Here is an 86940-nt window from a genome sequence, read left to right on the forward strand (position 1 = left end):
TTGCCTGCGCGTCACACCTGACAGTCCTACCGGTTTCCACCCCGAAACGGGGGCAGAACCCGAAGATTGATCACAACATCACACAGGCCCTAGGGCTTGTCTGACAATTCGCGTCGCATCGGCGCGCGGCGTCGGGCGCCCGACCGGGTGTGCCGCCGTATCGGCCTCGTACTGGACGTACTCGGGCGATGCGGCGGTGCGTCCGGTCGGGATGCCCGGCGTCGCGCGCGCGGCGGGAATTGTCAGACAAGCCCTGGGGAGGGTCGGGCCACGGGGGCGCGGGAGACCGCGCCCCCGTGCGCTGCCCGGCGTCAGTCCGCCCACATCTCGTGCAAGGGTCAGGCGCGGCGGTGGACGGTGGACGGCGGGGTGAGTTCCTGGCGACCGCCGGTGGCGAGCATCCGGACCTCGTCGCGGTCGCTGATCTCGGCGCGGACGATGCCGCTGTCGTCGGTGTACACCGGGTGCCCACCGGGGCCGAGGGTGCCGGTGGGATGGACCACCACGATGTCGTCGGTGTCCTGGCCGGGGTGCGGGAAGGACAGCTCGTACTCGGTCATGGGGCACCTCCTCGGGCCGCGCGGGTGCGGGACCGCTCACCAGTGTCGCGCCGCGCGGCGGTCCGCGCGCCCCGGGGGCGGCGGCGGAACCCGTCGGCGGGCCGCTGCGTCCCACTGCCGTTCGGTTGGTTCGTACCGGCAGGGGGTCACTCGGATGCGCAGGGGTGTGGCGGCGGCGGTACCGGCTCTGCTGGTGGTGTGCGCGCTGGCGGGCTGCGGCAGCACGGTGGTGCGCGGCGGCCCGCAGGAGGGCGGCGCGACGGCGGAGGCGACGGCGGACGCGCCCGCACGGCAGCGGGCCGCCGAGGTGGCGGCCGCCTGGCCGGGTTCGGCGCAGGAGAAGGCCTGGCGGTCCGGCTACTACCCGGTGGGCGTGCCCGCGGAGTGGCTGCCGCCGGACGCGTTCCACAGCGGCACGGACAAGGACGCGTACCAGTCGGGGCGGCTGGTGCTGGCGGGCGGGCTGCCGCAGACCTTCTCGGGGCTGACGCAGGTGCGGTGGGCGGACGGCTCGCAGCTGACGCTGCCGCTGCGGTCCGCGGACGCGGTGTTCCGGTCGCTGACCGAGGGCAGGCCCGCGTGCAACGGCACCTGCGGGCAGCCGCTGACGGTGACGGGCGCGGAGCCGGGCACGCGGGAGGTGGCGACCAGCCGCGGACGGGCGGAGATCCCGGTGTGGCGGTTCCGGATCGCGGGGTACGCCGATCCGTTCACCTACCCGGCGGTGGAGTCGCAGCAGCCCCCGTCGGGGCCGCCCGAGGACGTGCGGGGGGCGCGGTCGGCGTCGTTCGCGGCGGTGTCCGCGGACGGCAGGACGGTGACGGCCGGGGTCGCGCACGGCGGCTGCGAGCGGGTGGAGCGCACCGAGGCGTACGAGACCGGCGCCGCGGTGGTGCTGATCGCCCGGGTCCGGTCGACGGCGCGGCCCGGGACGGCGTGCGACGCGGCGCTGCACGTCTCGCCGGAGCGGTTCCGGCTGGCGGGTCCGCTGGACGGCAGGGTGGTCCTGGACCTGGCCACGGGCGCGCCGCAGGTGCCGACGGGGGCCGTGGACGGCGGGCCGGCACGCGGCCGGTAGCGGGCCGTTCCCGGGCCCTGGCAGCGGCGGGCCCGGCGGGGGCAGGATCGGATCCTCTGCGAGAAGGGGCGGTGGTTCTTCGTGTGGCGTACCGAGCGGCTGGTGCTGCGGCTGTGGGAGGCCGGGGACGCGGCGCGCGCCCTGGACCTGTACGGGCGGTGGGAGGTCGCCCGGTGGCTGGGGGCGCAGCCGCGGGTGCTCGCCGACGAGGCGGAGGCGCTGGCGCTGGTCGAACGCTTCCGGGGACGGTCGGCGGACCCGCGGTTCGGTGTGTGGGCGGTCGAACGGGCCGACACCGGGGTGGTGGCGGGCTCGGTGCTGCTGGTGCCGCTCCCCGACGGGGACGGCGAGGTGGAGGTGGGGTGGCACTTCCACCCGGACTCCTGGGGGAACGGCTTCGCCACCGAGGCCGCGCGGGCCGCGGTGGCGAAGGGCTTCGCGGACGGCCTGCCGGAGATCCGGGCGGTCGTCCGCCCGGGCAACGCCCCCTCGGCGGCGGTCTGCCGCCGCCTCGGCATGACCCCCCGGGGCCGCACCACCCGCTGGTACGGCACCGACCTGGACGAATTCCTCCTCACGGCGGGCCACCACCCGGGGTGACCGCTCAGGGGCAGCCGCTCGGGGACAGCCCTCAGCGGGTGGCCCGGGCGGCCAGTCGGGTGAGGGTGTCTTCGGCGGTGGTGAGGACGGAGATGTGGCCGTCGTCGGGGCGGGTCCGCAGGTCGGCGGTGGGGATGCGGTCGGCGAGCCAGCGGCTGTGGGCGGCGGGGACGATGCGGTCGCGTTCGCCGTGCACCAGCAGGACGGGTGTGCGGATCCGCCCGGGGTCGAAGCCCCAGGGGGCGGTGTAGGCGAGGTCGTCGTCGATCAGTGCGGCGGGGCCGGCGGCGACGGCGGGGCCGACGACGGTGTCGAACCAGGACCAGACGCCGTGCAGGGCGGCGAGGTCACCGGGGGTGAACTCGCAGTCGTAGTCGGCGCCGTGGTCCTGCTGGTGGCGTTCCTTGGCGGCGCGGCCCGCGGCCGCGGCCCGCAGTGAGGCGATCCCGGAGTCGGTCATTCCGGCGTACCAGTCGAGGCCGTCGGCGCCATAGGGGGCGAGTCCGGCGACGGAGGCGGCGGCGAGGACGCGGTCGGGCAGCAGGGCGGCGCAGGCGAGGGCGTGCGGCCCGCCGCCGGAGTGGCCGAGGACGGCGAAGCGTTCGATGCCGAGGGCGTCGGCGAGGGCGGCGGTGTCGGCGGCCGCGGAGGCGATGTCCCGGCCGGGGAGGGGTGTGGAGCCGCCGTAGCCGGGGCGGTCGTAGGAGACGAAGCGGATGCCGAGGCGGGCGGCGGCGGGCAGCAGGGGTGCGGGCGGTGTGCCGAGGTTGGGGGTGCCGTGGTGCCAGACGACGGTGAGCGGGGCATCGGCGGGCCCGGTGTCGTAGGAGCGGAGGGTGCGACCGTCGGACAGGGCGATCTGATGGTCCGTCATGGTGTGGACGCTACCGGCCGGGGCCGACAACGGGCCCCGGCCGGTGGTGCGCCGGGCGGGATCGTCAGAACGGGAAGCGGCTGCGGCCGTGCTGGATGGAGATCCACTTGACGGTGGTGAAGGCCTCGACGGTGGCGTCGCCGTTGAGGCGGCCGACGCCGGAGTTCTTCTCGCCGCCGAAGGGGACGATCGGCTCGTCGGCGATGGTCCCGTCGTTGATGTGGATCATGCCGGTGTCGATCCGCCGGGCGAAGCGGACGCCGCGCTCGATGTCGCCGGTGTGGACGGCTCCGCTGAGGCCGAACGGGGTGTCGTTGGCGATCTCGACGGCCTGGTCGTCGCCGTCGAAGGGCACCACGACGACGACCGGGCCGAAGATCTCGCGGCGCAGCACGGGGGCGTCGTGCGGGACGCCGGTGAGGACGACCGGGTCCATCAGGGTGCCGACGGTGGTGCCGCGGAGCAGGACCTCGGCGCCGCCGGCGACGGCCTCGTCGACCTGGGCGGTGATGGCGTCGGCCTGGGTGGAGTTGATGAGCGGGCCGATGTCGGTGGCCGGGTCCTGGGGGTCGCCGACGGTGAGGGTGCGGATCTTGGCGACGAACCTGGCGGTGAACTCGTCGAGGACGGAGCGGTCGACGAGGACGCGGTTGGCGGCCATGCAGACCTGGCCCTGGTGGGCGAAGCGGCTGAAGACGGCGGCGTCGACGGCGTAGTCGAGGTCGGCGTCGTCGAGGACGACGAGGGCGCTGTTGCCGCCGAGTTCGAGGACGGTGCGCTTGAAGTGGGAGGCGGCGACGGTGGCGACGTGCCGGCCGACGGCGTCGGAGCCGGTGAAGGCGATGACCTTGGGGACGGGGTGCTCGATGAAGGCGTCGCCGATCTCGGCGATGTCGGTGAGGACGACGTTGAGCAGGCCGGCGGGCAGGCCGGCGTCCTCGAAGAGCTTGGCGATCAGGGTGCCGCCGGTGATCGGGGCGTCCTGGTGGGGCTTGAGGACGACGCCGTTGCCGAGGGCGAGGGCGGGGGCGACGGCCTTGAGGGAGAGGAACAGCGGGAAGTTGAACGGGCTGATGACGCCGACGACGCCGACCGGCAGGCGGTAGAGCCGGTTCTCCTTGCCGTCGACCGGGGAGGGCAGGATGCGGCCCTCGGCGCGCAGCGAGAGCTGCATGCACTCGCGGAGCATGTCCTTGGAGAGGGAGATCTCGAAGGCCGCCTTGAGGCGGGTGCCGCCGAGCTCGGCGATGATCGTGTCGGTGATCTCCTGCTCGCGCTCCTCGATGAGGCGCAGGGCGCGTTCGAAGACGAGGCGGCGGGTGTACGGGTTGGTGGCGGCCCAGGTGCGCTGGGCGCGCTGGGCGGCCCGGTACGCCTGGTCGACCTCGTCGGCGGTGGCGACGGTGATGGCGGCGAGCTTCTCGCCGTCGTAGGGGTTGATGTCGACGATGTCCCACGAGCCGCTGCCGGGGCGCCACTGGCCGTCGATGTACTGCTGCGACAGTTCCGTGAAGTGAGACATCCGCTGCCTTTCGGTGAGGTCCGCCCTCGTGACCGGATTTGACGGAACCTCATCCTACTGACCGACGATCAGATGTCCTGGAGAACGGAGCGGATAAGGGTCAGTGAACGCTCGGGGGACAGGCTGGCCTCGCTGAGCCGGCGCAATGCCGCGGCGTACTCGGCGACCTCGGCCGGCCGGTCCAGGTAGAGGGCGCTGGTGAACTGCTCCAGGTAGACGACGTCGGGCAGTTCGGACTCGGTGAAGCCGAGGACGGAGAACGCGCCGGCCTCGGCGCCGGGCAGGTCGGTGCCGAGCGGCACCACCTGCAGGGTGACCTCGGGGCGGGCGGCGGCCTCGACGAGGTGCCGGAGCTGGCCGCGCATCACCTCCGGTCCGCCGCAGGGGCGGCGCAGGGCGGCCTCGTCGATGACGGCGTGCAGGGCGGGGGTGCGGCCGCCGGCGAGCAGTTGCTGGCGGCGCATCCGGACGGCGACCCGGCGGTCGACCTCCTGCGCGGTGGCGTGGTGCCGGCCGAGCAGGACGACGGCGCGGGCGTACTCCTCGGTCTGCAGCAGCCCGGGGACGAACTGGATCTCGTAGCTGGCGATCGAGGCGGCGGCCTCCTCCAGGCCTAGGTAGGTCTGGAACCAGGTCGGGACGACGTCCTCGTAACCGTGCCACCAGGAGACGGCGTTGGCCTCGGCGACGAGGCCGAGCAGGGTGGCGCGCTCCTCGCCCCGGTCGAGGCCGTAGAGGGTGAGCAGGTCGGCGACGTCGCGCTCCTTGAAGCCGACCCGGCCGAGCTCCATCCGGCTGATCTTCGACTCGGACGCGCGGATCGAGTAGCCGGCCTCCTCGCGGGTCACGCCGCGGGCCTCGCGCAGCCGCCGCAGCTGGGAGCCCAGCAGCAGCCGGTGCGCGGTCACCCCGCCGCCCGTGTGGAGCATGCTCATCGCGCCGACCTCCGTGTCCGGTGGGGCAGTTGCCCGTCGGGCGCAGTCTGCCACCAGGGTCGGACAGCCGGAAGGGCGCACCGCGCCGCTCCCAGCCGATTGCCAGGAAAGTCGTGGAGTGCACGCCCGGTGCGGGCCGTCGGCATGCCGACGACGGGCGGCGGACGGGCCGGAACAGCAGGCAGCGCCTGCCCCCAACTGGTCGGGGAGTGGGCAGGCGCTGCAACCGCAGGGTCCCGGCGGCTCTGGCGGGTCGCGGTGTTACTGCAGCCGGAGTTGTCTCCGGTCGTGCGGGGTGTCAGACCACCAGGGGGCGGTCCGTCGGGCGGATCGGGGCGGGCAGCGGGGTCTTGCCGCCGAGGTACTTGTCCACCGCGGCTGCGGCGGAGCGGCCCTCGGCGATCGCCCAGACGATGAGCGACTGGCCGCGGCCCGCGTCACCGCAAACGTACACGCCCTCGACGTTGGTGGCGAACTTGCCGTCACGGGCGACGTTGCCGCGGGCGTCCAGCTCGACGCCGAGCTGCTCGACCAGGCCGTTCTTGACGTCGGTGCCGGTGAAGCCCATGGCCAGGGTGACGAGCTGGGCCGGGATGGCGCGCTCGCTGCCGGGCACCTGCTCGAACTTGCCGTCCTTGAACTCGACCTCGACGAGGTGGAGCTGCTGGACGTTGCCGTCCTCGTCGCCGCTGAAGTGGGTGGTGGAGACGGAGTAGATCCGCTCGCCGCCCTCCTCGTGCGCGGAGGTGACCTTGTAGGTCATCGGCATGGTCGGCCAGGGCTGGTGGCCGGGGCGCTCCTCGCCGGGGCGCGGCATGATCTCCAGCTGGGTGACCGAGGCCGCGCCCTGGCGGTGGGCGGTGCCGACGCAGTCCGCGCCGGTGTCGCCGCCGCCGATGACGACCACGTGCTTGCCCTTGGCGCTGATCGGGGAGTCGACGTAGTCGCCCTCCTGCACCTTGTTGGCGAGCGGCAGGTACTCCATGGCCTGGTGGATGCCGGCCAGCTCCCGGCCCGGGACGGGCAGGTCGCGGGCGGTGGTGGCGCCGGCCGCGACGACGACCGCGTCGAAGCGCTCGCGCAGCTGCTGGCCGGTGATGTCCTCGCCGACGTGGACGCCGGTGCGGAAGCGGGTGCCCTCCGCGCGCATCTGCTCGATGCGGCGGTTGATGTGCCGCTTCTCCATCTTGAACTCGGGGATGCCGTAGCGCAGCAGGCCGCCGATGCGGTCGGCGCGCTCGTACACGACCACGGTGTGGCCGGCCCGGGTGAGCTGCTGGGCGGCGGCCAGGCCGGCCGGGCCGGAGCCGACGACGGCCACGGTCTTGCCGGACAGGCGCTCCGGGACCTGCGGGGTGACGCCGCCGCGGTCCCAGGCCTTGTCGATGATGGTGACCTCGACGTTCTTGATGGTCACCGCGTCCTGGTTGATGCCGAGGACGCACGCCGACTCACAGGGCGCCGGGCAGAGGCGGCCGGTGAACTCCGGGAAGTTGTTGGTGGCGTGCAGGCGCTCGATGGCGCCCGTCCAGTCGTCCCGGTAGGCCAGGTCGTTCCACTCGGGGATGAGGTTCCCGAGCGGGCAGCCGTTGTGGCAGAACGGGATGCCGCAGTCCATGCAGCGGCCGGCCTGCTTGGTGATGATCGGCAGGAGGCTGCGCTCGACGTAGACCTCGTTCCAGTCCCGCAGACGGACGTCCACGGGACGGCGCTCGGCCAGCTGCTTCGGGGTGGTCAGGAAGCCCTTCGGGTCAGCCATGTGCCGCCTCCATCATCTTGCGAGTGGTCTCGGACTCGGAGAGCCCGTCGCGCTCAGCGGCATCCTTGGCGGCGAGCACAGCCTTGTAGTCGGTGGGCATGATCTTGGAGAAGCGGGAGACGCCGCTGCCCCAGTCGGCGAGGAGCTCGGCGGCCACGGTGGAGCCGGTCTCCTCGTAGTGCTGCTGCACGGTCTCGCGCAGCCAGTCGCGGTCCTTGGCGTCGGGGGCCTCGATGCCGACCATGCCGCCGTTGACGTTGGCCGGGCGCAGGTCCAGGACGAACGCGATGCCGCCGGACATGCCCGCCGCCAGGTTGCGCCCGGTCTCGCCGAGGATCACGACCCGGCCGCCGGTCATGTACTCGAGGCCGTGGTCTCCCACGCCCTCGACGACCAGGGTGGCACCGGAGTTGCGGACGGCGAAGCGCTCGCCGGCCTTGCCGCGCAGGTGGACGCGGCCGCCCGTGGCGCCGTAGCCGATGGTGTTGCCGGCGATGACGTGGTTCTGCGCGTCGGCGCCGATGGCCGCGGCGTCGCGGGCCGGGCGGACGACGATGACGCCGCCGGACAGGCCCTTGCCGACGTAGTCGTTGGCGTCGCCCTCCAGGCGCAGGGTCACGCCCTTCGGCACGAAGGCGCCGAACGACTGGCCGGCGGAGCCGGTGAAGGTCACGTCGATGGTGCCCTCGGGCAGGCCCTCGCCGCGGTACTTCTTGGTCACCCGGTGGCCGAGCATGGTGCCGACCGTGCGGTTGACGTTGCGGATCGGCAGCTGGATCCGGACGGCCTCGCCGCGCTCCAGGGCGTCCTCGGCCAGCTCGATGAGCTGGTTGTCGAGGGCCTTGTCGAGCGAGTGGTCCTGCACGGTGGTGTTGTGCAGGGCCGCGCCCTCCGGCAGCTCGGGCACGTGGAACAGCGGCGCCAGGTCGAGGCCGGCGGCCTTCCAGTGGCCGATCGCGTCCGCCGCGTCGATGTGCTCGGCGTGGCCGACGGCCTCCTCGATCGAGCGGAAGCCCAGCTCGGCGAGGATCTCGCGGACCTCCTCCGCGATGAACTCGAAGAAGTTCACCACGAACTCCGGCTTGCCGGAGAAGCGGTCGCGCAGCACGGGGTTCTGGGTGGCGACGCCGACCGGGCAGGTGTCCAGGTGGCAGACGCGCATCATGATGCAGCCGGAGACCACCAGCGGGGCGGTCGCGAAGCCGAACTCCTCGGCGCCCAGCAGGGCGGCGATGACGACGTCGCGGCCGGTCTTCAGCTGGCCGTCGGTCTGCACGACGATGCGGTCGCGCAGACCGTTCAGCAGCAGGGTCTGCTGGGTCTCGGCGAGGCCGAGCTCCCAGGGGCCGCCCGCGTGCTTGAGCGAGGTCAGCGGCGAGGCGCCGGTGCCGCCGTCGTGGCCGGAGACCAGCACCACGTCGGCGTGCGCCTTGGAGACGCCCGCGGCGACGGTGCCGACGCCGACCTCGGAGACCAGCTTCACGTGGATGCGGGCCTCGGGGTTGGCGTTCTTGAGGTCGTGGATCAGCTGGGCCAGATCCTCGATGGAGTAGATGTCGTGGTGCGGCGGCGGGGAGATCAGGCCGACGCCCGGGGTGGAGTGCCGGGTGCTGGCGACCCACGGGTACACCTTGTGGCCGGGCAGCTGGCCGCCCTCGCCGGGCTTGGCGCCCTGGGCCATCTTGATCTGGATGTCGTCCGCGTTGACCAGGTACTCGCTGGTGACGCCGAAGCGGCCGGAGGCGACCTGCTTGATCGCGGAGCGGCGCTCCGGGTCGTACAGGCGGTCCGGGTCCTCGCCGCCCTCACCGGTGTTGGACTTGCCGCCGAGGCGGTTCATCGCGATGGCGAGGGTCTCGTGCGCCTCGCGCGAGATGGAGCCGTACGACATGGCGCCGGTGGAGAAGCGCTTGACGATCTCGGAGACCGGCTCGACCTCGTCGATCGGGATCGGGGTGCGGTCCTTGGCGTCCAGCTTGAACAGGCCGCGCAGCGTCATCAGGCGCTCGGACTGCTCGTTCACCCGGGAGGTGTACTGCTTGAAGATGTCGTACCGCTTGTTGCGGGTGGAGTGCTGCAGGCGGAAGACGGTGTCCGGGTCGAACAGGTGCGGCTCGCCCTCGCGGCGCCACTGGTACTCGCCGCCGATCTCCAGCGCGCGGTGCGCGGCCGGGATGCCGGAGGCCGGGTACGCCTTGGCGTGGCGGGCAGCGGTCTCCTTGGCGATCTCGTCCAGGCCGATGCCGCCGAGCTTGGTGGTGGTGCCGGCGAAGTAGCCGTCGACCAGCTCCTGGGAGAGGCCGATCGCCTCGAAGACCTGGGCGCCGCGGTACGAGGCCACGGTGGAGATGCCCATCTTCGACATGACCTTGAGCACGCCCTTGCCGAGCGCCTTGATCAGGTTCTTGATGGCCTTCTCGGGCTCGACGCCCTGGATGAAGACGCCCTGCGCGACCAGGTCCTCGACGGACTCCATCGCCAGGTACGGGTTGACCGCGCCGGCGCCGTAGCCGATCAGCAGCGCGACGTGGTGCACCTCGCGGACGTCGCCGGCCTCGACGATCAGGGACACCTGGGTGCGCTGCTTGGTGCGGATCAGGTGGTGGTGGATCGCGGAGGTGAGCAGCAGCGACGGGATCGGCGCGTGCTCGGCGTCCGAGTGGCGGTCGGAGAGGACGACGATGCGGGCGCCGTCGGCGATCGCGGCGTCGGCCTCGGCGGCGATCTCGGCCAGGCGGGTGGCGAGGCCGGCGCCGCCGGTCGACACCTTGTACAGGCCGGACAGCGTGACGGCCTTCAGTCCGGGCTGGTCGCCGTCGGCGTTGATGTGGATCAGCTTGGCCAGCTCGTCGTTGTCGATCACCGGGAAGGTGATGCCGACGGAGCGGCAGTGCGAGGGCTGCGCGTCGAGCAGGTTGCCCTCGGGGCCGAGGTTGCTCAGCAGCGAGGTGACGAGCTCCTCGCGGATGGCGTCCAGCGGCGGGTTGGTGACCTGCGCGAAGAGCTGCACGAAGTAGTCGAACAGCAGGCGCGGCTTCTCGGAGAGCGCGGCGATCGGCGAGTCGGTGCCCATCGAGCCGAGCGCCTCGCCACCGGTCTTGGCCATCGGCGCCAGGATGACGCGCAGCTCCTCCTCGGTGTAGCCGAAGGTCTGCTGACGGCGGGTCACCGAGGCGTGGGTGTGGGCGATGTGCTCGCGCTCGGGGAGCTTGGCGAGCTGGATCTGCCCGGCGGCGACCCACTCCTCGTAGGGGTGCTCGCCGGCGAGGGCGGACTTGATCTCCTCGTCCTCGACGATGCGGCCCTCGGCCGTGTCGACCAGGAACATCTTGCCGGGCTGCAGGCGGCCCTTCTTGACGACCCGCTCCTGCTCGATGTCGAGCACGCCGACCTCGGAGGAGAGGACGACGAGGCCGTCCTCGGTGATCCAGTAGCGGGCGGGGCGCAGGCCGTTGCGGTCGAGGACCGCGCCGACCTGGGTGCCGTCGGTGAAGGTGACGCAGGCCGGGCCGTCCCAGGGCTCCATCAGGTTGGAGTGGTACTGGTAGAAGGCGCGGCGGGCCGGCTCCATGGTGGCGTGGTTCTCCCACGCCTCCGGGATCATCATCAGCACCGCGTGCGGCAGCGAGCGGCCGCCGAGGTGGAGCAGCTCCAGGACCTCGTCGAAGGAGGCCGAGTCGGAGTGGTCCGGGGTGCAGATCGGGAAGATCCGCTCCAGGCCCCGGCCGTCGGCGTTCGCGGGGATGAGGTCGGTGGCGAGCTGGGACTCGCGGGCGGTCATCCAGTTCCGGTTGCCCTTGACCGTGTTGATCTCGCCGTTGTGCGCGACGAAGCGGTACGGGTGGGCGAGCGGCCAGCTCGGGAAGGTGTTGGTCGAGAACCGCGAGTGCACCAGGCCGACGGCGGAGGCGTAGAGCCGGTCCGACAGGTCGGGGAAGAAGGGCTCCAACTGGCCGGTGGTCAGCATGCCCTTGTAGACGATGGTGCGGGCGGACAGCGACGGGAAGTAGACGCCGGCCTCGCGCTCGGAGCGCTTGCGGACGACGAAGGCGATCCGGTCGAGCTCGATGCCGGCCTTCTCGCCGTGCGACACGAAGAGCTGGCGGAAGCGCGGCATGACCGAGCGGGCGGTGGCGCCGAGCAGGTCCGGGGTGACCGGGACGTCGCGCCAGCCGAGGACGGTCAGGCCCTCCTCGGCGGCGACGGCCTCGACGGCCGCGACCGCGGCGGCGTCGGCGGCGTCCTCGTCGGGGAGGAAGGCGATGCCCACCGCGTAGGAGCCGGCGGCCGGCAGTTCGAAGGAGACCTTGCTGCGCAGGAAGGCGTCCGGGACCTGGGTCAGGATGCCCGCGCCGTCGCCGGAGTCCGGCTCGGCGCCGGTGGCGCCGCGGTGCTCCAGGTTGCGCAGGACGGTCAGCGCCTGGTCGACGACAGTGTGGTCGGCGATGCCGGTCAGCGTGGCGACGAAGCCGACGCCGCAGGCGTCGTGCTCGTTCCGCGGGTCGTACAGGCCCTGAGCAGCAGGTCGCGCATCCGGAACGAGCGCGTACGGGCGGTTGGCCTGCGCGGGCTCGTTGGCGGAGTGCATGGATGCAGACAGCATCGGCTCTCCCGTCGTCGTCTTGTGGCTTGGGAGCACACCGTCCGGCCGGGGCCGGAGGGGCTTGGTGCATTAAGGGACGACGTTGGCCCTCTGCGAATTTTCGTGCAGGTTACATGATGCCGGAGATCTTGCGAAGTGGAACAAGGCGTCCATATGGCGGACATAACCCGCAGGTCAGCGGCGGTTACCGGTTAGTAGGACCGGCCCGGCGCAACGCGCAACGGTGCGCGTGTTTCCACCAGTGTGCCCAACGGTCGCGCGGGTGAAACAGAGCCGAAACGCCCTGGCCATGCACGCGCGGACACTGCTCCTGCGATTCCATCCCGTACGACCGAGTGCCGGGATGGAATCGAGGGCCGGAAGCCGCCGCGGAGAGCGTAGAACAGGCATGGACCACCGACCCATGTGTGGAACGTCACGCACTGCTCGGCATATCCATGCGGCGCGCTGTGGCATCGCACGAGGTCAGCCGAGCTGTCCGCCGATGAGCCGGCCCAGCAGGAAGGTCAGCCCGGCGGCCGCGCCGCCCAGCGCCAGCTGCCGCAGGCCGCTGAACCACCAGCTGCGCGCGGTCACCCGGGCGACCACGGCGCCGCACAGGAACAGGCCCAGCGCGGAGGCGATCAGCGCCGGCCAGAGCGCCGTCGCGCCCAGCAGGTACGGCAGCAGCGGCAGCAGCGCGCCCAGCGCGAAGCAGCCGAACGAGGAGGCGGCCGCGACCAGCGGCGAGGGCAGGTCGTCGGGGTCGACGCCCAGCTCCTCGCGGGCGTGCACGGCGAGGGTCTTCTCGGGGTCGCGGGAGAGCTGCCGGGCCACCTCGTGCGCCAGCTCCGGCTCCACGCCCTTGGCCACGTACAGCTGGGCGAGTTCGGCGAGCTCGCCGTGCGGGTTGCGGCGCAGCTCGATCCGCTCGGCCTCGATCTCCGCCTCCACCAGCTCGCGCTGGGAGGCGACCGAGGTGTACTCCCCCGCCGCCATCGAGAAGGCGCCGGCGGCGAGGCCGGCGAGACCGGTGAGGAGGACGGCGCTGCGGCCGGCGTCCCCGCCGACCACGCCGCTCACCAGGGCGAGGTTGGAGACCAGGCCGTCCATCGCGCCGAAGACGGCGGGCCGCAGCCAGCCGCCGTTCACGTCGCGGTGGTGCCCGTCCTCCGGGATGCGCGGCTTCGGCTCCTCGGTGGCGGTCGGGTGTGTCACGGTGCTCACGGGTCAGGCCCCCCTGTCGGACGTCCCCCTGCACAGCCGGGCACGGCGCCGTCGCCGTGGGCCTGGGCAGGGTTGCCCGCAGGGCTCTACGGGTTCGAACGTAGCCCGTTGACCTGCGACTTTCCAGCAAAGTAAGGCTGTCCGAACATGCCGGCGGCCGCCCTCCACACGGGGTGGCGGGCGGCCGTCGGGCGGACGTTCCGGCAGGTCAGGCGGGGATCAGGCCGGCTGCTCCGGGGCGGCGTCGGCCGGCGCGGCGGTGCGCTCGGCGCCGCGGGTGCTGTCCGAGGAGCGGGACGGACCGTCCTCGGCGGCCTCGGCGCGGGCCGCCGGGTCGATGGAGTCCGGCGCCTCCCGGCCGGGGCGCAGCCGCGCGGACACCACCAGGTAGGCCACGGCGGCGACGAAGACCACGATCGAGGTCCAGTCGTTGAGGCGCAGGCCCAGGATGTGGTGCGCCTCGTCGATGCGCAGGTACTCGATCCAGAACCGGCCCACGGTGTACGCGGCGACGTACAGGGCGAAGGCCCGGCCGTGGCCGAGGGTGAAGCGGCGGTCGGCCCAGATCACCAGCAGGGCCACACCGACGCACCAGAGCGACTCGTACAGGAAGGTGGGGTGGAAGACGCCCTCGATCACGGTGCCGTCCGACTCCACCTTGTGGATCTCCAGGCCCCAGGGCAGCGTGGTCGGCTTGCCGTACAGCTCCTGGTTGAACCAGTTGCCCCAGCGGCCGAAGGCCTGGGCGAGGGCGATGCCGGGCGCGATGGCGTCGGCGTAGGCGGGCAGCGGCACGCCGCGGCGGCGGCAGCCGATCCACGCGCCGACCGCGCCGAGCGCGATCGCGCCCCAGATGCCGAGGCCGCCCTCCCAGATCTTGAAGGCGTTCCACGGGTTCTTGCCGTCGCCGAAGTACAGCTGGTGGTCGGTGATCACGTGGTACAGCCGGCCGCCGACCAGGCCGAAGGGCACGGCCCAGACGGCGATGTCGCCGACGGTGTGCTTGGCACCGCCCCGGGCGACCCAGCGCTTGCTGCCGAGCCAGACCGCGACGACGACGCCGATGATGATGCAGAACGCGTAGGCGCGCAGCGGGACCGGCCCCAGGTGGAGGACGCCCCGCGACGGGCTCGGGATGTATGCGAGATCCATGGCAGGGTCGACGCTACCGTGTCCCGGCCGCCGGATCGGCACCGGCGCGGGTCACAGCTTCCGAACGGTCGCGGGGCGCCCGGGTCGGGCGGCCGGTCAGGGGGTGGCCGCGGCGCTCGTGGCCTGGGCCGCGGGCGATCCGGTGGTGCCGAGCTTCTTGCCCTGGTTGGCCTCGTCGACCCACTTCACGAGGTTCTCCGGGGAGATCTGCTCGTCGCCCTTCTTCGGGTAGATCGGGGTGCCGTTCAGCGTCAGGGTCGGCGTTGACTTGAAGCCGGACTTGTCGAAGTCCTGTTGGACCGCGGAGACCCAGTCGCCGTACTTGTTGTCGTTGACGCAGGCCCGGAAGGTCGGGGTGTCCAGTCCGGGGACCTGCTGGGCGAGGTCGATCAGGGCCGCCTTGTCGCCGTAGGTGTCGGCGGTCTCCGGCGGCTGGTTCTTGTAGAGGACGTCGTGGTAGGCACGGAACTTGCCGGCGTCCTGCGCGCAGGCGAGGGCGTTGGCGCCGTACTTGGAGCCCTTGCCGCCGAGCGAGCGGTCGATGAACGACACGATGTGGTAGTTCACGGCGAGCTTGCCCGCGTCCTGCAGCTCGTTGACCGTCTGGGAGAAGGCATGCTCGAAGCTGCCGCAGGCGGGGCAGCGCGGGTCCTCGTAGACGGTGAGCACGGAGGGGGCGTCGGCGGCGCCGGAGGGGATGACGAGGTTCTTCTCGCCGATGGTGCCGGTGGGGGCGGCGGTCGGCGTCTCCGGCGTGGAGCGCTCGTTCTGCACGATCACACCGGTGACGACCGCGGCGGCGATCACCGCGACCGCGACGCCGGCGACGATCAGCTGCTTCTTGCGGCGGCCACGGGCCTCGTCGGCGGCACGCTGCTGCAGCATGCGCTCGCGGGCTGTGCGCTTTCCTTCTCGGTTCTTGTCGCTCATGGGTGCTGTTTCCAAGGCCGTGTCCGGGTCGTCGAAGGGATGCGGGGTGTCCGCGGGGTCGGGGGTGCAGGGGGTGCGGGCGCCCGGGCGGGGGCGGCGCGGGGGTCTGCGTCAGGCGGCGAGCCAGGAGTCGAGGGAGAACTTCGTCCTCGGCCGGAAGAGCAGCCAGAGGGCGAGCAGCAGGAAGCCCGTGTCGCGGAGGATCTCCCGGAAGTACTCCGTCTTGGACGCGTCGACCGCGCCGCCGCCGCCGAAGCAGCCGCAGTCGATGGAGATGCCGCGGGCCCAGGCCGAGGCGATGCCCGCGATGAAGGTGAGCAGCAGCAGGGCGGAGACCGCGGCGACCAGCCTCGTGCCGAGGCCGATCAGCAGCAGCAGGGCGAGCGCGAGCTCCAGGAACGGCAGGCCGTAGCCGACCGGCTTGACCAGGGACTCGGGCAGGATCTCGTAGGCGCGGACGGCCTGGGCGGCCTCCGCCGGGTCGGAGACCTTGGCGAGCCCGGCCCAGCCCCAGACCACGGCGAGCCCGAGCCGGGCGGCCAGGCCGATCCATTCGGCGGCGGGCCCGGAGAGCAGCCGGCGGAGCCCTCCGTCGGCGTGCGGCCGGATCGTCTGCGGACTGGCCATGGCTCTCCCCCTGGGCATGTGCGGCTCCGCGCGGCGCCGCGCGGACTCGGTGCGGCGCTGTACGGACTCGGTGCGGCGGGCCGCGGCGAGCGGCCCCTGACGGATGAACCGTAGAGGAAGAGGTACGGTTCCTCCGCATTAGCGAATTAAGCCGAAAGGGTGAGATTTTCGCTGCTGATGTCCGTCTTGTTCTAACGGGTCTGACGATCCGTCCGGCCGCAGCGGCCGCCCGGCGTGTCGGGGCCGGCGGGCGGACGGCCGTGGTGGCCCGCCGCCGGGCCGTCGAGCTCGGCGAGGGCCGCCGCGGCGGTGGTGCAGGCCCGGGCGTCCCGGTCGGCCTGTTCGGCACCGCGCCTGGCCAGCGCCTGCCCCGCCGAGGTCTGCACCGCGAGGGCCGCGCCCAGCGCGAGGGCGGCGGCCGCCGCACGGATCAGGACGGCGCGGTGCAGGAACGGCACGGGCGGGCCTCTCGACGGTCTGGGCGGTTGCAGGGTGCACGAACCACGGAGTGCGGACGGCACCGTCAACCCGTCCCTCCGCTCAACGCGGGTCAACCGCGCGCGATGCGCACAGGGCCCGCTCTCCACTCGTCCGGGTGAACCGAACGCGCGACGGGAGCACTCCGGGAGGCGCCCGGGAACGCCGGCGGCCCGCCGCCTCGGGCGAGGCGACGGGCCGTCGGACGGTACGGGCTGCGCGGCTACCGGCGGCGGACTCCGGCCGCGAGGTCGGCGGCGAGCGCCCGCACGGCCTCCAGCGCCGCGGCGGTGTCGCCGTCGGCGTCCAGGATGCGCTGGACGAAGGCCGAGCCGACGATCACGCCGTCGGCGAAGCCCGCGACCTCGGCGGCCTGGTCGGCGGTGGAGACGCCGAGGCCGACGCAGACCGGCAGGTCGGTGGTGGCCCGGGTGCGGGCGACCAGGTCCTCGGCGAGGTTGCCGACCCGGGCCCGGGTGCCGGTGACACCCATGACCGCGGCGGCGTAGACGAAGCCGGAGCCGGCCGCGGTGACCTCGGCGAGGCGGGCGTCCTTGCTGCTGGGGGCGACCACGAACACGGTGTCCAGACCGTGCTCGCCCGCTGCCTTGCGCCATTCCTCGGACTCCTCGACCGGCAGATCGGGCAGGATGCAGCCCGCTCCGCCGGCCGCCGCCAGGTCGGCGGCGAACCGGGCGACGCCGTAGCGGTCGACCGGGTTCCAGTAGGTCATGACCAGGACGGCCGCCTCCGGGTGGGCGGCGGCGACCTCGGCGACGGTGTGCAGCACGTCCTTGATCCGGACGCCGCCGCGCAGCGCGATGTCGTCGGCGGTCTGGATGGTCGGGCCGTCCAGCACCGGGTCGGAGTGCGGCAGGCCGATCTCGACGACGTCGCAGCCGCCCTCGATCAGGGCGTTGACCGCGGCGATGCCGCCGTCGACGGTCGGGAAGCCGGCCGGCAGGTAGCCGATCAGGGCGGCACGGCCCTCCGCCGCGGCCGCGGCCAGGACGCTGCTGAGCTTGGATGCCATGGTCAGTTGCCCTCGCCGCTCTCGGTGGTCGCCTGGTCGTAGAGGCCGAAGTACTCGGCTGCGGTGTGCATGTCCTTGTCGCCGCGGCCGGAGAGGCTGACGAGGATCGTCGCCTCCGGGCCGAGCTCGCGGCCGAGCTCCAGGGCGCCGGCCAGCGCGTGGGCGCTCTCGATGGCCGGGATGATGCCCTCGGTGCGGGACAGCAGGCGCAGCGCCTGCATGGCGGCGTCGTCGGTGACCGGGCGGTACTCGGCGCGGCCGGTGTCCTTGAGCCAGGCGTGCTCGGGGCCGACGCCGGGGTAGTCCAGGCCGGCCGAGATGGAGTGCGACTCGATGGTCTGGCCGTCCTCGTCCTGCAGGACGTAGGTGCGCGAGCCGTGCAGCACGCCGGGGTCGCCCTTGGTGAGGGTGGCGGCGTGACGCGGGGTGTCGGCGCCCTCGCCGGCCGCCTCGCAGCCGATCAGGCGGACACCGGCGTCCGGGATGAACTCGTGGAAGATGCCCATCGCGTTGGAGCCGCCGCCGACGCAGGCGACGACCGCGTCGGGCAGTCGGCCGGTGCGCTCCAGGACCTGCTCGCGGGCCTCGACGCCGATCACCCGGTGGAAGTCGCGGACCATCATCGGGAAGGGGTGCGGACCGGCGACGGTGCCGAACAGGTAGTGGGTGGAGTCGACGTTGGCGACCCAGTCGCGGAACGCCTCGTTGATGGCGTCCTTGAGGGTGCGGCTGCCGGACTTCACGGCGACGACCTCGGCGCCGAGCATCCGCATCCGGGCGACGTTCAGCGCCTGGCGCCGGGTGTCGACCTCGCCCATGTAGATGGTGCAGTCGAAGCCGAACAGCGCGCAGGCGGTGGCGGTGGCCACGCCGTGCTGGCCGGCGCCGGTCTCGGCGATGATCCGGGTCTTGCCCATCCGCCGGGTGAGCAGGGCCTGGCCCAGCACGTTGTTGATCTTGTGCGAGCCGGTGTGGTTCAGGTCCTCGCGCTTGAGCAGGATGCGCGCGCCGCCGGCCTCGGCGGAGAACCGCCGGACGTCGGTCAGCGGGCTGGGCCGGCCGGTGTAGTCCTTGAGCAGCGCGTCGAGCTCGGCGGCGAAGGCCGGGTCGGTCTTGGCCTTCTCGTACTCCTCGGCGACCTGCTCGACGGCGGCGACCAGCGCCTCCGGGATGAAACGGCCGCCGTAGGCGCCGAAGTAGCCGCGCGCGTCCGGGACGTGGGCGCCCGGCAGGTAGTCCTTCTCGGACATGGTGAAGCGTCCTTCTGGGTCGATGGGATGACAGGAGGGACGGCCGCTCAGCGGCCGTGCGTCCTGCGCCATCGACGGCCCGGCACCTGGCCGGGCTCGCAGCCGATCACGTAGCGCACCCGCCGCCCCAGCACCCGGCGTGCGGGCGCGCGGCAGCCGCGCGGGCGGCAGCCGGGGGCGAGGCGGGAGGCGAGTTTCACGGCAGCGGTCAGCCCTTGTGGCGGAGGGCCGGGTGGGCGCCGGCGGCGACCAGGTCGGCCACCGCGGCCTTCGGGTCCCCGCCGGTCACCAGGGACTCGCCGACCAGCACCGCGTCGGCGCCGAGGTTGGCGTACTGGATGACGTCGAGCGGGCCGCGGACACCGGACTCGGCGACCTTGACGATCCCGGCCGGGATCGCGTCGACCACGTTGCCGAAGGTGTTGCGGTCCACCTCGAGGGTCTTGAGGTTGCGGGCGTTCACACCGATGATCTTCGCTCCGGCGTCCACCGCGCGGGCGATCTCCTCCTCGTCGTGCACCTCGACCAGCGGGGTGAGCCCGATCGACTCGGCCCGCTCGACGAGCGAGACCAGGGCCGGCTGGTCCAGGGCCGCGACGATCAGCAGCGCGAGGTCGGCGCCGTGCGCGCGGGCCTCCCACAGCTGGTACGCGGTGACGATGAAGTCCTTGCGGAGCAGCGGGGTGTCGACCGCGGCACGGACCGCGTCGAGGTCCGCGAGGGAGCCGCCGAAGCGGCGCTGCTCGGTCAGCACGCTGATCGCGGCGGCGCCGCCGGCCGCGTAGTCCAGCGCCAGGGCGGCGGGATCGGCGATGGCCGCCAGTGCGCCCTTGGAGGGGCTGGAGCGCTTGACCTCGCAGATCACCCGGACGCCGTCGCCGCGCAGCGCGGCCACGCCGTCCTTGGCCACCGGTGCCTTGGCGGCGAGCTCCTTGAGCTCGTCCAGGGACACCTGGGCCTGTCGCTCGGCGAGGTCCTCACGGACCCCGTCGATGATCTCGTCGAGCACACTCACGCGAGCGCCCCCATGTCGTCTTATGGCTGGGTGCCGGGAGGTGCGGAGGACTCCGGACCCGCCCGGCCTGGCTGTGCGGTCAAAACCTCGGGGGCGTTTCGCACGAACCGGTGAGGATGGTGTGCAGACGCGCCCCCGTTGGCCCTTCGATGGTATCGGGCGCAGGGGGCGCAAGGCGCATCCGCCCGGCGCGCGTCTCGCGGAGCGGACCGCCTGGCGGCGGGCGGGCGGGCCGGACGGCGGGCGGGCCGGACGGCGCCGACAGCACGGGACGGCCAGGTCAGACCAGTGGCGGTGCCAGGCCGGCGCCGGCGGGCAGGTTGCGCAGCACGGTGAAGACCACCAGTGCCACGGCCAGCAGCACCGTCTGCGGAAGGGTGACGACGAACCTCGGCGGTGCGCCGCCGGTGACGGCGGACCACAGCCAGCGGAGCCAGAACACCGCGGCGGCCACGGCCAGCACCATGACCAGCAGGTTGTCGTGGCCGGCCGCGTTCAGGTCGCCGTGGGTCAGCGCGTGCACGCAGCGCAGGCCGCCGCAGCCCGGGCAGAACCAGCCGGTGGCCTGCAGCACCGGGCAGGTCGGGTAGTGGCCCGGCGCATTGGGGTCGACGGCGGCGACGTACGCGGTGGGCAGCCCGACGGCCACCAGCGCAGCCAGCGGGCGGGCCAGCCGGCGGCCGAGCGGCACGGGGAGGACGGGAGCGTTCACGCCGCCGATTCTCCTCCCCCGGCCGCCGCGTACGGCGCAGGGCCGCGCGGTGACCGTGGCGTGCCGGACGTGCGCGCGCCCCCGGTCACGACGGGTGACCGGGGGCGCGGCGCTGCGGCGCAGGTGTCAGGCGGCGCTGACGGGGGTGCGCTCCTCGGCGGCCGGGGCGGCGGCGGGGGCGAAGTTGGTGCTGGGCTGCTTGCCCATGCCGGCCATCGACATCGCCTTGCCGACCACGCCGGCGGCCACCACGATCACCAGGCCGACCACGACGAGCAGCACGTTGGGGATGATCATGGCGACGCCGCTGACCGTGAAACCGATGAAAGCGATGGTCACGCCGGTCCAGGCGGCGGGAGTGTGGCCGTGCGCTGCTGCCGACATCTGCTGGTGCTCCTTGTTCTCCGGATCCCGGCCGGGCACCTCGGGGCGCTCGACGGGTTGACCCTTCCATTGTGCCGGGCCCTCACGCCCGTCCCCAAGGCGGGCCCCGGGTCAGTCGGTGGGATCTTCGCCACGGTCGAGGGCCTTCCACAGCTCCGCGGACCGGTCGGTGGGCCGCGGCCTGGCGGCCGCCTTCGCGGTCGGGGCCTCGTAGCGGGCGCCCATCGCCGGCCAGCCGCGGCCGGAGCGGACGGTCAGCAGCCCGGCGACGGCCAGCAGCACACCGCCGGCGGCGGCCACCCAGGGCCAGGGGGTCCGGCTGATCTGCTCGGCCCGGGCGCCGGCCAGCGCGAGGCGCCCGGCGGCCTCGGCGTCCAGCCCGGCGGTGTCGGTGACGCCGATCACCGCACCGGCGACCACGCCGAGACCGGCCAGCACGGCGAGCACGCCGACCGCCGTCCGGGCGGCGCCGCGCACGGCGAAGACCGCGACGGCCGCGGCCAGCCCGGTCAGGGCGAGCCCGGTGGGCAGACCGGTCAGCCGGGAACCGGTGGCGCTGACCGCCAGGCGGCCGCCCGCCGTCCCGGCGACCACGCCCTCGGCCCAGGTCCGGCCGACGGAGGTCAGGACGAGCAGGGCGCCGACCGCGGTCAGCAGCAGCATCAGGACGAGCGAGCGGCGGTCGGTCTTCGGTGCGGGAGAACTCACCCGACCAGTGTCGCCGACGGCCCGCACGGGCCGGACGCCCGGGTCCCGGTACGGGGGCTCAGATGCACCGCAAGGGGCCGCGTGGGGACACGCCTTACGCCGGTTCGCGGGGGAAGCCGCCGGTGGCGACGACCAGTGTCCGCCCGGGCAGCTGCACGGGCAGGTCCTCGCCGAACGGCACCCGCTCGGCCAGGTGGTAGGCGCCGGCGGGCTGCGGGTCGGAGTGCACGGTGCAGACGCCCTCGGCCGGGTCCACCACCACGTACACCGGGACGCCGTGCCCGGCGTACCGGCGCAGCCGTTCGACGAGGCCGCCGTGCGGGCCCGCCGCCGGGACGACCTCCAGCACCGCTTCGAGGTCCGGCCAGGCCCAGTGGCCGCGGCCGTCGGGCCGCGCCCCGTCGGCGACCACCACCAGGTCGGGGGCGCGGCCGGGGCGGGCGGCGGGGAGGTCCAGTGCCGCGTCGGGGACGGCGCGGCCGCGGCCCGCCAGCTGGTCCTCGACCTGCCGGGCGGCGTCGAGGACGATCGCCCGGCGGGCCGCACCGCGGGGGCTCACGACGGCCCTCCCGTCCGCGGCCCGGCCGGCGCGGACGCGGCGGGCACGGTCACGGCGGTGGCGGTCATGGCGGTGCCTCCCTCCGCGGGATCGACCACCTCACGATACCGGCGGTCGCAGGGTGTTGGCGGTGGCCACGGCGCGCAGCACGGCCGCCGCCTTGTTGCGGCACTCGGTGTCCTCGGAGTGCGGGTCGGAGTCCGCGACCACGCCGGCGCCGGCCTGCACGTAGGCGGTGCCGTCGCGGAGCACGGCGGTGCGGATCGCGATCGCGGTGTCCGAGTCGCCGGCGAAGTCCAGGTAGCCGACGCAGCCGCCGTACAGGCCGCGGCGGGTGGGCTCCAGCTCCTCGATGATCTGCATGGCGCGCGGCTTGGGGGCGCCGGAGAGGGTGCCGGCGGGGAAGCAGGCGGTGAGCACGTCGAAGGCCGTCCGTCCCTCGGCGACCCGGCCGGTGACGGTGGAGACGATGTGCATGACGTGGCTGTAGCGCTCGACCGACATGAAGTCGACGACCTCGACGCTGCCCGGCTCGCAGACCCGGCCGAGGTCGTTGCGGCCGAGGTCGACCAGCATCAGGTGTTCGGCGCGCTCCTTGGGGTCGGCGAGCAGCTCGGCGGCGAGCTCGGCGTCCTCGTGCGGGGTGGCGCCGCGGTGCCGGGTGCCGGCGATCGGGTGCACCATCGCCTCGCCGCCGCTGACCTTGACCAGTGCCTCCGGGCTGGAGCCGACCACGTCGAAGCCTCCCTCGGCGGTGCCGTCCGGCCCGGGGAAGCGGAAGAGGTACATGTAGGGGCTGGGGTTGGTGGTGCGCAGCACCCGGTACACGTCGAGCGCGGAGGCCGGGCAGGGCGCCTCGAAGCGCTGCGAGGGCACCACCTGGAAGGCCTCGCCGGCCCGGATCCGCTCCTTGATCGTCTCGACGGCCGCCCGGTACGGCGCGCCGCCGAACGGCGAGTGCGCCTCGGCGGCGGTCGGGGTGAAGGTGGCCAGGCCCGGGTCGACCGGCTTCAGCAGGTCGGCCTCCATGGCGTCGAGGCGGGCGACCGCGTCGGCGTACGCCTCGTCCACGCCGCTCGCCAGGTCGTTGTGGTTGACCGCGTTCGCGATCAGCAGCACGGTGCCGTCGACGTGGTCGAGGACGGCGAGGTCGGTGGCGAGCAACAGGGTGAGCTCGGGGAGCTCCAGGTCGTCCGGGGTGAGGTTCGGCAGCTTCTCCAGCCGGCGGACGACGTCGTAGCCGAGGTAGCCGACCATGCCGCCGGTGAGCGGCGGCAGGCCGTCGTCGGTGTGCCGCGGGGTGTGCAGGGCGGCGAGGGCGGCGCGCAGGACCTCCAGCGGGTCGCCGGCGGTGGGGATGCCGACCGGCGGGGTGCCGTGCCAGCGGGCGTTGCCGTCCGGGCCGGCGGTGAGGGTGGCGGCGCTGCGGACGCCGACGAAGGAGTACCGGGACCAGCTCCGGCCCTGCTCGGCGGACTCCAGCAGGAAGGTGCCGGGCCGCTCGCCGGCGAGGCTGCGGTACAGCCCGATCGGGGTGAGGCCGTCCGCGAGGAGCCTGCGGGTGACGGGGATGACCCGGGTGTCGGCGGCGAGCTTGCGGAAGACCTCGAGATCCATGGGAGCGGGCACCGTTCGGAGGAGGAGGGGCGGGCTGCTGACTGGTCGTGCGGGCGCCGGGAGCGCCTGGGCCGGGAAGGGCTAGGCGACGGGCAGGACGTCGGCGTCGAAGCAGGTGCGGTCGCCCGTGTGGCAGGCCGCGCCGGTCTGGTCGACCTTCACCAGCAGGGTGTCGCCGTCGCAGTCCAGCGCGACGGAGACCACCCGCTGGACGTGGCCGGAGGTGTCGCCCTTCACCCAGTACTCGCTGCGGCTGCGGCTCCAGTAGGTGCAGCGGCCGGTCGTCAGGGTGCGGTGCAGCGCCTCGTCGTCCATCCAACCCAGCATCAGCACCTCGCCGGTGTCGTACTGCTGCGCGATGGCGGGGAGCAGGCCGTCGGCGGTGCGCTTGAGCCGGGCGGCGACGGCGGCGTCCAGGGCGGTGCTGCCGGGGGCTGCGGGAGTGGTGGACATGCGGACCATTCTCGCAGCTCCGGCCCGGCGCGGTGATCGGTGTTCGGGGAGTGGTCAGGAGTGGTCGCCCTGCGGTCCCTCCGGGGCGCCGGCCGCGGGCGGTCAGCCGGTGCCGGGGCTCTCGCAGCCGTCCGGCCAGACCACCCGGACGTCCAGGCCCGCCCGGCGGGCCTGCGCGACCACCCGGGCCGGCTCGCTGCCGGGGCGGCCGTCCCAGACCGCGATCAGCTCGTCCACCATGCCGACCAGGGCGTGGCCGGTCTCCTCGCCGGGCCCGCCGGACTCGGCCGGGGCCAGCCGGTGCACGGCGTTCGCCGCGTTCAGCAGCCGGCGGCGGGTGTCGCGGCAGCCCGCCCCGGTGAAGGCGCCCGCCCTGGCCTCCGCCGCGGACAGCACCACCTCGATCCGTCCGCCGTGGTCGAGGACGGACTGCGCGAACCAGGTGTCCGGCCCGGGCCGCAGCCGGCCGACGCCGACCAGGTCGTAGGCGCCGTGCGCGGTGACGAGTTGCCAGAGTTCGCCCCGGACGAGCATCTCGGTCAGGTCCGAGAGGCGTTCGTGCCCGATGATTCCGACTCGCATGAGAAGTTGACCCCTTGTACGGGTCGTGCCGCCCCCAGCGTACCCATCGCCGCCGGGCCGGCCGCGACCGATGCCGGAGCAGCAGACGACGGGCCCGACACGGGCCGGGAACCGAGGACGGGATGATCGTGGCCTTCTCCGTCACGCCGCTGGGCGTGGGCGAGGACGTCGGCGAAGCGGTGGCCGCGGCCGTGAAGGTGGTCCGCGACAGCGGGCTGCCCAACCGGACGGACGCGATGTTCACCAGCGTCGAGGGCGAGTGGGACGAGGTGATGCCGGTGGTGCGGGCGGCGATCGAGGCGGTGAAGGCCTACAGCAACCGGGTCAGCACCGTGATCAAGATCGACGACCGGGTCGGGGTGAGCGGCGGGCTGACCGCCAAGGTCGAGACCGTGGAGCGGTACCTCGCGGCGATGGAGGACCACGGCGGCGAGTAGCGGTGATCCGCTGACGGCCGGCCCGGCGGCGGGCCAGAATGGGCGGAGAGCCGAGGGGGGTCGGGGTGGAGCAGGGGCGCAGGCGGGCGGCCGTGGCGGTGGTCGCCGCAGTGGTGCTGGCGGTCGTGCTGGCCGTGGTGCTGTGGCCGGACGGCGGCCACCGGGCGGCCCCTCCCCCGCCGGCCCCGAGCAGCGCCCCGCCCGGCCCGTCGCCGAGCCCCGTGAAGAACCTGCCGTACCCGTGGTTCACCCCCGGGACGTGCTTCGACCACCCGCAGCTCAGCGAGGTGATCACGCGCGCCGAGGAGCGGCCCTGCGAGCAGCAGCACGACGGCGAGGCGATCGCCGACGTCCTGCTCCCCGAGGGGCTCACCAGCGACGTGCAGATCGGGCGGGCGATGCGGGAGCTGTGCGCGGCGCCGCTCGCCGAGCGGCAGCAGCGGCAGGGCGGCGGCGGGCCGTACTACGGCTTCCCGCTGGGGCCGTACCTGCAGTACTACAAGCAGGGCATGCGGGACGCGACCTGCACGATGACGATCAGCAACCGCCAGCACGGCCCCAGGTTGACGGGCCATCTGCGCTGACGGGGAGCGGCGACACCAGGGCTGCGTGGGGGCGCTGCCCCCTGGGGTGCCCCTCGGGGGTGCTTCCTCCCGGGGAGCCGGCCTCACATCCGGAGGAGGCCGAGCTGGCGCATCATGGCCATGTTGTCCCAGTTCCACCAGCCCTCGCAGATCATCCCCTCGCGGAAGCGGAAGACGGTCATGCCCGTCATCTCGACCCGCTTGTGGGTGGCGGGCAGGCCCATGAAGTCGCCCTTGTGCATGCCGCTGAAGCTCCACATGGTGGCGACCCGGTCGCCGTCGGCCATCTGGCCGTCGATGGTGAAGTTCATGTCGAAGGCCTCCAGGTAGCCGGCGCACTTCGCCCGGATGGCCTCCCGTCCCATCGCGTCCGTCTCGTCGGCGATGTCGTGGTCGTGGTAGTCCTCGGTGAGGAGTTCGTCGAAGACCGTGAGGTCGCCGGCGGACATCCGCTGCATCAGCTGTCGGACGGCGGCCTTGTTGAGCTGGTCGTCGCGGACGATGTCGAGGTCGGTGAAGGTGGGCGGCTCGTCGCAGAGCGCGACCATCTCGTGGAAGATCCGGTCGGTCTCGGGGAGTTTCGAGTTCTGCATCGCCTCCTCGTAGGAGGGGAACTCGACGATCTCGACGACGTGCCGGGCGTCCGAGCGGTCGGCGCCGACCATGGAGTGGGTGGCCGTGCGGCGGCCGCGGGTCTGCTCGATCCAGCTGTCCATCAGCCGGTTCAGGTCGTCGACCTTGTCGGTCCTGCACTCGATGAGCTGGACGAACGTCATGATGCACCTCCGGGTGGCTCCGCCCCTTGGCCATGATCGTCCGCCGACCGCCGCACCCTCGGATTTCTTACGATCCTCCGGGTCCGCCCCGCGGGCAAGGCGCACCGGGGCCGCCGCCTAGGGTGGTGGGCATGACGAAGCATGCACGGGGGGAACGGGAGCGACTGGCGGACCTGCTGGCGGCGGCCGGGCCGCAGGCGCCGACGCTCTGTGCGGGGTGGACGACCGCGGACCTGGCGGCGCACCTGGTGCTCAGGGAGCGGCGGCCGGACGCGGCGGCGGGGATCAGGATCGGCCCGCTGGCGGGGTGGACGGAGCGGGTGCAGCGCGGCTACGCCCGGCGCCCGTACGAGGAGCTGGTCGCCCTGTTCCGGTCCGGCCCGCCGGCACTGTCGCCGTTCGCGCTGCCGGGCGCGGACGAGGCGGCCAACGTGGTCGAGTACTTCGTGCACGCGGAGGACGTCCGGCGGGCGGGCGAGGGCTGGCGGCAGGAGGAGGTCGCGGCGCCGCTGGCGGACGCGCTGTGGCAGCGGCTGCCGATGCTGGCCCGGCTGGAGGCGGGGCGCAGGACCCCGGTGCGGCTGGTGCTGGAGCGGCCGGACGGGCGGAGCTGCACGGTGACGCACCGGACGGGGCCGACGGTGCACCTGACCGGCGAGCCGGGCGAGCTGGTGCTCTTCGCGTTCGGGCGCGGGGCGCGCACCTCGCTGTCGGTGCGCGGGGCGGAGACCGCGGTGGCCGCACTGCGACGCGTGCTTCCGCTGCCGGGGCCGCGCTGACCTGCGGCGTCGCGGCCGGTTCGGCGGGCGTCGCGCGATTGTCAGTGGCGCCGGTCACACTGACCGGTGGCCGCGGAGAAGCGTCTCCGCGCCCGGCGGAGCGGCCCGGCCACGACCCTCGAAGGGGCGCACCACGATGCTCACCACGGAGTTCCGGACGGGCTCTCCCTGTTGGCTCGACCTCGGGAGCCCGGACATCCCCGCGACCGCCGCGTTCTACGGCACGGTCTTCGGCTGGACGTTCCGGTCGCTGGGCGAGGAGGCCGGTGACTACGGCTTCTTCCAGCAGGCGGGCAGGACGGTCGCGGCCGTCGGCCCGCTGACGGAGGAGGGTTCGTCCCCGGCGTGGACGCTGTACTTCCGCACGCCGGACGCGGACGCCACGGCGAAGGCTGCCGAGCAGCACGGCGGCACCGTCCGCGCCGAGCCGTTCGACGTGATGTCCGACGGGCGGATGGCGCAGCTGTCCGACCCGGCGGGCGTGCGGTTCGCGATCTGGCAGCCGGGCGAGACGCAGGGCCTGGACGCCGTCACCGAGGCCAACACCTTCTGCTGGGCCGAGCTGCACACCGCGGACCCGGCCGCGGCGACGGCGTTCTACCAGGCGCTGTTCGGCTGGCGCACGGAGACGGTGGAGATGCCGGGGATGGCGTACACGGTGTGCTCCACGGCGGAGGGCGGCACCGAGCGGGAGACGTCGTTCGGCGGTGTCGCGCCGCTGCAGAGCCCCGACGAGCCGGTGCGCTGGGTGCCCTACTTCGAGGTCACCGAGGTGGACGCGGTGCTGGCCCGGGCGGAGCACGCGGGCGGCCGGGTGGTGATGCCCGGCATGGACGTGCCGGGCGTCGGCCGGCTGGGCTGGGCAACGGACCCGCACGGCGCGGTCTTCGCCGTCATCAGGAGCGAGATGCCGTAGCACCGGGCCCACGTCCTCCGGGGCCGGGTGCGCCGACGGCGGCGCGTCCGACCCCAGAGGAGGGGTTCAGCGGACGGGGTGGCCGGACTCCCGCAGGGCGTCCTTGACCTGGCCGATGGTCAGGTCGCCGAAGTGGAAGACGGAGGCGGCGAGCACCGCGTCGGCGCCGGCGTCGACGGCCGGGGCGAAGTCGGCGAGCTTGCCGGCGCCGCCGGAGGCGATCACCGGGACGGCCACGTTCTTGCGGACGGCGCGGATCATCTCCAGGTCGTAGCCGTCCTTGGTGCCGTCGGCGTCCATCGAGTTGAGCAGGATCTCGCCGGCACCCAACTCGGCGGCACGGACGGCCCATTCGACGGCGTCGAGGCCGGTGCCGCGGCGGCCGCCGTGGGTGGTGACCTCGAACCCGGAGGGCGTCACGGTGCCTTCGGGGGCGCGCCGGGCGTCCACCGAGAGGACGAGCACCTGGCGGCCGAAGCGCTCGGCGATCTCGCGGATCAGGTCGGGGCGGGCGATGGCGGCGGTGTTGACGCCGACCTTGTCCGCGCCGGCCCGCAGCAGCTTGTCGACGTCGTCGGCGGTGCGGACGCCGCCGCCGACGGTGAGCGGGATGAAAACCTGCTCGGCGGTGCGGCGCACCACGTCGTAGGTGGTCTCCCGGTCGCCGGAGGAGGCGGTGATGTCCAGGAAGGTCAACTCGTCGGCGCCCTGGGCGTCGTAGGCCTTGGCGAGTTCCACAGGGTCGCCGGCGTCGCGCAGGTTCTGGAAGTTGACGCCCTTGACGACCCGCCCGGCGTCGACGTCCAGGCAGGGGATGACACGTACTGCGAGGCTCACTGCTTGCCTTCCAAGGAGGTTGCGAGTCCGGGACGGTGGGCCTCGACCTCGACCTCGACCATCATCCGGGAGTCGATCAGGCCCTGGACGACGACCATGGTCGCCACCGGGCGGATCGCGTCGAAGAGCTTCTTGTGCGCCCGGCCGACCTCGTCGCAGTCCCGGATGTGGGTGATGAACATCCGGGTGCGGACGACGTCGTCCGCGGAGAGTCCGAACTCCGCGAGGGCCTTGAAGGCGACCTCGAACGCCGCGAGGGTCTGGGTGTACGGGTCGCCCTCGTGCTGGACCATCCCGCCCTCGAACGCGGTGGTGCCGGCCACGAGGACGGTGTCCCCGACCGCGACCGCCCGGGAGTAGCCGAACTGGTCCTCCCAGGGGGAGAAGCCGGACACACGCAGCGAGCGTTTCGCGGCCGGGACCTCGGTCATCGGGACACCGCCTCCAGGGCCTCTTCGAGGGTGAACTTCTGCTCGTAGAGGGCCTTGCCCACAATCGCGCCCTCGACACCCTCGCCGGTGAGGGTGGCGATGGCGCGCAGGTCGTCCAGCGAGGAGACGCCGCCGGAGGCGACCACGGGCTTGTCGGTGGCGGCGCAGACGTTGCGCAGCAGCTCCAGGTTGGGGCCGGTGAGGGTGCCGTCGCGGTTGACGTCGGTGACGACGTAGCGGGCGCAGCCCTCGGAGTCGAGGCGGGCGAGGACCTCGTAGAGGTCGCCGCCGTCGCGGGTCCAGCCGCGGCCGCGCAGGGTGGTGCCGACGACGTCCAGGCCGACGGCGATCTTGTCGCCGTGCTCGGCGATGACCTTGGCGACCCACTCGGGGGCCTCCAGGGCGGCGGTGCCGAGGTTGACCCGGGTGCAGCCGGTGGCGAGGGCGGCGGCGAGCGACTCGTCGTCGCGGATGCCGCCGGACAGCTCGACCTTGATGTCGAGGCGGCCGGTGACCTCGGCGAGCAGGGTGCGGTTGCTGCCGGTGCCGAAGGCGGCGTCGAGGTCGACCAGGTGCAGCCACTCGGCGCCGGCGTTCTGCCAGGCCAGGGCGGCGGCGAGGGGCTCGCCGAAGGAGGTCTCGGTGCCGGAGGCGCCCTTGACCAGGCGGACGGCCTGGCCGTCGCGGACGTCGACGGCGGGGAGCAGTTCGAGGCGGCTCATGTGTTCGACCTTCGGCTTCAGAGGGTGGAGACCCAGTTGGTCAGCAGGGCGGCGCCGGCGTCGCCGGACTTCTCGGGGTGGAACTGGGTGGCCCAGAGCGGGCCGTTCTCCACGGCGGCGACGAAGGGGTGGCCGTGGGTGGCCCAGGTGACCAGCGGGGCGTGCAGCCGGGCGCTGTGGACCTCCAGTTCCCACCGGCGGACGCCGTAGGAGTGGACGAAGTAGAAGCGGGTGTCGTCGTCGAGGCCGGCGAACATCCGGCTGCCCTCCGGGGCGTCGACGGTGTTCCAGCCCATGTGCGGGACGATCGGGGCGTCCAGCGGTTCGACGGTGCCGGGCCACTCGTCGCAGCCCTCCGTCTCGACGCCGTGCTCGACGCCGCGGGCGAACAGGATCTGCATGCCGACGCAGATGCCGAGGACGGGGCGGCCGCCGGCCAGGCGGCGGCCGATGATCTGCTCGCCGCGGACGGCCTTGAGGCCGCGCATGCAGGCCTCGAAGGCGCCGACGCCGGGGACGAGCAGCCCGTCGGCGTCCAGGGCGGTCTGGAAGTCCGAGGTGACGGTGACGTTCGCGCCGGTGCGCTCGACGGCGCGCTGGGCGGAGCGGAGGTTGCCGGAGCCGTAGTCGAGGACGACGACGTTCTTGGCCATGGGGGTGGGGATCCAGTCTCTCGAGGCCGGCTACAGGCGCATGGCGCCGGCGGCCAGGCACAGGACGGCGCCGATCGCGAGCACCGCGACGACGCCCTTGGGCAGCTTCTGCTTCCAGAACGAGATCACGCCGCCGGTCAGGAAGAGGCCGACGAAGATCAGTGCGATCGCGGACTTGCTCACAGGGCGCCCTTGGTCGAGGGGAGGATTCCGGCCGCGCGCGGGTCGCGCTCGGAGGCGTAGCGCAGCGCGCGGGCGAGCGCCTTGAACTGGCACTCGACGATGTGGTGGGCGTTGCGCCCGTACGGCACGTGGACGTGCAGCGCTATCTGCGCCTGCGCCACGAAGGACTCCAGGATGTGCCGGGTCATGGTGGTGTCGTAGGTGCCGATCATCGGCGCCATGGTCTCCGGCTCGGTGTGCACCAGGTACGGGCGGCCGGAGAGGTCGACGGTGACCTGGGCGAGCGACTCGTCCAGCGGGACGGTGCAGTTGCCGAAGCGGTAGATGCCCACCTTGTCGCCGAGCGCCTGCTTGAAGGCGGCGCCGAGTGCGAGGGCGGTGTCCTCGATGGTGTGGTGGGTGTCGATGTGCAGGTCGCCGTCGGTCTTGACCGTGAGGTCGAAGAGGCCGTGGCGGCCGAGCTGGTCGAGCATGTGGTCGTAGAACCCGACGCCCGTCGAGATCTCGGTCTTCCCGGTGCCGTCGAGGTCGATCTCGACGAGGACCGAAGTCTCCTTGGTGGTGCGTTCGACGCGGCCGATACGGGACATTCGGGGTTACAGCTCCTTGATCACGAGGCGGACGGCGTCCAGGAAGGCGTCGTTCTCGGCGGGGGTGCCGGCGGTGACCCGCAGCCACCCGGGGACGCCGTTGTCGCGGACGAGCACGCCGTGGTCGAGGATCGCCTGCCACACGGCGTGGGTGTCGGCGAAGCGGCCGAACTGGACGAAGTTGGCGTCGGAGTCGGTGACCTCCAGGCCGAGCCCGCGCAGGGCCTCGACCAGGCGGTCCCGTTCGGCCTTGAGCTGGGCGACGTAGCCCAGCAGGGTGTCGGTGTGCTCCAGGCAGGCCAGCGCGGTGGCCTGGGTGACGGCCGACAGGTGGTACGGCAGCCGGACGAGCTGCACGGCGTCGACCACGGCCGGGTCGGCGGCGAGGTAGCCGAGCCGCAGGCCCGCCGCGCCGAACGCCTTCGACATGGTGCGGGAGACCACCAGGTTCGGGCGGCCCTCGATCAGCGGCAGCAGCGACTCGCGGTGCGAGAACTCGACGTACGCCTCGTCGACGACCACCAGGCTCGGCCGGGCGGCCTGCGCGGCCTCGTACAGGGCGAGGACGGTGTCGGCGGCGACGGCGGTGCCGGTCGGGTTGTTCGGCGAGCAGACGAACACCACGTGCGGCCGGTGCTCGGCGATCGCGGCGCGGGCGGCGTCGAGGTCGATCGTGAAGTCCTCGTTGCGCGGGCCGGAGATCCAGCCGGTGCCGGTGCCGCGGGAGATCAGCGCGTGCATCGAGTACGAGGGCTCGAAGCCGAGTGCGGTGCGGCCGGGGCCGCCGAAGGTCTGCAGCAGCTGCTGGAGGACCTCGTTGGAGCCGTTCGCCGCCCAGACCTGCTGCCGGGTGACGGCGTGGCCGGTGGTGCGGGTGAGGTAGCCGGCGAGGCCCTCGCGCAGCTCGACGGCGTCCCGGTCGGGGTAGCGGTTGAGGTGCCGGGCGGCCTCGGCGACCCGCTCGGCGATCCGGGCGACCAGCGGCTCGGGCAGCGGGTACGGGTTCTCGTTGGTGTTCAGCTGGACGGGCACGTCGAGCTGGGGGGCACCGTACGGGGACTGTCCGCGCAGTTCGTCGCGGATGGGGAGGTCGTCGATCCTCAAGAGTTCGGCACCGTCCAGTCGAAGCGGGCGCGGATGGCGTCGCCGTGGCCGGGCAGGTCCTCGGCCTCGGCCAGGTTGACCACGTGCGCGGCGACGTCGGCCAGCGCCTCGCGGGAGTAGTCCACGACGTGGATGCCGCGCAGGAAGGACTGCACGGACAGGCCCGAGGAGTGGCAGGCGCAGCCGCCGGTGGGCAGCACGTGGTTGGAGCCGGCCGCGTAGTCGCCGAGCGAGACGGGCGCGTACGGGCCGATGAACACGGCGCCCGCGTTGCGGATCCGGGCGGCGACGGCGCGGGCGTCCCGGGTCTGGATCTCCAGGTGCTCCGCGGCGTAGGCGTTGACCACCTCCAGGCCCTGCTCCAGGTCGTCGACCAGGACGATGCCGGACTGCCGGCCGGCGAGCGCGGTGGTGACCCGCTCGCGGTGCTTGGTGTTCGCGACCTGGGTCTCCAGCTCGGCCTCGACCGCGGCGGCGAGCTCTGGCGAGTCGGTGACCAGCACGGAGGCGGCCATCGGGTCGTGCTCGGCCTGGCTGATCAGGTCGGCGGCGACGTCCCGCGGCGAGGCGGAGTCGTCGGCGAGGATCGCGATCTCGGTCGGACCGGCCTCGGCGTCGATGCCGATCCGGCCCTTGAGCAGGCGCTTGGCGGCGGCGACGTAGATGTTGCCGGGGCCGGTGACCAGGTTGACCGGGCGGCACTCCTCGGTGCCGTAGGCGAACATGGCGACCGCCTGGGCGCCGCCGGCCGCGTAGACCTCGGTGACGCCGAGCAGGGCGCAGGCGGCCAGGATCGTCGGGTGGACGCTGCCGCCGAACTCCTTCTGCGGCGGGGAGGAGACCGCGATGCCGGGCACGCCGGCCTCCTGCGCGGGCACCACGTTCATCACCACGGAGGACGGGTAGACCGCGAGGCCGCCCGGCACGTACAGGCCGACCCGGTCGACCGGCACCCAGCGCTCGGTGACCGAGCCGCCCGGAACCACCTCGGTGGTGTGGTCGGTGCGGCGCTGCTCGCGGTGGACGAGGCGGGCGCGGCGGATCGACTCCTCCAGTGCGGCGCGCACCTTCGGGTCGAGGGTCTCCAGGGCGGCGGTGATCCGCTCCTCGGGCACCCGGGTGGACTCCAGCTTCACGCCGTCGAAGCGCTCGGTGATCTCGATCAGCGCCGCGACCCCGCGATGGCGTACGTCCTCGCAGATCGGCCGCACCGTCTCCAGGGCGGCCTCGACGTCGAACTCGGCACGGGGCAGCAGGTCGCGCGGGTCCGAGACGGAGCCGCGCAGGTCGATTCGAGAGATCACAGGGCCCAGTGTAAGGAGTGGCCGGAAACGGCGGCCGCGCATTTCAGTCCGTGATACGAAGGCCGAGACGGCCGGGGATCACCAGGGGGGACGATGGCGGACGGCGCACCGGACGGCTGGACGGACACGGAGCAGCGCCTGTGGGACGCGTTCCGGCACGGCGAGGTGCTCGACCTGCGCGCCGGCAAGGCCGAGGACGACGACCCGGCGGGCTCCGGCGACTGGGGCGCGGAGCGGACCGTCCGCGCCGAGGTGCTCGCCCGGCTGCTGCTCTCCGGCCCCGCCCCCGCACCCGGGCGGGTCGCGGCGCTGAAGCTCAACGGCGCGTACGTCACCGGCCCGCTGTTACTGGCCGGCGCGTCCCTCACCCACTACGTCGAGCTGCACGGCTGCCGCTTCGACACCCGGGTGCTGCTCTCCGAGGCCCGGGCCGGCACGATCCGGCTGATCGGCTGCCTGATACCGCGGCTGGACGCCTCCCGGCTCGCCGCCGACGGCGACGTGCACCTGGCGCGCTGCGTGGTGCCGCAGGGCATCCGGCTCACCGACGCCCGGATCGGCACCGACCTGCTGCTCAACCAGGCCGTCCTCGGCGCCGACCCGCACCACCGGGCGCTCTCCGCGGACGGGCTCACCGTCCACCAGGACCTGGAGGCCGAGCGGATCGAGGTGTACGGCGAGTTCGGCATCCGCACCGGCCGGATCGGCGGCCGGCTCTCGCTGCGCGGCGCCCAGCTGCGGATGCGCGACCCCGGCCGCAACTGCCTGAACCTGGCCCGCACCACCGTCGGCAACACGCTGTACCTGACCGGCTCGGCCGACAACCGCTGGACGACCTCGCCCAGCGAGTACGCCTACGGCTACGGGCCGCCGCACGAGCCCGGGGCCGCCGTCACCCCGTTCCGCGCCTGGGGCGGGGTGCGGCTGGTCGACGCCCGCTTCGAACAGGCCTGCCTGATCCACGAGGCCGAGTTCCACCTCTCCGAGGGGCAGGAGCTGTCGCTGCGCCGGATCCGGACGCCCGAGCTGCGGTTCGCCTGCAAGAAGGCCCCCGACGGCACCGTGTCGCTCTCCCGCGCCCAGGTCGGCAACCTGGTCGACGCCCCGCGGTCCTGGCCCGGCGCCGGCCTGGTGCGGCTCACCGGCTTCACCTACGAGTCGCTGCGGCCCGCGGAGCCGTTCGGCGTCGCCGAGCGGATCGCCTGGCTGGAGAACTCGCTCGGCGAGTACCAGCCGGAGCCGTACGAACAGCTCGCCTCGGCGCTGCGCCGGGACGGCCGGGACGAGGACGCCCGCGAGGTGCTGTACGCCAAGCAGCGCCGCCGCCGCGCCGCCCTGCCGGTCCACGCCCGGCTGTGGGGGCTGCTGCAGGACGTCACCGTCGGCTACGGCTACCGGCCCGGCCGGGCCGCGCTGTGGCTGTTGCTGGCCTGGCTGCTCGGCACCGCGTACTTCGCCGAGCACCCGCCGCAGTCACTGAAGGCCGACGAGGTGCCCACCTGGGACGCCGCGCTGTACACGCTCGGCAGGCTGCTGCCGGTGGTCGACCTCGGGCAGGGCGGCTGGAACCCGGACCGGCAGGGCCAGTGGGTGGCCGCCGGCCTGGTGCTGACCGGCTGGATCCTCGCGACCACCGCCGTCACCGGCGCGACCCGGCTGCTGCAGCGCGGCTGAGGCCGGCTCTGCGGCAAAAGGGCGAGGTCGCCGGGGCCCGCGGCAACTACGCTGTGCGCCGTGACAGAACGGCTGCCGCTCTTCCCGCTCAACACGGTCCTCTACCCGGGCCTGGTGATGCCCCTGCACGTCTTCGAGGAGCGCTACCGCCGACTCGTCGCCGACCTGCAGGAACTGCCCGAGGACGAACCGCGCCGCTTCGGCGTGGTCGCCATCAGGGACGGCCGCGAGGTCGCGCCCGTCCGGGAGAACGAGGGCCCGGCCGGGCCGCTCGACGGGCTCGGCACGGTCACCGGCGACCCGCGGGAGGCGCTGTACCGGGTCGGCTGCGTCGCGGACGTCACCTCCGTGCGGAGCCGCGCCGACGGCCGGTACGAGCTGCTGGTCACCGGCACCACCCGGTTCACCGTGGAGTCCGTCGACGCGAGCGGCCCCTACCTCGTCGCCGAGACCCGGCCGCTGGACGAGCCGTCCGGCCAGGGCTCCGGGGCGCTCGGCGCGGTGGTGGAGCGGGCCTTCCACGAGTACCGCAAGCGCCTCGCGGGCGCGAAGGAGGCCACCCTGGCCGGCGACGTCGAGCTGCCGCTCGACCCGCAGGCGCTCTCCTACCTGGTCGCGGCGGCCACCGTGCTGCCCGCCCCCGTCAAGCAGGAGCTGCTGGCCTGCCCGGACACCGCCCAGCGGCTCACCGCCGAGCTGGAGCTGCTGCGCCGGGAGACCGCCCTGCTGGCCTGGCTGCCGTCGCTGCCCGCCGCGGACCTCACCCGCCAGGCCTTCAGCCCCAACTGACGCCGGTCCGGACCCCCGACCGCACCCGACCGCACCCCGAGAAGGGCCGCCGATGGCGAAGAAGACGAAGAAGGGCGGCCAGGGCACGCCCGCCACGGTCGCGCTGGAGGCCGCGGGCGTGGCGTACACCGTGCACGCCTACGACCACGACCCGGCCGCGGCCTCCTACGGCGGCGAGGCCGCCGAGGTGCTCGGCATCCCGGCCGGCCGGGTCTTCAAGACGCTGGTCGCCGACGTGGACGGCACGCTGACCGTGGGCATCGTCCCGGTCTCCGGGCAGCTCGACCTGAAGGCGCTCGCCGCCGCGGTGGGCGGCAAGCGGGCGGGGATGGCCGACCCGGCGGCGGCCGAGCGCAGCAGCGGCTACGTGCTGGGCGGCATCTCCCCGCTCGGGCAGCGGCGGCCGCTGCGCACCGTGCTGGACGACAGCGCGCTCGGCCACTCCACGGTCTTCGTCTCGGCCGGCCGCCGCGGTCTGGAGGTCGAACTCGCCCCCGCCGACCTGGTCTCGCTGACCGGCGCCCGGACGGCACCGATCGGCCGCTGAACCCCCGGGGTCAGTCGGCGTGCGGGTGCTCCGGGCCGCCCGCGGCGCGGCCCTCGTGGGCGTGGCCGTCGGACGCGTGAGCGGCCTCGGGGTGACCGGCCTCCGGCCGGGGCCATGCCCAGTACGGCGGCGGGTCCTCCTCGCGCTTGCCGAAGGCGGCGGACAGCACCAGCAGCACCACCATGGCCGTCATCGGCCAGACCAGCAGCGCGCCGTGCGCGCCGAGCTCCAGCGGGGCGCTGAACCGGCCGCCGTCGCCGACCTGCCGGGCGTGTGCGACCAGGTCGGAGGCGGGACCGAGCTTCATGCCCAGCTGCCAACCGATCACCGATCCGGCCAGGCCGCCGACCGCGAGGCCCGCCGCGACCGCGACACCGCCGCCCCGGCCGCGGGTGAACAGGAAGGCGGTCAGCGCGGTGACCAGGCCCGCGCCGAGGCCGAGCAGCGCGAAGACGCTGTCGGCACCGGCCCGCTGCTCGCCCTCCGGGTCCGCGTACAGCAGCTGGTCGCCCTTGACGACCAGGCCGACCCGGGGCGCCAGCCACAGCCAGAGCAGCCCGAGCACCACACCGAGGAGCGCGCCGCCGGCCGCGATCAGCACACCGATCCGCGCCTCCGGCAGCAGGGCGCGCTTCGGCCGCTTCGGGCCGACCGGCGCCGGCGGCGGTGCGAACGGGTCGTGCGGGGCGTACGGGTCGGCGCCCGGGCCCGTCGGTGTGTTCGGTGCGGTCACCCGGTCATCGTTTCACGACCGGCCCCGGTCCGGTCGGGGCGGGCGGCTCCGGTGCGGCCCGGGGCGGGCTGCTCCCGGCCGGTCCGGGCTGCACCGGCCGGGTCCGGGGGCCGGCCGGGTCAGCGGGTGGCCCGCCGGTACGCCCAGGTCGCCACGGTGAGCGAGCAGAGCCCGACGGCCGCGCAGACGCCCAGGTCACCGAGGACGGCGGCCCAGTCCGGGGCGGGGTCGAAGGTCCGGGCGAAGGCCTCCACGCCGTAGGTGGAGGGCAGCAGGTCGCGCAGCCACTGCACGGGCTGCGGCAGGTTGCCGGCCGGCAGGACGCCGAGCAGCAGCGCGGCGGACATGCCGAGCTGGCCCAGCAGGGTGGCGATCTCCTGGCGCCGGGCGAGCAGGCCGCAGGCGGCCCCCAGACCGGACAGCGCCGCCCCGGCGAGCGGCACCACCGCCAGCAGCACCCAGAGGTTGCGGGCCGGCAGGTCGAACAGCCAGGCACCGGCAGCGGCGGTGACCAGGGTGCCGGGCAGCGTGAACGAGGCGTAGGCGCCGGCCGCGCCGAGCACCACCGCGGCCGGCGGCACCGGCAGCGTCGCGTAGTGGTCGAGGCCGCCGGTGGCGCGCAGCCTGCCGAAGTACTGGGCGAGCAGGTTGAGCGCGACGAAGGCGACCACCAGCACCGCCGAACCGGCCACCACGGCGTGCGCGGCCGGGTTGCCGCCGCCGTCCACGACGCCGCGCATCATCACCAGGATGCCCAGCGACTGGAAGGTCGCGACGAACAGCAGCGGGATCCGGGCGACCTTGGCCCGGGCGAGCTGGGCGCGGTAGACCGCGGCGAGCGAGGGCAGCAGCCGGGCGGCGGGGGCCAGCTCGGCGGGGGCGGCGACGGCGGGCGCCGGGGTGTCGAGGAGCGTCACTTGGCGAGTCCTTTGTGCCGGCCGCCGAGCTTGAGGTAGGCGTCCTCCAGGCTGGGGGTGGCCAGGGTGAAGTCGTCGAGCGCGGCGAAGGCGGCGCCGCCGGTGACCGCGGCGACCAGTTCGCGGGCCTGCTCGGGGGTGGTGCGGACGGTCCAGCGGCGGCCGGTGCGCTCGGCCCGGGCGGCGAGCTCGGCGACGGCGGGCACGTCGAGCGGGGCGTCGGTGCGCCAGACCAGGTCGAGCCGGACGTCGCCGTCGACCAGCGCCTTGAGGCCGCCGGGGGTGTCGCAGGCGATGACCCGGCCCTCGTCGACGACGGCGACCCGGTCGAGCACCGTCTCGGCCTCGATCACGTTGTGGGTGACCAGCAGCACGGTGGTGCCGCGCTCGGCCCGGCGGCGGTCCACGGCGGACCAGACGGCGCGCCGGGCGACCGGGTCCATGCCGGTGGTGGGCTCGTCCAGGACGAGCAGCGGACGCTCGCCGACCAGCGCGGCGGCGAAGCAGGCGAGGCGGCGCTGGCCGCCGGAGAGCTTGGCCAGCGGACGGCCGGCCAGCGGTTCGAGGCCGAGTTCGGCGAGCACCTCGGCCGTCTCGGCGCGGGCCCGGGCACGGCCGAGGCCGCGCAGCCGTCCGGTGGTCTCGGCGGCGAGCGAGACGGTGAGCTCGTCCAGCGCGGTGGACTCCTGGCCGAGGTAGGCCAGCAGCCGGGCGGCCCGCTCGGGGTGGCGGACGATGTCGTGGCCGAGGATGTCGATGCTGCCGGCGTCCGGGCGCAGCAGACCGGTCAGCTGGCGCACCAGCGTGGACTTGCCGGCGCCGTTCGGGCCGAGCAGGCCGAAGATCTCGCCGCGCCGCACGGTCAGGTCGATCCCGGCGTTCGCGGGGACCTCGGCGGCCTTGGCGCCGCTGCCGGTGCGGTAGGTCTTGGCAAGGCCGCGGACGGTGCAGCAGGCCGGACCCGGAAGGTCCTCCCGGGCCCGCGGCGGGGCCAGGGGTGCCTGCCGGTCGGTGTCGCTCACGCGAGAGAACTTTACGCTCCGCGGCGCCCGGACCGGGCACGGGGGCCGGTCGGGGCCGGTTCCGGTGGGTACGGCTCCGGGCCGTGGCGGTGCGCCGCCGGGGCGGGGCCGGGCGGGGCGACGGGTGGGGCGGGCATGCGGGTGGGGCGGGCGTGCGGGTGCGCCGTCAGTCGTCGGCCATCGCCGCGCGGCCGCCGGGGACGCGGGCGGCGAGCTCCTTCCAGAAGCCGTCCCGGATCGCGTAGCGGTCCGCCTCGTCTATCTGGTCGTCCTTGTGGGCGAGCAGGCCGAAGCGGGCGGCGTAGCGCAGCAGCTCGCCGTCGAGGCGGTGCGGGATCCGCGGGTAGTCCGTCCACAGCACGGCGAGCCGGTCCGCCGCGCCGAACCGGTCGATCCAGCGGCGGGCGAAGACCTGGCCGACCTCGTGGGCGTCGCCGCCGACGCTGGTGATGTCCTCCTCGCGGTCCGCCCAGCGCTGCGCGGAGGTGGTGAGCTGGGCCAGGATCGGCAGCCCGTCCCCGGCGGTGGCCGAGGTGTCCGCGGGCGGCCGGTCGACCCAGCCGCGGTCGGAGGTCCAGCGCAGCACCGGGCCGCCGTGCGCCACGGCGGCCGCCCGGTCGGCCGGGATCCGCTCGGCGGCCGACCGCACCGCGAGGTCCTTCGGCGTGGGGACCACCTTGAGCGCGGCTGCGGGCTGCGGCCGGCCGGCCGCGGCCGGTGCCTCCGGCTGCGCGGGGGCGGCGAGCAGGCCCGCGATCCGCGGCGCCGCACCGGGCGCCGGGAAGGACGCGGGCACCTCGCGCAGCCGTACCCACTGCTCCATCCAGGCCCGGTCCAGGACGCGGCGCTCGTCGGCCTCCGCGACGAGGTCCTCGGACTGGTTGAAGTCGCCGTCCGCGGCCTGCAGCGCCCACAGGTGGACGGCCACCCCGTGCTCCTTGGCGGACATCACACCCGGCAGTAGGTCGCCGTCGCCGGTGACCAGCACGATGTCGGTGCAGGCGTGGTTGCGGGCGAGCTCGGTGAGTTCGGCGTGCATCGCCGCGTCGACGCCCTTCTGCACCCAGCGGCCCTCGGCCCGGGTGAGCGCCCCCAGCCGGACGGTGACCCGGGGCAGCACGCGCAGCCGCCGGTGCTCGGGCAGCGGGCGGCGTTCGGGCGCGGCGTCGAACCAGTAGACCCGGAGCAGCGGCAGGCCGGTCTCCGCCTCGGCGCGCTCGCGCAGCGCGGTGATCAGCACGGTGTGGTCGACCGTCACCCGGGACCGGGCGGGCTCGCCGACCAGCAGGCTGGCGGCGGCTCCGAGCAGGTAGCCGGCGTCGACGAGGACTACGCAGCGGTCCACGTCCGCTCCTCTCCTCCGGTGACCCCCGGTGGGGCGGGGGCGGGCCACCCCTGGCGGGGCGGGGGATTGGGCAGTGCTTACCCTCGGATCCGGCGTCGAACCGCCGCCGACCGACCGGGCCGTGCCGGAGCACCCCCGGCCTGCGGCGATACTGGGGGGATCATGCGGAAGACTTCCTGGGCCCTGTGCGCGGCCGCGGCCGGTGCGGCGGTGGCGGTGCTGGCCGTACCCACGATCACCACCGACCGGTCCCACGGCGACACCGCGATCACCTCGATCAGCGTCAACGAGGGGCGGCCCGTGCTGCTCGGGCCGCAGAAGGCGACGACCTTCCCGCTGGTGGTGGAGGCCCGCGACGACTCCGGGATCCGCGCGGTCGACCCGGTCGGCGTCTGGGGGCCGAACTACGGCGTGCTCAGGGTCGGCCCGATGCGCTGCACCCCGTCCTCGGCGACCGCGTCGGTGTGCCGGGGCACGGTGACGGTCGACCCGGTGAAGAAGCAGATCTTCAACGACGAGGCCGGCACCTGGTTCGTCGACCTGCAGGTGAAGGCCAACGACGGCGACCGCTACGTGGCCAAGACGGCCGGCGGCTTCTCGCTGAAGCGGGCGGCCAAGCTGTCCGGCTCGGGCGTCCCGGCGAAGGCCGCGAAGGGGCAGCGGATCACCGTGCAGGGCTGGCTGGCCCGATCGTTCTGGACGGACAACCGCTTCCACGGCTACGCGGACGGCGTGGCGTACCTGCAGTTCCGCCCGGCGGGCTCGCACCGCTGGAAGACCGTCGCCAAGGCCGTCTCCAGCGCCTCCGGCACGGTGAGGGCCACCGTCCCGGTGACGGGGCCGGGCGACTTCCAGTGGTACTCGGCGGGCGACAAGTGGACGGGCGACGCGGTCTCCCAGGAGATGGCGGTCGCCCTCCGTTAGGCCGCCGACGGCCCCGTCCCCGTCGTGGCGGGGCGGGGCCGTCGGACGTGCCGTGCGGGCCGGCGGGTCAGCCGCGGAGCTCGGCGGCGACCAGCTCGGCCAGCTGCACCGCGTTGAGGGCGGCGCCCTTGCGCAGGTTGTCGTTGGAGAGGAAGAGCGACAGGCCGTTGTCGACCGTCTCGTCCACCCGGATCCGGCCGACGTAGGTCGGGTCCTGGCCGGCAGCCTGCAGCGGGGTCGGGATGTCGGTGAGCTCCACGCCGGGCGCGCCGGTCAACAGCTCCACCGCGCGCTCCGGGGCGATCGGGGCGGCGAAACGGGCGTTGATCTGCAGCGAGTGGCCGGTGAAGACCGGGACGCGCACGCAGGTGCCGGAGACCTTGAGCTCCGGGATGCCGAGGATCTTGCGGCTCTCGTGGCGGAGCTTCTGCTCCTCGTCGGTCTCGTTGGAGCCGTCCTCGACGATCGAACCCGCCAGCGGGACGACGTTGAAGGCGATCGGGCGCTTGTAGACGCCGGGCGCCGGGTACTCGACCGCGGAGCCGTCGTGGACCAGCGCGGTCGCGCCGTCCACCACCTTCGACGCCTGGTCGTGCAGCTCGGACACGCCGGCCAGGCCGCTGCCGGACACCGCCTGGTAGGTGGAGACCACCAGGGAGACCAGGCCGGCCTCCTCGTGCAGCGGGCGCAGCACCGGCATGGCGGCCATGGTGGTGCAGTTCGGGTTGGCGATGATGCCCTTCGGGCGGTCCGCGATCGCCTGCGGGTTGACCTCGGCGACGACCAGCGGCACCTCGGGGTCGCGGCGCCAGGCGGAGGAGTTGTCGATGACGACGGCACCCGCGGCGGCGACCTTCGGGGCCAGCGCCTTCGAGGTGGAACCGCCCGCGGAGAAGATCACGACGTCGAGGCCGCTGTAGTCGGCGGTGGCCGCGTCCTCCACCGTCACCTCGGTGTCCCGCCACGGCAGCGTGCGCCCGGCGGACCGTGCCGAGGCGAACAGCCGCAGCTGCTCGACCGGGAAGTCCCGTTCCGCCAGGATCTCGCGGACGACGCCGCCGACCTGGCCGGTGGCCCCAACGATGCCGATCCTCATTGCGTTTCCTCCATGTCGTGCTCGATCGGGTTGTGCTTGATCGCCGTCCGCACCCTGCCATCATGCCTTGTCACCGGCCCGGCCCGTCGCGGCGTCCACGCTGTGGGCGGCCCCGCGGGACGGCCTGCGGCCCGCGGCCGGGAGCCCCTGCGGGTTCGGTGCACGGGCTCCGCAAGATGTGCGGGTGCGGTCGGCGCGGACGGGGATTCGTCCGAAAACAATTCGTCACCGAAGCATCCGGGGCCGGCCCTGGTCCGTATCGGCGACCACCCCCGGACTGCGCAGGCCCCCCGCGCCCCTCGGGTGCTGCCCTTGAGGTGGTGTTCCTTCAGGCCGTGACGGCGGCGAGGCGGTCGAGGGCGGTGGCGACGGCGGTGGGGGTGGCGGGGAGCAGGGGCAGGCGGACGTCCGGGGTGGGGATGCGGCCCTGGGCGTGCAGGACGCCCTTGACCACCGCGGGGTTGGGCTCGGCGAAGGCGGCGCGGGCGAGTGCGGCCAGCCGGTGGCCGAGGCCGCGGGCGCGGTCGGCGTCGCCCTTGCGCCAGGCGTCGGCCAGGTCGGCGTACTGCTCGGTGGCCAGGTGCGCGGAGGCGAGGATGCCGCCGTCGGCGCCGATCGCCATCAGTGCGGAGAGGTGGGTGTCGTCGCCGGCCATGACGCCGCGCCGCCCCTGTCCGAGCAGGTCGACCGCGGTGTCGTCGATGCCGCCCGCGGCGTACTTCACACCGATCACGCCGGGCAGCCGCAGCACCTCGGCGAGCGTCCCGGCGTCGAGCTGCTGCCCGGTGCGGTATGGGATGTGGTAGACGATCAGCGGGACGGGGCTGTGCGCGGCGAGGTGCCGGAAGTGCGCGAGCACCCCGGCCGGGCCGGGGCGGACGAAGGCGGGCACCGTCGCCAGGGCGGCGTCGGCCACCCCGTCGAGGGCGGCCAGCGCCTCGGCGGTGCGGCGGGTGTCGCCGCCGCCGACGCCGACCGTCAGCGGTGCGCCGTGCGCCCGGCAGACCGGGGCGACGGTGTCGAGGACGAGGCGCTTCTCCGCGTCGTCCAGGGAGCCGGGCTCGCCGGTGGTGCCGAGCACGACCAGGCCGGCCGCGCCGGCGGTGAGCAGCTCGCCGGCGAGCCGGGCCAGGGCGTCGGCGGCGACGGAGCCGTCCGCGGCGAACGGGGTGACGAGGGGTACGTGAATCCCGTGCAGGTCCATGCCGTCGAGCCTGACGTGCCGGCATCGTGCAGGTCCAGTTCACGTTTCCGAGGCTTCTCGTAAGCTGAGCCGATGCTCGACGTCCGCCGCCTGCGCCTGCTGCGCGAACTCGCCCACCACGGCACGATCGCCGCGGTCGCCGAGGCGCTCGCGTTCAGCCCGTCCGCCGTCTCCCAGCAGCTGTCCGTGCTGGAGCGGGAGGCCGGGGTGCCGCTGCTGGAGCGCACCGGGCGGCGGGTGGCGCTGACCCCGGCCGGGCTGAACCTGGTGCGGCACGCCGAGGCGGTGCTGGAGCGGCTGGAGCAGGCTTCGGCCGAGCTGGCGCACGCCCGCCGCGGGCTGGCCGGGCCGCTGCGGATCGGCACCTACCCGTCGGCGGCGCGGGCGATCGTCCCGGCCGCGCTGGCCGGGCTGGCGGCCCGTCACCCGGGGCTGGAGCCGATGGTCACCGAGGTCGACCCGGCCGCGGTGGCGGCGGCGCTGCGGGCCGGCGAGCTGGACGTGGCCCTGGTGCACGAGTACGACCTGGTGCCGGCCGAGCCGGAGCCCGGACTGGCGCTCACCCAGCCGGTGTTCACCGAGCCGATGTACCTGGCGGCGGCGGCCGCGGGAACGGTCGCCGAACACCGCGGCTCGCCCTGGATCATGGCCCCGGCGGGCACGCTCTGCCACGCGATGACGCTGCGGGCCTGCCAGAGCGCCGGGTTCACCCCGCGGGTGCGGCACCACGTGGACGACTTCACCACCGTGCTGGCCCTGGTGGCGGTCGGCCAGGGCGTCGCCCTGGTCCCGCACCTGGGCACCGTGCCCGCCCCGCCGCCGGGCGTGGTGCTCACCCGGCTGCCGATGTACCGGCGGACCCGGACGGCCTTCCGCGCCGGAGCCGCCGCCCACCCGGCGGTCGCCGCGTTCACCGCAGCCCTGCACTCGGCCGTGCCGGCGGAGCTGGGCGGCGGCGTCCCGCAGGTCTGAGCCGCACCGGGTGGCCGCACGAGGCCGCCGGCCGTCAGCGGGGCTTGCGGGCGTCCACCAGGCTGCGGGACGAGTGGGTGACGAACGGGCCGTCCGACCCGATCAGTTCGTGCAGCTCGCGCAGCCGGTCGCGGTACCGGTCGACGGTGAAGTCGGGGACCATCCAGATCACCTTGCGCAGGAACCAGACCACCGCGCCGATGTCGTGGAACTCGATCCGCAGCCGCTCGGTGCGCAGGTCGACGACCTCCAGCCCGGCGGCCTCGGCGGCCGCCCGCTCGTCGTCGGGGTGGCGGCCGCGGAGGACCGGCTCCGGCAGCGGGCCGAGGAAGTGCTCGACCAGCTCGAAGACGCTCGCCGGGCCGACGTGCTGGGCGAAGTAGCCGCCGCCCGGCCGCAGCACCCGGGCGATCTCCGCCCAGTGCGGCACCACGGGGTGGCGGCTGGTCACCAGGTCGAAGGCGGCGTCCGCGAAGGGCAGCGGCGGGTCCTCGGGGGCCGCGACCACCACCGCGCCGAGCGGGTGCAGCAGTGCGGTGGCCTTCGCCAGGTTGGGCGGCCAGCCCTCGGTGGCCGCCATCAGCGGCGGGAAGGGGGCGGCACCGGCGAGCACCTCGCCGCCGCCGGTCTGCAGGTCGAGCGCGGCACCGACCTGCGAGAGCCGTTCGTGCAGCAACCGCTGGTAGCCCCAGGAGGGACGCTGTTCGGTGGCGCGGCCGTCGAGCCAGGAGAAGTCCCAGCCGTCCATGGGGGCCGCCGCCGCCTCGGCCACCAGGTCGTCGAAGGTGCGTGCCATGCCCCGATCCTCGCGCGGAGGGGGCGGCCGGTGCCACTGCTTATCGGGCGGACACGCCGCGGGCGCTACCCTTCGCGCATGGCAGAGCTGATCAACGAGGACGTGCCCGGCCGCTACGGCCCCGGGGCGACGGTCGAGGTCGAGGCGTACGAGGTGGGGCCCGTCCGCACCGAGTACTCCCCGCGGCACGACGGCGACCCGGACCCGGGCGAGATCGTGTGGACGTGGGTGCCCTACGAGGAGCGGGACGGCCGCGGCAAGGACCGGCCGGTGCTGGTGGTGGCCCGCGAGGAGGGCGGCAGCCTGCTGGCCGTCATGCTCTCCAGCAAGGGCCACGACGGGGACCGGGACTGGGTGCCGATCGGCTCCGGCCCGTGGGACAAGTCCGGCCGGGACTCCTGGGTGGCGCTGGACCGCGTGATGCGGGTGTGGGACGGCGGCATGCGGCGCGAGGCCTGCGCCCTGGACCGGGCCCGCTTCAACCTGGTCGTCGACAGCCTCCGCCGCCGCTACCGCTGGCGCTGAACCACGCACCGGTGGGGGCGGACGGGTGCCGCCCCCACCGGTAACGATTCACCGATCCCCGTACCCGCTCCCGGTCGCCCTCGGTACAACAGGCGTACGACCTATCACCGGGAGCCCGCACACGTGAGCACCAACCACCCGTCGGGATACGGGTATCCGACGGACCCTCAGCAGAACCCCTACGCGCAGCAGGCCGGCCAGCAGCCGCCGCCCGCCCCGGGCTACGGTGCGCCGCCCCCTCCCCCGCCCGGACCGCCCGGCTACGGGCCCGGCGGTTACCCGCAGCCCGGAAGCACCGCCCCCGGGTACGGCGCACCCGGCCACGGCATCCCTGGACAGGGCACCCCCGGGTACGGTGCGCCCGGATACGGCACGCCCGGATACGGTACGCCGGGGTACGGCACCCCCGGGTACGGTGCGCCGGGGTACGGACAGCCGCCGCAGGCGCTGCCGCACTGGCTCACCCCGGCCGGCCCGCCCGGCGTGCCGCAGGCGCCGGGGAGCCGTGTCCTGGCCCCGCCCGGGGAGCGGCTGGTGGCCCGCCTGATCGACCTCGCGATCCAGCTGATCCCGGCCGTCGTCCTCTACGCCCTGCTCGGGGAGTGGCTCGGGAACCTCTTCGTCGGCCTGCTGGCCTTCGCGTACGAAGCGGCGCTGATGGTCACCCAGCACGGCCAGACGGTCGGCAAGAAGGCGATGAGGCTGCGCGTGGTGGACGCCGCGACCGGCGGCCGGCCGACCGACAGCGCCCTCTGGGGACGCTCGGCCGTCGCCACCGTGCCCGGCGCCGTGTACTGCATCGGATGGCTGTTCGAGATGCTCGACGCGGCGTGGCAGCTGTGGGACAAACCGCTGCAGCAGTGCCTGCACGACAAGGCCGTGCGGACCGTGGTGGTCAAGGAGGGCTGACGGGCCCGCCACCACCCGGGGGCGCAGTTCCCCGCGCCCCCGGGCGGGCCTCTCAGACCGCCAGGCAGCTGGGGCCGAGGAGTTGCTTGAGGTCGCCGAAGAGGGCCGGGTCGGACTTCACCCGGTGCCGGTCCAGCCGCAGGACGGTGGTCTTGTTCCGCCCCTCCAGCCGCAGGCGGACCTCGGTGGTGCCCTTGTGGTGGGTGAGGACCTCGCCGAGGCGGGCGACCAGCGGCGGGGTGATCCGGCCGCTGGGGATGTTGATGACGATCGGCGCCTCGGCGTGCGCGTTGGAGAGGTCCGGGACGGACAGCTCCATGCCCATCAGCCGCGGCACGTCCTCCCGCTTGTCGAGCTTGCCGCGGACGAACACCACGGCGTCCTCGACGAGTTGCGAGGAGACCAGCTGGTAGCTGGCGGGGAAGAACATGCAGTCGATGGAGCCGGCGAGGTCCTCGACGGTGGCGATCGCCCAGGCGTTGCCCTGCTTGGTCATCTTCCGCTGGAGGCCGGAGATGATGCCGCCGATGGTGACGATGGCACCGTCCGGGCGCTCGGCGAGGTCGGCGACGGCGCAGTCGGCCTTGTCGGCGAGGACGTGCTCGATGCCGTGCAGCGGGTGCGAGGAGACGTAGAGGCCGAGCATCTCCCGCTCCTGGGTGAGCAGGAAGGACTTGTCCCACTCCTCCTCGGAGAAGACCACGTCGAGGCCGAAGCTCGGCTCGTCGGAGACGGAGTCGCCGCCGAACAGGTCGAACTGGCCCTCGGCCTCCTTGCGCTTGACGCCGACCACGTTGTCGATCATCGGCTCGAACTGCGCGGTGAGGCCCTTGCGGGTGTGCCCGAGGGAGTCGAACGCGCCGGCCTTGATGAGGGATTCGACCGTCCGCTTGTTGCAGACCACCGACTCGACCTTGTCCAGGAAGTCCGGGAAGGAGGCGAACTTCCCCTTGGACTTGCGGGTGCGGATCATCGACTCGACGACCGGGCCGCCGACGTTGCGGATGGCGGTGAGGCCGAAGCGGACGGTGTCGTTGCCGTGCGGGGTGAAGTCGGCGTCGGACTCGTTGACGTCCGGCGGCAGGACGCTGATGCCCATCTTGCGGGCCTCGTTGAGGTAGACCGCGGACTTGTCCTTGTCGTCCTTGACCGAGGTGAGCAGGCCGGACATGTACTCGGCCGGGTAGTTGGCCTTGAGGTAGGCCGTCCAGTAGGAGACCAGCCCGTAGCCGGCGGTGTGCGCCTTGTTGAACGCGTAGCCGGAGAAGGGGACGAGGACGTCCCACACGGCCTGGATCGCGGCGTCGGAGTAGCCGTGCTCGCGGCAGCCCTTCTGGAAGGGGACGAACTCCGCCTCCAGGATCTCCTTCTTCTTCTTGCCCATGGCGCGGCGCAGCAGGTCGGCCTGGCCGAGCGAGTAGCCGGCGAGGATCTGCGCGGCCTTCTGGACCTGCTCCTGGTAGACGATCAGGCCGTAGGTGGGCTCGAGGATCTCCTTGAGCGGCTCCTCCAGCTCCGGGTGGATCGGGGTGATCTCCTGCTGGCCGTTCTTGCGCAGCGCGTAGTTGGTGTGCGAGTTGACGCCCATCGGACCGGGGCGGTACAGCGCGAGGACGGCGGAGATGTCCTCGAAGTTGTCGGGCTTCATCAGGCGCAGCAGCGAGCGCATGGGGCCGCCGTCGAGCTGGAAGACGCCGAGCGTGTCGCCGCGGGCGAGGAGTTCGTAGGTCGGCTTGTCGTCGAGGGGCAGATCAAGGAGGTTGATCTTGATGCCCTTGTTCTTCTCGATCGCCTTGACGGCGTCGTCCATGATCGTCAGGTTGCGCAGGCCGAGGAAGTCCATCTTGAGAAGGCCGAGGCCCTCGCAGGTGGGGTAGTCGAACTGCGTGATGGTGACGCCGTCGGTGTGCCGGGTCCAGACCGGGATGTGGTCGGTGAGCGGCTCGGCGGACATGATGACGCCTGCGGCGTGCACGCCGGGCTGGCGGATCAGACCCTCGATACCGCGGGCGGTGTCGATGACCTTGCGGACGTCCGGGTCGGTCTCGTACAGGCCGCGGATCTCGCCGGCCTCGCTGTAACGGGGGTGCGAGGGGTCGGTGATGCCGGACAGCGGGATGCCCTTGCCCATGACGTCCGGCGGCATCGCCTTGGTGATCCGGTCGCCCATCGCGTACGGGTAGCCGAGGACGCGCGAGGAGTCCTTGATGGCGGCCTTCGCCTTGATGGTGCCGTACGTGACGATCATGGCGACCTTGTCGGAGCCCCACTTCTCCGTCACGTAGCGGATCACGTCGCCGCGCCGGCGCTCGTCGAAGTCGATGTCGACGTCGGGCATGGAGATGCGCTCGGGGTTGAGGAAGCGCTCGAAGATCAGGCCGTGCGGGATCGGGTCGAGGTCGGTGATGCCCATGGCGTAGGCGACCAGCGAGCCGGCGGCCGAACCACGGCCCGGGCCGACCGCGATGCCCTGGCTCTTCGCCCACATGATGAAGTCGGCGACCACGAGGAAGTACGCCGGGAACCCCATCTGGATGATGGTGTCCATCTCGTACTCGGCGAGCTTCTTGTGCTCCTCGTCGTAGCCGCCCGGGAAGCGCCAGTCCATGCCCTCCCAGACCTTGGACTTGAAGAAGTCCGCCTCGGACTCGAAGCCCTCCGGGATGGGGAAGCGCGGCATCAGGTTCTTGAACTCGAACATGCCGGCGGTGTCGACGCGGGAGGCGACCAGCAGCTGGCTGTTGCGGCAGCCCTCCTGCCAGGCGTCGGAGGTGTCCAGGCCGTACATCTCGGCGGCCGACTTGATGTAGTAGCCGGTGCCGTCGAAGCGGAAGCGGTCCGGGTCGGAGAGGTTCTTGCCGGTCTGCACGCACAGCAGCAGGTCGTGCGCGCCGGCGTCGCCCTCGGTGGTGTAGTGCGAGTCGTTGGTGACCACCGGCGGGATGTTCAGCTTCTTGGAGATCTCCAGGAGGCCGTCGCGGACCCGCTGCTCGATGTCGAGCCCGTGGTCCATCAGCTCCAGGAAGTAGTTCTCCTTGCCGAAGATGTCCTGGTAGTCCGCGGCGGACTTCACCGCCTCGTCGAACTGGCCGAGGCGCAGCCGGGTCTGCACCTCACCGGAGGGGCAGCCGGTGGTGGCCATCAGGCCGGCCGCGTGCTCGGCGATGATCTCCTTGTCCATCCGGGGCCACTTCACCAGCCAGCCCTCGGCGTAGGAGCGCGAGGTCAGCTTGAAGAGGTTGTGCAGGCCCTCCTTGTTGCGGGCCCAGATGGTCTTGTGGGTGTAGGCGCCGGACGCCGAGACGTCGTCCTTCTTCTGGTGCGGCTGGCCCCAGAGGATGCGCTTGGTGTTGGAGCGGGAGTCCGGGGCGACGTACGCCTCGATGCCGATCACCGGGGTGATGCCGGCGGCGGTGGCCTGCTTGTGGAACTCCGCGGCACCGTACATGTTGCCGTGGTCGGTCATCGCGACGTGGGTCTGCCCGAGCCGCTCGACCTCCTTGAAGAGCTGCTTCAGCCGGGCGGCGCCGTCCAGCATCGAGTACTCGGTGTGGACGTGCAGGTGCGCGTACGGCTGGTCGCTCAAGGCGGGGCCTCCGGAGTCTCGGCATGATCGGAACCGGGCGCGAAACAGGTAAGGCCCGAGCCACCCTCAGGGCCCGGACCACGGCTTCCGCGTCGCGGCACCGAGTCTAGTCCCCCGTCGCACCCGCCCCGGGACACGGCACGAATGCTCTGCTCGCCCCTCACGTCGTTCCCCTCACTTTCGGGCGCCGGCGGGTCACGTTCGACGGTCGCCGGGTCACGGAAGGAGACCCGGGGTTCCGGCCCGGCCGTTCACGCCGATAGCCTCTGGCGCACTGACGTGCGAGGAGGGGTTCCATGGCATTCGGCCCGGTGGTGCAGCAGCGGGCGCGAGGCGGAGGGCTGACCGCGATCGGTGTGCTGGCGCTCGTCCAGCTGGCCTCCGAGCTCGGCGTGCTCGCCTACGACATCGCGCAGAAGGGCCCCGGCTACCTGCTGACCGCCCTGGGCATCTCCTACGCGGACTACGTCGACGCGCCGGTCGGCTTCTTCGCCTACGACACCGGCTACTGCGTGGCCCTGGCCGCCCTGGCGATCGGCGCCTTCGTGGGCGGCCGCTGGGTCCGCCCGGCGGCCGTCGCGCTGACCTCGGTGACCGGCTTCGCCGCCCTCGGCCAGATCCTGAACCAGGTGGTCTACTCGGCCTCGCGGCGGACCTTCGCCGAGCCGGTCAGCCACCTGTGGCTGAACATGACCCTGCTGCTCACGGTGGGCATCGCGATCGCCGTCGCCGCGATCGTCGGCGCGACGCGCCCGGCCGCCCCGGCCGCCCCCGCCCCGGTAGCCTTCCACCCGTACGTCCCCGCGCAGCGCCAGGCCCACCCGCCGATACCGCCGACGACGCCGCCCGGTCCCCCGTCGGCGCCGCCCGCGCCGCCGAACGCCTGAACCGCGGCCGCCCGCCGCGCGTCCTTCCCCCACGGACCGGACGGCACCACCGACAGACCGCACCGATTGGAAGGCCCATGCCCGACCAGCCCACCGTCGCCGACCGCGAGCCGGAGCGCGCGGAAACCGTCCTGCGGGTCTTCGAGTCCGCGTTCGGGGAGCTGCTGGCACAGGACCCGGCCGCGTTCCGGGTGAAGTTCCGCAAGATGGCCGCCTCGGCCTTCGCCTTCTACCGGGGCACCGCCGCGCTCTTCTACGCCGACCTCACCACCGACCCGTACCGGGAGTACGGCGCCCGCTTCCTCGACGAGCGCACCGGCCGGGTCTGGATCCACGGCGACCTGCACGCCGAGAACTTCGGCACCTACCTCAACGCCGAGGGCCGGCTCGTCTTCAACGTCAACGACTTCGACGAGGCCTACGTCGGCGCCTTCACCTGGGACGTCCAGCGGCTCGCCGCCAGCCTCGCCCTGATCGGCTACGCCAAGGCGCTCTCCGACGACACCATCAGCGGCCTGGTGCACGCCTTCGCCGCCGCCTACCGCGGCCAGATCGCCGCGCTGGCCGGCAACGGCGACGCCGCCCAGTTCACCCTGGACACCGCGGACGGACCCATCCTCGACACGCTGCGCCGCGCCCGGCTGCAGACCCGCGTCGAACTCCTCGACGCGGAGACCGTCGTCGAGGGCTGGGACCGCCGGTTCCGGATCGGCGGCGGCGCCTTCCAGCTGGACGCGGTCACCCGCACCGAGGTGCTGGCCGCCTTCGAGCGCTACCTGGAGACCCTGCCGCCCGCCTCCCGCACCCGCCCCGACGCGCTGCGCGTCAAGGACGTCTGCGGCCGCCGCGGCATCGGCATCGGCAGCGCCGGCCTGCCCTCGTACAACCTGCTGCTGGAGGGCCACACCGACGCCCTCGAGAACGACGTGATCATCTACATGAAGCAGGGGCAGACGCCGGCCGTCTCCCGGCACGTCACCGACCCCGCGATCCGCGGCTACTTCGAGCACGAGGGCCACCGCACCGTCATCTCGCAGCGCGCCCTGCAGGACCACAGCGACCCGTGGCTCGGGTACACCACCCTGCACGGCCGCGGCCAGCTCGTCGCCGAGGTCTCCCCGTACGCGGCCGACCTCGACTGGACGGACCTCAACGAGCCGGACGACCTGCGCACCATCACCGAGTACCTCGGCCGGGCCACCGCCACCATGCACGCCGCCGCCGACGAGTCCTCCAGCGGCCACAGCCTCGTCCCGTTCTCCACCGAGCACGCCATCGACAAGGCGATCGCCGCCGACGAGGACGGCTTCACCGGGATGCTCGTCGACTTCGCCCACGCCTACGGCGACCGCGCCCGCCGCGACCACCAGCTCTTCGTCGACCTCTTCCGCAACGGCCGCATCCCGGGGCTGTAGGCCTCCTCGGGAACATGCTGAGGGCCCGGTGGGCCGGCACGGTCTCCCGTGCCGGGCCGCCGGGCCCTCGGTCCTGTCCGTGCGCGCCCGTTACTGCAGCTGGAGGGCGTTCCAGTCCCAACCCGCACCGGCGGGGACGGTGTAGCTGGGCAGGCTGAACGCCTGGATGTGGCCCTCGGCATCGGCGAGGCCCGTGTGCATGGTGATCGAACCGTCGCCCTGGTGGTAGATCAGGGCGAGGTCGGTGCGGTGGTCACCGTTGAAGTCACCCACGATGAACCGGCTGGAGTCCCAGTCCCAGTTCCCGGCAGGGACGGTGTAGCCGACGGTGAACGGATTGAACCCGCCGTCCGCCTTGGCCGGAGCGGTGTAGAAACCGATCGCGCTGCTGGCGTACCGGTACGCCATGATCGCATCCGCCCGGCCGTCACCGTTCGCATCACCCGCGTACAGCCGGATCGCGTTCCAGTCCCAACCCGCGCTCGCCGGCACGGTGTACGAGGGAAGACTGAACGCCTGGATGTGACCCTCGGCGTCCGCCAGACCCGTGTGCAAGGTGATCGAACCGTCGCCCTGGTGGTAGATCAGGGCGAGGTCGGTGCGGTGGTCACCGTTGAAGTCACCCACGATGAACCGGCTGGAGTCCCAGTCCCAGTTCCCGGCAGGGACGGTGTAGCCGACGGTGAACGGATTGAACCCGCCGTCCGCCTTGGCCGGAGCGGTGTAGAAACCGATCGCGCTGCTGGCGTACCGGTACGCCATGATCGCATCCGCCCGGCCGTCACCGTTCGCATCACCCGCGTACAGCCGGATCGCGTTCCAGTCCCAACCCGCGCTCGCCGGCACGGTGTACGAGGGAAGACTGAACGCCTGGATGTGACCCTCGGCGTCCGCCAGACCCGTGTGCAAGGTGATCGAGCCGTCGCCGTGGTGGTACATCAGGGCGAGGTCGGTGCGGTGGTCACCGTTGAAGTCACCCACGATGAACCGGCTGGAATTCCAGTCCCAGTTGCCCTTCGGCACGATGTAGCCGGCCGTGATGGGGTTGAAGCCGCCGTCCGGCTTGCTCAGCGAGGTGAAGAACCCGATCGAGCTGTCGGCGTAGTGGTACGCCATGAGGGCGTCGGCCCGGCCGTCACCGTTCGCGTCACCGGCCGTCACGGCGCTGAGCACCGTCTGCTTGACCCAACCGCCGAGGTCGTCGACGCGGGTGCCGTAACTGCCGGTGCGGGTCTCGGTGGTGGGGGTGCCGAGGCAACCGCCCTGCCAGGACCGGCTGGTGACGGCGACCAGGGCGGGCTTGTTGTTCTCGGTGCGCCACAGGGGGGCTCCGGCGTCGCCCTTGCAGGCGGTGGGGTCCGTCGTCGCCTTGGGGCCGAGGTCGAGGCCCGCGGCCTGGACGGCGCCGGTGGTGTAGGTGCCGGTGTGAGGAGCGGCGGGGACCCACGCGCTCGTGGTGCGACCGTAGCCGGCGCTCTGGAGATCCTGACCGGCCGTCGGCACGGTGGTGGAGAGCGCGATGGGGGCGATGTCGTTGACCGGCGCGGCAAGCCGGGCCATCACGAGGTCGCGGTCCGCGTGAGGCACGAGCTCGACCACATCACGGACCTGGCCTGCACTGGTGGTCAGGTCGGCGCGACCGACGGTGGCGACCGTCTTGTCCTTGGGCGCACCGGCCGCGACGTCGATCGACTGGGCGGGGTCGTCGGCGAAGCAGCTCTTGGCGGTGGCGACCCACAGCGCGTCGACGAGCGCGCCGGTGCAGGAGCGCTTGCCGCCGCCGATGTCGAGCTTGGTGGTGAACGCGACGGAGGGATCGGCGGCCCGGCCCGCGGCAGGCGGGGTGCTGGAGCCGGTGACGCGCAGCTCCAGCAGGACGGCCTTGGACGTCTGCCCGGCCCCCTCGCCCACACCGACGGCGGCGTCCGCAGCCACGTCAACGGTCTGGGCCTTGCCGTCGATGGTGATGCCCGCCTGCAGGGTGCGCCCGATGCTCTCCACCCGGAAGGCATCGGGGACCTTCAACGAGAGGTATCCGGTGGAGTACGGCGCGGCGAAGCATATGCGGTTCAACGGAGTCCGCAGGGTGCGGCCCCAGACCGCCACCTGGTGCGGCGCGTCGCACGAGGTGTAGGTGATGCGTCCGTCACCCCTGAGCAACGTCGCACCGCCGGTCGCCTGCAGGATCTCCTCGGCACCCGGATAGGTACCGTCCTCCACCGTGAAGGGTGCCGCAGCATTGGCGGCCGGCTCGGAGGCGGCGGCGAGCGGAGCGGGAGCGCCCAGAACGGTCACGGCCAACGCCGTCGCCGCTGCGGGAAGCCATCGGCGTATGTGTGGAGCCATCGACTCACTTTCAAAATCGGAATGCGCCCCTCCATGCCAATGGCGGCACGGTGGAGCCGTCGCGGTCACTGGATCATAGCGTTCACAACTGACTGTGATTCACAATATTTTCAAGGGACGAAACATGACTGAACAACAGAGATCTGAACCATCTTGCCTCAGTCAATTCGGCCGCGATTCAGTGAAGTTGACATGAATGCCAGCCGTCCGATCCGCCCGGCTCCCGACGAGGAGGGCTCCTGGCAATTTGACCTATTCCGGACCTGGACGCAGGAGTGGGTCTGCGGGGACACCCGGTTCCACCCGCAGTCGGCGGCGAGCGTGGTGCGCGCCGGCCTGCACATGGTGGAGGCAGTAGCGCGTCGTGGCCGGGTCGGCGAGTTGGAGGCCGAGCAGGCGGGACCGAGCCGTCCAGGTCGCGGCCGAGGTTCGCGGCGATCACCCGTCCAACCCGCAGTCCGCCGCCAACACGAGGGCCGGGGCGGTCTCTCATCACGCCACGGGGCCCGGGACCCGGCACCGGGACTGTGCCGGTCCCGGGCCCCGGGTGTGTGCCGTCCGCCGGATCAGTACTTGGCGAACCAGCCCGCCAGGTCCACGATGGCATGGCTGTGCGAGGCGTGGTTGTACAGGTCGATCTGACCGCCGCCGGTGGCGACCGTGGCGTGGGCCGAGAGGAGCTGGCCCGCGGTGAAGTTCAGGTCGCTGGTGGCGGGCCGGGTCGTACCGTGCGGGTACAGGGAGAAGAAGCCGGCGCTGTCACTGCCGACCGTGGTGGCGTTCACGACGACCGCGTCCGCACCGCCCGGCAGGCCGCCGATCGCCACCGACTGGTCGAAGGCGACCGGAGCGCCGTTGTTCTGACGGCTGTCCAGCAGGCGGGTCGGGCTCACCGGGTGGAACAGCTCGGTGGCGTTGGCGCCGTAGTAACCGGCGATGTCGACGATCACGTTGGCGTTGCCGGCCCAGCTGTTGTACAGGGTGATCTTGCCGCCCGCGCCGATCGGCACCACGGCCTGGTTGGAGACGATCGCACCGGCCTTGAAGTTGATGTTCGAGGTGCTCGGGCGGACGCTTCCGGCCGGGTACGCGGTGAAGTAGCCGTCCGCGGCCGGGGCCACGGCGGTCAGGGTCACCACGGCCGCCTTCGCGTCGGCCGGGACACCGGCCGCACCCGTGATCTGGACGTCCTTGGTGGTGTTCGGGGCGAGCGGGCCGCCGCTGTTCCGGCTGTCCAGCAGACGGCTCGGCGTCACCGGGGCGTACTTGTTCTCACCGGTCGGGGCGTAGTAGCCGGCGACGTCGACCAGCACGTCGAAGTCGTTGGTGTTCGTCCACAGGTAGACCTTGCCGTCCGGGCCGACCGGCGCGGTCACCAGGTTGGCCACGGTCTGACCCGCCGCGAAGTTGACCGACGAGGTGGTGGGCTTGGCCTTGTCGTTCGCCTCGGCCACGACGAAGCCGGCGGCGGTCGGGTTGACCACCGTCAGGTTCAGGACCGCTGCGGTGGCGCCCTGCGGCAGCTTGAACGGGCCGGTGCCGTCCTGGCCGAGGTTCAGGACCTTCTCGCTGCCGCCCTGACCCGTGACCGCCGCCCAGGTGCGACCGCCCGAGCTCCGGGTGTCGAGCACCCGGGTCGAGGTCACCGGGGTGAACTTGGACGCCGGGTAGATGCCGGCCTCCTTCTGGAACCACTGGGTCAGGTCGTCGACCCGGGTGTCGTAGGCGCCGCTGTGCTCGGTCTCCGCGGAGTCGAGGCAGCCCTTCTGCCAGGACCGGCTGTTGACGGCCACCAGCTCGTAGCGGTACTGGTGCGGACCGACGGCGGCGTCGGGGGTCAGGTCGATGCTGTTCACGGCCGGACCACCGGCGGCACCCTTGCAGACCAGCCCGTTGCCGGGGCCCGGGTCCGGGGACTTCGGGGCGAGGTCGACGCCGGTCGGAGCGACCGCACCGACCTGCATCACCGAGCTGCGGCCGAGGTCGTGGGTCCAGTCGTCGGCCGTGCGCTCGAAGCCGCCGACCGTCAGCAGACTCCCGGCCGCCGGGGCGGCAGTCGCGATCTGCATGGGTGTCACGTCGCGGATCGGGGTGGCCAGGCGGGCCAGCACGAGATCGCGGTCGGTGCGCGGAACCAGCTCGACGACGTCGTAGGTGGACGGCAGCGGAGGATCGCTCAGCCGGATCCGGGAGATGGTGGCGGTGGTCTTGTCCGCGGGCGCCCCGGCGGGCACGTCGAGGCCCTGCTCCGGCTTGTCGACGAAGCAGCTCGCGGCGGTGAGGACCCACGACGGGTCGACGAGGGTGCCGGAGCAGCTGCGCTTGTCCCCGACCGTGATCCTCATCATGGTCTCGAGCGGGTCGGTCCGGCCGGGAAGCGTTCCGTGCTCGGGAGGCGGACCCGCGGGAACACCCGCCACGGCACCGGTGATGCGCAGTTCGAGCAGAACGGACCGGGAGGCCGGGTTCGACCCCGCCTCGCCCACGCCGACGGCGGTGTCCGCGGGCACGTCGACCGTCTGGGCCTTGCCGTCGGTGGTGAGGCTGGCCTGCAGGGTACGGCCGGTGGTCTCCAGCCGGAACGTGTCGGGGACGTTCAGCGCGAGGTAGCCGGTGGAGTACGGCGCGGCGAAGCAGATGCGCTTCATGGTGTCGGAGAGGATGGAACGGGCCCAGACCGCCACTTGGTGCGGCGAGGCGCACGAGGTGTAAGTGATGTGCCCGTCGCCCCGGAGCAACGTCGCACCGGTGGTCTGCAGGATCTCCTGGGCCCCCGGGTAGGCGCCGTCCTCCACCGCGAAAGGTGCCGCAGCATTGGCGGTCGGCTCGGAGGCGGCGGCGAGCGGAGCAGGCGCACCGAGAACGGCCGCGGCCAACGCCGTAGTTGCTGCCGGAAGCCACCGGCGTATACGTGGAGCCATTGACTCACTTTCAAATCGGTATGCGCTCTTCCGCTTTGCTGCAAACGAAGGAGCCGTTGCAACCACCGGATCATAGCGGCCACCAACAACAGACTGTTCATCAGCGCGGGTCCGACAGACAGAACATGACGATTCGCCACATGACTGCCCAACGGATTGATGTTGATTCGACTACGGCTTGCCGGACTTGACATGATTCCTCGCCGGCCAGTTCGACCGGCTCTCACGAATGAGGGGGATTCCTTGCGTTTTGACATATCCTGGACCGCTGGACACGGGAGGAGGTTCTTGGGCGCGCGCAGTGTCGGACGGGTCCTGCCGCTGGCTCTGTTGGCCGGGCTGCTGTCAACTGCGCCGGCAGTGGCGGAGGACCCGACTCCGGCCGGCCTGGGCGCCACCGACCGCGGGAAGGTCGTGCAGTTCTGGCAGGACGGCGGACCTGCCGTCAAGGCGGCTGCCGAAGCCGCTCTGATCGCCTCCGGCCAGGATGCGATCGGCACCTTCCTGTCCTCCGGACGGGCCACGGCCCAGGAGCAGGACGACAGGGAGGCCGCCCTGCAGATCGTCGCGCAGGGCGGCCGTGCCCTGCGCGAGGCCGCGCAGCACGCCCTGGCGGGCAACGCGCAGGACCTGGACGCGTTCCTCAAGGCCGGCTGGCAGAAGCCCTTCGAGGAGGACCAGCTCGTCGAGGCCACCCGGATCGGTGATGGGCCGGGTGCGGGCCGGGGTCTGAAGGAGGCCGCGAACGCGGCGCTGAACGGCTCCGTCGACCGGGTACAGGAATTCCTGAACCACGACCAGTACGAGCTGCGCGACCAGGACGATCTGGTACGGGTGACGCAGCTGGAGAGCACGGGTGGCGTGGCGACGAAGCGTGCCGCGGCTTCGGCGCTGAACTCGTCGATGGATGACGTTCGAGAGTTCCTGCTGGTGGGCCAGTTCGTGTCGCGCTCGCACGATCAGGAATACGCGAGTATCGAGCAGATTGTCGAGCAGGCGCGGGTGGCCGGCGAGCAGGCCGAGCGGGAGGCGGCGGCGGCCAAGGACGCGTCCGACCGCGCTATCGCCGCAGCGCAGCTGGCGAAGGAAGCGGCCGAGCGGGCCGCGGCCGAGTTGCGGGCTGCCCAGAGTGACGCCGCACGGGCGATCGAGGCCAGTCGGCGGGCGGCCGAGGCGACCCGTCGAGCGGCGGATGCTGCGGCGTCGGCGGTGAGTGCGGCGCGTAAAGCCGCTGCCGCCGCGCGTCTCGCCAACGTGACCGCCACCAACGCCGCTTCCGCTGCGGCCGACGCGTCCGAGGCAACCAGCAAGGCATTGAAGGCAGCTGCGGCCGGTACGGTAGACGCGGCGACGATCCACCAAGCCGAGTACTACGCGCAGATGTCCTCTACCACGGGTGACTGGGCAAACCGGGCCACGAACGCGGCAGCTGCCGTGGAGAAGGTGGCCGGCGCGCTCAAGGATCTGACCGGGACGTTGAACGCGGCACTGGCGGCCGCGGACGAAGCAGGTACCCTCGCCGAACGGTCGGGGGCGTCCGCGGCTGAGACGAAGGCCGCCGCGGCGTCGGCGCGCCGGTATGCCGCGGAGGCGTCCCGGGCGTCCGGCGTCGCATCGAAGCTGGCATCCGATGCCGGTAAGGCGGCGGCGCAGGCGCGGGACGCCGCGAGGTCCGCGTCCGGCCACGCGAGTGCGGCCGCCCAGGCGGCGCGGGAGGCCACCTCACACGCGGGGGACGCTGCGCAGGCCACCGAGCAGGCGAGGATCCACTCGGAGGCGGCGAAGGCTGCAGCGAACGCCGCGACCGCGGCCGCGCAGCAAGCAGTCGACATCGAGCAGGCCGCGCGCAAGGCCGACGACGAGGAGATCGCTGCGCGTACGATCGCCGGTCGCAACCATGCCGAGGACCTGAGCGCCGCCTACCAGCAGGCACAGGCCGAGACAAACCGGGTCCAGGCCGAGGCGCAGAAGCTCGACCAGGACGCCGTGGCGCTGGCGGCCCGAGCCGCCCAGCCAGGCGCGGACCTCGGCCAAGTGGTGGCCGACGGCCGGCGAATGGCCGTGGCCACAATGAAGGTCGGTCGTCCCTGGAGCAGCGCGGCGGCAGCCTACGCGCTCGCCGGTTCCGACAATGCAATGGCCAACTACGCCCGCACCGGCTGGCAGAACGCTCGCAGCAGCGACGAGCGCAAACAGGTTCACGAAATCCTCCTCACAACGCCCTACGACGCGGTGCGTACGGCGGCGAAAACCGCCTACGCGGGTGACGCCACACAGGTCCACGCGTTCCTCGAGACCGGCCAGCATCTGGCGGCGTTCACCGACTACCAGGTCGAGGCCAGCCGGATCGCCCAGTACGGCGGGCCCGATGTGAAGCAGGCAGCCGCAGCTGCCCTCAATGCCGGCACCCCCAAGGCGCTCGTCTCCTTCCTCACGACCGACCAGTACGCGGCACGGGAGACCGACGACCGCGTCTTGGCCGCCCAACTCGCCCAGAACGGCGGAGCCGAGGTCAAAGCAGCAGCCGAAGCAGCCCTTGTCAGCCCACCCGGTATCTTGCGCACGTTCATCGAGTCCGGCCAGTTCCAGGCTCAGCGTCAGGACCAGCTGATCGCTGCCCATCTCGCACAGGTCTCACAGGCCCTCGCAGAGGCGGCCGACGTGGCGGCCAAGGCCAGGCAGAGCGCCAGCGAAGCGCTGCGGGTGTACGCGCTGGCGCGCAATGCCACGGAGGAATCAGCCGGGTATGCAGCCCAGGCCCAGGCGGATGCGGCCGATGCGACGAAGGCGGCCAAGCAGGCCCGGGATGCAGCGGACAAGGCCGAGGCCTCGGCGAAGAAGGCTGCCGAGTACGCGAAGGCGGCGAACCAGGCCCGACAGCGGGCCACCAAGAGCGCGAATGAGGCCGCCGATTCCGCGATCTGGGCCCAGTCGAGTGCTGCTGCGGCGGCCACGAGTGCGGCCAAGGCCTACGCTGTTGCGGCTGCCGCACAGATCGTCGCCGAACAGGCTGGAAAAGACGCCAAGTCCGTCAACGACATCTTCCAGAACGCCCTGACACAGGCCAAGGCGGAACAGTTCAGGACTCAGTACGGTCCCGGATGGAACCCGATGATGCTGTCGGCTCTGCCGCCGTACATGCGGAGCGTCATCGCCTTCAACAATCTCCCGATTGACCAGAAGCTCAAGATCGCAATCGAGCTCGCGCACCTCGAACTCGATCTGCTGTCGTCACTTCCGATCGTTGGCGTACCGGCCGGCCTGGCCAACTGTGTCAGCTACGGCCTGGAAGGCTTGACGGGTGAGACCGACAAGTACACGGATGCCGCACTGTCCTGCGCCACCACGGTACCGATCGCCGGGTGGGGTGCACTGGGAGTCAAGCTGGAGAAGTGGGGGGTGCGGGCGTCAAAGATCAGTGAGGCTCTCCAGGGACTCTGGCGGAAGCTCGATGACCTCCCCCCCTGCCTGACAAAGCCGAAGAACAGCTTCCCCGCCGGCACCCGGGTCCTGATGGGTGACGGCACCACCAGCCGCCCGATCGAGGAACTCCATGTCGGCGACTCGGTTTTGTCCACTGATCCAGTAACTGGTGAGACCGGCCCTCGGAACGTCGATGCTACGATCCTCACGCCAGATGACCGTGAGTTCACAACCCTCAAGATTGACGGCTCCGGCGGAACGGCCAACTACCTGACAGCAACAAGTCACCATCCCTTCTGGTCCGAAATCCGCCACCAGTGGATCGATGCCGAAGATCTCGTGACAGGTGACACGCTACGCACGAGCAGCGGATCGACCGTTCCCGTTGCCGAGGCCAGGAATTGGAATGCACGGAAGCCCGCCTTCAACCTGACCGTTGACGAGCTTCACACTTACTATGTACTCGCCGGCAGCATCCCAGTTCTGGTGCACAACGCAGACTGCTGGACGGTCTCGGATGAAATTCTCGATGACATTTTCGACGACCACGGACCAGAGATCCTCCAAGGTGTCGAATGGAACGTAGCGCGCTACAATGAAGGGGCAACCAATCATGCGGTGAATGGGATTGGAACGGATCCGAAAAAGCTTGCGGAATACCTGTCCCTCCCGTGGAAGTTCGGCTATAGGGACACCGAGACGAACAACCTGGTTCATTATGACGAAGCCCGAAAGATCATCCTGATCAAGACATCCAAAGATATCCACGCCTACAACCTTTCGCCAGATTCCTGGAAGAATTCTGTCGGCTCCAGGTATGTGGAACTTTAGAAACGCGAGGCGGTCAAGTCAATTGCACGGTGAAATGACCAAAGGGGAGTATGTCATCCGCCTGAATCGAAGGGAAGTTGTAACCATTCTTTCTGCAATGATCACGGCGAGCGAGATGACCAAGTCAGATGCCGCCTTCTTGGATTTTGTTGGATGCACAAGGGAGGAATTCTCCGCCCTGACGGAAGAAGTTGCTAATATCGCTCGTCTTGGGCCCCCCGTGTAGCGGATTGACGGATTCTCCAACTCGAGATCATGGTGTGACCGCCACGATCAGCAAGGCCGCTTGGGCCTGTCCGATCGGCTGATCAGTCGGGCCGCCCGCATGTTTCCGCGCGGGCGGCCCGACCTACCGGCTTGTGGAGTTCCCCGGTTCGTAGAGCCGCAGATCTGTGAAGCGAGCCGGGACCGCCTGTCACACTTCCAGCACCGAATCCGGTCGGGTACCGGATGCGCCGTTCGGTGTCGTTCAAGAACGCGGTGCACACGCGGTCGACGGCCCCTTCAGGCCCGCAGCCCCCTGCGGACGACGAACCGCAGGCCCGAGTACGTCCCGTCGACCGCGCACACCTTGGTGTCGACCAGACCGGTCGGCAGGGCGACCTCCCGCAGGACGTCCTCGGTCACATCCGTGGGCACGCCCGAGGCTCGCTTGGGCCAGGCGATCCACAGGCCCGCGGCCGGGCGCATGGCGGCCCGCAGCTCGGCGAGGCGGGCGGTGAGGTCGGCCCGGTCGGCGGGGAACCAGAGGGCGGTGTCGAAGGGGGCCGCCCGGTCCGGACGGTGCTGGACCAGCAGGCCGTCCGGGAGGCCGGGGATCGTGAAGCCCTCGGGGGTGTCCGCGAGCAGCAGGGTGTGGCTCGGCTCGATGCCGAGCTTGCGGGCGAGCGGGGTGCCCGAGTGGCCGGCCGCGGCGGGCACGGTCAGCCGTCCAGCTCCGCGAGGAACGCCAGGGCGGTGGCCCAGGTGCGTTCGGCGGCCTCCTCGTCGTAGTCGGGGAGCTCCGGGTCGGTGTAGATGTGGCCCGCGCCGCGGTAGCGGTGGACCTCGACGTCGGCGCCGGCCTTGGTCATCCGCAGGTACCAGGCGTTCAGCCAGTCCTCCGGCTCGAAGGGGTCGGGCTCGGCGACGTGCAGCTGGACGGCGACCGAGGTGGCGGCATCGTCGCGGATGTCGGAGGTGCCGTGCAGCAGGAGCAGGCCGGCCGCGTTGGTGTCGGCGAGGGCGAGGTTCTGGGCGAGGGCGGCGCCGAGCGAGAGGCCGGCGTAGACCAGGCCGGGCCCGCCCTGGCCGAGCAGCGGGGCGGCGGCGTGGACGGCGCGGCGCAGCAGTTCGTCGGTGGTGATCTCGTCCTTGTACGCCATGCCGTCCTCGACGGTGTCGAAGACCCGGCCGTCGTACAGGTCGGGGGTGTGCACCTGGTGTCCGGCGGCGCGGAGCCGGTCGGCCGCGGCGTGGACGGCCGGGCGGAGTCCGTAGGCGGAGTGGAAGAGGACGATCTGGGCCACGGGGTGCTCCTGCGTGCTGGGAGACGTGCTCGGGGACGGTGCGATCTCCCATGATCCCCCACGGCGCCGGCAAAGGGCGGGCCCGGCCCGCCGGGGTGCGGCGGGCCGGGCGCGGGCGCCGGAGAGAGCGGGCGCCGGCAACAGCGGCTGTCAGGAGGTCTCGACCCAGACCCCGTCGAAGCCCTGCTTGGCGTACAGGCTGACGAAGTTCCAGCCGGCGGGCGGGTTGGTCACGGTGAGCGTCTCGGCGTTGCCGGTGGCGGCCGACTTCACGGTGTAGGCGGTGTTGGTGGCCCAGTTGGTGTTGCTGTAGTAGAGGTCGGCGTCGCCGGTACCGCCGCCGCTGGTGACGGTGAGGCGGGCGGTGCCGGCGGGGACCCACAGGTAGAGGTAGCGGTGGTCGCCGGTGGGCGAGGCGAGGTTGCTGCGGCGGCAGCCGGGCTCCAGGCGGCGGGTGTCGGGGTCGGTGCACTCGGGGCGGCCGCAGCCGGTGGGGGTGCAGGTGCCGAGCCAGCGGTCGAAGTCGGCGTCGTAGCGGGTGCCGATGGTCCCGGTGAGCAGGGTGCGGGCGCCGGCCCAGTCGCCGGTGCGGTAGCGGGCGAGCAGGGTGTCGACGTCGGCGCGGTGCGTCTCGATCATGTAGCGGACGGCCAGGTAGCCCCAGTTGTAGATGCGGGTGGAGTCGGCGTTGTCGTAGGTGGTGTCGAAGAGGGTGCTGAGCCGGTAGGTGTGCTTGCCGGCCTGGGTGAGGGCGTCGGTGTAGGTGGCGCCGCGGTAGGAGTAGGAGACGTACTCGGCGAAGCCCTCCACCCACCAGATGGTGGGCGTGGTGGTGCCGGCCGCGAAGTCGCCGTACATGTCGAACCGGCCGTCGAGGTAGTGGGTGTACTCGTGGTTGAGGTTCCAGATCTGGAAGTCGGGGCGCAGCCACTCGGCCTCGTGGGCGATGAACCGGGGCTGGTTGCCGGCGGCGGAGGGGTCGCCCTCCAGGTACATGCCTCCGTTGTCGGTGCTGATGCCGTAGACGGCTCCGGCATAGGTGCGGTAGTCGGTGCTGGAGTGGAAGACGACGACCTCGATGGTGGTGTTGCGGTCGCCGGCGACCGGGCCGTTGTCGCGGACGATGCCGTGCACATAGGCGTCCTGGCCGGCGAGGCTGGTGCAGGTGGCGGTGAGCTGGTCGGCCGTCATCTGCTGGGCGAGGATGCGGATGCTCGGGCTGCAGGTGCGGGTGACGGTGAGGACGGCGGCCTTCAGCCGGTTCGCGAGGTCGCAGGTGCCGTAGTAGGCGCACTGGGCGGCGTCGTACTCGGCGGCCATCTCGGCGAGGCCGACCCAGAGCTGGGCGGTGGGGCCGGTCATCGCGGTGCGGCCGAGCAGGTCCTTGACCAGCGGGCGGACGGCGGCCTGGAGTTCGGGGTGCTGGAGGAAGCGGGCGAGTTCCCGGCCGGCGTTGGAGACGAGGTAGCCGCGGTCGCCGCCGAGCATCCCGAGGTGGGCGGTCGCGAAGGCGCCGAGGGTGTCGAGGACGCCGTGGTCGGCGGCGACGGCGGCGACGAAGTCGGGTGACTGGTGGCCGCGCCAGAGCACCGTGTAGGTGTTGTTGACGGCGTTGAGCATCCACCAGGAGGCGTCGTAGCGGGTGTCGTAGTCGGTGAGCAGGCGCCGGACGACGGCGAGGTAGCGGGCGTTCTCGCCGGAGCTGTCGATCAGGGTGACGGCCTCGGAGAGGGTCTGGCCGTTGGCGTCGGTGACGTCGCGGGAGTGGGGGGCGGCGAAGAAGGCGTCGAGGGCGGCGCGGATCGAGCCCTGCAGGGCGGTGCCGTAGCTGCCGACGTCGCCGGAGTGGTACCACTGCACGTAGTAGCCGGCCCGCAGGTAGAGCACCAGTTGGGCGGCGGAGGTGCTGTTGTCGCCGGGGTAGGCGGTGGAGACGTCCCGCAGGGCGTCGGCGACGGAGACCATCTGGGCCTCGCGGAAGGCGCCGCGGGCGTCCGTGCCGGTGAGGGTGAACAGGGTGTTGATGCAGCCGGTGTCGGCGGCCTTCACCGCCTGGACGAGGGCGGCGCCGGTGCGGCCGGTGAAGTCGCCGACCGAGCAGGCGGCGGCCGCGGTGCGGGGCGCGACGGCGGGGGAGTCGGCGGTGCGGGGCTTGTCCCGCCGGGTGGCGGCGGCGTCGTAGGCGGGCTGGGGGGCCCGTTCGGCGGGACGGGTGTGGGCGGCCTCGGCGGGGGCGAGCGCCGTCCTGGGCTGCTGGACGGTGGCCGGGCTCGGGGCGGGGCCGGTGCGGCCGGTGGTGTCGGTGCGGTTGGTGGTGCCGGGGTGCTGCGGGGTGCTCGGAACGGCCTGGCTCGGGGTGGAGATCAGCAGACCGAGCGTCAGGCAGCAGACGAGGGCGAGGGCGAGCCGCCGCAGGGCGCGCAGGGGTGAGGGTATCCGGGAGGTGTGCACGTGGGGGCCTCCGGGCCTGGTGAATCGGCCGCGTGGGGGCGGCCGTTGACGGTGACGGGCAGGGCGGAGCGGTCCGCACGGCTCCGCTGTCCGTGAAGGTGTGACATGTACAATTGCACGCGTCACATGGCATGGGAAGTCCTTGCGCAGGCCCAAGTTCGCTTCGCAGACTCCCGGTTGGGCCTGAGCTGCGGCAAAGCGGCGTGGACATGAAGAGTCAGGGAATAGTCGTCCCAAAGTATGGACATCTGATTACCAGCCAGTAGCCTCTGACGCTGTGACAGAGACCACCGACTCCGTGTCCCCCGCCGTCGCCCGGCCGCGCCGCCGCCGCGTGCTGAAGGCCGCCGCCCTCACCGCCGGTGCCGCCGTCCTGCCGATCGCCGCGGGCACCGCGCCGGCCACCGCCGCCACCGCTCCGCAGTTCCTGCACGGCGTCGCCTCCGGCGACCCGCTCGCCGACGGCCTCGTGCTCTGGACGAGAGTGACGCCCACCCCGGACGCCGTCCCCGGGTCCGGCGCCGGCCCGGCCACCGAGGTCGTGTGGCAGATCGCCACCGACAAGTCCTTCACCTCGGTGCGCGCCAGCGGCACGGTCACCACCGCCGCCGCCACCGACCACACCGTCAAGGTGGACGTCCGCGGTCTGACCGCCGACACCGTCTACTGGTACCGGTTCACCGCGGGCGGGGTCTCCTCCCCCGTCGGCCGCACCCGCACCGCACCCGCCGCCGACGCCGCCCTCGACCGGCTGCGGCTCGGCGTCGCCTCCTGCGCCAACTGGGAGGCCGGCTACTTCTCCGCGTACCGCCACCTCGCCGCCCGCGGCGACCTCGACGTCTTCCTCTTCCTCGGCGACTACATCTACGAGTACAAGACCGGCGAGTTCTGCGCCGCCGGCAAGGTCGTCCGCCCGCACGACCCCGCGCACGAGATCACCACCCTCGCCGACTACCGCACCCGTCACGGCAGGTACAAGACCGACCCGGACCTGCAGGGCCTGCACGCGATCGTGCCGACCGTCGCCATCTGGGACGACCACGAGTTCGCCAACGACGCGTGGTCCGGCGGCGCCGAGAACCACACCCCCGGCACCGAGGGCGACTGGTCCGCGCGGATGGCCGCCGCCAAGCAGGCCTACTTCGAGTGGATGCCCGTCCGCCCGTCGATCGCCGGCACCACCTACCGCCGGCTGCGCTACGGCAAGCTCGCCGACCTGCACCTGCTCGACCTGCGGTCGTTCCGCTCCCAGCAGGTCAAGGTCGGCAGCGGCGACGTCGACTCCGCCGACCGCACCATGACCGGCCGCGCCCAGCTCGACTGGCTGAAGTCCGGCCTCTCCGCCTCCGACACCACCTGGCGGCTCATCGGCAACGAGGTGATGATCTCCCCCGTCGCCTTCCTCTCACTGCCGGACTACCTACTGCGGCCGATCGCCAAGCTGCTCGGCCTGCCCGGCGAGGGCCTCGCGATCAACCCGGACCAGTGGGACGGCTACACCCACGACCGCCGCGAGCTCCTCGGCCACCTGAAGGACAACGGCATCGGCAACACCGTCTTCCTCACCGGCGACATCCACTCCGCGTGGGCCGCCGACGTCCCGAGCGAGGCCGCCACCTACCCGGCCTCGGGCAGCGTCGCCACCGAGTTCGTCGTCACCTCGGTCAGCTCCGACAACATCGACGACTACCTGAAGGTCGCTCCGCAGACCCTCTCGCTGGTCGCGGCCGCCGCCATCCAGGCGGCCAACCGCCACATCAAGTGGGTCGACCTCGACTCGCACGGCTACGGCGTCCTCGACATCACCCCGCAGGCCGTGCAGATGGACTACTACATCCTCTCCGACCGCACCCGGCGTGACGCCACCACCAAGTGGACCCGCTCCTACCGCACCCGCACCGGTACCCAGCAGGTCGAACGGGTCTGGTCCCCCGTCAAGTGACCCAGACGCGCCCGCCCGCGGCAGGAGAGGCCGCGGGCGGGCGCCCCTTCGCCCCTTACGCTCCGGGCGCGAAGCGGGCGAGCAGGTCTCCGGCGGTGAGCCGTTCGACCTCTTCGGGGGCGGCGTCGAAGGGGCCCGGGTAGAGGCGGTAGGCGGAGCCGGACAGCTTCTCCGGGGCGGGGACGTCGCCGTCCACCAGGGCGACGAACGCCAGGGTGCCGGCCAGGCGTTCGGTGGCGCCGGCCCGCTCGGCCGCGTCCGGGCCGACGAGCTGCCGCAGGCGGGCGGCGAAGGCGTCCACCGGCTCGTCCTCGTGGCGGCGCCAGCTGCGTAGTCCCGCGCCGTCCCGGCCGCGGACGAGCACCTCGTCGGCGCCGGCGGCGGCCTGCGCGACGGCGAGGTCCCACAGGGTGGCCCGGTTGCCCGGGGAGAAGTGGTCGAGGACGTCCTTGGAGAGCCGGCCGACCTCCTCGCTGTACCGGCGGACGCTGTGGAAGCCGCCGTCCGCCCCGGTGTTGAGGTCCGTCCAGGTGTAGCGGCGGTCCGCCAGGTCGACGATCATCGGGACGCAGACCTTGGCGTCGCCCATCAGGTCGAGCCGCTGCCGGACGGCCTTCGGGTCGTAGTGACCGGCGCCGCGGTCGGCCGCGGAGAGCTGGATGAAGCCCGCGAAGGCGTCGGTGAGCTGCTCGAAGGCGACGTCGTTGTAGCTGAAGACGATCATCACCGCGTAGCGGCTGCCGGCGGCGGCGAGCCGGCCGAGGTCCAGGTCGACGAACTCGGTGGCGCCGTGCGGCGGTGGTGCGGAGACGAAGTCCCCGGAGTGGACGGCCGCCCGGTCGCCGTGCACCAGCTCGGTGTAGTCGCACAGCCCGGTGAACCGCCACTCGGCGTCGTACAGCGCGACCGAGAGGTCGAGGTCCACCCGCAGGTGCTCGGGCTGCATCCAGTGCAGGAACAGCCGCAGGCGCTCGCCCGCGGGCAGGCGCTGCCGGCTGCCGCGCGGGACGGCGACCAGGGTCTTGGCGGCGGCCCGCTCGGCGAACGGCACCACCAGGTCGGCGAGGCCCTCGTCGATCAGGGCGAGGTCGTAGCGCTCCCCCGTGCACCGCCGCAGCAGTTCGGCCTCGACGGCCGCCACGACGGGCCGGGCGAGTTCGGCCGGGACGACGGTGCCGTGGTCCTCCCGGGCGTGCGCCAGGGAGACGGTGCCGCGCGGGAAGTACAGCCGGCGCTCGCCCTGTTCGCGGTGGCCGCGCAGCCGGCCGTAAGCGCCGAGCAGCGGGCCGGGGGCGGCGCCGCGCAGGGCGTCGGTGACGGTGCGCAGCACGTCCGCGGGCAGTGGTTCGCCGGGGGCGGTGGCGGCCTGCACCCGGAGCAGGTGGTGCAGGCGGCGGGCGAGTTCGCCGGGCCGGGCGGCCAGGGTGCGGGCCGCGCCGGCGACGTCCCCGGCGGCGAGCCGTGACTCGGCCCGGCCGGCGAAGCCGGTGAAGCGGAGCCTGGTGCGGCCGCCGGCCTCCACCACCCGCAGCGGGTGCGGCGGTTCGGCGAACCCGGCGCCGACCGGGTGCTCCCGCAGGTCGGTCTCCCGCAGCAGCACGAAGGCCGCGGCGATCGTCGGGTAGCGGTCCCGGTACTCGTACGGGTGGAGGAGTTCGCCGGCCCGCAACCAGGCGGAGCGGTGGCGGCGCAGGTCCTCGGCGAGCGAGGGCAGCGGCAGGCCGTCGAGGATCGCCAGCAGGCCGCGGCGCAGCGGGCGGGGCAGGTTGCGCAGTCGCAGCCGCCGGGCGGTGGCGGGCAGCAGGTCGGGTTCGGCGCCGGACCAGGACCAGAGCAGCCGCAGCACGTCGGTGGCGGTGTCGATCCGTTCGGCGAGCACCGGCAGGGCGCCGTCCGGGTCGCGGCGCAGCAGGGCGGTGAGGACGACGGCCTTGGTCTCGCGGACGGGGATCTGCGCGGGGAGGCGCATCGCCAGGTCGTCGGGGGCGAGGGCGAGCAGTGCGGCGAGGTCCTCGCGGTCCTGCGGGTCGAGCGGGGTGCGGCGGGCGAGCAGCCGGGACAGCTCGGCGAGTGCGACGTCGAGGGTCTCGCCCTCGGCGAGGCGCAACGGGCGGAGCGTCTGCTCGCCGCCGAACTCCTCGGCGGCCTTGCGGCCGGCCGGGTTGTCCTCGCCGAGCCAGGGTTCGTCGGCGAGCGGGGTGGCGCACAACGGGCAGCGGTCGCCGCGTCCTCGGGCCGTCAGGCCGTCGTGGCAGCCGGGGCAGAGCAGGTGGGCGCAGGGGGCGAGGGCGGCGATGCCCGCCTCGGCGCCCGTCCGGCCGCAGTGCGCGCAGGGCTGGCGCGGCTGGTTGAGCAGGAAGGCGCGGATGCTGCGCGAGTAGAGGATGTGCGCGTGGTCGGGCACCGCGTCCGGGAACCGGTGGAACAGGGTGAGGTGCCGGCGGTCGGCGCCGAGCCGGTGGTCGATCCGGGCGAGCAGTCCGCCGCCGACGGCGGCCAGCGCGGTGGGCGTGAGCCGGGCCAGGGCGGCGCGCAGGCCGGCGGTGAGGAGGTGGCCGCGCTGGGCGAGGTCGGCGTCCAGGGCGACCAGGCCGGCGGTGCTCCAGGGGTCCGCGGCGGGCAGCAGGCCCGCGGTCGGGACACAGACGGCTCCGCGGCGGCGGAGCAGGAACGAATCGAGGTCGACGTCGACGTCAGCCGAGGCGACTCGGGTCATACGGAGAATCCCCCGGGGGATGCGAAGGCGGGAGAGGAAGAAGGGGGCGGAGAGGGGGCGCGCTGGTTCTTTTCGAGGAGGAAGGAGAAGGAAGCACGCCGCGGAGCCGCCCGCATCCGCGACCCTAGTGCAGCCCCGCCCGGGCCTGCCAGCGATTAAACCGCGGCCCTGCGGTGCGTCAGGAGACCACGTCCTTGCGGGCGAAGCCGCGGAAGGCGAGCGCGAGCAGGACGATCGCGTAGGACACGGAGAGCGAGACACCCTGGATCATCCCGCCCCATTCGAGGTGGGGTTGGAGGGCGTCGGCCCAGGCGTACTGCCAGTGGGCGGGCAGCCACTCGCGGAGGTCGCCGAGGGCGGTGACGGCGTCCAGGACGCCGGTGATGATGGAGAGGAAGACGGCGCCGCCGACCGCGCCGAGCGGGGCGTCGGTGGCGGTGGAGAGCCAGAACGCCAGCGCCGCGATGACGAGTTCGGCGAGGATCACGTAGCAGACGGCGAGGCCGAGCCGGGGCAGGGCGGTGGCGGCGGGCAGGCTGGTGCCGGTGGGCAGCTTCAGGTCGCCCCAGCCGTAGGCGGCGGTGCCGACGGCGAGGCCGACCAGCGGCAGCAGCACGATCGCGGCGGCGGAGAAGGCCAGCCCGACGGTGAACTTGCGGGCCAGCAGCCGGGCCCGGGGCACCGGCGCGGCCAGCAGGTAGCGCAGCGAGGACCAGCCGGCCTCCGAGGCCACCGTGTCGCCGCAGAACAGCGCGACCGGGATAACCAGCAGGAAGCCGGTGCCCATGAAGAGCAGGGTGGCGGCGAAGTTCGGCCCGGAGGAGGTGGCGAGTTCGATGAAGGTGGTGCGGTCCGGCCGGTCGGGGGTGCCGCCGATCTGGAAGGCCGCGAGGATGACGAACGGCAGCGCGGCGAGCAGCCCGCCGATCACCAGGGTGCGGCGGCGCCGGAGTTGGCGCACCGCCTCGACGCGCAGCGGCAGGGTGCGGCGGGCCGAGTAGCCGGCCGCCGCCTGCTCCGCGGCAGGAGCGGGTGCGGTGCTGCTCATGCCGGGCCTCCGATCAGGGACAGGAAGGCATCCTCCAGGCGGCGCTGCGGGCCGACGCCCGTCACGGGCACCTCCAGGCGGACGAGTTCGACGACCAGCCGTGCGGCGCTGCCGCCGTCGTCGAGGCGGACGAGCAGGCCGCCGTCGGCCGGCTCCGCCGAGACGACGCCGTCGAGCGCGGCGAGCTTGTCGGCGGCCGCGGCGAGCTCCTCGGAGCCGTACCCGGGCGCGGTGGAGACGAGCAGGTGCTCGCCGCCGCCGACGATCTCGCCGACGGCCCCGGCGGTGACCAGGCGGCCGCGGTCCATGACGACGAGGTGGGTGCAGCTCTGCTCGACCTCGGACAGCAGGTGGCTGGAGACGATGACGGTGCGGCCGCCGGCGGCGTACCGGATCATCACCTCGCGCATCTCGCGGATCTGCGGCGGGTCGAGGCCGTTGGTCGGCTCGTCGAGGATCAGCAGGTCGGGCATGCCGAGCATGGCCTGGGCGATGGCGAGGCGCTGCCGCATGCCCTGGGAGTAGGTGCGGACGGCGCGGTCGAGGGCCTCGCCGAGGTCGGCGATGGCGAGCGCCTCCTCCAGGTGGGCGTCCTCGGCGGGGCGGCCGGTGGCCTGCCAGTACAGCTCCAGGTTGGCGCGGCCGGTGAGGTGCGGCAGGAAGCCCGCGCCCTCGACGAAGGCGCCGACCCGCGACAGCACGGGCGCGCCGGCCCGCACCGCGTGTCCGAAGATCCGGATCTCGCCCTCGTCGGGGCGGATCAGCCCCATCAGCATGCGCAGGGTGGTGGTCTTCCCGGCGCCGTTCGGGCCGAGCAGGCCGAGCACCTGGCCCTGTTCGGCGCGGAAGGACAGCTCGCGCACCGCGTACCGGTCGGCGGCGCCCTTGTAGCGCTTGCTGAGGCCGGTGATCTGCAGCGGGACACCGGCGAGCGCCGGATCGGCGGGCAGCTGCGGGCGGCGCCGGCGGCGCAGCAGGAGCAGCCCGGCCGCGACGGCGACGGCGAGCAGCGGCAGCACCCAGACCCGGGCGGGCAGCGGGGCGGCCTCGGTGTGCAGGCCGGCCACGGTCGGGAGGGTCAGCGGCCCGGCGGCGGAGACGGTGTAGGTGGCGGGCTGCGCCGGGGAGGCGTAGGCCAGGTCGGTGGAGGCGAGGACGAGCCGCAGCCGGTGCCCGGCCGGGAAGGAGTGGTCGACGGCGGGCAGCGCGATCTGCACGGTGCGGCCGCCGGGGGCGTCGGCGCCGGTGACCCGCAGCGGGGCGACGAGCTGTTGCGGCAGGGTCTGCTTGCCGTCCGGGCCGAGGTCGTAGAGCTTGGCGAAGAGCACCGCGTCGGGCCGGTCGGCGTGCACGGTGATCGAGGCGCGGGCCTGGCCGGTGAGGTCGAGCGCGGTCGTCAGCGGGTCGGAGTCGAACGCGGCGTACTGGCCGGGGAAGTCGAGGGCGAGGCCGCTGCCGAGGGCGGCGGCCTGGGAGAGCGCGCCGATGCCGGGGACGGTGGAGATGTTCGGCGGGGCGCCGCCGGGCGGGTTGGCGACGGTCTGCTCGCGGCCGGCGAGTTCGACGCTGCGGGTGGCGGTGCCGCCGAGGCCCGGGTACGCGTCGGCGTCGGCGCCGCGCAGCACGGCCTGGAAGCCGGTGGAGTCGACGCCGCCGGTGCGGGTGACCCGGAAGGCGGGGCCGGTGCCGGTGGACTTGCCGGCCAGGTGGTGGTCGAACCAGGCGGTGACCCGGGCGTCGGTGCGTTCGCTGCCCTCGGTGCCGCCGTCGTGCCCGCCGGCGAACCAGTCGACGGCGACGGGCGCGCCGTTGGCGGCGACGGCCTTGGCGATCCGGTCGCCCTGGTCGAGCGGGAAGAGCGAGTCCTGCTGGCCCTGGACGACGAGGGTGGGCACCTTGATCCGGTCGGCGACCGAGGACGGGCTGGACCTCTCCAGCACCGCGACCGCCTCGGCGTCGGGTCGGCCGGCCGCGGCGACCCGGTTGTACATGGTGCACAGCTCGTCGAGGAAGCGGCCGCAGCCGACCGCGCCCTGCGGTCCGCCGGGCTGCCCGTCCTGCTGTCCGTCGCGGGGCGCGCCGGCGAGCCCGCCGGTGGCGGCGCCTGCCGAGCCGGTGGTGAAGAACAGGCCGGCCCAGAGCTTCTTGAAGACGCCGTCGGCGGCGGTCGAGCCCTGGGCGGCCTGCGGGAAGAGCGCGTCGGCGAGGTTCCACCAGGTGATGCCGGCGGCGACCGCGTCGATCCGCGGGTCGTAGGCGGCGCCGAGCAGGGCGGCCCCGCCGCCGTAGGAGGCGCCGGTGATGCCGACCCGCGGGTCGCCGGCCTTGTCGAGCTGCACCTCGGGCCGCTTCGCGAGCCAGTCGACGAGCCGGGTGACGTCCTGGATCTCGCGGTCCGGGGCGTCCAGGCCGATCCGGCCGCCGGAGTGGCCGAAGCCGCGGGCGGACCAGGTGAGGACGGCGTACCCGGCGCGGGCGAGCTGCCGGGCCCGGTCGCGTTCGCCCTCCTTGGAGCCGCCGAAGCCGTGCGCGAGCAGGATCGCCGGGCGCGGCGAGGTGCCGGTGGTGAAGAACGAGGTGTCGATGCGGACGGTCGCGCTGCTGCCCGGTGTCTCGGGCATGGCGAGGAAGCGGTCCTCCTGGCGCACCTCGGGCCCGGAACCGCCGGCGGCGGTGCCGATCGCCCCCACGACGACCAGCACCGCCGCAACCACCCATGCCACCCGCGCACGCCGTCCCAGCCGGCGGAGGCGCCGGGCCCACCCGAACCCCATGGCCACCGACCCTAACCCCGTTCGGGGTAGGGAGCCCGTAAAGGGCGCGATCACGTCATCCGCGCCGGTCGTTCGGGTGCGGCCCGGTGGGAGTCAGGCGGTCCTCACCGCCATGAGCAGGCCGGTCGACCAGGCGAGCCGGACGGTGCGGAAGTCCGGGCGGCCGGTCAGGTGGCCGACGAGCCGGTCGACGGCGGCGGTGTGCTCGGCGGGCCAGTCGGGCAGCGGCAGCAGGTCGTCGATCAGGTAGGTGCCGCCGGGGGCGACCAGGTCCAGGGCCCGTTCCAGGTGGGTGAACTTGCCCGGCCAGGTGTCGGCGAAGACCAGGTCGAAGGGCTCGCCGCGGTACTCCTCCAGCCACGCCCCGCCGTCCGCGGCGACGAACGCGCAGCGGCCGTCCGCGGCCAGTTCGGCGCGGGCGAGGTCCTGCACGGCGCCGTCCAGTTCGACGCTGACCAGCCGGGCGTCGGCGTCCATGCCGCTGAGCAGCCAGGCCGTGCCCTCGCCGACGCCGGTGCCGAGTTCCAGGATCCGTCCGCCGGGCCGGGCGGCGGCGAGGACGGCGAGCAGGGCGCCCGTCCGCTCCTCGCAGGAGAGCGTGAAGCCGTGGGCGGCCCCGGCGGCCCGCAACGCGGCGACGGCGGGCGGCAGTCGGGTGAGTGTGTCGTCCATCGGGCCAGTCTGCCGCGGGGGTTCGGGTCGGCGCAGCTCCTTGTGCGGGCTCGGCGTTCGTCCCCCACAGTGCGGGGTCCGGTTCGTGCTGCTCGTGCAGGAGCGGGTACCAGCAGCCCTCCGCCGCCTCCGGGTCCAGGGCGTGAAGCCGGCGGTCCGTCCGTGCGGCCGCGTAGCGGCGGTCGACCCGGCGAACGGGTACGGCCGGGGTCGCGGAGCAGGCGCAGCACGGCGAAGAAGACCGGCAGCGAGTCGGCGGCGTGCGCGGTGTCCTCGTCGGGGTCCTCCAGCAGGACCTCGCCGCCGGAGCCGTCCAGCAGCAGGTCGCCGCCGAGCCACCCGCGATGATGGCGATCCCTGAAAACGGCCACCCCGGATCCAGGTGTTGGCCAGACCTGCTCACTTTGATTCCCCACCTTGCTGTGGGAGGGCCCGGAACTCCGCCCTCCCACGCGTGGGATCGGCGCTACACCTGCGGGACCGCGGCCTCGCTCCGGCGGACGCGGGTGACGGTGCGGTCGTAGAGGCGGATGCCGAGCGTGCGCCACAGCAGGCGGGCCGGGGCGGGCATCTGCGACAGGAACCGCTGGCGTTCCTGCGCGGTCGCGTCCTCGAGGATCGCGCCGAGGAAGACCAGGAGCTTGGCCTTGGGGACGCTGCGGCGTCCCCGTTCGCCGACTTCGGTCCATTCGCGGGGCGTGATGTGGTCGGCCATCAGGGGAAGGAGGTGCTCTTCCTCGTCGTCCATGTGGGCGGCGGCGTGCCGGTCGAGCGCGCGCAGAGCTTCGGCGAGGCGCAGGGCCGTGTCACGGTCGGCCCGGGTGCGCCAGCGGCGCGACAGCTCGGTGGCCCTGGCGAGCGCGCCGGCGATGGCCTCGTGCTGGTCGACCATCCGCACCACGACGTTGTCGTCGGGGGCGGCGCGCTCGCGCAGCTTGGGCCACAGCAGGTGGTCCTCGCCCTCGTGGTGTTCGTCCAGGGCGCCGAGGACCAGGTCGAGGTGGTCGGCGAGCACGGCGGTGCGCCGCCGGTCACCGGGGGCGGCAGCCTGGATCAGGTCGGCCAGCAGCGGTACCTCGCGGCGGAAGACGCGGTGCAGGACGACCATCTCCTGTGGGTCCAGACGCTCGTTGTCGGTGGCCGGGTCTGCGGTGGCGGGCATCGGGATCCACTTCTGTGAGGGAACAGTGATCATTCCGGGAACCCGCAGCCTAGTGAGGCCCGCCCTGCCGTCCGCAATCAGGTCAAGTCGGTCACCCGCCGCTCTGACCCGGGCCGAGCGACCGCACCCTTGCTCACCGAAGTCCTCACTTGCTTCAACGGGCGACCAGCTGGGGAGTTGAGAACGAGGCTGGGAAAATTCGAAGATTCTCATCACCGATCCGGTACAGGTGCCGCGGGCGGCCGTCCTCGGCGGTCTCCACGTCCCACTCCTCCAGGCCCTCCGCCGGGAGTCCTGCGGTCCGGAGCGTGCCGCGGCCGGAGTCCGCCCGGGAGTCCGCGGCGGTCGGGGCCGCCGGCGCGGTGGGCGTCCGGACGGCGGGCCGGGAGGGCGTCCGTGGTGGGGAAGGGCTCCGGGGTCGTCCCGGCGAGCTGCCGGGTTCGTCCGGCGCGTCCGCTCAGAGCAGGCCGTCCCACATCTGCTCGACGACGGCGGCCCACCAGTTCTCCGGGTCCTGGAAGACGGTGGGGTCGAGCGCCGCCAGCTGCTGCTGGAAACCGTCGGTGGCCTCGGCGGCGGCGTGCGGGTCGAGGCCGCGGCGGGCCGGGCGGTGGGCCGCGAGGAGGGCGAGACAGCGCACGTACGCCGAGAGGTCGCGGTTGACGTAGCGGCCCGTCCCGTTGTCGGGGTCGACCGCCCAGATGCGGCCGACGCCCTCGCCGGTGCCGGTCCCGCCGTCGCCGCACTGCACGGCGACGAGGGCGTGCCCGTCGGTGCCGATCAGCACGTACTCGGCGAGCACCGCACGGGCGGCGTCCGGGACGCGGCTGCCGCGGCCGGACGCGTCGAGGTGGGCGGCGACGTCGGGCAGGCCCGGCAGCAGCGTGAAGAAGCCCTCGACCCGGGCCGGCAGGCCGGCCCAGACCAGGCCGGCGCGGGCGGCGTCCGGGAGCGCGGTGGCAGCGGTGTCGTCTGCGTCGAAGCGGTGCACGCCTTCGGCGCCGAACTGCTCGGCGAGGCGGCGGCCGAGGGCGGCGTCCCGCTCCGGCCCGGCGGCCTCGGCCCCCCGCGGGAACGGCGCCCGGTTGGGGTGCGGCGGCAGCGGCCGCCCGGCCTCGCGGAAGAGCTGCTCGGTGGCGCCCGTCAGGGCACGGACCGCGGCGGCGCGGCGGTTGAACCGCGGACCGTAGTCGTGGCCGTAGGAGAAGGCCGCGACCGGCAGTTCGGCGAGCAGGACGGCGGCGCAGTAGCCGCCCGGCAGCTCGCAGGGCCGCAGGTCGGAGTGGACGGCGAGGACGTCCTCGGGCCGCACGCCCTGCTGCTGCAGGGTGCGCCAGGCCTCCAGTTCGGGGTGCGCGCCGCCCGGGGAGGACATCCGGAACAGCGTCTGCTCCTTGCCGTCCGCGTCCCGGTAGGTGAACACGGCGGTGGCCCCGGGACCGGTCGCGAGCGGCCGGTCGGGGTCGTAGCTGCCGGCGCCGAGGCTGTCGCGGTAGAGCTGGACGACCTCCTCGACCGGCACCGACGGCCAGGTGGTGAGCCTGCCGGTCTCCCGGTCGACCACGGCACTGGCGGAGCCGATGTCGGCGGGCGCCCGCCGCTCGCCCTCGGACGCACCGGCCCCGGCCTCCTCGGCCTCCGCCCAGACCACCCAGCCCAGGTCGAACTCGTGGACGCCGACGGTGCGCCACTGCTCCTCGGGCCGGTCGCCGTTGATCCACTGGTGGGCCGCCTCGACGGCCTGCGCGCGGGTCGTCACGCGGTCGTTCTCCTTCAGGACCTGGGCCCGGGGGCCCGGTGGTTGGGGGTACGCACTGCTGCCGCCGCCCGGCTCACACCGGGGTCGACGGGGTGAGCCGCAGGGCGCTCAGCCCGGCGGCGTCGGCGAGCAGCAGCACACCGTCCGGGGTGACGTCGGCACCGCCGAGCGGGCCCGTGGAGAGGAAGACCCCGACCGGGTCGCCCTCCTCCCGCGGCCACAGCCGCACGTAGTCGCCGCCGATGCCGAGCCGCACCGGACAGGCCGCCCGCTGCTCCTCGGTCAGCGGCGTCAGCTGCTCGGCGGGGACGCCGACCGGCTCGCCGGTCGGCACCGCGTGGACGGCGAGTCCGGGCTCCGCGCCGGCGACGCGGGCCGCCACGACGGTCGTGCCGTCGGGTGCGGTCGCCGCCGTCAGCGCGGTGACGCCCGGCAGCGGGCGGGCCCACAGCGTCCGCCAGGGCAGGCCGGGCCCGAGGTCGGGGGCGGGCAGGCCGTCCTGGCGGCAGGCGTGCTCCAGCAGCGCGGCGCGCAGCAGCGGACCGGCCTCGGTGCGGGTGAACAGCGGTGCCAGCCGCAGCCAGGTGCGGGCGAGTGGCGGCAGCTCGGTACCGGCGGCCGCCAAGTGCTCGACGGCGGCCCGCAGCCGGACCTGCCCGGCGTGCACCAGGAAGCCCGGGTCGGCGAGCAGTTCGGGCAGCGTCCCGGCCTCCAGGGCGTGCCCGGTGAGGTGCTCGCGCACGTACGGCGCGGCGTGCTCCCACCGGCCGGGGCCGGCCGGCAGGCCGTTGGTCAGGACGGCGGCGATCCGGCGCTGCGCCTCGCGGACGGTCGAACCGAAGCGTTCGCGGAGCTCGGCGCCGATCTCCGGATGCACCAGGCGCACCGCGGGGTCGTCGCGCTCCCCGACCAGTTCGAAGAACGGCAGCAGCAGGGCCTGACCGTCGGCGAAGGCCTTGGACAGGTCGCGGCCGGCGACCGCGGAGGCGAGCGGCGCCCAGAGCGGGAACGGCACGGCCGCGCCGTCCCCGGCCAGGGCGAGCGGGGCGAGCAGCCGGCGCAGCGTCAGCTCGTCGGCGCCGCAGCGCTCGGCGTGCCGGTCGAGGACGTCACCGATGCCGGCCGGGAGCTCCACCGGGCCGTCGTCCGGGGCGGCGCGCAGCGACCAGGCGGCCAGCCGCACCACCAGCGGGCCGGCGGCCCGGGCGGCCAGGTCGGCGGCGAGGGCGGGCCGGTCCAGCATGTACTCGGCCTGCCGGACCAGTGCCTGCGGGTCCGCCCAGGGTGCCTCGTCCAGGTCGATCACCTGCAGCTGCCCGGCGGGGATCCGCTCGGCGAGCCAGGCGGCCTGTTCCTTCGGCACGTCGGCGAGCATCCGCACCCACGGCGAGAGCGCCAGCGGCAGCAGGACCTCGGCGGCGACCCGCCCGGGTTCGCGCAGGGCGCGCAGCGGCCCGGCCCGGTCGACGTCCGGGACGACGAGAGCCGTGGCGGTGGTGCGCTCCTCGGCGAGCCGGTGGAGCAGGTCCTCGGTGCGGTCGACGTCGAGGCCGAGGACGTCGGCGGCCGTCCACAGCAGCTGGGCCGCGGTGAGTCCGTCCGGGTCGCAGACCACCGGCGGCGGCAGTTCGGCTGCGGGCACGGTGGCCGGGTCGAGCGCGCCGAGGTCGATCCGCCCGCGGGACACGGGGTCGCACAGCATCAGGAAGCCGGTGAGCAGCCGGGACCGGCCGGAGCCCGGACGGCCGGTCAGCAGCACCACCCGCGGGGCCGACGGTCCGGCGGTGTGCCAGGCCGCGAGTGCGCGCAGCGCCTCGCCGCGTCCGCCCACGTGGGGGTGCGGCTGGTGGGTCGTCGGATCGTTCACCTGGTCGTCTCCGGGCTCGTGCCGTACCGGGGCGGGGTCACTCGAAGTCCTCGCGGTCCTGGAAGACCTCCTGCCAGAACGTGGAGGAGGCCGTCACCGGGTCGAGCTCCTCGGCCCACACCCGCAGCGCCCGCTCGGCGTCGGCCAGTTCGGCCGCGGTGGCGCCGTAGTAGAACGACGCGTACAGCCGCAGCAGGGCGGCGAACTGTTCGACGGAGGAGGCGACCGGGCCGCTGTCGTAGTCGCCCTCGTACCGGTCGGGGTCGTACAGGCCGACCCGGCCGGTGGCGCCGTCCACGACGATCAGCCGCTCCAGGTCCTTGGCGATCAGGTAGCAGAACTCGCCGCGGTCGTCGCCGTCCTCGTCGGCGTCCCGGAAGTCCTCGGTGCGCAGTTCGCCGAGGCCCTCCTGCGCGAGCACCTCGCCGCTGAGGTCCAGCAGCGGGATCCGGACGGCGGGCAGGCCGACCTCGGTCAGGAAGCGGCGGGTCGGGCCGTGCTCCAGGCCGTCGGGGAGTTCGGCCGGGTCGGCGGACCACAGGCGGTCGGCTCCGAACCGGTCGGCCAACCAGCCGCGGGTCACCGTCCGGGCTGCGCCGGGCAGCTCCGCCGCGGCGACCCGGGTCGTCACGTCGTCCTCGGCGGGCATCGGCCAGACCGGGGTCGCCGCGTCGTCGAGCACGGCCGCGGCCTCGTCGATCTCGACGGCGTAGTACCCCCAGCCGCCGCCGAGGACCGCGAGCGCACCCGTCCGGACCGCCTGCCCGACCTGCTCGTGGCAGACCGGGAGCGCCTTCGCCCCGCCCTCCCAGCCGTCGGGCCCGTTGGTCGCCCCCTCGCCCCGCCGCGGCAGGTCCGCAGGCAGTAGCGGGACGTACTCCTCGGGGAACTCGTCGTGCGCGTACGGCCGGTAGAGCTTCGGCCCGGCGACCGGCTCGCCGGTGCGCAGGTCCACCGCGTACTCGTAGAAGCCCTCCTCGTCGTCGGGCTCCATCCGCTCCATCCGCGCCAGGACGAACGCCTCGTGGGCGAGGACCAGCTGCTGCCCGTCGCGCTCCACCAGCTGCAGTCCGGTCACCCGGCCGCCGGGGGCCGAACAGGTGGCACGGGCGCCCGGCGGGACCCAGCGCGACCAGACCGTGCGCCAGGGCAGCCGCGGCGCGGCCGCCACCAGGGCGGCGGCGTCCTCGGACCGGCCGTGGCTGACGAGCAGCAGGTGCAGCCAGGCGAGCCACTCCGCGCCCTGCTCGGCGCCCGGCCGCACGCCCAGCCGGTCGAGGTGGTGGATGTCCTCGGCGAGGGTGCCGGCGGGCACCCCGTCGGGCCAGCACTCGGCCATCGCCGCCAGCAGCTCCGCCCGGCCGACCCGTGCCAGGAACTCCGGCCGCTCGATCAGCACGGGCAGCTCGCGCACGTCGAAGCCACCGGTGGGGCCGGGGGTCTGGTCAGGTCCGGGGGTCATGGCGCCTCCGTGGGCGGTGCTGGTCGGCGTTGGTCACTGCGGTCGGCTGTCACTGCGGTCGATTGTCACGGCTGCGGCGGAACGTACTGGTTCGGGATCCGGTTCCTGTCCAGCTGTCCGCTGACGGCCATGTCGTACCACAGGTCGCCGAGGCGGTTGAGGTGGTCCTGCATGTCCCGGTCCATCCTGGCGGCCGCCGCCTCCCGTTCGGCCGCGGTGTCGTGGCCGTCCGCCATGTCGCCCTTGCGGTAGCCGACGCCGTAGCCGACCTCGGTGTCGGGCATCGACTCGGTCAGGTAGCGCGAGCAGTGTCCGTGGCCCGCGCCCTGGCCGCAGGGCTCGCGCTCCGTCCAGAGGCTGGCCACCGTGTAGTCGCCCGCTTCCGCACGCTGGTTGAGGCGTTCGATCCAGCGGCCCAGGTGCGGCTCGGAGTGCTCCGGCTGCATGCCGGCCCTGCCCGGCGGCAGCGAGCTGTCCACGACGTACCGGACCTTGCCGTTGCTGTCGACCACCTCGATCGCGGCGTAGTTCTTTCCGGTGAAGTCGGGCCGGTGGTCGCCCTTGACGTGCGCGATGGTCTCCCGGCGGATCGCGAGCTCCACCTGGCGGTCGGTCATGTTGGCCTTGTCGGGATGCAGCTCCCGGTACCGGTCGACCATGTGTTCGCGGACCAGCCGGGCCGGGCTCGGGCCCTCGGGCTTCTCCCCCTCCTTGAGCGGGCGGTGCTCGTTGCCCCGGGTGCCCTGCCAGAAGTCGTGGTTCTGGTGGGTGGCCACACCGCGGGACAGATCGTCCTCGTGGTGCTTGTCGTTCTGCTGCTTCTCGGCCTCGATCTCCGACATGTCCGACCGGTCGTGGTCGTCGCGGTAGTGGTACGGGTCGGAGGCGTGCTCCGGGCTCGAACCGACCGCGTACTGCTGGTGGTAGGACAGGCTCAGCCGGCCTAGGCTCGCCACGACGGCACCCTGCTCGCTCTGGTGCAGGTCCTTGAAGCCGGGCAGCCGGTGCTCCAACTGCTCCTTGTCGAAGGCGAGCCGGAATTCCGCCTGGGGGTCGTCCTTGTGGTCCTTGTTGTGCCGGGCCTGGTCGGCGGTGTCCTGCAGGAAGTCGCCGAGCGACTTGTCGGTGAACCGGTCCCGCAGGAACTGGTGGGCGACGTCCAGGTCCGACTGCCGGACCTTGGCGTTCTCGCGCTCGCGGAAGGTCTGCTGCTCGTCGTCGCCGAGCATGTTGTAGTGCGTGTGGTCCTTGGGCTGGGCGTCGTGGTACGGCGTCGAGCCCTGGCGGTCGTCCGGCGTGCCGGAGTCCTGGGTTCCGGCGTCCGGCATGTCGGTGTCGTGCGGCGTGGTGCCGTCGTGGGAGGCCGGGTCGTGGGTGGGGCCGGCCCCCGGCGTGTGGCCGTGCCCGGAGTCCACCTCCATGTCGTCGGGGCTCGGCTTCTGCTTCTTCTTGGGCGGCCCGGCCTCCCCGTCCGACTCCGTCCCGTCCTCGTCGTGCTTGGTCTTGCCCGCCGGGTCCGCGGGGCGGCGGTCCGCGGAGTCGCCGTCCCGGCCGGGGCGGTCGGGGTGGTCGGTCCGGTCGGGGCGGTCGGCACCGTCGGCGCGGGCCGGGCGGGTCGGGGAGCCGGCGTGGGAGTCCGAGCCCGCGCGGGGGTCGGAAGGGCGGTGGTCGGACGTGATCGGCCGGCGGTCGGCGTCGAGCGGGATCGCGAAGACGCCGTGGTCGCCGTTGTGGAGCGGCTTGTCGCTCCGCGCGCCGGTCTGGTTGTCCAGGTAGACGATCTTGCCGTTGTGGTTGACCACGTTCCAGGCGTGGGCACGGCCGTGCGCGTCCTGGGTGACGATGACCGCCTGCGAGCCGTGGCCCGACTGGCGGAGGGTGTCCTCCAGCCGGTGGAACGCCTGGTCGCCGTTGCCCAGGTCCCGGAACGGCGCACCGAGTTGGCGCTCGGCACGGTCCCGGCCGCCCCGCTCGCCGTCCGGGCTGCCGTCGTCCGTGCGGGCCGCGGCGGCGCTCGGGTTGCCGCTGTAGGTGTCGGCGCTGGACAGCGCCACGTCCAGGCAGTTGTTGTCGCGGCCGGGCTCGCGGTGCCCGTCCCCGTTGACCGCCCCCGGCCAGTCCCCGTACGGGTCGGGGTGGCGCTGCGGGGTGCCGTCCGGGTTGCGCGGGATGCGCCGCTCCAGCTCCTGCTGGTGGTGCTCCTCCACCCGGGCCAGGCCGCCGGGCGTGTCGTACGGGCGGCTGTCGGAGAGCGGGCGCTCGTGCGGGGGTGTGTCGGCGTCGGAGCGACCGTCCTGGTCCGCGGGGGAGTCTGCGTCCTCGACCGGGTCGCGGTGGTGCTGCTCGTCGCCCTTGGCGTGGTCCTCGGTCTTGCCGTGGTCCTCGGGCTTGGCCTGCTCGTCGCCCTTGGCGTGGTCCTCGGCCTTGCCGTGGTCCTCCGGGCGGGTCTCCGAGCCGTGGTCGGGGTGAGCGGTGTCCGGGGTGCGCGCCGGGCCGTCGCCGCTCGGGCGCGGCGCCGTGCCGGTCGGACGGTCGGTGGAAGGCCGCTGGTCGGCGGTGCGCGGGTCCGCGCTGCGCGGGTCGGCCGTCCGGGGGTCCGGACGCGAGGGCCGGCCCCCGTCGGGGCGCGGAGCGGCGGACGGGCGGTCGGCACCGGGACGGTCCGTTCCGGGGCGGTCCGCGCCGGGCTGGCGGCCGAGGCCGGTCGGGCGGTCGCCGTGCTCCGGGCGTCCGGCGGACTGGCCGGGCACGGTGGTGGGACGGTTGCCCGACGGCCCGTCACCGCCGGTGCCCGTGTGGGGCACGGGACCGCCCTGACGGGGTGGCGTACCGCCGGACGGCGTTCCGGAGCCGGGCACACCGGCACCGGGAACGGGCCCGGCCGCGACCGGACCGGTGGCGGTGGGCGTTCCCGGGTTCTGGCCGGACGGACCGGACTGGCCCGGGGTGGCGTCCGGTCCCGCGGTCGGGCTGTGCGTGGGCGGGGCGTCGGCGACCGCCGTGGAGGCCGTCTCGACCGTGGCGCGGTGCGGCCCGTCCGAGGAGGACGGGGACGGGCGCGAGTGGTCCTGCCCCGAAGACGGCCCGCCCGCTGACGGGATGCCCGCCGACGGCACGTGCGGAACGCCGCCGCCCGAGGGCACGCCCCGGCTGTCGCCCGCGCCGTGCGAACCGGATGCGGTGTCCGGGGCCGGCGCACTTCCGGGCGTGGAGTGGTGGGGCGCGGAGTCCGGGACCGGTCCGGAACGGTCCTGCTGGGAGGGGATGTCGCCGCCCGGTCGGAACGGTCCGCCGTCGGAGGCGTGCGCAGGTGCCGGGGTGGCCTCTCCACCGCGCACCGGTCCGTACAAGGGCGCCGTACCGCGATCCGCACCGCCGTGCGAGGGCGTGGAGGCTCCGTCGTCACCGCGGACCGGCCCGTGCGGGGGACGGGAGTCACCGGAGTGCGCAGGCGCGGGAGCGGAGTCGGGGGTCGGGTGGGCCGAGGCCGGCCCCGGACGGGAGTCCGGCGTGCCGTGCGACGGCTGCCCTTCCCCGGTGTGCTGCGGTCCGCCGTGGGACTGCGCCGGGGCGGGAGCGGCATCGGGAGTGGGGTGCGCCGATACGGGCCCGGGCCGGGGAGTGTCCGCACCGGACCGGTCCGCATGGCCGTCACCGGCACGCGCCGGCCCGTCCGAGGACTCGTGATGACTCGGCGCAGGCCCGTCCGAGGCCGGCGTCGGCCGCCCGTCCGTCCCCGTGTGCGCCGGAGGCGTGTCCGCACCGTCGTGCCGCGCCGAACCAGAACCATCCGAACCCGTGTGGGCCGGAGGCGTGTCCGCACCGTCGTGCCGCGCGGGAGCAGGCCCGTCCGAGGCCGGCGTCGACCGCCCGTCCGTCCCCGTGTGCGTGGGAGAGCCGGTGTCGGGGCCGGAGGAGGGGGTGTGCGAGCCGGACGGCGGGGTGCCGTCACTGCCGGACGGGGTGTGCTGGGCTGCCGGCGCGGGCGCCGGGTCGGAGCTCAGCCGGGTGCCGAACGGGTCGAGCGGTGTCGAACTCCGGTCGTCACGGCCGTCGTTGCCGTGCCGGGTCGAGGACCCGCCGTCACTGCTGCTGTTGTGGGACCCGGAGTCGCCGCTCGTCCCGGACGGAGCACCCGAGGAGGTGTGGTCGGTGCCGGTGCTCGCGTCCCCACCGCTCGGCCGCCCGCTTCCGGACGAACCGCTCCCCGACGAACCACCACTGGACGAGCCGCTGCCGGTCGGGCTCGAAGACCCGGACGAGCCGGAGGAGTTCGAGCCGCCGGACGATCCGCTGTCGCCCGAGGAACCGGAGGAGCCGCCGGATTCGGGTGAGCGGGACGGCCCAGAACTGCCTGATGAGCCCGAGGAGTTGGAGGAGTTCGACGACCCGGAGTCCCCGCCGTTCCCGCTCTCGCTGCCGCCGTTCTCGTGGCCGCTGCCGCCCTCACCGTGGCTGCTGCCGTGTCCGGCCGCATTGTCGAGGTGGTGCCGGGCGGCGCCGCCGGCCCGCGAGCCGAGCCCGTCGCGCAGCGACTCGCCGAAGGTCTGCTTCCAGTTCTCCGCGGAGGACTTCCCCTCCTCCCAGCCCTTCTTCACCGTCCGGCCGACGTCATAGCCGTCCTGCGCACCGAAGCCCTGGTTCACCGTCTGCGCGATCAGATCCGAGACCATCGCCTGCACCGCAGACACGATCGGATCCTTCAACGTCTCCATGATCGCCTCGATCAGCGCCTCACGGAGCTCCTTCAACAACCGACGCACGA

69 protein-coding genes and 1 pseudogene are annotated in these 86940 nt (G+C 73.3%); 18 read left to right on the forward strand and 52 right to left on the reverse strand.

Annotated elements, in window-relative coordinates; all coding sequences use genetic code 11:
- Window positions 1–338 precede the first annotated feature (338 nt).
- A complete protein-coding gene (locus tag AB0O09_RS24855) occupies window positions 339–560 on the reverse strand; it encodes a DUF6296 family protein (protein ID WP_363544543.1) in 222 nt (73 codons plus the stop codon).
- A gap of 154 nt (window positions 561–714) precedes the next feature.
- Between AB0O09_RS24855 and AB0O09_RS24860 the strand changes: the two genes are divergently transcribed.
- Together AB0O09_RS24860 and AB0O09_RS24865 are read left to right on the forward strand one after the other, a co-directional pair.
- The gene (locus AB0O09_RS24860; RefSeq protein WP_363544545.1) at window positions 715–1638 is read left to right on the forward strand and encodes a hypothetical protein; all 924 of its coding nucleotides are present in this window, start codon (window positions 715–717) and stop codon (window positions 1636–1638) included.
- Window positions 1639–1719: 81 nt separating this feature from the next.
- On the forward strand, window positions 1720–2238 hold the full coding sequence (locus tag AB0O09_RS24865) for a GNAT family N-acetyltransferase (RefSeq protein ID WP_363544547.1): 519 nt from the start codon (window positions 1720–1722) through the stop codon (window positions 2236–2238).
- 31 nt (window positions 2239–2269) lie between these two features.
- Here the strand turns inward: AB0O09_RS24865 and AB0O09_RS24870 are convergent, their stop codons facing one another.
- From AB0O09_RS24870 to AB0O09_RS24965, 20 genes and pseudogenes are all read right to left on the reverse strand, one after another.
- Complete coding sequence (locus AB0O09_RS24870) at window positions 2270–3112, reverse strand: alpha/beta hydrolase (protein ID WP_363544549.1); 843 nt, start codon at window positions 3110–3112, stop codon at window positions 2270–2272.
- A gap of 64 nt (window positions 3113–3176) precedes the next feature.
- Complete coding sequence (locus tag AB0O09_RS24875; protein WP_363544550.1) at window positions 3177–4634, reverse strand: aldehyde dehydrogenase family protein; 1458 nt, start codon at window positions 4632–4634, stop codon at window positions 3177–3179.
- Between the two features lie 68 nt (window positions 4635–4702).
- Window positions 4703–5569, reverse strand: a complete 867-nt coding sequence (locus AB0O09_RS24880) for a helix-turn-helix transcriptional regulator (protein ID WP_363544552.1) — start codon at window positions 5567–5569, stop codon at window positions 4703–4705.
- Window positions 5570–5867: 298 nt separating this feature from the next.
- Window positions 5868–7328, reverse strand: a complete 1461-nt coding sequence (locus AB0O09_RS24885; RefSeq protein ID WP_363544553.1) for a glutamate synthase subunit beta — start codon at window positions 7326–7328, stop codon at window positions 5868–5870.
- Window positions 7321–11916 carry a glutamate synthase large subunit gene (gene gltB / locus AB0O09_RS24890; protein WP_363544648.1) on the reverse strand — a complete coding sequence of 1532 codons (4596 nt, stop codon included), beginning with the start codon at window positions 11914–11916 and terminating at the stop codon, window positions 7321–7323. Before gltB ends, AB0O09_RS24885 begins: the two co-directional genes overlap by 8 nt.
- 480 nt (window positions 11917–12396) lie before the next feature.
- Window positions 12397–13128 carry a VIT1/CCC1 transporter family protein gene (locus AB0O09_RS24895; protein ID WP_363544651.1) on the reverse strand — a complete coding sequence of 244 codons (732 nt, stop codon included), beginning with the start codon at window positions 13126–13128 and terminating at the stop codon, window positions 12397–12399.
- A 228-nt stretch (window positions 13129–13356) separates the two neighbouring features.
- Window positions 13357–14289, reverse strand: a complete 933-nt coding sequence (gene lgt / locus AB0O09_RS24900) for a prolipoprotein diacylglyceryl transferase (RefSeq protein WP_363544554.1) — start codon at window positions 14287–14289, stop codon at window positions 13357–13359.
- Between the two features lie 96 nt (window positions 14290–14385).
- Window positions 14386–15219 carry a thioredoxin domain-containing protein gene (locus tag AB0O09_RS24905; protein ID WP_363544555.1) on the reverse strand — a complete coding sequence of 278 codons (834 nt, stop codon included), beginning with the start codon at window positions 15217–15219 and terminating at the stop codon, window positions 14386–14388.
- Window positions 15220–15330: 111 nt separating this feature from the next.
- On the reverse strand, window positions 15331–15846 hold the full coding sequence (locus tag AB0O09_RS24910) for a MauE/DoxX family redox-associated membrane protein (RefSeq protein WP_363544556.1): 516 nt from the start codon (window positions 15844–15846) through the stop codon (window positions 15331–15333).
- Window positions 15847–16037: 191 nt separating this feature from the next.
- The gene (locus AB0O09_RS24915) at window positions 16038–16304 is read right to left on the reverse strand and encodes a hypothetical protein (protein WP_363544558.1); all 267 of its coding nucleotides are present in this window, start codon (window positions 16302–16304) and stop codon (window positions 16038–16040) included.
- Window positions 16305–16546: 242 nt separating this feature from the next.
- Window positions 16547–17356, reverse strand: a complete 810-nt coding sequence (gene trpA / locus AB0O09_RS24920) for a tryptophan synthase subunit alpha (protein ID WP_363544559.1) — start codon at window positions 17354–17356, stop codon at window positions 16547–16549.
- A gap of 2 nt (window positions 17357–17358) precedes the next feature.
- Window positions 17359–18606, reverse strand: a complete 1248-nt coding sequence (gene trpB / locus AB0O09_RS24925; protein ID WP_359980210.1) for a tryptophan synthase subunit beta — start codon at window positions 18604–18606, stop codon at window positions 17359–17361.
- Window positions 18607–18814: 208 nt separating this feature from the next.
- Window positions 18815–19621 (reverse strand): indole-3-glycerol phosphate synthase TrpC, encoded by an 807-nt coding sequence (trpC, locus tag AB0O09_RS24930; RefSeq protein WP_363544561.1) that lies wholly within the window; start codon window positions 19619–19621, stop codon window positions 18815–18817.
- A gap of 280 nt (window positions 19622–19901) precedes the next feature.
- Complete coding sequence (locus AB0O09_RS24935) at window positions 19902–20333, reverse strand: DUF2752 domain-containing protein (protein WP_344624001.1); 432 nt, start codon at window positions 20331–20333, stop codon at window positions 19902–19904.
- A 126-nt stretch (window positions 20334–20459) separates the two neighbouring features.
- Complete coding sequence (locus AB0O09_RS24940; RefSeq protein ID WP_363544563.1) at window positions 20460–20717, reverse strand: HGxxPAAW family protein; 258 nt, start codon at window positions 20715–20717, stop codon at window positions 20460–20462.
- A gap of 111 nt (window positions 20718–20828) precedes the next feature.
- Window positions 20829–21425, reverse strand: coding sequence for a TIGR02234 family membrane protein (locus tag AB0O09_RS24945; protein WP_363544565.1), 597 nt, complete (start codon window positions 21423–21425; stop codon window positions 20829–20831).
- Window positions 21426–21519: 94 nt separating this feature from the next.
- Window positions 21520–22005: pseudogene (locus AB0O09_RS24950) on the reverse strand (Uma2 family endonuclease); the annotation flags it as partial.
- Between the two features lie 78 nt (window positions 22006–22083).
- On the reverse strand, window positions 22084–23601 hold the full coding sequence (locus tag AB0O09_RS24955; protein ID WP_363544567.1) for an anthranilate synthase component I: 1518 nt from the start codon (window positions 23599–23601) through the stop codon (window positions 22084–22086).
- Window positions 23602–23682: 81 nt separating this feature from the next.
- Window positions 23683–24054, reverse strand: coding sequence for a phosphoribosyl-AMP cyclohydrolase (gene hisI, locus AB0O09_RS24960; RefSeq protein WP_363544569.1), 372 nt, complete (start codon window positions 24052–24054; stop codon window positions 23683–23685).
- A gap of 102 nt (window positions 24055–24156) precedes the next feature.
- Complete coding sequence (locus AB0O09_RS24965) at window positions 24157–24636, reverse strand: hypothetical protein (RefSeq protein WP_363544571.1); 480 nt, start codon at window positions 24634–24636, stop codon at window positions 24157–24159.
- Between the two features lie 122 nt (window positions 24637–24758).
- Here AB0O09_RS24965 and AB0O09_RS24970 point away from each other — a divergent pair, with 122 nt between their 5' ends.
- Both AB0O09_RS24970 and AB0O09_RS24975 read left to right on the forward strand, forming a co-directional pair.
- Window positions 24759–25073: an MTH1187 family thiamine-binding protein gene (locus tag AB0O09_RS24970; protein WP_363544572.1), complete on the forward strand. Its 315-nt coding sequence runs from the start codon at window positions 24759–24761 to the stop codon at window positions 25071–25073.
- A gap of 65 nt (window positions 25074–25138) precedes the next feature.
- Window positions 25139–25657, forward strand: coding sequence for a hypothetical protein (locus AB0O09_RS24975; RefSeq protein ID WP_363544574.1), 519 nt, complete (start codon window positions 25139–25141; stop codon window positions 25655–25657).
- Between the two features lie 83 nt (window positions 25658–25740).
- On the opposite strand, the gene AB0O09_RS24980 is transcribed toward AB0O09_RS24975, so the two are convergent.
- The gene (locus tag AB0O09_RS24980) at window positions 25741–26433 is read right to left on the reverse strand and encodes an ester cyclase (protein ID WP_363544576.1); all 693 of its coding nucleotides are present in this window, start codon (window positions 26431–26433) and stop codon (window positions 25741–25743) included.
- 131 nt (window positions 26434–26564) lie between these two features.
- Here AB0O09_RS24980 and AB0O09_RS24985 point away from each other — a divergent pair, with 131 nt between their 5' ends.
- Both AB0O09_RS24985 and AB0O09_RS24990 read left to right on the forward strand, forming a co-directional pair.
- A complete protein-coding gene (locus AB0O09_RS24985; protein ID WP_363544578.1) occupies window positions 26565–27212 on the forward strand; it encodes a TIGR03085 family metal-binding protein in 648 nt (215 codons plus the stop codon).
- Between the two features lie 136 nt (window positions 27213–27348).
- Window positions 27349–28128, forward strand: a complete 780-nt coding sequence (locus AB0O09_RS24990; protein ID WP_363544579.1) for a VOC family protein — start codon at window positions 27349–27351, stop codon at window positions 28126–28128.
- Window positions 28129–28194: 66 nt separating this feature from the next.
- Here the strand turns inward: AB0O09_RS24990 and hisF are convergent, their stop codons facing one another.
- Genes hisF through hisD form a run of 8 tightly spaced genes read right to left on the reverse strand, consistent with a single transcriptional unit; the run spans window position 28195 to window position 33952 of the window.
- Window positions 28195–28965 carry an imidazole glycerol phosphate synthase subunit HisF gene (hisF, locus tag AB0O09_RS24995; RefSeq protein WP_363544581.1) on the reverse strand — a complete coding sequence of 257 codons (771 nt, stop codon included), beginning with the start codon at window positions 28963–28965 and terminating at the stop codon, window positions 28195–28197.
- On the reverse strand, window positions 28962–29396 hold the full coding sequence (locus tag AB0O09_RS25000) for a RidA family protein (RefSeq protein ID WP_363544583.1): 435 nt from the start codon (window positions 29394–29396) through the stop codon (window positions 28962–28964). The genes hisF and AB0O09_RS25000 overlap by 4 nt, the downstream gene beginning before the upstream one ends.
- Window positions 29393–30118, reverse strand: coding sequence for a bifunctional 1-(5-phosphoribosyl)-5-((5-phosphoribosylamino)methylideneamino)imidazole-4-carboxamide isomerase/phosphoribosylanthranilate isomerase PriA (gene priA / locus AB0O09_RS25005; RefSeq protein ID WP_363544585.1), 726 nt, complete (start codon window positions 30116–30118; stop codon window positions 29393–29395). The genes AB0O09_RS25000 and priA overlap by 4 nt, the downstream gene beginning before the upstream one ends.
- A gap of 17 nt (window positions 30119–30135) precedes the next feature.
- On the reverse strand, window positions 30136–30771 hold the full coding sequence (gene hisH, locus AB0O09_RS25010) for an imidazole glycerol phosphate synthase subunit HisH (protein WP_344623988.1): 636 nt from the start codon (window positions 30769–30771) through the stop codon (window positions 30136–30138).
- A gap of 30 nt (window positions 30772–30801) precedes the next feature.
- On the reverse strand, window positions 30802–30954 hold the full coding sequence (locus AB0O09_RS25015) for a hypothetical protein (RefSeq protein ID WP_030262641.1): 153 nt from the start codon (window positions 30952–30954) through the stop codon (window positions 30802–30804).
- Complete coding sequence (gene hisB, locus AB0O09_RS25020; protein ID WP_030262644.1) at window positions 30951–31544, reverse strand: imidazoleglycerol-phosphate dehydratase HisB; 594 nt, start codon at window positions 31542–31544, stop codon at window positions 30951–30953. The genes AB0O09_RS25015 and hisB overlap by 4 nt, the downstream gene beginning before the upstream one ends.
- Window positions 31545–31550: 6 nt before the next feature.
- The gene (locus AB0O09_RS25025) at window positions 31551–32648 is read right to left on the reverse strand and encodes a histidinol-phosphate transaminase (RefSeq protein ID WP_363544587.1); all 1098 of its coding nucleotides are present in this window, start codon (window positions 32646–32648) and stop codon (window positions 31551–31553) included.
- Window positions 32645–33952: a histidinol dehydrogenase gene (gene hisD / locus AB0O09_RS25030; RefSeq protein ID WP_363544589.1), complete on the reverse strand. Its 1308-nt coding sequence runs from the start codon at window positions 33950–33952 to the stop codon at window positions 32645–32647. Before hisD ends, AB0O09_RS25025 begins: the two co-directional genes overlap by 4 nt.
- 93 nt (window positions 33953–34045) lie before the next feature.
- Between hisD and AB0O09_RS25035 the strand changes: the two genes are divergently transcribed.
- Genes AB0O09_RS25035 through ybaK form a run of 3 tightly spaced genes read left to right on the forward strand, consistent with a single transcriptional unit; the run spans window position 34046 to window position 36962 of the window.
- Window positions 34046–35626 (forward strand): oxidoreductase, encoded by a 1581-nt coding sequence (locus tag AB0O09_RS25035; protein ID WP_363544591.1) that lies wholly within the window; start codon window positions 34046–34048, stop codon window positions 35624–35626.
- A 60-nt stretch (window positions 35627–35686) separates the two neighbouring features.
- Window positions 35687–36415 carry an LON peptidase substrate-binding domain-containing protein gene (locus AB0O09_RS25040; RefSeq protein WP_363544593.1) on the forward strand — a complete coding sequence of 243 codons (729 nt, stop codon included), beginning with the start codon at window positions 35687–35689 and terminating at the stop codon, window positions 36413–36415.
- Window positions 36416–36467: 52 nt separating this feature from the next.
- The gene (gene ybaK, locus AB0O09_RS25045) at window positions 36468–36962 is read left to right on the forward strand and encodes a Cys-tRNA(Pro) deacylase (RefSeq protein WP_363544595.1); all 495 of its coding nucleotides are present in this window, start codon (window positions 36468–36470) and stop codon (window positions 36960–36962) included.
- A 10-nt stretch (window positions 36963–36972) separates the two neighbouring features.
- On the opposite strand, the gene AB0O09_RS25050 is transcribed toward ybaK, so the two are convergent.
- The 4 genes from AB0O09_RS25050 to AB0O09_RS25065 form a co-directional block, all read right to left on the reverse strand.
- Complete coding sequence (locus tag AB0O09_RS25050; protein ID WP_363544597.1) at window positions 36973–37695, reverse strand: hypothetical protein; 723 nt, start codon at window positions 37693–37695, stop codon at window positions 36973–36975.
- A gap of 119 nt (window positions 37696–37814) precedes the next feature.
- Window positions 37815–38612 (reverse strand): ABC transporter permease, encoded by a 798-nt coding sequence (locus tag AB0O09_RS25055; RefSeq protein ID WP_363544599.1) that lies wholly within the window; start codon window positions 38610–38612, stop codon window positions 37815–37817.
- Window positions 38609–39607, reverse strand: coding sequence for an ABC transporter ATP-binding protein (locus AB0O09_RS25060; RefSeq protein WP_363544654.1), 999 nt, complete (start codon window positions 39605–39607; stop codon window positions 38609–38611). The genes AB0O09_RS25055 and AB0O09_RS25060 overlap by 4 nt, the downstream gene beginning before the upstream one ends.
- 193 nt (window positions 39608–39800) lie before the next feature.
- The gene (locus AB0O09_RS25065; protein WP_363544600.1) at window positions 39801–40979 is read right to left on the reverse strand and encodes an NYN domain-containing protein; all 1179 of its coding nucleotides are present in this window, start codon (window positions 40977–40979) and stop codon (window positions 39801–39803) included.
- Window positions 40980–41141: 162 nt separating this feature from the next.
- On the opposite strand from AB0O09_RS25065, the gene AB0O09_RS25070 reads away from it, so the two are divergent.
- Window positions 41142–41903 (forward strand): hypothetical protein, encoded by a 762-nt coding sequence (locus AB0O09_RS25070; RefSeq protein ID WP_363544602.1) that lies wholly within the window; start codon window positions 41142–41144, stop codon window positions 41901–41903.
- 67 nt (window positions 41904–41970) lie between these two features.
- Here AB0O09_RS25070 and AB0O09_RS25075 read toward each other — a convergent pair whose 3' ends face one another.
- The gene (locus AB0O09_RS25075; RefSeq protein WP_344623978.1) at window positions 41971–42999 is read right to left on the reverse strand and encodes an aspartate-semialdehyde dehydrogenase; all 1029 of its coding nucleotides are present in this window, start codon (window positions 42997–42999) and stop codon (window positions 41971–41973) included.
- A 328-nt stretch (window positions 43000–43327) separates the two neighbouring features.
- Window positions 43328–44203 carry a dihydrodipicolinate synthase family protein gene (locus AB0O09_RS25080; protein WP_363544605.1) on the reverse strand — a complete coding sequence of 292 codons (876 nt, stop codon included), beginning with the start codon at window positions 44201–44203 and terminating at the stop codon, window positions 43328–43330.
- 72 nt (window positions 44204–44275) lie between these two features.
- On the opposite strand from AB0O09_RS25080, the gene AB0O09_RS25085 reads away from it, so the two are divergent.
- Entirely contained in the window at window positions 44276–45175 is a 900-nt protein-coding gene (locus AB0O09_RS25085) for a LysR substrate-binding domain-containing protein (RefSeq protein WP_344623976.1), read from the forward strand.
- Window positions 45176–45209: 34 nt separating this feature from the next.
- Here AB0O09_RS25085 and AB0O09_RS25090 read toward each other — a convergent pair whose 3' ends face one another.
- Window positions 45210–45971, reverse strand: coding sequence for a class I SAM-dependent methyltransferase (locus tag AB0O09_RS25090; RefSeq protein ID WP_363544607.1), 762 nt, complete (start codon window positions 45969–45971; stop codon window positions 45210–45212).
- Between the two features lie 78 nt (window positions 45972–46049).
- Between AB0O09_RS25090 and AB0O09_RS25095 the strand changes: the two genes are divergently transcribed.
- Both AB0O09_RS25095 and AB0O09_RS25100 read left to right on the forward strand, forming a co-directional pair.
- Window positions 46050–46496 (forward strand): type II toxin-antitoxin system PemK/MazF family toxin, encoded by a 447-nt coding sequence (locus AB0O09_RS25095; RefSeq protein ID WP_344623974.1) that lies wholly within the window; start codon window positions 46050–46052, stop codon window positions 46494–46496.
- 123 nt (window positions 46497–46619) lie between these two features.
- On the forward strand, window positions 46620–47405 hold the full coding sequence (locus AB0O09_RS25100) for an RDD family protein (RefSeq protein WP_363544609.1): 786 nt from the start codon (window positions 46620–46622) through the stop codon (window positions 47403–47405).
- Window positions 47406–47457: 52 nt separating this feature from the next.
- Here the strand turns inward: AB0O09_RS25100 and dnaE are convergent, their stop codons facing one another.
- Window positions 47458–50991 (reverse strand): DNA polymerase III subunit alpha, encoded by a 3534-nt coding sequence (gene dnaE / locus AB0O09_RS25105; protein ID WP_363544611.1) that lies wholly within the window; start codon window positions 50989–50991, stop codon window positions 47458–47460.
- Between the two features lie 296 nt (window positions 50992–51287).
- Between dnaE and AB0O09_RS25110 the strand changes: the two genes are divergently transcribed.
- Complete coding sequence (locus AB0O09_RS25110; RefSeq protein WP_363544613.1) at window positions 51288–51878, forward strand: hypothetical protein; 591 nt, start codon at window positions 51288–51290, stop codon at window positions 51876–51878.
- A 77-nt stretch (window positions 51879–51955) separates the two neighbouring features.
- A complete protein-coding gene (locus tag AB0O09_RS25115; RefSeq protein ID WP_363544614.1) occupies window positions 51956–53293 on the forward strand; it encodes a DUF2252 domain-containing protein in 1338 nt (445 codons plus the stop codon).
- A 90-nt stretch (window positions 53294–53383) separates the two neighbouring features.
- Here the strand turns inward: AB0O09_RS25115 and AB0O09_RS25120 are convergent, their stop codons facing one another.
- Both AB0O09_RS25120 and AB0O09_RS25125 read right to left on the reverse strand, forming a co-directional pair.
- Window positions 53384–55588: an FG-GAP-like repeat-containing protein gene (locus AB0O09_RS25120; RefSeq protein WP_363544616.1), complete on the reverse strand. Its 2205-nt coding sequence runs from the start codon at window positions 55586–55588 to the stop codon at window positions 53384–53386.
- A gap of 617 nt (window positions 55589–56205) precedes the next feature.
- Window positions 56206–58515: a trypsin-like serine protease gene (locus AB0O09_RS25125; RefSeq protein WP_363544618.1), complete on the reverse strand. Its 2310-nt coding sequence runs from the start codon at window positions 58513–58515 to the stop codon at window positions 56206–56208.
- 333 nt (window positions 58516–58848) lie between these two features.
- Between AB0O09_RS25125 and AB0O09_RS25130 the strand changes: the two genes are divergently transcribed.
- Window positions 58849–62814, forward strand: coding sequence for a polymorphic toxin-type HINT domain-containing protein (locus AB0O09_RS25130; protein ID WP_363544619.1), 3966 nt, complete (start codon window positions 58849–58851; stop codon window positions 62812–62814).
- A gap of 504 nt (window positions 62815–63318) precedes the next feature.
- On the opposite strand, the gene AB0O09_RS25135 is transcribed toward AB0O09_RS25130, so the two are convergent.
- From AB0O09_RS25135 to AB0O09_RS25145, 3 genes are all read right to left on the reverse strand, one after another.
- The gene (locus AB0O09_RS25135; protein ID WP_363544621.1) at window positions 63319–63735 is read right to left on the reverse strand and encodes a DUF3052 domain-containing protein; all 417 of its coding nucleotides are present in this window, start codon (window positions 63733–63735) and stop codon (window positions 63319–63321) included.
- 2 nt (window positions 63736–63737) lie between these two features.
- Window positions 63738–64322: a dienelactone hydrolase family protein gene (locus AB0O09_RS25140; protein WP_363544623.1), complete on the reverse strand. Its 585-nt coding sequence runs from the start codon at window positions 64320–64322 to the stop codon at window positions 63738–63740.
- Window positions 64323–64472: 150 nt separating this feature from the next.
- The gene (locus tag AB0O09_RS25145; RefSeq protein WP_363544625.1) at window positions 64473–66773 is read right to left on the reverse strand and encodes a M9 family metallopeptidase; all 2301 of its coding nucleotides are present in this window, start codon (window positions 66771–66773) and stop codon (window positions 64473–64475) included.
- Window positions 66774–67050: 277 nt separating this feature from the next.
- Between AB0O09_RS25145 and AB0O09_RS25150 the strand changes: the two genes are divergently transcribed.
- Window positions 67051–68715, forward strand: coding sequence for an alkaline phosphatase D family protein (locus AB0O09_RS25150; RefSeq protein ID WP_363544627.1), 1665 nt, complete (start codon window positions 67051–67053; stop codon window positions 68713–68715).
- Between the two features lie 55 nt (window positions 68716–68770).
- Here AB0O09_RS25150 and AB0O09_RS25155 read toward each other — a convergent pair whose 3' ends face one another.
- The 9 genes from AB0O09_RS25155 to AB0O09_RS25195 form a co-directional block, all read right to left on the reverse strand.
- Window positions 68771–71431, reverse strand: a complete 2661-nt coding sequence (locus AB0O09_RS25155; protein ID WP_363544629.1) for an MXAN_6230/SCO0854 family RING domain-containing protein — start codon at window positions 71429–71431, stop codon at window positions 68771–68773.
- A gap of 178 nt (window positions 71432–71609) precedes the next feature.
- Window positions 71610–72479: an ABC transporter permease gene (locus tag AB0O09_RS25160; RefSeq protein WP_344628112.1), complete on the reverse strand. Its 870-nt coding sequence runs from the start codon at window positions 72477–72479 to the stop codon at window positions 71610–71612.
- Entirely contained in the window at window positions 72476–75253 is a 2778-nt protein-coding gene (locus AB0O09_RS25165; protein WP_363544632.1) for an alpha/beta fold hydrolase, read from the reverse strand. Before AB0O09_RS25165 ends, AB0O09_RS25160 begins: the two co-directional genes overlap by 4 nt.
- Before the next feature lie 93 nt (window positions 75254–75346).
- The gene (locus tag AB0O09_RS25170; RefSeq protein WP_363544634.1) at window positions 75347–75925 is read right to left on the reverse strand and encodes a class I SAM-dependent methyltransferase; all 579 of its coding nucleotides are present in this window, start codon (window positions 75923–75925) and stop codon (window positions 75347–75349) included.
- Between the two features lie 466 nt (window positions 75926–76391).
- Window positions 76392–77087 (reverse strand): hemerythrin domain-containing protein, encoded by a 696-nt coding sequence (locus tag AB0O09_RS25175; RefSeq protein WP_363544636.1) that lies wholly within the window; start codon window positions 77085–77087, stop codon window positions 76392–76394.
- 457 nt (window positions 77088–77544) lie between these two features.
- Complete coding sequence (locus tag AB0O09_RS25180; RefSeq protein WP_363544637.1) at window positions 77545–78846, reverse strand: SUKH-4 family immunity protein; 1302 nt, start codon at window positions 78844–78846, stop codon at window positions 77545–77547.
- A 73-nt stretch (window positions 78847–78919) separates the two neighbouring features.
- A complete protein-coding gene (locus tag AB0O09_RS25185; RefSeq protein WP_363544638.1) occupies window positions 78920–80713 on the reverse strand; it encodes an ATP-binding protein in 1794 nt (597 codons plus the stop codon).
- Between the two features lie 37 nt (window positions 80714–80750).
- The gene (locus AB0O09_RS25190; protein ID WP_363544640.1) at window positions 80751–82175 is read right to left on the reverse strand and encodes an SUKH-4 family immunity protein; all 1425 of its coding nucleotides are present in this window, start codon (window positions 82173–82175) and stop codon (window positions 80751–80753) included.
- A 65-nt stretch (window positions 82176–82240) separates the two neighbouring features.
- Complete coding sequence (locus AB0O09_RS25195) at window positions 82241–84979, reverse strand: toxin glutamine deamidase domain-containing protein (RefSeq protein WP_363544642.1); 2739 nt, start codon at window positions 84977–84979, stop codon at window positions 82241–82243.
- 1291 nt (window positions 84980–86270) lie between these two features.
- Here AB0O09_RS25195 and AB0O09_RS25200 point away from each other — a divergent pair.
- Window positions 86271–86792, forward strand: a complete 522-nt coding sequence (locus AB0O09_RS25200) for a hypothetical protein (RefSeq protein WP_363544645.1) — start codon at window positions 86271–86273, stop codon at window positions 86790–86792.
- Window positions 86793–86940: the final 148 nt, after the last annotated feature.

It is taken from the genome of Kitasatospora sp. NPDC093679, assembly GCF_040683455.1.
Lineage (GTDB): Bacteria > Actinomycetota > Actinomycetes > Streptomycetales > Streptomycetaceae > Kitasatospora > Kitasatospora arboriphila.

What these genes read in the sequence shown, in the direction of transcription:
- AB0O09_RS24855 (WP_363544543.1), bottom strand. Translation starts at nt 560, where the DNA reads ATGACCGAGTACGAGCTGTCCTTCCCGCACCCCGGCCAGGACACCGAC.
- AB0O09_RS24860 (WP_363544545.1), top strand. Translation starts at nt 715, where the DNA reads ATGCGCAGGGGTGTGGCGGCGGCGGTACCGGCTCTGCTGGTGGTGTGC.
- AB0O09_RS24870 (WP_363544549.1), bottom strand. Translation starts at nt 3,112, where the DNA reads ATGACGGACCATCAGATCGCCCTGTCCGACGGTCGCACCCTCCGCTCC.
- AB0O09_RS24875 (WP_363544550.1), bottom strand. Translation starts at nt 4,634, where the DNA reads ATGTCTCACTTCACGGAACTGTCGCAGCAGTACATCGACGGCCAGTGG.
- AB0O09_RS24880 (WP_363544552.1), bottom strand. Translation starts at nt 5,569, where the DNA reads ATGAGCATGCTCCACACGGGCGGCGGGGTGACCGCGCACCGGCTGCTG.
- AB0O09_RS24885 (WP_363544553.1), bottom strand. Translation starts at nt 7,328, where the DNA reads ATGGCTGACCCGAAGGGCTTCCTGACCACCCCGAAGCAGCTGGCCGAG.
- gltB (WP_363544648.1), bottom strand. Translation starts at nt 11,916, where the DNA reads ATGCACTCCGCCAACGAGCCCGCGCAGGCCAACCGCCCGTACGCGCTC.
- lgt (WP_363544554.1), bottom strand. Translation starts at nt 14,289, where the DNA reads ATGGATCTCGCATACATCCCGAGCCCGTCGCGGGGCGTCCTCCACCTG.
- AB0O09_RS24905 (WP_363544555.1), bottom strand. Translation starts at nt 15,219, where the DNA reads ATGAGCGACAAGAACCGAGAAGGAAAGCGCACAGCCCGCGAGCGCATG.
- AB0O09_RS24910 (WP_363544556.1), bottom strand. Translation starts at nt 15,846, where the DNA reads ATGGCCAGTCCGCAGACGATCCGGCCGCACGCCGACGGAGGGCTCCGC.
- trpA (WP_363544559.1), bottom strand. Translation starts at nt 17,356, where the DNA reads ATGGCATCCAAGCTCAGCAGCGTCCTGGCCGCGGCCGCGGCGGAGGGC.
- trpB (WP_359980210.1), bottom strand. Translation starts at nt 18,606, where the DNA reads ATGTCCGAGAAGGACTACCTGCCGGGCGCCCACGTCCCGGACGCGCGC.
- AB0O09_RS24940 (WP_363544563.1), bottom strand. Translation starts at nt 20,717, where the DNA reads ATGTCGGCAGCAGCGCACGGCCACACTCCCGCCGCCTGGACCGGCGTG.
- AB0O09_RS24955 (WP_363544567.1), bottom strand. Translation starts at nt 23,601, where the DNA reads ATGGATCTCGAGGTCTTCCGCAAGCTCGCCGCCGACACCCGGGTCATC.
- hisI (WP_363544569.1), bottom strand. Translation starts at nt 24,054, where the DNA reads ATGTCCACCACTCCCGCAGCCCCCGGCAGCACCGCCCTGGACGCCGCC.
- AB0O09_RS24965 (WP_363544571.1), bottom strand. Translation starts at nt 24,636, where the DNA reads ATGCGAGTCGGAATCATCGGGCACGAACGCCTCTCGGACCTGACCGAG.
- AB0O09_RS24970 (WP_363544572.1), top strand. Translation starts at nt 24,759, where the DNA reads ATGATCGTGGCCTTCTCCGTCACGCCGCTGGGCGTGGGCGAGGACGTC.
- AB0O09_RS24980 (WP_363544576.1), bottom strand. Translation starts at nt 26,433, where the DNA reads ATGACGTTCGTCCAGCTCATCGAGTGCAGGACCGACAAGGTCGACGAC.
- AB0O09_RS24985 (WP_363544578.1), top strand. Translation starts at nt 26,565, where the DNA reads ATGACGAAGCATGCACGGGGGGAACGGGAGCGACTGGCGGACCTGCTG.
- AB0O09_RS24990 (WP_363544579.1), top strand. Translation starts at nt 27,349, where the DNA reads ATGCTCACCACGGAGTTCCGGACGGGCTCTCCCTGTTGGCTCGACCTC.
- AB0O09_RS25000 (WP_363544583.1), bottom strand. Translation starts at nt 29,396, where the DNA reads ATGACCGAGGTCCCGGCCGCGAAACGCTCGCTGCGTGTGTCCGGCTTC.
- priA (WP_363544585.1), bottom strand. Translation starts at nt 30,118, where the DNA reads ATGAGCCGCCTCGAACTGCTCCCCGCCGTCGACGTCCGCGACGGCCAG.
- hisH (WP_344623988.1), bottom strand. Translation starts at nt 30,771, where the DNA reads ATGGCCAAGAACGTCGTCGTCCTCGACTACGGCTCCGGCAACCTCCGC.
- hisB (WP_030262644.1), bottom strand. Translation starts at nt 31,544, where the DNA reads ATGTCCCGTATCGGCCGCGTCGAACGCACCACCAAGGAGACTTCGGTC.
- AB0O09_RS25035 (WP_363544591.1), top strand. Translation starts at nt 34,046, where the DNA reads ATGGCGGACGGCGCACCGGACGGCTGGACGGACACGGAGCAGCGCCTG.
- ybaK (WP_363544595.1), top strand. Translation starts at nt 36,468, where the DNA reads ATGGCGAAGAAGACGAAGAAGGGCGGCCAGGGCACGCCCGCCACGGTC.
- AB0O09_RS25070 (WP_363544602.1), top strand. Translation starts at nt 41,142, where the DNA reads ATGCGGAAGACTTCCTGGGCCCTGTGCGCGGCCGCGGCCGGTGCGGCG.
- AB0O09_RS25075 (WP_344623978.1), bottom strand. Translation starts at nt 42,999, where the DNA reads ATGAGGATCGGCATCGTTGGGGCCACCGGCCAGGTCGGCGGCGTCGTC.
- AB0O09_RS25080 (WP_363544605.1), bottom strand. Translation starts at nt 44,203, where the DNA reads ATGGACCTGCACGGGATTCACGTACCCCTCGTCACCCCGTTCGCCGCG.
- AB0O09_RS25085 (WP_344623976.1), top strand. Translation starts at nt 44,276, where the DNA reads ATGCTCGACGTCCGCCGCCTGCGCCTGCTGCGCGAACTCGCCCACCAC.
- AB0O09_RS25090 (WP_363544607.1), bottom strand. Translation starts at nt 45,971, where the DNA reads ATGGCACGCACCTTCGACGACCTGGTGGCCGAGGCGGCGGCGGCCCCC.
- AB0O09_RS25095 (WP_344623974.1), top strand. Translation starts at nt 46,050, where the DNA reads ATGGCAGAGCTGATCAACGAGGACGTGCCCGGCCGCTACGGCCCCGGG.
- AB0O09_RS25110 (WP_363544613.1), top strand. Translation starts at nt 51,288, where the DNA reads ATGGCATTCGGCCCGGTGGTGCAGCAGCGGGCGCGAGGCGGAGGGCTG.
- AB0O09_RS25115 (WP_363544614.1), top strand. Translation starts at nt 51,956, where the DNA reads ATGCCCGACCAGCCCACCGTCGCCGACCGCGAGCCGGAGCGCGCGGAA.
- AB0O09_RS25155 (WP_363544629.1), bottom strand. Translation starts at nt 71,431, where the DNA reads ATGACCCGAGTCGCCTCGGCTGACGTCGACGTCGACCTCGATTCGTTC.
- AB0O09_RS25160 (WP_344628112.1), bottom strand. Translation starts at nt 72,479, where the DNA reads ATGAGCAGCACCGCACCCGCTCCTGCCGCGGAGCAGGCGGCGGCCGGC.
- AB0O09_RS25165 (WP_363544632.1), bottom strand. Translation starts at nt 75,253, where the DNA reads ATGGGGTTCGGGTGGGCCCGGCGCCTCCGCCGGCTGGGACGGCGTGCG.
- AB0O09_RS25170 (WP_363544634.1), bottom strand. Translation starts at nt 75,925, where the DNA reads ATGGACGACACACTCACCCGACTGCCGCCCGCCGTCGCCGCGTTGCGG.
- AB0O09_RS25175 (WP_363544636.1), bottom strand. Translation starts at nt 77,087, where the DNA reads ATGCCCGCCACCGCAGACCCGGCCACCGACAACGAGCGTCTGGACCCA.
- AB0O09_RS25190 (WP_363544640.1), bottom strand. Translation starts at nt 82,175, where the DNA reads ATGACCCCCGGACCTGACCAGACCCCCGGCCCCACCGGTGGCTTCGAC.